The sequence below is a fragment of the Psychroflexus gondwanensis ACAM 44 genome, from assembly GCF_000355905.1.
GTDB classification, from domain to species: domain Bacteria; phylum Bacteroidota; class Bacteroidia; order Flavobacteriales; family Flavobacteriaceae; genus Psychroflexus; species Psychroflexus gondwanensis.
The window spans coordinates 173,015-288,357 of the sequence record NZ_APLF01000003.1 but is presented as its reverse complement, the minus strand read 5'-3'; the positions used below and the strand labels follow the sequence as shown (position 1 = coordinate 288,357).

At 35.4% G+C, this 115,343-nt stretch carries 99 protein-coding genes, 1 tRNA gene and 3 rRNA genes (2 of these 103 running past the window's edge); 54 read left to right on the top strand and 49 right to left on the bottom strand.

What is annotated here, in order from left to right:
* The 3 genes in view from PGOND44_RS03460 to PGOND44_RS03450 are tightly spaced (each overlapping or abutting the next) and all read right to left on the bottom strand, a layout consistent with a single transcriptional unit that may run on beyond the window.
* On the bottom strand, positions 1 to 924 hold the 5' portion of the coding sequence (locus tag PGOND44_RS03460; protein ID WP_003436715.1) for a hypothetical protein. The gene continues 381 nt to the left of window position 1, outside the view; 924 of the gene's 1,305 nt are visible here — the first part of the coding sequence; the start codon lies at positions 922 to 924; its stop codon lies beyond the left edge, outside the window.
* Complete coding sequence (locus PGOND44_RS03455; protein WP_003436712.1) at positions 896 to 1,438, bottom strand: hypothetical protein; 543 nt, start codon at positions 1,436 to 1,438, stop codon at positions 896 to 898. The genes PGOND44_RS03460 and PGOND44_RS03455 overlap by 29 nt, the downstream gene beginning before the upstream one ends.
* On the bottom strand, positions 1,422 to 1,913 hold the full coding sequence (locus PGOND44_RS03450; protein ID WP_236611960.1) for an RNA polymerase sigma factor: 492 nt from the start codon (positions 1,911 to 1,913) through the stop codon (positions 1,422 to 1,424). Before PGOND44_RS03450 ends, PGOND44_RS03455 begins: the two co-directional genes overlap by 17 nt.
* Positions 1,914 to 2,091: 178 nt before the next feature.
* Between PGOND44_RS03450 and PGOND44_RS15805 the strand changes: the two genes are divergently transcribed.
* The 9 genes from PGOND44_RS15805 (at position 2,092) to gap (ending at position 16,094) form a co-directional block, all read left to right on the top strand.
* Complete coding sequence (locus PGOND44_RS15805) at positions 2,092 to 2,445, top strand: cupin domain-containing protein (RefSeq protein ID WP_003436708.1); 354 nt, start codon at positions 2,092 to 2,094, stop codon at positions 2,443 to 2,445.
* A 311-nt stretch (positions 2,446 to 2,756) separates the two neighbouring features.
* Complete coding sequence (locus PGOND44_RS03440; RefSeq protein WP_003436704.1) at positions 2,757 to 3,398, top strand: SDR family oxidoreductase; 642 nt, start codon at positions 2,757 to 2,759, stop codon at positions 3,396 to 3,398.
* Positions 3,399 to 3,450: 52 nt separating this feature from the next.
* Positions 3,451 to 4,053, top strand: coding sequence for a class I SAM-dependent methyltransferase (locus tag PGOND44_RS03435; protein ID WP_003436701.1), 603 nt, complete (start codon positions 3,451 to 3,453; stop codon positions 4,051 to 4,053).
* Positions 4,054 to 4,137: 84 nt separating this feature from the next.
* Positions 4,138 to 4,659, top strand: a complete 522-nt coding sequence (locus PGOND44_RS03430) for a DUF4468 domain-containing protein (protein WP_003436698.1) — start codon at positions 4,138 to 4,140, stop codon at positions 4,657 to 4,659.
* Positions 4,660 to 5,030: 371 nt separating this feature from the next.
* A complete protein-coding gene (locus PGOND44_RS03425; RefSeq protein ID WP_003436695.1) occupies positions 5,031 to 12,068 on the top strand; it encodes a PKD-like domain-containing protein in 7,038 nt (2,345 codons plus the stop codon).
* Positions 12,065 to 13,000: a PorP/SprF family type IX secretion system membrane protein gene (locus tag PGOND44_RS03420; protein WP_003436694.1), complete on the top strand. Its 936-nt coding sequence runs from the start codon at positions 12,065 to 12,067 to the stop codon at positions 12,998 to 13,000. Before PGOND44_RS03425 ends, PGOND44_RS03420 begins: the two co-directional genes overlap by 4 nt.
* Before the next feature lie 128 nt (positions 13,001 to 13,128).
* Entirely contained in the window at positions 13,129 to 13,758 is a 630-nt protein-coding gene (gene trhA, locus PGOND44_RS03415) for a PAQR family membrane homeostasis protein TrhA (protein ID WP_040555733.1), read from the top strand.
* Positions 13,759 to 14,190: 432 nt separating this feature from the next.
* A complete protein-coding gene (lipA, locus tag PGOND44_RS03410) occupies positions 14,191 to 15,090 on the top strand; it encodes a lipoyl synthase (protein ID WP_003436691.1) in 900 nt (299 codons plus the stop codon).
* A gap of 2 nt (positions 15,091 to 15,092) precedes the next feature.
* Positions 15,093 to 16,094 carry a type I glyceraldehyde-3-phosphate dehydrogenase gene (gene gap, locus PGOND44_RS03405; protein WP_003436689.1) on the top strand — a complete coding sequence of 334 codons (1,002 nt, stop codon included), beginning with the start codon at positions 15,093 to 15,095 and terminating at the stop codon, positions 16,092 to 16,094.
* Here the strand turns inward: gap and cmk are convergent.
* Entirely contained in the window at positions 16,091 to 16,783 is a 693-nt protein-coding gene (gene cmk, locus PGOND44_RS03400; RefSeq protein WP_003436687.1) for a (d)CMP kinase, read from the bottom strand. The two genes, gap and cmk, sit on opposite strands and share 4 nt — an antisense overlap.
* A 1-nt stretch (position 16,784) precedes the next feature.
* Positions 16,785 to 18,827, bottom strand: coding sequence for an HD family phosphohydrolase (locus tag PGOND44_RS03395; RefSeq protein WP_003436679.1), 2,043 nt, complete (start codon positions 18,825 to 18,827; stop codon positions 16,785 to 16,787).
* A gap of 184 nt (positions 18,828 to 19,011) precedes the next feature.
* On the opposite strand from PGOND44_RS03395, the gene PGOND44_RS03390 reads away from it, so the two are divergent.
* Both PGOND44_RS03390 and PGOND44_RS03385 read left to right on the top strand, forming a co-directional pair.
* Positions 19,012 to 20,187 carry an acetyl-CoA C-acyltransferase gene (locus PGOND44_RS03390; protein WP_003436677.1) on the top strand — a complete coding sequence of 392 codons (1,176 nt, stop codon included), beginning with the start codon at positions 19,012 to 19,014 and terminating at the stop codon, positions 20,185 to 20,187.
* Between the two features lie 16 nt (positions 20,188 to 20,203).
* Positions 20,204 to 20,947, top strand: coding sequence for a C40 family peptidase (locus PGOND44_RS03385; RefSeq protein WP_003436673.1), 744 nt, complete (start codon positions 20,204 to 20,206; stop codon positions 20,945 to 20,947).
* Here PGOND44_RS03385 and PGOND44_RS03380 read toward each other — a convergent pair.
* Positions 20,944 to 24,672: a BamA/TamA family outer membrane protein gene (locus PGOND44_RS03380; RefSeq protein ID WP_003436670.1), complete on the bottom strand. Its 3,729-nt coding sequence runs from the start codon at positions 24,670 to 24,672 to the stop codon at positions 20,944 to 20,946. The two genes, PGOND44_RS03385 and PGOND44_RS03380, sit on opposite strands and share 4 nt — an antisense overlap.
* 41 nt (positions 24,673 to 24,713) lie before the next feature.
* On the opposite strand from PGOND44_RS03380, the gene PGOND44_RS03375 reads away from it, so the two are divergent.
* Positions 24,714 to 25,895 (top strand): Pycsar system effector family protein, encoded by a 1,182-nt coding sequence (locus tag PGOND44_RS03375; protein ID WP_003436654.1) that lies wholly within the window; start codon positions 24,714 to 24,716, stop codon positions 25,893 to 25,895.
* An 82-nt stretch (positions 25,896 to 25,977) separates the two neighbouring features.
* On the opposite strand, the gene PGOND44_RS03370 is transcribed toward PGOND44_RS03375, so the two are convergent.
* On the bottom strand, positions 25,978 to 28,356 hold the full coding sequence (locus PGOND44_RS03370; protein ID WP_003436653.1) for a GAF domain-containing protein: 2,379 nt from the start codon (positions 28,354 to 28,356) through the stop codon (positions 25,978 to 25,980).
* Positions 28,357 to 28,507: 151 nt separating this feature from the next.
* Here PGOND44_RS03370 and PGOND44_RS03365 point away from each other — a divergent pair, with 151 nt between their 5' ends.
* Positions 28,508 to 29,617 carry a TlpA disulfide reductase family protein gene (locus PGOND44_RS03365; protein ID WP_003436652.1) on the top strand — a complete coding sequence of 370 codons (1,110 nt, stop codon included), beginning with the start codon at positions 28,508 to 28,510 and terminating at the stop codon, positions 29,615 to 29,617.
* Between the two features lie 73 nt (positions 29,618 to 29,690).
* On the opposite strand, the gene PGOND44_RS03360 is transcribed toward PGOND44_RS03365, so the two are convergent.
* Positions 29,691 to 30,986, bottom strand: a complete 1,296-nt coding sequence (locus tag PGOND44_RS03360) for an NAD(P)/FAD-dependent oxidoreductase (RefSeq protein ID WP_003436651.1) — start codon at positions 30,984 to 30,986, stop codon at positions 29,691 to 29,693.
* Positions 30,987 to 31,071: 85 nt separating this feature from the next.
* Between PGOND44_RS03360 and PGOND44_RS03355 the strand changes: the two genes are divergently transcribed.
* Entirely contained in the window at positions 31,072 to 31,566 is a 495-nt protein-coding gene (locus tag PGOND44_RS03355; RefSeq protein ID WP_003436650.1) for an RNA polymerase sigma factor, read from the top strand.
* A gap of 2 nt (positions 31,567 to 31,568) precedes the next feature.
* Complete coding sequence (locus PGOND44_RS03350) at positions 31,569 to 32,174, top strand: hypothetical protein (protein WP_003436649.1); 606 nt, start codon at positions 31,569 to 31,571, stop codon at positions 32,172 to 32,174.
* A gap of 3 nt (positions 32,175 to 32,177) precedes the next feature.
* On the opposite strand, the gene xerD is transcribed toward PGOND44_RS03350, so the two are convergent.
* Positions 32,178 to 33,074 (bottom strand): site-specific tyrosine recombinase XerD, encoded by an 897-nt coding sequence (gene xerD, locus PGOND44_RS03345; RefSeq protein WP_003436648.1) that lies wholly within the window; start codon positions 33,072 to 33,074, stop codon positions 32,178 to 32,180.
* A 29-nt stretch (positions 33,075 to 33,103) separates the two neighbouring features.
* Positions 33,104 to 33,553 (bottom strand): thioredoxin-dependent thiol peroxidase, encoded by a 450-nt coding sequence (gene bcp / locus PGOND44_RS03340; protein WP_003436645.1) that lies wholly within the window; start codon positions 33,551 to 33,553, stop codon positions 33,104 to 33,106.
* Positions 33,554 to 33,583: 30 nt separating this feature from the next.
* Here bcp and PGOND44_RS03335 point away from each other — a divergent pair, with 30 nt between their 5' ends.
* On the top strand, positions 33,584 to 34,252 hold the full coding sequence (locus tag PGOND44_RS03335) for an endonuclease III domain-containing protein (RefSeq protein WP_003436642.1): 669 nt from the start codon (positions 33,584 to 33,586) through the stop codon (positions 34,250 to 34,252).
* A 29-nt stretch (positions 34,253 to 34,281) separates the two neighbouring features.
* Here PGOND44_RS03335 and PGOND44_RS15700 read toward each other — a convergent pair whose 3' ends face one another.
* Together PGOND44_RS15700 and PGOND44_RS03330 are read right to left on the bottom strand one after the other, a co-directional pair.
* Positions 34,282 to 34,431: a hypothetical protein gene (locus PGOND44_RS15700; protein ID WP_003436639.1), complete on the bottom strand. Its 150-nt coding sequence runs from the start codon at positions 34,429 to 34,431 to the stop codon at positions 34,282 to 34,284.
* 53 nt (positions 34,432 to 34,484) lie between these two features.
* Entirely contained in the window at positions 34,485 to 35,072 is a 588-nt protein-coding gene (locus PGOND44_RS03330; RefSeq protein WP_003436636.1) for an RNA polymerase sigma factor, read from the bottom strand.
* 216 nt (positions 35,073 to 35,288) lie between these two features.
* Here PGOND44_RS03330 and uvrA point away from each other — a divergent pair, with 216 nt between their 5' ends.
* On the top strand, positions 35,289 to 38,087 hold the full coding sequence (gene uvrA, locus PGOND44_RS03325) for an excinuclease ABC subunit UvrA (RefSeq protein WP_003436633.1): 2,799 nt from the start codon (positions 35,289 to 35,291) through the stop codon (positions 38,085 to 38,087).
* A gap of 110 nt (positions 38,088 to 38,197) precedes the next feature.
* On the opposite strand, the gene PGOND44_RS03320 is transcribed toward uvrA, so the two are convergent.
* From PGOND44_RS03320 to PGOND44_RS03305, 4 genes are read right to left on the bottom strand one after another with little or no spacing between them, the layout of a single operon-like run.
* Positions 38,198 to 39,664 (bottom strand): oligosaccharide flippase family protein, encoded by a 1,467-nt coding sequence (locus PGOND44_RS03320; RefSeq protein ID WP_003436623.1) that lies wholly within the window; start codon positions 39,662 to 39,664, stop codon positions 38,198 to 38,200.
* A gap of 6 nt (positions 39,665 to 39,670) precedes the next feature.
* Positions 39,671 to 40,942 (bottom strand): glycosyltransferase family protein, encoded by a 1,272-nt coding sequence (locus PGOND44_RS03315; protein WP_003436622.1) that lies wholly within the window; start codon positions 40,940 to 40,942, stop codon positions 39,671 to 39,673.
* Positions 40,939 to 43,365 carry a YfhO family protein gene (locus PGOND44_RS03310; protein ID WP_003436621.1) on the bottom strand — a complete coding sequence of 809 codons (2,427 nt, stop codon included), beginning with the start codon at positions 43,363 to 43,365 and terminating at the stop codon, positions 40,939 to 40,941. The genes PGOND44_RS03315 and PGOND44_RS03310 overlap by 4 nt, the downstream gene beginning before the upstream one ends.
* Positions 43,366 to 43,395: 30 nt before the next feature.
* Positions 43,396 to 43,641, bottom strand: a complete 246-nt coding sequence (locus PGOND44_RS03305; RefSeq protein WP_003436619.1) for a hypothetical protein — start codon at positions 43,639 to 43,641, stop codon at positions 43,396 to 43,398.
* A 103-nt stretch (positions 43,642 to 43,744) separates the two neighbouring features.
* Here PGOND44_RS03305 and PGOND44_RS03300 point away from each other — a divergent pair, with 103 nt between their 5' ends.
* On the top strand, positions 43,745 to 44,716 hold the full coding sequence (locus PGOND44_RS03300) for a transporter (RefSeq protein ID WP_003436617.1): 972 nt from the start codon (positions 43,745 to 43,747) through the stop codon (positions 44,714 to 44,716).
* Between the two features lie 961 nt (positions 44,717 to 45,677).
* Here the strand turns inward: PGOND44_RS03300 and PGOND44_RS03295 are convergent.
* The 8 genes from PGOND44_RS03295 to rocD all read right to left on the bottom strand — a co-directional run bounded on the left by PGOND44_RS03295 (position 45,678) and on the right by rocD (position 52,834).
* Positions 45,678 to 46,184, bottom strand: coding sequence for a DUF6705 family protein (locus tag PGOND44_RS03295; protein WP_003436616.1), 507 nt, complete (start codon positions 46,182 to 46,184; stop codon positions 45,678 to 45,680).
* Between the two features lie 150 nt (positions 46,185 to 46,334).
* Positions 46,335 to 46,790: a DUF6705 family protein gene (locus tag PGOND44_RS03290; RefSeq protein WP_003436615.1), complete on the bottom strand. Its 456-nt coding sequence runs from the start codon at positions 46,788 to 46,790 to the stop codon at positions 46,335 to 46,337.
* 90 nt (positions 46,791 to 46,880) lie between these two features.
* Positions 46,881 to 47,402, bottom strand: coding sequence for a DUF6705 family protein (locus PGOND44_RS03285; protein ID WP_003436614.1), 522 nt, complete (start codon positions 47,400 to 47,402; stop codon positions 46,881 to 46,883).
* 15 nt (positions 47,403 to 47,417) lie between these two features.
* Positions 47,418 to 48,233, bottom strand: a complete 816-nt coding sequence (locus PGOND44_RS03280) for a hypothetical protein (RefSeq protein WP_003436613.1) — start codon at positions 48,231 to 48,233, stop codon at positions 47,418 to 47,420.
* Between the two features lie 130 nt (positions 48,234 to 48,363).
* Positions 48,364 to 49,062, bottom strand: coding sequence for a DUF6705 family protein (locus PGOND44_RS03275; protein ID WP_003436612.1), 699 nt, complete (start codon positions 49,060 to 49,062; stop codon positions 48,364 to 48,366).
* Positions 49,063 to 49,152: 90 nt separating this feature from the next.
* A complete protein-coding gene (locus PGOND44_RS03270; RefSeq protein ID WP_003436611.1) occupies positions 49,153 to 49,671 on the bottom strand; it encodes a DUF6705 family protein in 519 nt (172 codons plus the stop codon).
* 14 nt (positions 49,672 to 49,685) lie between these two features.
* The gene (locus PGOND44_RS03265) at positions 49,686 to 51,044 is read right to left on the bottom strand and encodes a hypothetical protein (RefSeq protein WP_040555728.1); all 1,359 of its coding nucleotides are present in this window, start codon (positions 51,042 to 51,044) and stop codon (positions 49,686 to 49,688) included.
* 482 nt (positions 51,045 to 51,526) lie between these two features.
* Entirely contained in the window at positions 51,527 to 52,834 is a 1,308-nt protein-coding gene (rocD, locus tag PGOND44_RS03260; protein WP_003436610.1) for an ornithine--oxo-acid transaminase, read from the bottom strand.
* A 148-nt stretch (positions 52,835 to 52,982) separates the two neighbouring features.
* Here rocD and PGOND44_RS03255 point away from each other — a divergent pair, with 148 nt between their 5' ends.
* The 4 genes from PGOND44_RS03255 to PGOND44_RS03240 all read left to right on the top strand — a co-directional run bounded on the left by PGOND44_RS03255 (position 52,983) and on the right by PGOND44_RS03240 (position 57,117).
* Positions 52,983 to 54,422: an SLC13 family permease gene (locus tag PGOND44_RS03255; protein ID WP_003436609.1), complete on the top strand. Its 1,440-nt coding sequence runs from the start codon at positions 52,983 to 52,985 to the stop codon at positions 54,420 to 54,422.
* A gap of 70 nt (positions 54,423 to 54,492) precedes the next feature.
* Positions 54,493 to 55,908: a 23S rRNA (uracil(1939)-C(5))-methyltransferase RlmD gene (gene rlmD / locus PGOND44_RS03250; RefSeq protein WP_003436607.1), complete on the top strand. Its 1,416-nt coding sequence runs from the start codon at positions 54,493 to 54,495 to the stop codon at positions 55,906 to 55,908.
* The gene (locus tag PGOND44_RS03245) at positions 55,905 to 56,405 is read left to right on the top strand and encodes a DUF6452 family protein (protein ID WP_003436605.1); all 501 of its coding nucleotides are present in this window, start codon (positions 55,905 to 55,907) and stop codon (positions 56,403 to 56,405) included. Before rlmD ends, PGOND44_RS03245 begins: the two co-directional genes overlap by 4 nt.
* Positions 56,371 to 57,117: a DUF6048 family protein gene (locus PGOND44_RS03240; protein WP_003436604.1), complete on the top strand. Its 747-nt coding sequence runs from the start codon at positions 56,371 to 56,373 to the stop codon at positions 57,115 to 57,117. Before PGOND44_RS03245 ends, PGOND44_RS03240 begins: the two co-directional genes overlap by 35 nt.
* Before the next feature lie 2 nt (positions 57,118 to 57,119).
* Here the strand turns inward: PGOND44_RS03240 and PGOND44_RS03235 are convergent, their stop codons facing one another.
* On the bottom strand, positions 57,120 to 58,274 hold the full coding sequence (locus PGOND44_RS03235) for a THUMP domain-containing class I SAM-dependent RNA methyltransferase (RefSeq protein ID WP_003436602.1): 1,155 nt from the start codon (positions 58,272 to 58,274) through the stop codon (positions 57,120 to 57,122).
* Positions 58,275 to 58,380: 106 nt separating this feature from the next.
* Here PGOND44_RS03235 and PGOND44_RS03230 point away from each other — a divergent pair, with 106 nt between their 5' ends.
* From PGOND44_RS03230 to PGOND44_RS03210, 5 genes are all read left to right on the top strand, one after another.
* Complete coding sequence (locus PGOND44_RS03230) at positions 58,381 to 59,046, top strand: ZIP family metal transporter (protein WP_003436601.1); 666 nt, start codon at positions 58,381 to 58,383, stop codon at positions 59,044 to 59,046.
* Between the two features lie 80 nt (positions 59,047 to 59,126).
* The gene (gene lpdA / locus PGOND44_RS03225; protein ID WP_003436600.1) at positions 59,127 to 60,518 is read left to right on the top strand and encodes a dihydrolipoyl dehydrogenase; all 1,392 of its coding nucleotides are present in this window, start codon (positions 59,127 to 59,129) and stop codon (positions 60,516 to 60,518) included.
* Positions 60,519 to 60,589: 71 nt separating this feature from the next.
* On the top strand, positions 60,590 to 61,381 hold the full coding sequence (locus PGOND44_RS03220) for an RNA methyltransferase (protein ID WP_003436599.1): 792 nt from the start codon (positions 60,590 to 60,592) through the stop codon (positions 61,379 to 61,381).
* Between the two features lie 32 nt (positions 61,382 to 61,413).
* Complete coding sequence (locus PGOND44_RS03215) at positions 61,414 to 63,114, top strand: M23 family metallopeptidase (RefSeq protein WP_003436598.1); 1,701 nt, start codon at positions 61,414 to 61,416, stop codon at positions 63,112 to 63,114.
* A gap of 11 nt (positions 63,115 to 63,125) precedes the next feature.
* Complete coding sequence (locus PGOND44_RS03210; RefSeq protein ID WP_003436573.1) at positions 63,126 to 65,582, top strand: TonB-dependent receptor; 2,457 nt, start codon at positions 63,126 to 63,128, stop codon at positions 65,580 to 65,582.
* Here PGOND44_RS03210 and PGOND44_RS03205 read toward each other — a convergent pair.
* Positions 65,565 to 66,725, bottom strand: a complete 1,161-nt coding sequence (locus PGOND44_RS03205; RefSeq protein WP_003436570.1) for a cysteine desulfurase family protein — start codon at positions 66,723 to 66,725, stop codon at positions 65,565 to 65,567. The two genes, PGOND44_RS03210 and PGOND44_RS03205, sit on opposite strands and share 18 nt — an antisense overlap.
* An 85-nt stretch (positions 66,726 to 66,810) precedes the next feature.
* Here PGOND44_RS03205 and PGOND44_RS03200 point away from each other — a divergent pair, with 85 nt between their 5' ends.
* A complete protein-coding gene (locus PGOND44_RS03200; RefSeq protein ID WP_003436567.1) occupies positions 66,811 to 67,761 on the top strand; it encodes a hypothetical protein in 951 nt (316 codons plus the stop codon).
* Positions 67,762 to 67,764: 3 nt separating this feature from the next.
* On the opposite strand, the gene PGOND44_RS03195 is transcribed toward PGOND44_RS03200, so the two are convergent.
* Positions 67,765 to 69,192 (bottom strand): SDR family oxidoreductase, encoded by a 1,428-nt coding sequence (locus tag PGOND44_RS03195; protein WP_003436563.1) that lies wholly within the window; start codon positions 69,190 to 69,192, stop codon positions 67,765 to 67,767.
* A gap of 3 nt (positions 69,193 to 69,195) precedes the next feature.
* Positions 69,196 to 69,621 (bottom strand): hypothetical protein, encoded by a 426-nt coding sequence (locus tag PGOND44_RS03190; protein ID WP_003436559.1) that lies wholly within the window; start codon positions 69,619 to 69,621, stop codon positions 69,196 to 69,198.
* A gap of 88 nt (positions 69,622 to 69,709) precedes the next feature.
* Between PGOND44_RS03190 and argS the strand changes: the two genes are divergently transcribed.
* Entirely contained in the window at positions 69,710 to 71,488 is a 1,779-nt protein-coding gene (gene argS, locus PGOND44_RS03185) for an arginine--tRNA ligase (RefSeq protein ID WP_003436557.1), read from the top strand.
* A 211-nt stretch (positions 71,489 to 71,699) separates the two neighbouring features.
* On the opposite strand, the gene PGOND44_RS03180 is transcribed toward argS, so the two are convergent.
* The 3 genes from PGOND44_RS03180 to PGOND44_RS03170 are packed head-to-tail and all read right to left on the bottom strand — an operon-like array spanning position 71,700 to position 75,198.
* Positions 71,700 to 73,241 carry an acyl-CoA carboxylase subunit beta gene (locus PGOND44_RS03180; RefSeq protein WP_003436554.1) on the bottom strand — a complete coding sequence of 514 codons (1,542 nt, stop codon included), beginning with the start codon at positions 73,239 to 73,241 and terminating at the stop codon, positions 71,700 to 71,702.
* Complete coding sequence (accC, locus tag PGOND44_RS03175) at positions 73,234 to 74,700, bottom strand: acetyl-CoA carboxylase biotin carboxylase subunit (RefSeq protein ID WP_003436552.1); 1,467 nt, start codon at positions 74,698 to 74,700, stop codon at positions 73,234 to 73,236. The genes PGOND44_RS03180 and accC overlap by 8 nt, the downstream gene beginning before the upstream one ends.
* Before the next feature lie 12 nt (positions 74,701 to 74,712).
* Positions 74,713 to 75,198, bottom strand: coding sequence for a biotin/lipoyl-containing protein (locus PGOND44_RS03170; protein WP_003436551.1), 486 nt, complete (start codon positions 75,196 to 75,198; stop codon positions 74,713 to 74,715).
* Positions 75,199 to 75,462: 264 nt separating this feature from the next.
* Here PGOND44_RS03170 and PGOND44_RS03165 point away from each other — a divergent pair, with 264 nt between their 5' ends.
* From PGOND44_RS03165 to PGOND44_RS03125, 9 genes are read left to right on the top strand one after another with little or no spacing between them, the layout of a single operon-like run.
* Positions 75,463 to 75,978: a DUF4199 domain-containing protein gene (locus tag PGOND44_RS03165; protein WP_003436549.1), complete on the top strand. Its 516-nt coding sequence runs from the start codon at positions 75,463 to 75,465 to the stop codon at positions 75,976 to 75,978.
* Positions 75,979 to 75,984: 6 nt separating this feature from the next.
* Entirely contained in the window at positions 75,985 to 76,935 is a 951-nt protein-coding gene (locus PGOND44_RS03160) for a glycosyltransferase family 2 protein (RefSeq protein WP_003436548.1), read from the top strand.
* A gap of 10 nt (positions 76,936 to 76,945) precedes the next feature.
* Positions 76,946 to 78,661 carry a phospho-sugar mutase gene (locus PGOND44_RS03155; RefSeq protein WP_003436546.1) on the top strand — a complete coding sequence of 572 codons (1,716 nt, stop codon included), beginning with the start codon at positions 76,946 to 76,948 and terminating at the stop codon, positions 78,659 to 78,661.
* 18 nt (positions 78,662 to 78,679) lie between these two features.
* Positions 78,680 to 80,509, top strand: a complete 1,830-nt coding sequence (locus tag PGOND44_RS03150) for an ABC transporter ATP-binding protein (RefSeq protein WP_003436544.1) — start codon at positions 78,680 to 78,682, stop codon at positions 80,507 to 80,509.
* Between the two features lie 9 nt (positions 80,510 to 80,518).
* The gene (locus PGOND44_RS03145; RefSeq protein WP_003436541.1) at positions 80,519 to 81,058 is read left to right on the top strand and encodes an RNA polymerase sigma factor; all 540 of its coding nucleotides are present in this window, start codon (positions 80,519 to 80,521) and stop codon (positions 81,056 to 81,058) included.
* Positions 81,059 to 81,090: 32 nt separating this feature from the next.
* Entirely contained in the window at positions 81,091 to 81,591 is a 501-nt protein-coding gene (locus PGOND44_RS03140) for a hypothetical protein (protein WP_003436539.1), read from the top strand.
* Entirely contained in the window at positions 81,584 to 82,030 is a 447-nt protein-coding gene (locus PGOND44_RS03135) for a hypothetical protein (RefSeq protein WP_040555725.1), read from the top strand. Before PGOND44_RS03140 ends, PGOND44_RS03135 begins: the two co-directional genes overlap by 8 nt.
* A 30-nt stretch (positions 82,031 to 82,060) precedes the next feature.
* Positions 82,061 to 83,275 (top strand): RsmB/NOP family class I SAM-dependent RNA methyltransferase, encoded by a 1,215-nt coding sequence (locus tag PGOND44_RS03130; RefSeq protein WP_003436534.1) that lies wholly within the window; start codon positions 82,061 to 82,063, stop codon positions 83,273 to 83,275.
* Between the two features lies 1 nt (position 83,276).
* Positions 83,277 to 85,187, top strand: a complete 1,911-nt coding sequence (locus PGOND44_RS03125; protein ID WP_236611958.1) for an endonuclease — start codon at positions 83,277 to 83,279, stop codon at positions 85,185 to 85,187.
* A 60-nt stretch (positions 85,188 to 85,247) separates the two neighbouring features.
* Here PGOND44_RS03125 and PGOND44_RS03120 read toward each other — a convergent pair whose 3' ends face one another.
* From PGOND44_RS03120 to ruvX, 5 genes are all read right to left on the bottom strand, one after another.
* Positions 85,248 to 85,715, bottom strand: coding sequence for a DUF4168 domain-containing protein (locus PGOND44_RS03120; protein WP_003436529.1), 468 nt, complete (start codon positions 85,713 to 85,715; stop codon positions 85,248 to 85,250).
* Between the two features lie 107 nt (positions 85,716 to 85,822).
* A complete protein-coding gene (mazG, locus tag PGOND44_RS03115; protein ID WP_003436526.1) occupies positions 85,823 to 86,602 on the bottom strand; it encodes a nucleoside triphosphate pyrophosphohydrolase in 780 nt (259 codons plus the stop codon).
* An 87-nt stretch (positions 86,603 to 86,689) separates the two neighbouring features.
* The gene (locus PGOND44_RS03110; RefSeq protein WP_003436523.1) at positions 86,690 to 87,121 is read right to left on the bottom strand and encodes a DUF5606 family protein; all 432 of its coding nucleotides are present in this window, start codon (positions 87,119 to 87,121) and stop codon (positions 86,690 to 86,692) included.
* 53 nt (positions 87,122 to 87,174) lie between these two features.
* Positions 87,175 to 87,765, bottom strand: a complete 591-nt coding sequence (gene def, locus PGOND44_RS03105) for a peptide deformylase (protein ID WP_003436521.1) — start codon at positions 87,763 to 87,765, stop codon at positions 87,175 to 87,177.
* A 102-nt stretch (positions 87,766 to 87,867) separates the two neighbouring features.
* Positions 87,868 to 88,281 (bottom strand): Holliday junction resolvase RuvX, encoded by a 414-nt coding sequence (ruvX, locus tag PGOND44_RS03100; protein ID WP_003436519.1) that lies wholly within the window; start codon positions 88,279 to 88,281, stop codon positions 87,868 to 87,870.
* 85 nt (positions 88,282 to 88,366) lie between these two features.
* On the opposite strand from ruvX, the gene PGOND44_RS03095 reads away from it, so the two are divergent.
* Positions 88,367 to 89,182: a 2,3,4,5-tetrahydropyridine-2,6-dicarboxylate N-succinyltransferase gene (locus tag PGOND44_RS03095; protein ID WP_003436517.1), complete on the top strand. Its 816-nt coding sequence runs from the start codon at positions 88,367 to 88,369 to the stop codon at positions 89,180 to 89,182.
* Positions 89,183 to 89,226: 44 nt separating this feature from the next.
* Positions 89,227 to 90,354 carry a glycosyltransferase family 9 protein gene (locus PGOND44_RS03090; protein WP_003436515.1) on the top strand — a complete coding sequence of 376 codons (1,128 nt, stop codon included), beginning with the start codon at positions 89,227 to 89,229 and terminating at the stop codon, positions 90,352 to 90,354.
* Here the strand turns inward: PGOND44_RS03090 and PGOND44_RS03085 are convergent.
* Positions 90,320 to 91,135 carry a glycosyltransferase family 2 protein gene (locus tag PGOND44_RS03085; protein ID WP_003436513.1) on the bottom strand — a complete coding sequence of 272 codons (816 nt, stop codon included), beginning with the start codon at positions 91,133 to 91,135 and terminating at the stop codon, positions 90,320 to 90,322. The two genes, PGOND44_RS03090 and PGOND44_RS03085, sit on opposite strands and share 35 nt — an antisense overlap.
* A 128-nt stretch (positions 91,136 to 91,263) precedes the next feature.
* On the opposite strand from PGOND44_RS03085, the gene PGOND44_RS03080 reads away from it, so the two are divergent.
* Positions 91,264 to 92,022, top strand: a complete 759-nt coding sequence (locus tag PGOND44_RS03080; protein ID WP_040555723.1) for a glycosyltransferase family 2 protein — start codon at positions 91,264 to 91,266, stop codon at positions 92,020 to 92,022.
* On the opposite strand, the gene PGOND44_RS03075 is transcribed toward PGOND44_RS03080, so the two are convergent.
* Entirely contained in the window at positions 92,014 to 92,769 is a 756-nt protein-coding gene (locus PGOND44_RS03075) for a lipopolysaccharide kinase InaA family protein (protein WP_003436509.1), read from the bottom strand. The two genes, PGOND44_RS03080 and PGOND44_RS03075, sit on opposite strands and share 9 nt — an antisense overlap.
* A gap of 117 nt (positions 92,770 to 92,886) precedes the next feature.
* On the opposite strand from PGOND44_RS03075, the gene PGOND44_RS03070 reads away from it, so the two are divergent.
* From PGOND44_RS03070 to PGOND44_RS03035, 8 genes are all read left to right on the top strand, one after another.
* On the top strand, positions 92,887 to 93,684 hold the full coding sequence (locus PGOND44_RS03070) for a glycosyltransferase family 2 protein (protein ID WP_003436506.1): 798 nt from the start codon (positions 92,887 to 92,889) through the stop codon (positions 93,682 to 93,684).
* A 131-nt stretch (positions 93,685 to 93,815) separates the two neighbouring features.
* A complete protein-coding gene (locus PGOND44_RS03065; RefSeq protein WP_003436505.1) occupies positions 93,816 to 94,751 on the top strand; it encodes an FkbM family methyltransferase in 936 nt (311 codons plus the stop codon).
* Positions 94,752 to 94,992: 241 nt separating this feature from the next.
* Positions 94,993 to 95,553 carry an L-threonylcarbamoyladenylate synthase gene (locus PGOND44_RS03060; protein WP_003436504.1) on the top strand — a complete coding sequence of 187 codons (561 nt, stop codon included), beginning with the start codon at positions 94,993 to 94,995 and terminating at the stop codon, positions 95,551 to 95,553.
* A 1-nt stretch (position 95,554) separates the two neighbouring features.
* Positions 95,555 to 96,979, top strand: a complete 1,425-nt coding sequence (locus PGOND44_RS03055; RefSeq protein WP_003436503.1) for a CCA tRNA nucleotidyltransferase — start codon at positions 95,555 to 95,557, stop codon at positions 96,977 to 96,979.
* Positions 96,980 to 97,071: 92 nt separating this feature from the next.
* Positions 97,072 to 98,100 carry a COX15/CtaA family protein gene (locus tag PGOND44_RS03050; protein WP_003436502.1) on the top strand — a complete coding sequence of 343 codons (1,029 nt, stop codon included), beginning with the start codon at positions 97,072 to 97,074 and terminating at the stop codon, positions 98,098 to 98,100.
* Between the two features lie 5 nt (positions 98,101 to 98,105).
* A complete protein-coding gene (locus PGOND44_RS03045; protein ID WP_003436501.1) occupies positions 98,106 to 98,618 on the top strand; it encodes an IS1096 element passenger TnpR family protein in 513 nt (170 codons plus the stop codon).
* A 44-nt stretch (positions 98,619 to 98,662) separates the two neighbouring features.
* Entirely contained in the window at positions 98,663 to 99,721 is a 1,059-nt protein-coding gene (locus tag PGOND44_RS03040) for a nucleoid-associated protein (protein ID WP_003436500.1), read from the top strand.
* Positions 99,722 to 99,742: 21 nt separating this feature from the next.
* Complete coding sequence (locus PGOND44_RS03035) at positions 99,743 to 101,773, top strand: M3 family metallopeptidase (RefSeq protein ID WP_003436499.1); 2,031 nt, start codon at positions 99,743 to 99,745, stop codon at positions 101,771 to 101,773.
* Positions 101,774 to 101,907: 134 nt separating this feature from the next.
* On the opposite strand, the gene rrf is transcribed toward PGOND44_RS03035, so the two are convergent.
* The 4 genes from rrf to PGOND44_RS03015 form a co-directional block, all read right to left on the bottom strand.
* Positions 101,908 to 102,016: ribosomal RNA gene (gene rrf / locus PGOND44_RS03030) — 5S ribosomal RNA — on the bottom strand.
* A gap of 143 nt (positions 102,017 to 102,159) precedes the next feature.
* Positions 102,160 to 105,007 (bottom strand): 23S ribosomal RNA (locus tag PGOND44_RS03025).
* 350 nt (positions 105,008 to 105,357) lie between these two features.
* Positions 105,358 to 105,431, bottom strand: a tRNA-Ile gene (locus tag PGOND44_RS03020).
* A gap of 121 nt (positions 105,432 to 105,552) precedes the next feature.
* Positions 105,553 to 107,076 (bottom strand): 16S ribosomal RNA (locus PGOND44_RS03015).
* The 16S, 23S and 5S rRNA genes sit together here with 1 tRNA gene alongside, the layout of an rRNA operon.
* A 639-nt stretch (positions 107,077 to 107,715) precedes the next feature.
* Between PGOND44_RS03015 and PGOND44_RS03010 the strand changes: the two genes are divergently transcribed.
* Positions 107,716 to 108,063, top strand: a complete 348-nt coding sequence (locus PGOND44_RS03010) for a DoxX family protein (protein WP_003436498.1) — start codon at positions 107,716 to 107,718, stop codon at positions 108,061 to 108,063.
* Positions 108,064 to 108,065: 2 nt separating this feature from the next.
* The gene (locus tag PGOND44_RS03005; protein WP_003436497.1) at positions 108,066 to 108,344 is read left to right on the top strand and encodes a TIGR03643 family protein; all 279 of its coding nucleotides are present in this window, start codon (positions 108,066 to 108,068) and stop codon (positions 108,342 to 108,344) included.
* On the opposite strand, the gene PGOND44_RS03000 is transcribed toward PGOND44_RS03005, so the two are convergent.
* On the bottom strand, positions 108,341 to 109,108 hold the full coding sequence (locus PGOND44_RS03000) for a S1/P1 nuclease (protein ID WP_003436495.1): 768 nt from the start codon (positions 109,106 to 109,108) through the stop codon (positions 108,341 to 108,343). The two genes, PGOND44_RS03005 and PGOND44_RS03000, sit on opposite strands and share 4 nt — an antisense overlap.
* A gap of 160 nt (positions 109,109 to 109,268) precedes the next feature.
* On the opposite strand from PGOND44_RS03000, the gene PGOND44_RS02995 reads away from it, so the two are divergent.
* The 3 genes from PGOND44_RS02995 to PGOND44_RS02985 are packed head-to-tail and all read left to right on the top strand — an operon-like array spanning position 109,269 to position 112,155.
* Complete coding sequence (locus PGOND44_RS02995) at positions 109,269 to 110,075, top strand: Cof-type HAD-IIB family hydrolase (protein ID WP_003436493.1); 807 nt, start codon at positions 109,269 to 109,271, stop codon at positions 110,073 to 110,075.
* Between the two features lie 49 nt (positions 110,076 to 110,124).
* Positions 110,125 to 111,390, top strand: coding sequence for a DUF819 family protein (locus PGOND44_RS02990; protein WP_003436491.1), 1,266 nt, complete (start codon positions 110,125 to 110,127; stop codon positions 111,388 to 111,390).
* Positions 111,391 to 111,402: 12 nt separating this feature from the next.
* Positions 111,403 to 112,155, top strand: coding sequence for a DUF4369 domain-containing protein (locus PGOND44_RS02985; protein WP_003436489.1), 753 nt, complete (start codon positions 111,403 to 111,405; stop codon positions 112,153 to 112,155).
* 26 nt (positions 112,156 to 112,181) lie between these two features.
* Here PGOND44_RS02985 and PGOND44_RS02980 read toward each other — a convergent pair whose 3' ends face one another.
* The 6 genes from PGOND44_RS02980 to PGOND44_RS02955 form a co-directional block, all read right to left on the bottom strand.
* Positions 112,182 to 112,448, bottom strand: a complete 267-nt coding sequence (locus PGOND44_RS02980) for a hypothetical protein (protein WP_003436487.1) — start codon at positions 112,446 to 112,448, stop codon at positions 112,182 to 112,184.
* Positions 112,449 to 112,492: 44 nt separating this feature from the next.
* Positions 112,493 to 113,461, bottom strand: coding sequence for a type I phosphomannose isomerase catalytic subunit (locus tag PGOND44_RS02975; RefSeq protein WP_003436485.1), 969 nt, complete (start codon positions 113,459 to 113,461; stop codon positions 112,493 to 112,495).
* The gene (locus tag PGOND44_RS02970; RefSeq protein WP_003436483.1) at positions 113,461 to 113,916 is read right to left on the bottom strand and encodes a peroxiredoxin; all 456 of its coding nucleotides are present in this window, start codon (positions 113,914 to 113,916) and stop codon (positions 113,461 to 113,463) included. Before PGOND44_RS02970 ends, PGOND44_RS02975 begins: the two co-directional genes overlap by 1 nt.
* Before the next feature lies 1 nt (position 113,917).
* Entirely contained in the window at positions 113,918 to 114,328 is a 411-nt protein-coding gene (locus PGOND44_RS02965) for a 6-pyruvoyl trahydropterin synthase family protein (RefSeq protein WP_003436481.1), read from the bottom strand.
* Positions 114,329 to 114,332: 4 nt separating this feature from the next.
* Positions 114,333 to 114,869, bottom strand: coding sequence for an isopentenyl-diphosphate Delta-isomerase (idi, locus tag PGOND44_RS02960; protein ID WP_003436479.1), 537 nt, complete (start codon positions 114,867 to 114,869; stop codon positions 114,333 to 114,335).
* 101 nt (positions 114,870 to 114,970) lie between these two features.
* Positions 114,971 to 115,343: the 3' portion of an OmpA family protein gene (locus PGOND44_RS02955; protein WP_003436477.1), read on the bottom strand. It continues 1,937 nt past the right edge of the window; only the last 373 of its 2,310 coding nucleotides appear in the window; the start codon falls outside the window, past its right edge; its stop codon occupies positions 114,971 to 114,973.

The following is a 115,343-nucleotide window of genomic DNA, read 5'->3' as shown; positions in this document are numbered from 1 at the left end:
TATATCTAAGTTTAAGCTCTCTGCGGAGTGGATTGAAAGCGTTGAATAACTCATTACTATTTTTGAATTTTGACCAGTGGCAGTGTCCAATTGCAAACCTGAGTAGCTCAGGTTTGCATCAACATTATGTAGACTTGAAACTTCCATTTTACTATGTCTTAGATTCATCTCGAACTTAGCCGATTTAGGTACTTTAATTTCTATCACTCGCTTCACCGATTGCTTCATCATCCAACTGTTTTTCGCCTCCTGGTATCCTTCCCTGAATTCTTCAACCCAAGGTTTTATGTTTTTCCTAATAACATGTGCATATTGCCTTAAAGAATCTTGGAAGCTTCTATTATCCTTCTGGTCATCTCTAAGATCCTTCAGATCATCTCTAAAGTTTTTAAGCTCGTCTCTCCACACCAGCATGGTCTCCCGAAGATTTGTAGAATCCAATTGCTCCTTAAATTTTTCTAGATAGTCTCTCCCCTGTTCTTTAAAAGCCTCGTAATCGAAATCTATTTCTAGCAGAGGCTTTGGTGGTTTTGGTGGAAGTGGAGGATTTGGTGATTTTGGTGGTTTTGGAGGAACAGGAGTTTGGACAAACCCAACACCATTAGGTTTCGCATTCCGATTTTTTCTAGACGTAATTTCTACCCGTTTGCTGTTTCCAAGTACTATGATTTCCGAGGCATCAAAAGCTTCGTTCAAAGCTTGTTTATCCTCCTCATCGTAAGTTAAAGTCGTTTTTACCTCCACTCTATTTTTATTCCAGGTTTCAATAATGACCGTAGAATGTGATAGATCTAAGATAATTATCGGGCTTTTCTCCACATCAAAACTTTCAGTCGAGACTCTCTTTTGCTGAGAAAAAATAAGAAATGGTGCTAGTAATAAGAGGACTAATAAACTACAATTGGTATATACTTTCGCTATCATGATTTAAGGTTTTTAATTCGGTTAACTTGAGTTTTAAATTTTGAAGCAATTCTAACCTAAGTTGTAAATTTTCTATCATAGCTTCTATAAGAGTTTCATCGAAGCCTTGTTGAGCCAATTCATTTTGAAGACGTTTATACTCGCCATCAATTTTTTCCACTTCCAATACATATGAATTCACTAAATCGTCATAATCACCTGTTTCTAAGGTGGCTAATTCATAATTGATAGAGGCTTGATAAAACGATTCAATTTTTTGAAATTCTGGAGAAAAATCTCCAAGACTTATCAAGTTTGAGGTTTCATTTTGCTGAATTTGATCTGGTGGAGTCTGAAGCCATAGAATAGAACTCACGAGTGCTACAATAAGAACTGCTGCAATTTTTTGCAAAGTTTCGCTGCTTGAAACGGCTTTCGATTCTTTTTTTAATTTGGTTTCAAATAGTTGCTGATGACCTTCAGACATTTGTAAAGGCGCATTCTCATAATTAAAATCTTTACGCAAATCTTTCATAACCCTGTTTTATTAATTCGTTTTTCAACATCGTTTTCCCTCTGTGCAATTGAGTTCTAGAAGCATTTACCGAAATTTTTAAAATTTCAGAAATCTCTTGGTGATCATATCCCTCCATTAAAAACAGTTTCAAAACAAGACTGTATTTTAAGGGTAGGTTTTCTACTATAGATTTTATAAGCTCTACAGAAATGGAATCCTCTACTTTCCAGCTTTTTTCTTCCTCTTCGGGTAGTAAAATGTGATCGTGGTCTAGACTAAGATCAAAATTCTTCCTTCGTAAACAATCGATAGATTGATAAATCACAATCTGCTTGAGCCAGGCACCAAAAGTGCAACGACCATCGAAAGTGTCTAAGTTTGAAAAGGCTTTAATAAAGGCTTCTTGAGTGATGTCTTCAGCGAGATCTCTTTGCCTAACGTATCGGAAGGCTATAGTCAACATAGCATCACAATAGGAGTTATATAGCTTCAATTGTGCCTTTTTATTTCCTTTTAAACATTTTGATATCAAATCAGTTGCTAACAAATTCAGAAGGGATAAATTAAAATTGCTTCACCTTAAATACGTTTGAAGTTATGTAACGTTACAAACTTTATCGTTTATTTAAAAAAGTTCTTTTCTTTTCTGCTATAATTTAACCTAAAAAAGAATGAAAACAGTCATACACAAATCAAGAAGCCGGGGTCATGCCAATCATGGCTGTTTAGATTCGCACCACAGTTTTAGTTTTGCGATATATTTTAATGCAGAACGAATGGACTTTGGAGTATTACAAGTCTTGAATAATAATGACGTCGCCACTAGAATGGACTTTGGCTCTCATGCTCATCAAATTATGGAGTTTTTTTATAAATTCAAATTCTTCCCAATCAACAGAACGTGGCTCCTAGATATGATCAAATTTCGATGGATTTCTCCAAAAATAGTTTTCATCGAATCTTATCCCCAAATAAAGAGGATCTGGAGTTTGGATTTAACAAAGGGCTTGATTTCATATAGGTGAATTTAATAAAGTTTGAGAGGAAGTTTATTACCTAAAACAAGCAGGAAATGGAATTTACATCTTTGTACTCGAGGGTGAAGTTGGAATTGATGACTTTCTATTAAGCAAAAATAGAAGCTATGAGTATCACCGACATTTCTACAATCCATTTAGGAATAATGGAGACTTCTAAAGTCTTTTTGATAGAAATACCTCTCTAATAATTATCACTTTAATAGTATTTAACTTAAAAAGCAGATTATTTATGGGTATTTTAAAGACATTACAAATGTTAATCTATACATTTGTAGAAACCAGAAATACTCAAAAAAATGCAAAATATTTTAGTTATAGGTGCCAATGGAACAACAGGAAGGTTAGTATCTAAAATTCTTAGAGATTCCTCCGATTTTAAACCATTTGCCATGATAAGAAAAGAAACCCAAAAGCCTTTTTTTGAAAATCAAGGGATAGAAACTCGTCACGGCGATCTTGAAGAAGATTTTTCTAGTGCCTTTAAAGGTATGGATAAAGTTATTTTCGCTGCTGGATCAGGTGGAACAGGTGGTGATGAAAAAACAATAGCGGTAGATCAAAAAGGAGCTATAAAAGCTGTAGAATTGGCAAAAGCTCATAAACTTCAAAAGTTTGTGATGTTGAGTTCTATGGGAACGGATAACCCCAGCCAAGTTGAAGGTTTAGAACAGTATTTAATATCTAAAAAAGCTGCAGACGATTTCTTAAGAGAGTCTAAACTTGTTTACACTATAGTTCAACCTGGAGGTTTAACCGACAAAAAGGGAACAGAAAAAGTAGAGCTCGCGCATAAACTTAAAAAAATGAGTGAAATCCCTAGAGAAGATGTGGCACATACTCTTGTGTATGCTCTAGAACTTGAGCGTGCTAAGAATACGTCCTTCGAAGTCGTCTCTGGAAATGATGATCTTAAACAAAGCATTAAGAATTATAAGTAAAATTTAAGTAAGCTATACCCGAAGTAATCTTCGGGTATTTTTTTTGAACCCTATGAAAGAGTTTTGGAATAAGCGATTTGAGGAGAAAGAATTTGTTTACGGCATTAAGCCAAATGTATTCTTCAAGTCTGAACTAGATAAAATAAAAAATAAAGGTAATGCTCTGTTTCCTTTAGAAGGAGAAGGAAGAAACGCTTGCTATGCAGCCCAACTGGGATGGAAAGTCGACGCCTTTGATTTTTCAGAAACCGGAAAGCAAAAAGCCCTGAAATTATGTGATGCCAATGGTATTTCTATAAACTATGAAGTTTCTAAAGTTGAAGAATATGTGATTGAGAAAGACACTTACGATCTAGTTGTACTCGTATTTGCTCATTTAGATCTAGAAAACAGAACTTTATTTCATAAGAAAGCCATAAACTCCTTAAAACCAGGAGGAAAAATTATTATTGAAGCTTTTCACCCTAAACAACTTGAGAATAATTATCCCTCTGGAGGTCCAAAAAACAAAGATTTGCTTTATACTTTAACACAACTAAAAGATGATTTCAAGGCTTTATCAAAAAGTGATGGGAGCGAACTAGAAATAGATTTAGCAGAAGGAGATTACCATTATGGAAAAGCTTATGTAACGCGATTTGTAGGGACTAAATAATTGCTTTGTTAACTCAATAATAGCATTAATTTAGATTTTAATTCTTACTTTTATCCTTTAATTCTTTTTCATAAATTTGACTACATGACCCTAAAATATGTGCTAGCCTTTTGTTTTATAAGCCTATTAAGTAATTTAACGCTTAGCCAGACCACAGAACTCCCCTCTTTCAATTTTGAAAATTATGAATTCCCTAAAGTCGTCGTAGTTGATGTAAAAGACAAGGAAGCAAAAGTCATAAGAGATAAAACTCAAGGTTGGATCAACAGATACTTTACAAAAGAACAACTTATCGGAAGTGAAAATTCTGAAGGAACACTTGTTATCAATGCTGTTACCAAAAATCTTATTAGTATCAAAAATTTATCTAACGATTTAAGATATACGCTCAAAATCTCATTTAGAGATCAAAAATATAGATTAGAGATTAGCCAAATAAGTTATGAATACTACACAGAATTTCGAAGAATAACGTCTTTAAGCCTTAGAACTGACAATGCTATAAAAAAAGATTTAGTAAAAAGTCAACCTATTTTAACTTCTTATTTCAATGACTTAAATTTAAATCTTTACAATTCAGTATTGAACGATAATGATGAGTGGTAAGCCAAGAATAGTTCTGATTTTCTGAAATATCTTTTATAGAATCCAAGTCTATAATCAAGGTTTAAGTCTTTTAAAATTTCTCTCTTTAATTTAAAAAAATGTCTTTATTTGCTTTCACTGTAGATATTTGGCATTATTATCATAAATTTTGTTAAATATAAATGAGGTTTAAATATATGATTGACAGTTATTTAACCCCTCAAGATTGGATTAATCATAAGATCGTCCTTTTTATTTTTTTAATTATTGCTTTGATATCATAGTAATTGTTGTTAGTATTGTAGTATAAGTTCTACAGATATATTATTGAATTATATTTTAAACTCTGTTTAATTCTAATTCGTAAATATTTTTAGTAAAAACTACAGCTAATGAAGATAAAACTACTCAACTCATTTTTTATTGGATGTTCTTTAATTGTAGGATTAGCTGTTTTTAGTCTAAACCCCAAAGAAGACTCTAGCACCCAGGAATCGGAACTTATAGCCGAAGCGCAAGTCAACAATTCAGATCATTTTAAATCAGATAAGTCTGCTATTGCTACTTTTTTTGAAAGTTTCACTAATCAAGCCTTAAATCCACCTCCTACTCCAGAATTAGATATCAATAATATTTTAGGCTCTGGAGGTTATGATGTTGAAATACAAGGTGGGATAAAAACATTTCTAAGATGCACCAGTGATTTAAGCAATAATGGAAACTTCGAGTTTTTCGATCCTAATATTGCTACTTACCCTGCTGGTACTACCTATTTTATAGATTGGGGCGATGGTACTACAAGTACACAAGTTGAAGATCACACATACATAGCTGGATTATATACACTAACTTATACAATCACCTTTCCTGATGGCACTTCAGATACTAGTGAATTTAGAGTTTTTGTAGGTACTCAACCAGCAGTGATTACTGTACAATTAACAGGAAACGAAAACTGTTTACCTAACCAATACGAGTTTACGCTTACTACAGGAAATAATACCCCAGGAACTACTTATTCCATTATTATAAATGATGGGTCTACTCCTATTACTCTAGAATCTTCAGATTATCCGATTGGAGTTCCTATAGTAGAAACGTTTTTTCACACCTTTCTAGACACCTCTTGCGGAATAACCTCTACTATAAATGGTGTCCCAAATAATAATTCATATTCAATAACTGTTAGATCAACAAATCCCTGTTCTACCGAGGGTAATTTTACATCTACTGGTCCGATAAGAGTGTCAGAGCCAACTGAAGCCGACTTCATTCTTCCTGCTGATATTGCCTGTGTTAATTCTTTAGTGAATTTTGAAGACATTTCTGAGGTAGGAACCAACACTGGGCAAAATGGCTGCAATGGTGAGTATGGTAGATATTGGGAGATTACTCCAATAGCAGGAACTAATATAGCTGGAGGAAGTCAGTTAGGAAGTGATAATGGTAATCCTACAGACTGGTTTTCATGGACAGATGGAACACAAACCTTAGGAGTTATATTTGATACACCTGGATACTATAATATCACTTTAGTCACTAGAAATAACTGTGGTGAAAGTAGAGTTACCAAGGAAATCTGCATTATTCCAGAGGTTATTTCAGAATTCACCTTAAGTCAAGATGAAGCTTGTTTTGAGGATAACCAAATTGTTTCTACCAATAATACTTCTCAAGCAGTTGGTTGCGACATTACCCCCATCTACGAATGGGAGGTTACACAGTCAAATCCAGATTGCCCTCCTACACTATCTCCAGGATGGGCATTTGCAAACGGGACAGGTCCAAACGATAAAGAACCAGAATTTGAATTTACAAGTCCAGGTATATATACGATAAGGCTTAGGGTTTTTATAGAAGACGTTTTACCTGGTGCAGATTGTCAAGATGATGTTTTCGAAAGAATAATTACAATTAAGGATAAGCCTAAAGCAGAGCTTGAAGACCTAATCGTTTGCCAAGACGAACCTTTCTTTATTAATCCAGTAGTCTACGATTGTTATACCAGCGTAGGAACAACTTATGCTTGGGATTTTGGCACAACGCCTCCAGCCTCTATTTCAAGTTCTACCGATCCGAATCCCCAAATATCTTATGATACCCCTGGTAATTACACTTATGAGTTAACTCTTACCAACGAATGTGGCTCTAACACCTACACTGGAAATATTGAAGTATTGCCACCTGTATTTGTCCAAGCTGATGGGCCATTAGAGGTTTGTTCCGATACAACTTTCCCTTTAAATGGAACTATTACGGGCGGTACAGGAAATGGCTCATGGACGGCCAGTATTCCTGGAGGAGTTTTTACTCCAGATGCCAACGCTCTAGATCCAACCTATACACCTCCAGCTGGTTACATCGGAAATATCACGTTTACACTAACTACAGACAACTCAGGAACTTTATGCTCAAATGCAAGTAGTACTCATATTGTTAATATTGTAACAGGAGCAAGTGCTGACGCTGGTAATTATGATCCTATTTGTATGGACAGCAGCATCCTACTAAATGGAAATTTTGGAGGCACTGCTACAAGTATTACATGGACCTCTTCGGTTGGAGGTACATTTGTAGATGCTACCGATCCCAACACGGAGTTCACTCCACCTGCAGGCTTTACAGGAACCTTAACACTAACTATAACCACTGATGATCCTGCCGGAACCTGTAGTGCTACTTCTGATACTGTGGATATTCAAGTCCTTCCGGAAGGAGAAATTGATCCCTTACCAGATTTAGAATTTTGTAGTACTGACCTCACTTCTGAAATTAGTTTTAGTTCACCTAACATAAGCTTTACGACTAATTTTGATTGGGTCATTGACACTAATATTGGCCTCACTCCGCTTTCTGGAACAGGTAATATTCCAAGTTTTGTAACAGAAAACTTGACTATTAACCCTATCGTGGCTACAGTCACCGTCACACCCATTATAGGTTCTGGCAAAATCATGTGTTCTGGTCCACCTGAAACTTTTACGATTACTGTGAATCCCACTCCAATAATTTCAGATATGACTCTAGAATTATGTAATGGAGATAATTTTGATGTCATCCCAGCAAATACGGGAGGTAATTTTATTCCAACAGGAACAAATTACACTTGGGAAAACCCTATAAGTAACCCAACTGGAGCTATAATCGGGGGAACTGCAGAAAACATCCCCCAACCTTCTATTTCTCAACCTGTAGAAAATACAACAACCGATGCTGCCAGTATAACCTACTTGGTTACTCCAGTTTTAGGAGGTTGTGAAGGCATCCCTTTTAATGTTACTGTTAACTTTGCACCAGAGCCGGTTATTCAAGATATAAATCTTGAAGTGTGTAGTGGGGAAGCGTTTTCAGTCGTTCCCGATGAGAATTTTTCTGGCAATTCAATTCCAACAGGAACCACCTACTCATGGGGAGTCCCTACTATTGTTCCAGCAGGTTCAATCTTAGGAAGTGCCGCCCAAAATACCCCAGTTTCCTCAATTGATCAACAATTAGAAAATATAACAAATGCTTTAGCAACCGTCACTTACACCATCATTCCAGATTTAAAAGGATGTGAAGGTGAACCGTTTACGATAACTGTAGAAGTTAAACCAAGTCCTTCTATACAAGATGTTGGTCTTACCATTTGTAGCGAAGAGACCTTTACTATCATTCCTGATAATAGTACTCCAGACATCGTTCCAAGTGGGACGACATATACCTGGGGACTGCCAACAGTTTCTGTGCCTGGAAGCATTACTGGTATGTCTGATGCAACTTCAGCTGAAACTGAGATAACTCAAACCTTAACAAATACTACCAATGAAAATGTTTCAGTAACCTATACCGTCACTCCAGAAGCAGACGGATGTCTAGGTGACCCTTTCCTTATTGAAGTGATTGTTGAACCAAAACCTTTTATAGAGCCCATTACAGAAAGCATCTGTACAGGAGGAACGTTTTCTATCACTCCAGCGAACACTGGTGCTAGTATAGTCCCAGTTAATACTACTTACACATGGGCTGAGCCAATCAGTAATCCAGCTGGAGCAATCACAGGAGGTAGCGCTGAAACCACACCTCAAACTGAGATCAGTCAGAATGTAGTTAATACCTCAGAGAATCTTGCTACATTAACGTATACTGTCACACCTCAGACCGGAAGTTGTATTGGCGAGCCCTTTAGTATAGAAATTACTGTTGAAAGTTCTGGATTAATCGAAGACCAACCTGCGGCCTTTCAAACTATCTGTGAAGGCGGTCAAATTTCCCCTTTAGGAGTTGGATTGGCTAGTGGTGAATCCTCCACTACAACCTACCAATGGTTCACCAATACCACTGCAACCAATGCGGGAGGAACTGCGATTCCTGGAGCTACAGACGCAACTTATCTTCCACCTGCATTCAATCTTCCAGGTACTTATTACTTTTATGTCATAGTAAGCCCTCAGGGCAATGAATGTGGCGATGTAGTAAGTCAGGTTTCAGAAGTAGAGGTCTTTGAAGATCCCACTTTTGATGTTCAGAATCTGGATGATCAAGATCTTTGCTTGGATGCTCAAGCAAGTGAATGGAGTGTCGAAGTATCTGGAGGCCTAGGTGCTATAAATTATCAATGGTATGTCAACACCACTGGAGATACTACGACAGGAACAGCAATAGCTGGGGAAAATTCACCTGAGTTTACTCCACCTACCTCAGACGTAGGTATACTTTATTATTATGTCGTCATATCTCAATCCGCTTCAGGATGTGAAAATACAAGTGATTTGGCACGTGTAAGAATCGAGCCTCAGCCATTTATCAATCAGCACCCACAGTCACAAGAGCTTTGTATTGAATCCACTCCGAATCTATTATCCGTGAACATCAATTTTAGTCTTGGTTCACCTTTTTACCAATGGTTTGAAAATGATGAGGAAAGTAATGTAGGCGGAACTCCTATTGCTGGTGCCAATCAGCCAACTTTTTTACCTCCTACTGATGTTGCAGGAGAACAATTTTACTATGTGGTTGTAAGTTTTGATAATTCAAGCTGTGGTCCAGTTGTTTCTGACCCTGCTACCCTAAACGTAGTTCCATTTGCAGAGCTTAACCCTATAAATGACTTTGAAGTGTGTAATGGAGATGATATTGCAGGAATTAATTTTTCGACAACCAATCCAATCATGATAAACACGTTCGAGTGGACCAACGATAATCCTGCGATTGGTTTAGCAGCTAGTGGTTTGGGGAACATTCCAACCTTTACAGCTACAAATACCACTGGCATAACTCAAACTGCAGTCATCACTGTGACTTCTGAAAGCGTGTTTATTGGAGATCCTTGTGGTCTAAGTACCACTCAATTTACAATAACTGTCCCAGCAGAAGTAGAAGATAATGCTATCATCTCCGACTTCAATGGCAATCAAACCAGTTGTTCTGATGCCAATGATGGAAGTATACAAATAACTCCATCTGGTGGAATTCCAATTTCAGGAAACCAATCCTATTTGTTCAATTGGACTGGGCCTGATGGATTTAGTTCAAACCAAGAAGACATTTTCAATTTAAGGCAAGGAGATTATGATCTTGAAATAACTGATGGATTTGGGTGCGTCTATGAATTCTCTTATGAGATTGACGCCCCCGATGAACTTCTTGTTCTTGAAGATGCTGTTCTCAATATTCAATGCCACGGAGAATTCACTGGTAGAATATTAATATCTGCAACTGGTGGCACTGGAAGTTATTCCTACAACTGGTTAAAAGATGGAATGTTTGTAGCTACAACTCAAGATTTAGAAAATATCGGTGCTGGGTATTACACCGTCATTGTGACCGATGAAAATAGTTGTATTGCTACTGAGGATTTTGAAGTGACTGAACCTACGCCAATTGAAATTGAGATTGTTGAAAAAACAGCGATAGTTTGCAATGATGAATTTGAAATTCCTGATGCTTTCAGTCCTCAAAATTTAGCAGATGAGTTCAATGGCTTTATAAATATTGAGGTTCAAGGAGGAACTCCTCTTCAGACAGGTCCTACTGAATTTACGTATCAATACGAGTGGTTAAACGAAATTGAAGATATAATTTCTACTGAAAAAAACCTCACTGGAGTTGGACCAGGCCTTTACACTATAAATGTTTATGATAACCTGAGTTGTGTTGCTTCTAAAGAAGTCGAACTCATCATGCCAGAACCTATAGATATTGCTGCAGAATCTGAAGATGAAACTTGTGCTTTTAATGAAGATGGCAGTATAGAACTAGATATAACTGGTGGTACAGAACCCTACAATATCGTTTGGAACACTGGAGAGACAGGTGCAATATTGAATAACCTAGCACCCGGAACTTATACAGCTACCATTACAGATAAGTACAATTGTAATGAAGAAGTTAGCGTTGAAATTGAAGGTGTAAATGCTTTAGAAATTGATCATAATGCTGAAAGTATAAGCTGTTTTAATGCAGCAGATGGCTTTATAGATGTAAATGCAAATGGCGGTAGACAATTTACTGGTGGTTCTTACGAATACCAATGGAGTGGTCCCGAGGGCTTTACAAGTACCGAGGCCAGTATCAGCAACTTATCTATTGGGGGAACCTATTCGCTTGTCGTTACAGATGCAAGTAATTGTTCTGAAGTACTTGATGTTTTTATCAATGAACCAGCACCATTAGAAGTGAGTTTCCAGACAACTCAAGCAAATTGCTTTGGTATAGACGATGGAACAATCACTCTTTTTGTGGATGGAGGCACACCACCCTACACTTCTAATTTTGGCCCCGGAGATTCTACGTTTCTCTTTGAAAATCTTGAACCAGGTATTTATGACATAGAGGTCATGGATGACAATGGGTGTATTGAATTACTTGAAATCGAAATAGAACCCGATTTCATCAATGAAATTGATCCTCCTCAAGGAGAGCCTTTTCAGGAGTTTTGTATTGAAGATCAACCAATGCTTAGTGATCTTAATGTTCAAGGATTAGGCGTTAAATGGTATTTATCCCCAACAAGCGATGATGCGCTACCAGATGATTATTTAATTACAGAAACCACGATTTTATACGCCAGGAATTTTGATGAATCTTTAAACTGTTTGAGTAGCCAAACTCTAAGAGTGGAAGTGAGCATTATTGAGGGTATTCTAGAAGTCAACAATTTCATAACAGTTAATGGAAATAACTTAAACGAACGACTTAACGTAGTTAATATAGAATTGTTCCCAGAAAATGAAATGAAAATCTACAACCGCTACGGAAAATTAGTCTGGGAAACTACAGGCTATAACAATACGGATAATGCTTTTAAAGGGGAGTCTAATGTTGGAGGAACCCTCAATCAAGCTAATTTTTTACCAACGGGAACCTACTTCTATATATTAAATTATAAGTCACCGTGTAGGAACGATACCAAGAAAGGATTTGTACAAGTGGATAATAATAACAGATGATGAGGAACTTTCTAAAAAACATAGGATGCATAGTAATAATAGTCACTGGGATTGGGAATCAACTTCAGGCTCAAACCGATGTTAAATTGTCAAATTTTGTATATACGCCTCTGGTATTGAATCCAGCTTACGCAGGTAGCTCTGATGGGTATAGCGCAACTGCACTTTACACTTCACAATGGGTTGGATTTGATGGAGCACCAGAAACTCTAATCGTTACTGGACATGACAGGATAGGATTAACAAATCTTGGAGCTGGCTTTGATGTGATGAGCGATAAAATTGGGGCTAGCAAAGAGAATAGAGTCGTTGGTAATATAGCTTATCACCTAAGGCTGAGTCAAAACTGGTTACTCTCAACAGGTGTAAAATTAGGAGTGAATAACTATGCCATAGATTACTCATTGCTTTCTATAGAAAACCAAGGAGAGTTTGGTAATCCCTTTGGAGATCTTTCAAGAACAAGTCTCATCTTTGGGACTGGGTTTTTTCTTCATAGAGAGAATTTTTTCTTAGGTGTAGCTATTCCCAATTTTTTAACTACTGAGTATATCGATGATTTTAGAAATACACTAGCCAATACTACTCCCAATTATTTTATAAGTACAGGCTACAGATTTGAGCTAGAGCGCGAGGTGTATTTTCAACCTACGGTAATGACAAGAGTTGCTAAAGGCGCACCCTATAGTGCTTTATTCTCGTTCAACTTGGACTGGAAAGATAGAATATTTGCAAGTGCTAACTATGAGCATAATGTTACAGCTGGAGCTTTTGTAGGTCTTAGGATTACAGATCAAATCATGGCAGGATATGCCTACGATACTGCTATTACCACTTTTTCTCAATACAATGGGGGTATACATTCATTTATGATCAACTTTAGAGCTAAAGAAAGATATAGAAGAGACCGTTGTGGCTGCTTTACCTACTAAAAAAAATAAGGAAAGCTTCATCTATTTAGCTTTTATTACAAATCTCAATGGATCACGATCTATTGAGATTTGTTTTTTCATATTCAGTGTTTAGATTACTTTTGCAATATCAAAGTCCAGTTTATTTAATGGAGTATCAACAAACTCAAAAAGAAGAATTTTGGAACACCTTATCTCACGCTTTCGGATTTGTTTTAGCACTCTTTGGGGTTTGGTTACTATGGTCTAGTATCGACTTTCACAACGATAAGCTTTTACTTGGGCTTTCCCTATATTCTGCTTCACTCGTATTGCTATACGCCGCCTCTACCTTATATCATTATACAACAAGAATCCGCTTAAAGCATAAACTGAGGGTTTTAGATCATATCAGTATTTATTTTCTCATTGCGGGAACCTATAGCCCTATTGTATTAACTGTTTTAGAAGACAGCAATGGCACTTTATTATTTTATCTCGTTTGGAGTATCGCCGCCTTGGGAGTAATTCTTAAGCTTTTTTTTACTGGTAGATTTGAAAAAATCTCTCTCCTCCTCTACTTGGTAATGGGTTGGCTCATCGCTTTAGATGGCTTTGCCCTTTTTGAAAAATTTTCAAGTGTAGAACTTGCAATGCTTATCGCAGGAGGCTTATTTTATTCTGTGGGTATCTATTTTTATGTCAAGCAATCTATGCTTTACAACCATGTGATTTGGCATATTTTTGTTCTTTTGGGAAGTTTCTTTCACTACCTGATGATTTACTTCTCCATAGCTTAAGATGAGATAATAAATTGCATGTCCGTTAACATCCCCAAACATTAATTACCAGCCTAATATCGCTTTGACCTCCCGAAAATTATCGAAACTCGAGGTTGGCGATATTCTAAAACCAGTAACTGACTTAGGATTTCGCTTCTTTTAGGGGCGGAGCAAGAAAAATTCGGCAACCTTAAACGAGGATATTTAACTACAAGGATAGAAAAGAACATGCCAAAAAAATGTCTTTAAAATTTAAGCTTAACAGTTCCTGCCTTTAAACCATCTGCGTAAGATTCAGAATAAATAATAATGAATGAATTTCTCCTTGCCTTTAGATATAAATAAACCCAGGTTAAATTTGTCTTAGAGTTTCTATAATTGGAGTATTGTGAGACTTAAACAAATGCTTAACTACTCTTTATTTATTACATTTGTACAAAATTGCAAACTATGGACACTGCAGTATTAGAGAAAGAAAACTTAGCTACAGAAAATAAAACCAAAACAAGAAGTGGAAAACCTAAATGGTTACGTGTAAAATTACCAACTGGTAAGAAATACCGAAACCTTAGAAATCTTGTAGATAAATACGATTTACACACAATTTGCACCTCTGGGAGTTGCCCAAATATGGGTGAATGTTGGGGAGAAGGTACGGCGACGTTCATGATTTTGGGCAATGTCTGTACTCGCTCTTGTGGTTTTTGTGGTGTAAAAACGGGAAGACCTGAAGATATTGAGTGGGATGAGCCAGAGAAAGTAGCACGTTCTATAAAAATTATGGGGGTAAAACACGCTGTGGTTACTTCTGTAGATAGAGATGACTTAAAAGATATGGGTTCTATCATCTGGGCTGAAACTGTTAATGCCATCAGAAGAATGAATCCAACTACAACTTTGGAAACTTTAATCCCTGATTTTCAAGGAAATAAAAGAAATATAGACAGAATTATAGAGGTAGCCCCTGAGGTTGTTTCTCACAATATGGAAACGGTAAGACGTCTAACAAGAGAAGTGAGAATACAAGCTAAATATGATACTAGCCTAGAGGTTTTAAGATACTTAAAAGCACAAGGTATTAAAAGAACTAAATCTGGTATTATGCTAGGTCTCGGTGAAAAAGAAGAAGAAGTTATCCAAACTTTGAAGGATTTGAGAAGTGTAGACGTAGACGTTGTTACAATCGGTCAATATTTACAACCAAGTAAGCAACATTTACCTGTACAAGAATTTGTTACGCCAGAACAATTTGAAACGTATAAGCGAATTGGTAAAGAACTAGGATTTAGACATGTTGAAAGTTCTGCACTAGTAAGATCTTCTTATAAAGCTCACAAACATTTAGAATAAGAATGCAAAACCATATTAGAGTAGGAATTAATGGCTTTGGTCGTATCGGTCGAAGCCTTTTTCGTTTACTGTATCAACACCCTAACCTTGAAGTAACAGCAATCAACGATTTATCTGATGCTAGAACACTTTCTCATCTTCTCAAATATGATAGTGTTCATGGTCAGTTTCCTTTTGAGGTGTCTTACAATGAAGAAGGTATTCTTGTTGATGGCAAATTATTCCCTTTAACTAGTAGTTCTGAACTTGAAGACCTAAGATGGTCGGACTTTGGAGTGGACACGTTAATAGAGTGTACGGGGCAATTCAAAACGGAAGAAAAGCTAAAACAGCATCTTTACGCAGGAGCTAAAAAAGTGATCTTAAGTGTTCCTCCAAGTGATGACTCCGTAAAAATGATCGTGCTAGGCGTAAATGACCATGTTCTAGAAGAGGATGATATCATGATTTCTAATGCATCTTGCACAACCAATAATGCTGCTCCAATGCTAAAAGTAATCCATGATGCTTTTCAGGTAGAGCAAGCTTATATAACTACTGTACATTCTTACACATCGGACCAGAGCCTACACGACAAGCCCCACCGAGACTTGCGACGAGCTAGAGCTGCCACACAATCTATCATTCCTACTACCACAGGAGCTGCTAAAGCGTTGACCAAAATTTTTCCAGATTTGAGTAATGTTATTGGGGGCTGTGGAATTCGGGTTCCTGTTCCAAATGGTTCGCTAACCGATATGACTCTGAATGTAAAAACATCGACAAGCATAGAAGAGGTTAATGAATTATTTAAAAAAGCTTCCGAAAATGGACTCAAAGGAATTTTACAGTATTCAGAGATTCCTCTAGTGAGTATCGATATTGTTGGCAATCCTTATTCCTGTGTTTTTGATGCAGAAATGACCTCAGTGATTGGTGGAAACCTCATTAAACTGATTGGTTGGTATGATAATGAACGAGGATATAGTAGTCGCCTAGTAGATCTTATTTTGAAGATGAATTAATTTTGATTTATTTTTTGCTTGGCCAAGGAAAGTATTTTATCAAACTGCTCCTGCTGTGATAAATTGCTATTATCAATTTTGATAGCATCTTCTGATTGTATTAAAGGTGAGTTTTTACGGTTTGAGTCAATCTGATCTCTATGTTCCACGTTTTCTAGAACATCCTCAAACGAGATGTCTTCCCCTTTATCTTTAAGTTCTGAATAGCGGCGTTTAGCTCTTATTTCTGCACTTGCCGTCATAAATATTTTTAGTTCCGCTTCAGGAAATACAACACTCCCAATATCACGGCCGTCCATCACGATACCCTTTTGGTCTCCGAGTTTTTTTTGAATTTGAACTAACTTATTTCTGACCTCATCAATTTTCGCTATACTGCTCACGTGTTCAGAAACTTTCATCGCTCTTATTTCTTGCTCTACATTTTCTCCATTTAAAATCACATCATTGGTTCCTTCTTCTGGATTATATTCAAAATTGATGTCAATAGAAGGCAAACTATTTATAATATGAGCCATATCCACATTCCCCTCTTCAATCCAGTTATGCCTCATACTATAAAGCGTAACCGCTCTGTACATAGCACCTGTATCCACATATTTATATTCTAAAGCTTTAGCTAATTGTTTGGCAACTGTACTTTTTCCTGTTGAAGAATGCCCGTCTATGGCAATAACGATGGGTTTCATATTAATCTGGATATTCAATTCTTAAATGGTAGATGTTATTCAATTTTGCCTTTAGAATCTTCTTAATAGATTGGATTTCTTTAAAGGTAATATTGGCGTTGATGAACTGATCTTCTTCAATCTGTTTATTGATAATTTTTTCAACAAAATCATCAATCAATTGTGTGTTGGGTTCTTTTAAGGATTTACTCGCAGCTTCTACTGCATCGCACATCATTAAAATAGCAGTTTCCTTACTAAATGGAATTGGACCGGGATATCTAAAGTCGTCTATAGCAACCTCTCCATCTTCTTCCTCCTTTTGTTTAGCATAGAAATAATAAACAGTGGACGTCCCGTGATGAGTTCTTATAAAATCAATAATTCGATCTGGGAGATTTCTACGCTTGGCGATTTCTATACCTTCCAATCTATGACCAATAATAACTTCTGCACTTTCGGTAGGCGATAATTCGTCATGAGGCGAAACAGAAGTGGTTTGGTTTTCTACAAAATAAATTGGATTTTTCATTTTACCTATATCATGATATAAGGCTCCAACTCTTATTAAAAGTGAATTGGCACCAATTTCATTGGCTGCTGCTTCAGCCAGATTGGCTACGTTTAAGGAGTGGTGGAAAGTCCCCGGAGCAACATTGGATAATTCCTTCAATAATTTTGAATTCGTATCCGATAGTTCTAAAAGAGATAGGTCTGATACCAAACCAAATATTTTTTCATAAGCGTAAATAAGGGGTTGAACGAATAATAAGCCAACGCCGCTCAATAAGAAATAAATAAAGTTATTGTAATCAATCTCTGCAATACTTGCTTCTTTGATCATATTGAAAGCGAAATATGCAAAAATATATACTAAAGTGATCTGAACTACAGATATAAATAGGTTTGCCCGTTTGTACAATTCTGAAACCGTCAAAATGGTTACAATCCCAGCAATGATTTGAAGAAACATATATTCAAAGCTATTAGGAACGACAAGCCCTAGAATAAGAACTGTAATCACATGTGTAAAAAGCCCTAGCCTTGCATCAAAAAAAGCTTTTAAAGTAAGAGGTAAAATACAGAGAGGAACCACGTAGATGTAATCTGTATCTAAACTCATTATCAATAAAGTGAGGAATACTAAAAACAGAATATTGAAAAATATAAAAGTAATCTTGTTGTTATTATCGTAAATATCAGGTCTATACTGTCGTATAAAAAGCAACAACATCAATAAAGACAAGAGTACCAAAAAAGTATATCCAGTGACAACGACGACAAAAGCTGAAGATTCCAAACTTTGAGACTCGTACTCATTTTTTAAGGACCTCAACATTCTTAATTTCTCACCTTCAATTGTTTCTCCTTTTGCAATAATTTTACTGCCTTTACTCACCCTACCTCTAGTGTAAGAAATCTGGTCGAATTTGGATTGGATTTGATTTTGATTGAGTGCTTCGTCATACTCCACATTGACTTTGAAAACTTCAAAGAAAACTTCCAGTAAATCATTTCTACTCAATAAGAGATCCGACCCGTCGATTTTTGAATTCAAAAAGGGTTTTAAATCTTCTTGTGTGAGTATATCTTTATATAAAACTTCATTGACGACTTTGTCTTTAATTAAAAAAACGAAAGTATAGTTGTTTACACTTTCATCTTTAATACGTATCCCGTTTTCATAAACCTCATCTATAGTTCCAGATATAAATTCTGAAATAGCAGGATTATTTTGAAGTAAAGAATCTTGAGAGGTGTTTAATTGGTCTTGCCAGTTGCTTTTTACCTCCTTTGCTGTATTAACATTATATTTAAAATAAGGGATATGTGTTTTTCTGATTTTAGATTTTTCTGCGGAAATTTCTTCGTTAGACTTTAAAATCGCAAAATCGAATGGTGCATATAAGTTTTCATACTGCCATGGTTTACTTTTTATGATTTCATATTTGAATTGACCACCAGTTGGAAAAAAGTAAACAATAAGGAATACACTAAGTGCTAGAAGAAAAAACTTATAGATTATAGATTGATTTTTATAAAGATTGTCTAAAAGGTTCTTCATAACTTAAAGTTGCTCAAATTTAAAAAATAATATGGTGTAAGGCTCTATCTAACTTTAATTGTTTTTTGAAGTGCCCATTTTGAAAGAAGAGAAATAAGACTTGATAATTAAAACTTAAGGTCTCCTTTAACCTAATTGAATTAGCATAAAATTCTTAAATTCGCTGAAATTAAATAAAACTCTTATGTCCAAAGATATCGTTATAGTAAGTGCAGTAAGAACTCCTATTGGAAGCTTTTTAGGAAGCTTAGCCGATATTCCTGCAACTAAATTGGGAGAAATTGCCATAAAGGGAGCTCTTTCCAAAATCAACTTAAAACCAGAATTGGTAGATGAAGTCCTCATGGGGAATGTCGTACAGGCCAATAATGGCCAAGCACCAGCAAGACAAGCAGCCATGGGTGCAGGTATTCCAGATACTGTCCCGTGTACAACCATCAATAAAGTTTGTGCTAGTGGTATGAAAGCTGTAATGCAAGCCGCACAAGCTATTGCCTTAGGTGATGCTGAAATTATTGTTGCTGGTGGGATGGAAAATATGAGCATGATTCCTCATTACTTGCATTTGAGAAAAGGTCAAAAATTTGGACCAGCTCAAATGGTTGATGGCTTACAACGCGACGGTCTAGTGGATGCTTATGACAATAATGCAATGGGAACTTGTGCAGATTTGTGTGCGACAGAACATCATATTTCTAGAGAAGAACAAGATGAATTTGCTAAAGAGTCTTACAAAAGAAGTGCTGAAGCGTGGAAAGCTGGAAAATTTGATGATGAAGTTGTTCCTGTAGAAATTCCACAGAGACGCGGCGAACCTATCATCATGAAAGAAGATGAAGAGTTTAAAAATATTAAACTTGACAAAATTTCTAGCTTGAGACCTGCATTCAGTAAAGATGGTACTGCAACAGCTGCAAATTCCTCAACTATAAATGACGGTGCCGGTGCTGTGATTTTGATGACTAAAGAAAAAGCTGAAGAATTGGGGCTTGAAATTTTAGCGACTATTAAAGGTTATGCTGATGCGGCTCAAGAGCCTAAGCGTTTCACTACTGCGCCTGCAAAAGCCTTGCCTCTCGCACTTAAGAAAGCAAAAGTGTCCAAAGAAGATATTGACTTTTTTGAATTTAACGAAGCCTTTTCTGTCGTTGGTATTGCCAATACTAAATTACTAGGTTTAGATAAAAATAAGGTTAACGTACATGGTGGTGCGGTTTCTTTAGGACATCCATTAGGTTGCTCTGGGGTGAGAATCCTGATTACGCTTATAAATATCATGAAACAAAACAATGCTAAGCTTGGAGCTGCTGCTATTTGTAATGGTGGCGGAGGTGCTTCTGCTATGATTTTAGAACGATAAATCTTAATACTTCAAAATGCTATACGGAATTTGTCCTCTAAGTGTTGTGCCAGTGAGAGCAGACGCTAACGACACTTCAGAAATGGTTACTCAGTTACTTTATGGGGATCATTTCGAAATTACCGAAACAAGACCCAAGTGGATTAAAATACGTATAGCTTTTGATAGTTATAATGGCTGGATAGATGAGAAACAAGCTTTCAAAATCGATGAATTGACATTTCAAAACCTTCAAAAGAAATCGACTTATTCTACAGATTTGATAGGTCTTATGACCACCTCCTCCAATCAATTGATGCCTGTTTGTATTGGTTCTGCAGTTCATTCTTCAGAACTCCTTAGTCATCACTTCGATGGATCTACCAATGCGAAGTATAACAAAACACAACTAGTGGATACGGCTATGCTTTATCTCAACTCTCCCTATTTATGGGGAGGTAAATCTCCCTTTGGTATAGATTGTAGTGGATTTACTCAAATGGTTTATAAAATAAGTCTCATACATCTTCATAGAGATGCTTATCAACAAGCTAAACAAGGTCAAGCTCTTTCTTTTATCGAGGAAAGTGAACCTGGCGATTTAGCCTTCTTTGATAATGAGGAGGGACACATTATTCACGTTGGGATTATGATGAAAGATAATTATATTATTCATGCCCACGGACAAGTGAGAATAGATAGGATAGACCACTACGGCATCTTCAACGTAGATACCAATCGCTATTCGCACAATCTAAGAGTGATTAAAAAAATAGTCTAAAACCTAGCTCCAAAACCAAAAGAGAACCAAAATCCATCTTCACTATGGAAAAAATTAAAGGTTCCCGAGAATAAATCAGCACCATTCACCCAAAATCCAAGTCCATAATTATTTCTCCACTGATTAGATTCTGGAACATCGGACCAAACTCTACCTACATCTAAGCCACCAAACACGCCAAACTGAAGAGGCATGACATTGGTTCTTATAGTATTGAAACTATACCTCAAATCGACATTACCTACTAAGCTTTGCTGACCTATAAATCGATCTCTTCGAAAACCTCTTAGCCCATTGTTTGCTCCCAATATAGCGGCTTGATAAAATTCATAATTATCATCGAAAAGAAGCTGAGAAGCTGCTTTGGTTCTTAACACCCATTTCTGATCTCGAGAAATGGGATTATAAAATTCTAGATGTGGATTCAAAAAGAAAAAATGCTGATCTGTATTTTCTACATTCATAGTCGCTCCAGCTTCAATTTTGAAATCCATCCCACGCTTAGGATTTAAGTTATCATCCAAGCTTTTATATTGATAGGAAGACCGGTAAGACACGAAATTTTGAGTTTCAAAAAAATCAGGATTATTCAATAGTAATTCTGCGCTAGCCTCATCAATAAACCGCCCTTCAGTTCTTTGGACTCTATAGTTTTGGTAACTTAATTTATGCTCAAAAATACTTCCATAGTCAGATGCTTTTCGGAGGCCAATTTCAGCTTCAATGCGTCTTATTTTAACCCTGTTATAGTCTTTACCCAACTCATCATCACGGTTTTCTGAATCATTTCCAATTCCAAAAAAGTTCCTTGCAAAATTTGGACTTGTATACTCTACACTAGTAATGAAATTATAATTCCCTATCACGTTGGCGAACTCTCCTTCATAACCAAGATCAAAACCTCCCGTAGAGGTATATAATCCTGCTCTTAATTTGTGACGATAAGTAAAAGGATTGAGCTGAAAGCCTTTAAATGCATGGGTGGTTTGTAGGCCAAAAAGCAATCCATCATCTGGATTAAAACCTAGCCTTGGCAGAAACGTATTGGAAGTAGATATTTTTCTGTTTTTGTTAAAGAGATTCTGTTGATAATCATCAGACTCAACAACTCTAGCCTTCGACTTCTTTTTTACTGTATTCTCAAAAGATTTATAATCGTAAATTACAGTACGTTGACCTGAATTTATGGTGTACTCATCCTCGTCGTGCCCTCCTATTAATCTTACTTTTATTTTGCTTTTGAAATCGCCATTAACGTAAAACTCATCTGTTTCATCTAAACCATAAATCCAGATTTCTTTGGTCTGCTCGGAGTCAAAAGTTTTATCAATCATCAAACTTTCACGATCTCCACCTTTGTTTCTATAAACCTGAACTCGAGTCTTTCCGTTTTCAAACCTGTCCACGTCAATAATATCATCTTTATCTGTAGCACTCAAAATAGCATATTCATTCAGGATATTGCTATAGCGTTTTGCTATAGACTCTAGATTTCCGAGTCTTTCTTTAAAGGTTTTGATTAAATCTTGAGTGTTTTCTTTATTAATTTCTTTTGGAAAGTGACTAAAAGCTTTTTGGATTACCTCATCAGACAAGTGGTTTTGAATATAATTAGCTTCTTTTATCCAATCTTCTTTAGTTGCATTCCTTATAATAATTCTATCGAGTCCCAAACCAGAATTATTAAACCACCTTAAATATTTAATATCACTAGTATAAGGATGATAAATTTTAGGAAAGCTACTGATGGTACGAATCGCATTAAAAAAACCACCATCGAAATTAGCAAAAACTTGATCTCTATCTCTTGGAATAGGTTTGAAAGTATGATTTCCATCTTCATCTTCAAACTCAGACCAACGCCATTGATCTGAGTGCCTGTCCCAATCCCCTAATAGCATATCAAACAACCGAGCTCTCAAATAACTAGATTCATCAACGCTGTATTTTTCATCACGACGTAGGCGCACTATCAAATCTGCAGTACTAACTATATCGTGATTGGGGTTTCCAAAAACACCTTCTGTTCCCATCCAGTTATCTTCCGGACGTTCTTCAATCATGTATATAGCATCTCCATGTTTGGCATTAAACTTCCCTAGAGCTTTTTGTTTGGGGATATAAACTAATTTTGGATTGGTGTGGTATATATCTATAGCTTTTGCTAAATCTGGGACTGCCATAAATGAAAATGGATGTGCCGAGGTAAGAAAATCTAGTAATAATTCTTCCACTACAGTGTCATCAAATTCACCAGTTAAGTTCTTATCGGGATAGACGAACTGCTGCAATAAACGAATAGGATTTTTCTTGATTTGCCTGATGTTGTATTGACGGCCTAAACTATCTTCTAACCTTAAAGAATTGGTTTGCATGCCGCCGCCTAATCGCATTGGACGAAGACCTCCGTATGCAGAATCCAAATCAAGGACTGGCATCTCAATTGGTTTTCCATACATATCTCTGTAACGCTCTCCCCATATACTTTCAAAAAAGTCTGTTCTTTCTAGTTTAAACTCTTCGTAAATTGAAGCCTTTACTGTTTTAGGAAACGTCTCTGGAAGCTGATTAAGGTCAAAAGCTTCATCTGGACCATAAACTTCCTTCTGGAATATCAATTCTGGTTCATCTTCGTTAGCTGAGTAAAATTGCACCCAAGAGGAACCGTCTTCGAAAACATCAAAAATAGCGAAACCATAACCAGGATAAACGAACTCACCATCACTTCCTAGTTTGGCGTAAGACACTTTAGACCCCGAACCTGAGACAATCTGCTTTATCAAATCATGCTCTATATATTGTAAGCTATGCTCATGGCCAGAAGCAAAAATGACTTTATTCCAACGGCTTGCAATAGCAGAAATTCGATCTACCATCTTTCGGTATTGATTATTTTGAGTGTCTTGCACAGAAATTCCACCTGTAGCTCGTATCATATTAGCTAGAGATCCCAGAACGGGTAAAGGGACTTTGCGTTGGGAAGGAAACAAATGTTTTACAAATTCGAAAGTCCCCCCGTGAATTCCATTGGTATACAAGGGATGGTGAAGTGCTACTAGTGTGGTTTTATTCTGATTTTTTTTCAGCTCAGTTTCAAATTCATCGTAAAATTGATCCCGCGTTTTAATTTCTTCACAGCCTCTATTGATTTGTGGTGTGTTGTCCCAATTTTGTAAAACCCATTGAGAGTCTAAAATAATGAGATGAACATCATCTGAAATATCTACAAAAGACATCCCACAGCCTGGCTTAGGCAGCCAAGGTAAATCTTGGTTTGGCAATGCTTCTTCAATTCGCTCCTTTTGGTTTTCTAAGGACTGAATCCCTTCTGAATACCAATCGTGGTTCCCAGGAATAAAATGAACATCCCCTTCAAAAAATTGAAGACTTGACGTTTGCCGGTCGATAATTTGTTCTGCTTGCCTCCTATCGTCTTCACCTTCGCTTGGTAAACCGGCAGGATAAATGTTATCCCCCAAAATAATGAGCTTATCCTTTTGGGTATCTATTCCCTTGGCAAATTTTCGAAAAGCTTGAAGACCTGGTGGAACAGTATCTAACTTTTCATACCCTGTATCTCCAATAAGATAAAAACGCTGTAACTTGGTTTTATCCTCAGGATAAAAAGTAGATTCGAATTTTTCTAAATTTTTATAGTTAACTTCGTAAGTTGCACAGGAAACAAATACCAGACAAAGCACAATCAATTGTATTTTTTTTCTCATTCTTAAATAAAACTTGAATTATAGTCTCTTAAATATAGAAAATGACAGATTTACTTTCTAAAGTTGAAACTTTTGTTTTGCATTTATTCAAAGATAAGTTATCTACTATATATGTATACCATAATTTCAATCATACTAAAAGAGTTGTTGAAAATGCTGAGTTTCTAGCAGAGAAAAAAAATCTAAGTCCACAAGATAAAAACATGCTCCTTCTTGCCGCATGGTTCCACGATACAGGGTATACACATTCTAATGAACATCATGAAAAAGAAAGCAAACTGATAGCGAGGAGTTTCCTAAAAGACCATAATTTGTCTGAAGATGATCTCTCGATTATTGAAAAAGCTATTGGTATCACAAAACTAGGTGCGCAACCCACAACTGATATTGAGAAAATCCTAAAAGATGCCGACTGTTCTCATTTTGCTAGAGAAGACTTTAAGGAAATAAGTGAATTATTGAGACAAGAATTTTATTTACAAGGAGATTCTTACAGTCCAAAAGAATGGCTTGATCTTAATATCGATATGCTTTCTACCAAACATCAATTCTATACAGATTATGCCGTAAAGAATTGGAGCGCTATAAAACAAAAGAACCTAATCAATCTTATTGAAAATAAGGATAAGAAGAAGAGAAAAGAGGAAAAAGAAAAATTAAAAGCAAAATATAAAGCTCAATACAAAAACAACAATCCAGAAAGGAGTATACAAACCTTATTTAGGGTTACTTTAAGAAATCACATTAAACTAAGTGATATTGCCGATACAAAAGCAAATATTCTCTTATCGGTAAATGCGATTATCATCTCTTTAGCTTTGGCGAATATCATCCCAAAATTAGACAACCCAAGTAACCAACATTTAATGATTCCTACCCTCATCTTGATCTGTTTTAGTGTAGCGTCAATTATTTTATCCATTTTATCTACAAGACCCAACGTGAGTTCGGGAGAATTCACCAAAAAACAAGTAGAAGATAGGGATGTGAATATTTTATTTTTTGGAAATTTTCATAAAATGAGTTTCAAAGACTATCTATGGGGAGTCAAAGAAATCATTAAAGACAAAGACTATGTCTATGAAGCTTTGGTAAAAGACCTTTATTTACTAGGAAAAGTATTAGAAAGAAAATATCGCCTCCTAAGGTTGACTTACACAACATTTATGGTAGGTATTATTATCTCTGTGATTAGTTTTTTTGTCGCTTTTAATGTTTTTTGAACTCGAGCAAAGAAACGAATTAACTTCAGGTAATCTTTGAACTGTTAAATTGAAGAATTTATCTTCTCAATTAATTTCAATTTTAACTCCTCAAAGATTCTATCAGATCTTCGTAAGTTAAACCAGAAGCTTCGCTTTTATCGGTATGGTATAAAATCCCCACCCTTAAGGCTTTTAAGCCTGAAACACCTTGCAAATCTTCAACATCAAGCACCTCGACATCCTCATCTAGATACTTCTTCCTCTGCAAGTAATGAATATATTTCAGGTATTCCTTTTCAGATTCTTTTTGAGAGTAGATGATAGCTAGTTTCCCTTTGGAGGTAATACGCTCTTCGGTATGCTTTATAAAGGCTTTATCTATTCTTTTTTTGATGATTTCATAGCTAGCATTATAGGACCCATCAACATCAAAGTGCTTTTCATCCATTCTATAATGAATACTTAAGGTGTTATTGAATGCTAAAATCAACGATCTAGAACTTAACTTTAAAGCATTGGAATCTTGTAATTTGTAAAATTTATTTTCCATCTCGCACATCACAGTGAGTTGCCATAATCTCAAATTTTGAAGCATCACTTCACTAAATTTTTGTTCACGAGTAATGGATTGGCCTATGTACATATTATGTTCTACGCCATCGGTTTTATAACGATCAAAATAATGTGGGTATATTTTCTGTGCTTCTACTTGCTTCAAATCAATATAGTTGGCCATGCAAGAGTTAATGCTAGAAACGGTCTCATCAAACTCGTCTCTTTGTTCATGAAAAGCTTTGGCACCTACCTCTATTTTTTTTAAGTAAATATTGACCATGAGTTTGCAGTCTGGAACATTATTTTCGATGTGCTCCAAAATGGGAAGAATATCATATTTTAAAAGGTTATCGGTTTTTTGCTCGGTTGAAGCGGTGATTCCCTCCATTAAACTCGAAAGACTATCTGTAATTCTATATCCCATTTGCTCGTATACAGGAATAGGTTGAGCTTCGAAGGCTGAATTGATGATATTTAGAACTTGATTGAGTTGGTTAATTAAATCATTTTGAATCGCTGAATTTCTTTGGGTTGACGATCCTGCAATATCTATTTGACCAAAAAGTGGATATACCTTTTTGAAAGTAATTTCATCTAAGTTTGCCTCTTCCTTATTTGCAAAACCTTCTAAAAACTTCTCTGCTTCTTCTTGGAATTTCCATTCTACACTTGGGTGTATAGAGGTGTATTCACTTTGAATAATTGCCTTTATGCGGTTTTGCTTTTCTTGTCTGTAATTTTCTACGGTTTCAGCAATATAAGGAACAATATCATCGAGTTTTGTAGCATTGATACTATTTAAATCATTTTTGGAATAGCTTACCAATTCTAGAATGGCTAGAAGCTTTTCGTTTTTAATCACCGGTGCTAGTATAGCTGATTTTATAGATTGTTGATGAAGATGCTTCGCGAATTTATTTTTAGGATTTTTCTCAGCATAACTTTCCACATCTGGAATACTAAAATAACTATGTCGAGTTACAATAGATTTATAAGCCCCTTCACAAAGAGCTTCTCTACATCCATTTTCTGAAATTGAATCCAAAATAAAACTTTCAATGTATTGCGAATTTACATGTTGAAACTTCTCTTCGACATCATCAAAAAGGGCGAAGCCAAATTCTAATTTGGGTAGACTAAAGATAGTGCTTAAAACATCTCTCATTTTCGTAGAAATAATCTTTGAGTCAGAAAGTATATTGTTGTTTAATAAAAGAGTTTTAATTTCTGAAATGCTATTGTCTGCCGTAACATCGGTAAGATTCAAAATGGCGAATCCTTTAAAAATCCATGAATTTGGTGGGAATTTGTCCTTCCAAAAATCAATATCATCGTGATGATTTAAAAGCTCATCTACATCTTCGTCTGTGATATCTAGAGCATCTTTTGTGGGAATGAGTTCAATGAAATCCGCATTTACAAAAAGCCGATAATTCCTTATTTTACCATTTGCATCTGGAACATCATAATATTCTGGACGGAAAAAATCGATATTATAGTTGTAGTAAGTATTTAAAATTATGATACATGCTAAAATATAATCCTTTTCGACGTTAAAATTTCTAGGTAGAAATTCAAAGTTTTTGTCTTCTACTGAATTCAGTATAGATTCAAAACGCTTTGTTTTTCTAAACATTTTAGAGCGAAAAGGAACCGTAGCGACTTTTATTTCATTGTAGGTCAACACATCTGGAAACAGATCATCAAGAAGAATTTTTATTTGATCTTGGTAGACTTCTAAGTTTTCAAAATCTTCGATACCTTCAAATAACTCTGGGTAAGATTCAGAATACTCTAGAATACCTTTAATATATGTTTTGGAAATAGGATTGATTTCAGTTTTCAAACGTTGACTAAAATTATCCAATATTTTTTGGAAACTCAATTTTATTCTAAAGGGATAAATATCTTTATAGCGATCCATAGTTAAATATACAGAATACAATACTATTTATAAAGGGTAGATTTTATCGTTCACTTAAGATACTTTTATAAGTTTTGGCTATTTTATTCTTAAGTAATTCTTCTACTCTTTTGGAGTTGTCTATTTTTGTATAAAATCAAAATCAAACTAGATGAAAATTTTATATGCCGTTTCGATCTTAGCGCTTCTTGTAGGATGTAACTCACCCTCTCCTAAACTCGAAGCATCTATTGATGAAGTTCCTAATGGAACCAATGTTTACTTAGCTCAGCTAGGCCCACAAAATGTTCCTGTTCCACTAGACACAACTCAGGTGAATAACAATTCTTTTGAATTTGATTTAATTAATTCCAAAAATCAAGACATCAATCTTATTCAAATCGAAGGCGTGAATGGAAATATCATTTTTATTAATGATGCTGAAACAATAAAGATTGATGCTTCAAATGAAAATTTGAGAAATTCTAAAATAGAGGCCGGTGAACATAACAAGTTATTAAAGGACTATATCGGTGTCATTACCAAATTTGCAGAAGAGAAAAATTTCATTAAAAATCAGCATTCAGAAGCGATGCAGAATGAAGATGAGACTGCCATGCTAGATGCAAGATTAGATATGGATGCCTTGGCAGAAGAATCCAAAAAAGCTACTTTGGATTTCATTCAATCCCACACCAACTCTATAGTGGGCATGATGGCTTTGTCTGATGTGATGAATTCTAAATCTGTTCCCTTAAATAAAATGAAATCCCTTTACGACGGATTTAGTGATAATGTAAAGGATACACCCCTAGGTAGAATGCTAGGCCAAAATATTGCAAAGATAGGCGCAACTGATATTGGAGCAGAAGCTCCAAAATTTTCAGGACCAACACCAAACGGAGAAGAGCTATCTCTTAATGAAGTAATGGGTAAAGTAACCCTTATTGATTTTTGGGCTTCTTGGTGTAGACCTTGTCGTGTCGAAAACCCTAACATTGTAAGTATCTACAACGATTATAAAGATAAAGGGTTTTCTGTAATAGGTGTTTCTTTAGACAAACCCAATAGTAAAAATTCTTGGTTAAAAGCTATTAAGGATGATCAATTGGAATGGAATCATGTTTCAAACTTGAAATATTGGCAAGAACCCATAGCCCTAAAATATGGAGTAAAAGCTATCCCTGCAGCCTTTTTAATTGATGAAAATGGGATTATTGTTGGCAAAGATCTTAGAGGTGAGGCTTTACGAGATAAAGTAAAAGAAGTTTTAGAAAACTAAGTCTTATTAAACTTCAAAATAAAAAGGGACTTTTCAATGTGTTGAAAAGTCCCTTTTTATTTAATCATATCAACTAGTCGGGAGATTTTAGTTTTTCTGCTTTAAAAGGCCTTACGATTAAGCGAGCCGCTCTATCGTAATTGATATAGCTGTAAGTCCAGTTAAAAAAAGTCACTATTCTATTCCTGAATCCAACTAGAAACCACAGATGAACAAACATCCACACAAACCAAGCAAAGGCACCACCAAATTGGATTTTGCCTAAGTCAACCACAGCTTTATTTCTTCCTATTGTTGCCATGGTACCTTTATCGAAATATTCAAAAGGCTCTAGAGATTGATTATTTATAGTTCTTAATAAATTTTTTGCCAAATGCGCACCTTGTTGAATAGCAGGTTGGGCAACCATAGGGTGACCTTTTGGATACTCTTCGCTTATCATTAAAGCAATGTCACCTATTGCAAAAACAGTTTCGTAACCTTCTACTTGGTTGAAAGTATTTACATTATATCGATTTTCCTTCTCCATAAGTGCTCCACTCTTAAGTCCTTCTATAGCTGCTCCAGTGACACCAGCACTCCAGATAAAGGTCTCTGTAGGAAAAGAGAGAGCTTCGTTACTTGTCTTTACGATGTGGTCATCGTAAGACTCAACGAAGGTATTGAGGTGAATTTCGACACCAAGTTCTTCTAGGTATTTCTGCGCATTTTTAGAGGATTTTGCACTCATTGGAGGTAGAACTTTATCCATCCCTTCTATTAAATGAATATGAATATCCTTAGGGTCTATATCTTGATAATCTTTAGGGATTACATTTTTACGAAGTTCTGCAATAGCTCCACTCAGTTCAACACCTGTAGGCCCTGCACCTGCAATAACAAAATTCAACAACGCTTTTCTTCGTTCAGGATCTTCAGTTATGGTAGCTTCTTCAAAATTCTCCAAAATCAAACTCCTCAAATTCAAAGCTTGTGGTATTGTTTTCATCCAAATAGCATTGTCCTCTACACTTTTATTTCCGAAGAAATTAGTTTTTGATCCTGTTGCAATCACCAAATAATCATAAGTAACTTCACCTATGTTGGTATGGATTAATTGCTTTACTGAGTCGATGTGCTCGACATCTGCCATTCTGAAATAGGCATCCTTATTCTTTTTAAGAAGCTTTCGTATAGGATACGCAATAGAGTCTGGCTCTAGACCAGAGGTTGATACTTGATATAATAAAGGCTGAAAAGTATGATAATTCCTCTTATCCAGCATAACCACCTGAAATGGTTTTTTCTCGAGGTCATTAACTAAGCTTACTCCACCAAAACCAGCTCCTATGATAACCACTCTTGGAAAATCTGTAATTGGAATGTTCATAACTTTTTTCTCTAAATTACTATCTTTTCCTGTTTAGCATGTAACTTTTGGTAAATTTAACGACATATAAACGTATTATATAGTTTTGAGGACACCATTAGAAAAAAAATTTATTGACCTACTAGAAAAGCATCAGAATATTGCTCATAAAATCTGTAGGATGTATACCTATGATGCAGATTCTCATAAAGATTTATTTCAGGAGATCACCGTTCAACTTTGGAAAGCTTATCCCAAGTTCAGAGAAGAATCTAAGTTTAGCACCTGGATGTATCGTGTAGCTTTTAATACAGCGATAACTCTTTACAGAAAGAAAAAAAGAAGGGTACAAACTTCGCCTTGGGAGGACTATGATTTTAAAATTTCTTCTGAGGGCTATGATTCGACTTTAGATGACAACTTAAAGTTGATGTATGCGGCCATCAAAGAACTAAATGATATTGACAAAGCTTTGGTCCTGCTTTATCTGGAAGACAAACCTTATACTGAAATATCTGAAGCTTTAGGTATTTCTGAAGTGAATGCTAGAGTGAAAATGAATAGAGTGAAAACGAAATTAAAAAACATATTGAATCCTTAATTATGGATGAATTAGATCTTATAAAAAAGGACTGGCAGAATAGAACAAAAAACCTGCCTAGCTATTCAAAAGAGGAGCTATTCCCTATGATTCACAAGAAGTCTTCTTCTAGTGTGAAGTGGATTTTGATTATCAGTATTTTAGAATTTTCATTTTGGATTATTGTAGAATTACTAAGCCTTTCCCAAGATTATAGCTCTGTTATTGAGAGCATTGGATTTACTTGGTTTTTAAGAATAGCTTCGATCGTTAATTATGCAGTCCTCGTAGGATTTATTATTGTTTTTTTCAGAAATTACAAACGTATTCAAGTCAATGATTCCGCTAGACAACTTATGAAGCAGATCATCAAAACACGCTCAACTGTAAAATATTATGTGCGTTATAACATCATATTTCTAGCAATTATTTTTATAATAACGTCCGCAAAAATCATTTTGAGTCAAACTGAATTAGATCCTACCGAATTATGGATTATGACAGGGATCATGCTTTTTATCTTGTTGATTATCCTAGCCTTCTTCTTGCTTTTCTATAAATTACTCTACGGGATATTGACCAAGCGTCTTTACAAAAATTATAAAATATTAAGTAAAATAGAGGTTTAGCAATTAAGCTCTTGGATGGTAATTTTCTAAAACTGACTTAAGGTGAGTTTTATCCAAATGCATGTAAATTTCTGTTGTTGTAATGCTTTCATGACCTAGCATTTGTTGAATAACTCTTAAGTTGGCTCCATTTTCTAACAGGTGAGTCGCAAAAGAATGTCTAAAGGTATGAGGACTAATATTTTTTTGAAGATTCGTTTTTTTAGCCAACTGTTTTACAATTGTAAAAATCATAGCACGAGTCAACTGAGCCCCTCGCCTATTCAGAAATAAAATATCCTTAGACTCTGACTTCTGATTGATATGAACTCTATATTGCTCTTTATAAATACTGATGAATTTCTGTGTATACTTGTTGATGGGGACTAGTCTTTCTTTATTTCCCTTTCCAATTACTTTTATAAAACCTTCTTCAAAAAAAAGATCTGAAATTTTGAGCTCTACGAGTTCGCTTACACGCAGCCCACAACCATACAATGTCTCTATAATAGCTTTATTGCGATGACCTTGCGGATGTGAAAGGTCTATAGCATCAACAAGTTGATCGATTTCCTCTGTAGAGAGTGTATCTGGTAATTTCCTTCCTAATCGAGGGGATTCAATAAGCTCTAAGGGATTGGTTTTTCTGTAATTTTCGAAAATGAGATAATCAAAAAAACTTTTTAAACCTGAAATTAAACGGGCCTGAGAGCGTTCGTTAATAACTTTTGAAATAGAGTAAATGAAACTTTGGAGAGTTTCTTCATCGACAAGCTCTGGGGTAAGAGTCGCATTATATTCTGAAAGATAATTAACAAGCTTTAAGATATCTAGCCGATAATTTTGAATAGTATTATCGGCTAAACCTCTTTCTATTTTAAGGTAATATGTAAAATCCTGAATTGCTTCTTGCCATTTCATGCAGGCTAGTTAAGATGATTATTTTAAAATTACAGAATTTGTTCAGCGTGAGCTTTGGTTTTCACTTTTGTGATCACGTCTTCTAAAACTCCATTTTCATCTATAATAAAAGTCGTTCTATGGATACCGTCATATTCTTTACCCATAAACTTTTTGGGTCCCCAAACTCCAAAGGCTTCAATAACCGATTTATCTTCATCGGCTAGAAGTGGAAATGGGAGCTCATATTTATTTTTAAAATTTTGCTGGCGCTTTTGAGAATCTGCACTTGCCCCTAATATATGATAACCTTGAGCTTGTAAGGCTTTCCAGTTGTCTCTCAAGTTACAAGCTTCTGCAGTACAACCTGGAGTACTCGCCTTGGGATAGAAAAAAACAACAAGTTTCTTTCCTTCATAATCTTTTAAGCTATGTCTATTTCCATCTTGATCTTTAGCTTCAAAACTTGGAGCTTTATCTCCTGCTTTTAATGTTGTCATAATTCCTATTTTTGTTTAAAAGTAAAGTAAATGAAAAAATCTGAAAAAGTAGATTTCGTTATAAATACGTTAAAGGAACTTTATCCAGAAATTCCAATACCTCTAGACCATAAAGATCCCTATACCTTATTAATTGCTGTGCTGCTTTCTGCACAGAGCACAGACGTAAAAGTGAATCAAATTACTCCACTTCTTTTTGAAAGGGCTGATAACCCTTGGGACATGGTAAAAATGAATGCTGACCAAATACGAGAAATTATAAAACCCGTCGGTTTATCACCAATGAAATCTAAAGGTATTTATGGCCTTTCTCGAATTATAATTGAAAAATACAATGGAAAAGTTCCAGAGAGCTTTGAAGGTTTAGAAGAATTACCAGCTGTTGGTCATAAAACTGCTAGTGTAGTTCTCGCACAAGCGTTTGGCGTTCCTACTTTTCCGGTAGATACACACATCCACAGGTTGATGTATCGCTGGGGACTTACCACTGGTAAAAATGTTCAAAAAACAGAAAAAGATGCTAAGCGATTGTTTCCCCAAGAGGTATGGAACGATATCCATCTTCAGATCATTTGGTATGGACGAGAATATTCTCCTGCCAGAGCATGGGACCTCGAAAAGGACATCATCACAAAAACTATTGGACGAAAATCTGTTATCGATCAATACAACAAGAAAAAGGCATCTAAATCTAAATAAAGAAGCCTTTCGATTTAAGAATTAGACCATTAATTTTGAAAGCTCTCGAACTGGAGATCTCTGTAGGTCACTACAGTGAAAGCTTTAGAAAAATCCAAAATAGATTTAACTGTTTTTGCTGAAGGTTTCATCGTCTTTGAAGGAGTTTGAGGTGCTTCGTTTAAGTAAATTTTTGCCATATCTATAGATTTGAGATATTACAAAAACGTAAATTTTTACGAATTATTGTATACTAATTGGTCAAGACGACTTGATGCTTTTCTATAATTTTTCTCAAATTGATAAGAGCATAACGCATACGACCTAGGGCTGTATTGATACTCACATCCGTTTTGAAAGCAATTTCCTTAAAGCTCATCTCTTTAAAAATTCGCATTTCCAAAACTTCTAGCTGGTCTTGTGGAAGTTCTTTGATCAATTCATGCAAATCGGTTTCAATTTGAGATTTTATGATTTGCCGCTCAGCATTAAGATCGTCATCGGTCATAAAATCTAAGATTTCAAAATCTCCTTTCCCTTCGAACTTTGGCATCCTGTTGCTTTTCCTGAAGTGATCTATAACCAAATTATGAGCAATTCTCATTACCCATGGAAGGAATTTACCTTCTTCATTATACTTGCCACGCTTTAAAGTTCTAATGACTTTTATGAAAGTATCTTGAAAAATATCCTCAGCTAAATCTTTATCGTAAACTTTAGAAAAAATAAAACTAAATATTTTTTGTTGATGCCTATTGATTAAAGTAGAAAGAGATTTTTCATCACCATCTATGTATTGCTTTACTAATACAGCTTCGGAAGAGATTGAAGTTCTATTCATGTCTTATACTTAAATAAACACCTATCCTGAAGTGGTGGCGTTAATTATTAAAAATAGTTTTAAGTAAAAGTGCTATATAGGCTCATAATTATCTGGCTAATATATAAATATAAGTTTACCCACTACACCCCGTTAATAAATTTAACATATTATACGCTTGTATTCAACTCCAATTTGGAGTGACATATCTTTATATTTGCAAGATTCCGTTAGTCTATGAAACAAACAAATTTAGATAAGTTCGATCCCAAAGAGTACATTATTATTAAAGGAGCGAAACTTCACAATCTTAAAAATATTGATGTAGTTATACCCAGAAATAAGTTAGTCGTTATTACAGGACTATCTGGCTCTGGAAAATCTAGTCTCGCCTTTGACACTCTATATGCAGAAGGTCAAAGACGCTATGTAGAAAGCCTTTCTGCCTATGCCAGGCAATTTCTTGGCAGATTGGATAAGCCTAAAGTAGATTATATTAAAGGTATTGCACCCGCAATTGCTATTGAACAGAAGGTAAATTCAACAAATCCCAGATCCACAGTAGGCACCTCTACTGAAATCTATGACTATTTAAAGCTGCTCTATGCCAGAGTAGGAAAAACGCTCTCTCCCTTTTCTGGTAATGAAGTCAAAAAACATAGAGTTACCGATGTGATTGACTTTGTAAAGTCAATCGAAGAAAAACAAAAATTACTTCTTCTTGCTCCTATACGTCTAGAAAAGAACAGAACTATAGAGGAGAAAATAAAAATTCTCCAGCAACAAGGCTTTAGCCGAATTAAGGTCGATGATACCGTTTTCAAAATAAATGATGCCTTAGAGCAGAAAATATCGAAAAAGAGCGAGCTTTCTATAGTTGTAGATCGGATTGTTGTTAAGCATGACGAAGATTTTTATAACCGATTAGCAGATTCAATTCAAAATGCGTTTTACGAAGGAAAAGGAGAATTGAATATTGAGGACGTTGCTTCTGGTCAACTCACCAATTTCAATAATAAATTTGAGCTCGATGGCATGCAATTCACAGAACCTAGTGTGCATCTCTTTAGTTTCAACAATCCTGTTGGAGCTTGTCCCAAGTGCGAAGGCTATGGCGATATTGTAGATATTGATGAAGGTTTAGTCATTCCAAATACTGGCCTTAGTGTTTACGAAGGCGCTATTGCTCCATGGAAAGGAGAGACTTTAGGCTGGTATAAAAAGGAGTTGATAACAAATGCTCACAAATTCGATTTTCCAGTTCACACGCCTTATTTTGAATTGACCGATGAAGAAAAAAATATCATCTGGAACGGAAACCAATACATAACAGGTGTCAACGATTTTTTTGAAGTGGTAAAATCTAAAGCCTATAAAATTCAGAATAGGGTTTTATTATCCAGATACCGAGGACGAACCAAATGTCCAGAATGTAAAGGAAGACGGCTTAAAAAGGAAACCACTTACGTCAAAATTAACGACGTTAATATCACAGACCTGGTCGATTTACCTATTGATAAAGTCAGTGAGTTTTTTAAAAATATAAAGCTTAATGAACACGATACAAATGTTGCCAAGCGCTTGTTGAGAGAAATCGACAATAGGCTTAAATTTTTAATGGATGTAGGTTTAACCTACTTATCGCTTAACCGAAAGTCCAACTCCCTTTCTGGTGGGGAATCTCAACGTATTAACTTGGCTACCTCTTTAGGAAGTAGTCTGGTGGGTTCTATGTATATTCTAGACGAACCTTCCATTGGTCTACATTCTAAAGACAATGAACGCTTAATTGAAGTTTTAAAAAACTTAAGAGATCTGGGCAATACAGTTATTGTAGTAGAGCATGATGAAGATATCATGAAAGCTGCAGATTATATTATAGACATTGGCCCAGAAGCAGGAACTCATGGAGGAGATCTCGTCGGTAAGGGAAGTTATAAAGAGATTCTAAAAGGATCCTCCCTAACGTCTTCTTACCTCAATGGAAAAAAAGAAATTGAAATTCCTAAAACTAGGCGTAAGACAAAAGCTTTTGTAGAACTAAAAGGGGCAAGAGAAAACAATTTAAAAAATATCAATGTTAAGGTTCCTTTAGATAGTTTTGTAGCTATTACAGGAGTTTCTGGAAGTGGTAAAAGTACACTTGTTAAAAGTATCCTATACCCAGCCATGATTAAGCATAATGGAGGCTACGGAACCAAAGCTGGACAGTTTGATGGTATTGAAGGAAACTTTAAGCACATCAAACATATCGAATATGTAGATCAAAATCCGATAGGGAGATCCTCTAGGTCCAACCCTGTGACCTACATCAAAGCTTATGATGATATTCGGAATTTATTTGCTAAGCAAAAACTGTCTAAAATCAGGAATTTCAAACCAAAACATTTCAGTTTTAATGTAGAGGGAGGTCGTTGTGACACTTGCGAAGGTGAAGGTGAAGTGACTATCGAAATGCAATTTATGGCAGATGTTCACTTAGAATGTGAAGCTTGTTACGGAAAACGCTTTAAACAGCAAGTTTTGGATGTAGAATTTGAAGGTAAGAATATAGATGACGTCTTATCCATGACGATTGATGATGCTATGGAGTTTTTCTCGTCTCACAATGAAACCAAAATTTCCAATAAGCTAGAAGCTCTGCAGGATGTAGGTTTGGGCTATGTCGCTTTAGGACAAAGTTCGTCTACTTTATCTGGTGGTGAAGCTCAGCGTATTAAATTAGCTTCATTTCTTACTAAAGGTAAAAATGCAGATAAGACCCTATTCATTTTTGATGAACCCACTACAGGGCTTCATTTTCATGATATCAATAAATTACTAAAATCTTTTGAAGCACTTATAGAAAATGGCCATAGTGTTGTGGTTATTGAACATAACATCGACTTAATAAAATGTGCAGACCATGTGATCGATCTTGGCCCTGAAGGAGGCATAAACGGAGGTAAATTGATGGCGGAAGGAACTCCAGAACAAGTTGCCCAAGTGAAGGCCTCGTTTACTGGTCAATATTTAAAGCTGAAAATGAAAGTGTAAAGGTTTACAAATTATAACGACTCACTAAAAGATTGAATTTGTTTTGAGGCTTTCTGTCTCAAAATAGGTTTTGGTTGATTAGTTTGGAAAACTCCTTAGCATTAAATAGGCTAAGGAGTTTTCTTTTTAAAGATTTGTTGGTAAAATTTGGACAAATCTGTAGATAGCTTTCCCTTTAAACTTATAATAAGGTATAAGCTGGTAATCGCAATAGATTTAAGGATAATATTGATTAAGGCGTGACCTGTTGTAAAATCCCAGAAGTAGAAGCTAAGGCTCAAAAGCCCTATGATTATTGAAATATAAAGACTCTTCCTGTTGAATGGGTGAATTCCAAAAGTGATTTTCACAAAAATCAATTTGAAAATGTTGTACAACAGAAAGGAAGTGAAGGTTGCATAAGCTGCTCCGTAAATTCCAAATTCGGGGATAAGCCAGATGTTTAAGAGAAAAGCGATTCCAACAATGACAAGGCCGACTACCAAAATAGTTTTATAATATTTTGAATTAAAAATAATGCTATTGTTATTCCCTAAAACATTATCTGATAGCTTTACAAGACTAATCAAAAAAACAATGCTCACTCCTATCCTGTAGGGCTCAGGAATGATCTGATAAAGCTGATGCACATTGGTAACGATAAGAGTAAAAACTAATCCACTAATTAAGAAAAGAGTATTGGAACTTCTTATATAAAGATCTTTCAAGAGAAGAAAATCTTGAGAATTTAGATATTTAGCAGTAATTGGATTGGTAATTTGATGCATTGCTTTAGAGGGCACTGCAATTACAGTAGCGATGTATATAGCAATTCCATAAATAGAAACATTTTCTATAGGCATAAAGTATTCTATCATAACTTTATCCAGATCGAAAAGCGTAACGGCTACTGTTCCTGCAATAAAAATAAGCAGGGAATAGCTTATGATATCCTTCAGTTCTCTAGGGAGTTGAAAGCTAAACCGCGGAGTATATAATCTAAGCGCATAGACCATCATGACCAGTGTTCTCAAGAAAAAAACAAGTATGAGTAGATAAATAAATAATGAAACGTCAATAAATTCAAAATAAAGACATACCAGTAGTATAGTGATAGCTATTCTATGAAACAATTCTCGCATCAAAGTTCCAAAAACACTTTTGTAATAGACTTTTGCCCACGCAAAAAAAACTTCAAAATAAGCGGTAGTCGTAGCAATTACAAAAATACCCCACACATAAGGTTGGACTAAATCATTTTCACCTTCAAAATAATTCAATAAGCTATCATAAGCTAAGAATCCTACCAAAGCCAATAAAATTCCTAAACCCAAAGGCAGTAAAAGAGCAAAGTTAAAAAGTTTATCAACGTCTGCCTTTAAGCTATATCTGCTAAAGTATTTAACGATTGTATTGTGAACCCCAAGAGCCATAAACGGCCAGAATAAATTACCTGCTGATAGTAAAAAAGCAACTAAACCGTAATACTCAGCGGTTAAAAACTTCGGGTAGAGAATCAAAACATTAAGCGCTCCAATCCCAAAGCCCAAATAGGTTGAAATAAGGTTTCTGAAGGATTGTTTGGCGACTATTCCCATAGGAGATCATTTGATAAGTTTCACCAGCTTTTGAGTTAAATTCTTACGGTGATATTGATCGATATTCTTAGTATTGGATTTCAATTTACCATTTAAAAAAGCCTTAAAAGCCTCTTTTACGTAGCTTTTTAAACTTGCTTTTTCATCGTAGTTAAAACATTTGCCTGAATGGGTTTCAGAAATAATTTGGTTAACATCCCAACCTTCAGGACCAATGGCTAAAATAGGGCGCCTAGAGGCTAAATACTCGAAAATCTTGCCTGGGATAATACTCTTATTTTCTGGTTTATTAATTTCAATAAGCAAGAGCATTTGAGAACTCCTTTGGCTCTCAATTGCGTCTTTATGGTCCAAATAACCAATGATACTCACAAACTTTTTTAAACCAGATTGAAAGGCAGATTCTAAAACGCTATCGCTGACTTTACCAATTAATTTTAGCTCAAAAAACTCTTTAAAGACCGGATCCTCTTCTATCAATTCTGCGAAAACCTCCCACAAAACCTTTGGATTTCTATCATTAAGCAGAGAGCCTACATGAGACACTGAAAAATTTTCACTGAGATCAACTTCCACAGAAATATCTTCAAACCCGTTAGTAATCACTTCTACAGGAGTTTTAGTTTTAGTTTCAAACTCGTGTTGAGTTTGAAAACTAGTCACCACAAGTTGATCTGCGGAGTCTAAGACTTCCTTTTCTAGGGCTTTATGTTTAGCTTGAGAAGAGGACGTAAGTTTTAAAGCAGAATGGTAACCTATGGTTGTCCAAGGATCTCTAAAGTCTGCAATCCATTGCAAATGAGGATTGGCCTGCTTTAAAGCTTTCCCAATAAGGTGTAGGCTATGTGGAGGACCCGTTGTGATGATGGTGTCTATCTGATGTTTTGAAAGATACTCTTTCAAATAGGCAACAGAGGGCTTCACCCAAAACTTTCTGGCATCGGGGATAAAAAAATTACCTCTGATGTAAAGCATTAATTGTTCTGACCAGGATTGTCTAGTTTTTGATTTAATAATCCCGCTACTAATCGTTTTAGTTTCATCTTTCGATAAAAGATTAGCCATTGCATAGGGTTCAAAAATAGATTTTTCAAGAACCTCAACTTCTGGACTCACTTCCAAAGAAGAATCAAGGATAGGATAACTCGGATTTTTGGGCTTATAAATAATAGGCTGAATACCAAATTCAGGCAAATACTTGGAGAATTTAAGCCAACGCTGTACTCCTGGACCTCCTGCTGGCGGCCAATAATAGGTAACAATCAATACTTTTTTCATTGCTGAATTTGCTTGTACTTAAGTCTATAAATGATTCCTCCTACCATTACTAACACTAAAATTATAAAGCTGGCTAAAGATACCCTACCGCCAAACTTGACTACATCTGGTTGAAAGCTAAAGGTTATTTGATGCTTTCCAGCAGGCAATTCTAAAGCCCTCAAGACATAATTGGCTCTAAAGTGTGTCACTTCTTCTCCATCGATAGACACCTTCCATCCTTGTGGATAATAAATTTCTGAAAACAAAGCTAAACGCTCTCCCTCAATAGTATAAGAATAAGTTAATTCATTTTCTGAATAGGATTCCAGTTGAATTTTATCCGACGATTGTACATCGTAAGTTTTGGCCGACTTAGAAAATTGATTGGACTCTACTATTGCTGTAGTACGTGGGTTGATTGTATCTAAAGCCAAGATCGCTTGGTTGGCATTTTCAACAGGAATTAATTGGTCAACAAACCAAGCATTCCCTAAATGGTCTGGGTTGGGTTGAGCCTTTGGCTGACCTTCATCATCAAAAATAAAGTACTTCACATTCAACATATTCAAGATACTTTGCTTGCCTTGATAAATATAAAAGTCAAACAACTCCTGCGTTCGTCCAGGCTTAGCCGCGTGGTAACCGCCAATAGACTTATGAAAATAAGAAGCTCTTGCAGAGTTTAAAGGATTCGAAGTTAGATCGTAAACTCTATAATGAGAGTCGTCGGTAAGAATATCCCGATCTGCTTGAGTAGGCTGGAAAGGCCTTTCCATCACAGAAGCTGGTACAAAATCATCTTCGTTGACATATCTAGAATTCACTCCGATTAAATCCACTAGAATAAAAATCCCAACAAGTCCCAGAAGCATTGGTTGCTTCAGGTTTTTCTTTAAGTATAAATAGAGTGCTGAAGCTAATAGCAAAACAAACACCAGAGATCTTATAGTGTCTGCTGTAAACATTGCTTTTCTATCTTCCTTAAGAGCTCTAACAAATTTAGCTCCATATTGTTCCAAAAACATAGAATCACTGGTACCACTGAAATCAAATAGCATTGACTTGAGTAATAAAAACAGTAAACTCAATCCACCAAGGGTAAGTGTGGTTTTCTTTAGTGCATTCCACTTCAACTCATAAGACACTTTAGAACTTAAGAATTTGGAAAGTCCTAAAATTCCTAATACTGGTACGCAAAACTCTATGATAACTTGTATAGAAGATACCGCTCTAAATTTGTCATAAAAAGGAACAACATCTACAAAGAATTTTGTCAATAAAGAAAAGTTATCTCCCCAAGATAAAAGCAAAGCAAGAATAGACCCTGCCACAATCCACCATTTAGTTTTGCCCTTTATAAGAAAGAGCGCTAAAACAAAGAGGAATAGTATAGATGCTCCAATATAGGCTGGTGCCCCAATAAACGTTTGATCTCCCCAATAAGTTGGTAAGTTCTGACTAAACTCTAAAGCCTGCACTGGAGACGCTCCTAGTTGTATGATTTCCTTATAAACTTCAGAATCCTTTCCTAAAGACTCGCTACTAGACCCTCCCATAAATCTGGGAATAAACAAATTGAAGGTTTCCATAACACCATAACTATATTCGGTGATGTAGTCGTAATCTAAACCAGATTTCACTTTTTCAGTTCCGTTGGGTTCAATTGTAAGACCTGTATCACCACGAGTGCTAAAGTCAGCGTACTCTTGGGTCGCCAATAAATTGGTCATATTGAGCAAAACAGCTAATATAATAGCTGGGATAAAACTTATGGCAGCCTTGAAATAAGATTTCAATTGTTTATTTTTATATGCGTTTACAGCATACACAATCACCATGACAAAACACAGCAACATAAGATAATAGGTCATCTGGAAGTGATTGGTCATCAATTCAAAAGCCAAGCCTACGCAGAAAAGAAGGTTTCCCCAAAATAACTTTTGCCTAAAAACGAGAACCATCCCACTGATAACAATGGGGAAATAAGCAATAGCATGGGCTTTAGCATTATGGCCAACTCCTAGAATAATGATAAGGTATGTGGAAAACCCAAAGGCAAGCGCTCCTAAAAAGGCCAATTTATAATTCACCTTGAAACACAACAACAAAATATACATACCTATAAAATATAGGAATAAATAATCTGCAGGTCTTGGTAAAAACCTAAGTTGACGATCGATCTCTTTTATAAAATTATAGGGATAGTTTGCCCCTAATTGGTAGGTAGGCATTCCGCCAAAAGCTGAATTAGTCCAGTATGGTTCTTCTCCTTGGCTTGCTCTAAAGTCGTTTTGAGACTTTGCCATCCCAGTATATTGCACAATATCACTTTGGTATATCGTTTTTCCCTTGAGAACAGGATAGAAAAAAGCTAAAGCAGCTACTATAAATAAGATAATCACCAGAAGGTGCTTCCAAGAGTTCTTAAACAAAGACTTCATAAATAGTTTTAATTTGAAAAAACCTGAAAGTTAGTCAATTTCTTCATAATCTACGTACTCACCTACTTTGCTTTCTTTGGGTTTAGATTTAAAAGTTTTGGAAGATTTGGGCTCTTTATCCTGAGTTTGAGACTGTGCAGAATTGAATTTTTCTTGCATGTTTTTTTGGACTTTTTTGAAAACGTATTTCAGCAAAATCGGGCCCAGATACCTCGCCATCAATTTAAGGCCAAAAAAGACCAAAAGGATAATAAGTAAAGTCTTTAAAAATACCATAGTAAACGATTAATTTACAAAAATACCAATATCTAGGTGTAATCAGGGAAGTAAAGTTCAAAAAATCAGATTTTAACTTATATTTGGATTACAAACTTTATTTATGAAACTGAAGCTAATTTGCCTTTTAACTTTTATCACCTTAACTCTAAACGCTCAATATACCGATGTGATTAATTCCAACAGACCTGGAGAATCCTTTGGAGCTTATTCTGTAGGCACCAATGTTTTACAATTCGAAACGGGATTGGCCTTTGGCAAAGACAATCACGTCTCCCCTTTAATTCCTGACCGCACTTTATTTGAATATCAATATCAAATTAGATATGGATTACTAATGGAGCGACTAGAAGTCTTATTGGATGGAACTTTTGCTAATGCTGAAGATCAATTACTGAGAGGTGGAACTCAAACGACCTCAAACTTCAGTAATTTCGAAAGCAATACATTAGGAGCCAAATATTTACTGTACGATCCTAACATTCAAAAGGAAATAGACGGACCTAACCTATACAGCTGGAAAAAAAATAATCTTCCCCAGTGGAGTGATTTGATTCCTGCAGTATCTATTTATGCAGGAGTGAATTTAAATTTTGGCGAGAATCCCTTCAAATTTCAAGGAGAACCCAATGCTTCTCCGAAAGCAGCTATTATAACACAACACAATATCGGAAGGAAATGGGTCTTGGTATCCAATTTTATTGCCGATAAACCCACTACCGATTTTCCTACTTATGCAGGAATCTTTACGCTCACCCATTCTATTTATGCGCGAACAGGAATTTTTGCTGAATTCCAAACCTACATCAGCGATATTTACAGCGATGAAATCTTAAGAGGAGGTGTTGCCTTTTTAGCTGGTAAAAACCTTCAGGTTGATGTGTCTGGACTCGTTAACTTCAAAGATTCTCCTGAACGTTGGAGAGCTGGTATAGGGGTATCCTATAGAATTGATATGCACGATTCTGACGAATATATTTTCAAAGATGACAAAGAGCGAGAGCTTTACCTTGAAGAGCGAGAAAAACGTAGAAAAGAAAAAGAACGCATGCGACGACAAAATCAAATTAACTAGTAAACTTTTAATAACAAAAAAACTACCCCTAATTTACAAAAGTTGGGGATTTTTAGTATAGTATTTAATGAATATCCGTAATATCACCTAAACTTTATATTGAATCCGAATATCGCTTTTCCCCAACCCTAAAGGGTGTCGATATTCTAAAATCTTCAACTAAGTTAGTATTTTTCACCCTTTGGGCTGGGGCGATATAAATTCGGGCTCAATAAGTGTAAGATTTCTTCATTAGGATAAAAAACGGACATACAAACTATTTATCTGGATTTAAAAAAAATAATGCAATCCTATTTCTTATTTCTAAATTGATTTATGAAATAGAAAATTATCTGAAGCAGTCCGAAAATTATAAAAAACAACCTCCATTCAAAATTTGAGAAAAAGAAAACACCAAATACTATAAAAAATATTCCGTAGAATAAATTTTCCCAGTTGTTTTTAATATCTAATAGGTTCATTAGCAAAAAGTATTAGGTCCTGCACCAATGCAAGAATAAATTGCAAAAAAATACGATTATAAATAGTTGTAAAAAATTAATTTTTTAAGTTTTCATATATTTTAATTTAAGGTTACTATTTACCACAGTTTAAATAAGAAAAAACTAAGTAAACCAATAAATAAACCCAAAACGAACATAGAATTTCTCATTTTGTTCCGTGTGTGTGTGTGTGTGTGTAAAATCACGCTATAGTTTTTATTAACACTACAATAATATAACTTTAAGACTTAAAACTATTACGGTTTAACCGTACACTTGTTAGGGTTTAACCGTAAATTTTTTGTAAAAATCAAAATCTGAGCTGTTATTGAGCTTATATTAAAAGCTATTGCTAGTGTAAAAATTATTGTTTTCATTTCTCAATTCTTTTGAAGTCGATTTTAAAAATAATACCAGAAAAAGCTTGCGTTAGCCTTCTCTGGTATATGATACTTGATTTTCCTTCTATTTTTTCCTGGTTACAGCATCTCGTTTGGAACTGAAAAGCCTTTTCTAAAGCTCTCATCTTTATAGCCACCCCGTTCTAATAACTTCCAACTTGCTTTATTCTCTTGAAGTAATTTAAATTCTAGGACTCCAAATTTTTTATACTCGTTATCATAGAACCTGAACCTTAGAGTACCTTTTTCTAAAGTTTCAATATTATCTTTTTCAGCACTACTTAAAATGAAGGTATTGACCTTCTCAATATCACACTCTTTACCAATGCAGTATTGTGCCTTCAACCTATCAATATAGATCTCTTGAACAGATGTTTTTTTTCTGAAAATTTTGAATTTAAAAACTATATTATTACCTGAATATGTCCATACTCCCTGATATTTATCTAAAAAAGCAGAATCTGTCTTATAATAGGTGCCCTTTATTATTTCAACATTTTTCATTCCTTTTTTTAAAGTCACTTCTTGAGCTGTTAAATAACTTGTACTTAAGGCTACTGCTAGTATAAAAATTAATGTTTTCATTTCTCAATTCTTTTGAAGTCGATTTTAAAAAAAATACCAGAAAAAGCTTGTGTTAACCTTCTCTGGTATATGATACTTGATTTTCCTTCTATTTTTTCTTGGTTAATATCATTTCAGTTGGGATAGAAAAGCCTTTTGGTTTTCCTTTATTCAAAATCTACTAAATAAAACCCATTTAGCGCTTCCATTATCTAAAATTTCAAAGTTGACGTTTGCTAGCTTTTCTAATTTAATGTCCTTGACTCTAAATTCTACTTTTCCCTTTTCAAGCATTTCAATAGAAGACTCAGATCTTCTTAAAGATGCATCAAGATTGTCAAAATTACATTTTACAGTGCTGTAACAGTATAAACCTTTGAGTACATCAATATAAACACCATGACTTTTTAAAAGTGTTTTTTCTTTATAAATTTTTAAACTAAATGTTTTGCCATCTATTTCATTTTGCCAAACACCAATAAATTTGTTTAAAAGATTATCTTGAGTTTTATAATAGGTTCCTTTTTCTACTTTCCCTGATTCCATACCTTTTTCTAAAAGTTTTTCTTGAGCAGAAGTATAGCCAAAATTTAAAATAAGCGCTAGTATAAAAATTAGTGTTTTCATGGAAGAGTAATTTAAAATCATTTCTAGAAAATAAAATAACAGAGAAAGACTGTATCTAGCTTTCTCTGTTATTTGATGTTTAATTTCTTCCTATTTCTTTCTGATCAAAACCATCTCAGTTGGTACTGAAAAGCCTTTTCTAAAGCTCTCATCTCTATAGCCTCCGCGTTCGAGTAAATGCCAACTTGCTTTATTTTCTTCGATCAATTCAAATTCTAATACTCCTAGTTTATCATTGTCATAGTCAAAGAATCTAAATCTCAATTTACCTTTTTCTAAAACATCAAGGCCATATTCCATTGCACTGCATTCATATGTTGCATCACTTAAATAAACATCAGACTTTTCATCATAATAATATCTCCCTACGATCCTGTCAATAAAAATACCATCGACTTCTGTTTTACTTTTTAAGATTTCAAATTTAAATACTTTTTTGTTTACAGTTGTTGACCAAATACCAAGGTATTTGTTTAATAAAGCTTTATCTGTTTTATAATAGGTTCCCTTTTTAACGTCCTCAATTTTAGTTCCTTTCTTAATCGTTACTTCCTGTGCGGTAACACAACTTAAGTTAAGAAGCAATGCTAGTGTAAAAATTATTGTTTTCATGATTTTTTATTTTGATTAGTTACAATCCACATCTACTGTTTGTCTTCCTTGTGCTTTTATTTTTTGCCAATCGCTATAATCAGAATTTCCTTTTAATATGCTCAATCCAGAATTTTCTAAAGCGTTCAATAGGGCAACCTCTCGGGCACTGATACTGCTCAATCCAAATAGGTTATTCAGTTGATTGTAATCAGCTTCATAGCCAATTGAAAAAGAATTGAAATTATCACCGATAAGGTTATTTTGACTAAAAGTATTAAAAGCATTTATATCATCAATTATAATACTGTAAGAAGTGCCATGACCTGTCACTACAGAAATAACAAATGTACCTGTGTTGTTAATATGACCATTATTATATAATAAATAAAGAGCTTCAATATCATCTGGAGAAAATATAGAATTACCGTTCGGTAATACATGACTATGAAGGTAACCATCTATTGTTCCACTCACATTAAAATTAATCTCATCTGTGTTAGGACTACCAGCGATTGGATCATAAGGTACATCATTATGATTAATTAGAAATACTGTTTCATAATCAAGACTAGTGTTTTCCTCAAGATCGAGTAATCTTCTTTTAAAAGCACGATCAGACTCGAGTTCGTTAATTTTATCACATGGATTTTCTTCTGGGTCTGGATTGTCTGGATTATGAGTTCCATTGTGTCCACCACCACCTCCGAAGTCCCATTCATTAGGTAGACCTCCACCTCCTCCAGTGGGGTACATATGTGCAATTGATACGTATGGCGATGGAGGTGAAGGAGATCCACCTGATGTTATGATCACTTCATCCAATTCTCCACACCAATTACAATTTGACATACCACACCAACAGTTTTTGGCAGTTTCATTTACTGAGTTTTTACCACTTCCATGATCATGATAGCCTGCACTTTTACCCTTACCTACATATTCTTGGAGGATAGCATTCTCTTCTGCTAGTAAGGGTCTTTTATTGTTTTGTTAATGTAATCCAATCTGTGGGCAAGATTTGATCAGCTGGTCCTGTAGAACATTCAGGATATATTTCACCTTCAATAGAAAGAAATAGTCTAGCCTTATTATTTGTGTCAAAATAGGGATTCATAAAAACCCAACCATTTTGACCGCAGGCTCCATTTCTTCCTATATAAGAAAAAACGTAGCTACCTGTCTCTGCTACATAGCCATTTTTCAAAATATTAGGGCTATCGTTTGGTAATGAGAGAGTGCTTTCTATCAAAGTGCCATTTGCATCTGTGATTTTATAGCGCATTAAAAGTTCGTCCTTTTGGATACCCAAAAAGCTTTTGGTATGCATTGTGACTTTGAACTCATAGCTTTTTGAATTATAATTACCTTTCCAAGTTCCAATAAATTTAGGTAAGATGTTATTTACATCTTTTAAATAAGCACAATCAGGTATTTCAATTTCGTTTTTTTTATATTCTCTATGCTCTTCTACTGGTATAATTTGAGCTTTGCAGCTAAATATTGAAATAGAAAATATGCTAAATATGATTATTAATTTGTTTAAAAGATTATCTTGAGTTTTATAATAGGTTCCTTTTTCTACTTTCCCTGATTCCATACCTTTTTCTAAAAGTTTTTCTTGAGCAGAAGTATAGCCAAAATTTAAAATAAGCGCTAGTATAAAAATTAGTGTTTTCATGGAAGAGTAATTTAAAATCATTTCTAGAAAATAAAATAACAGAGAAAGACTGTATCTAGCTTTCTCTGTTATTTGATGTTTAATTTCTTCCTATTTCTTTCTGATCAAAACCATCTCAATTGGTACTGAAAAGCCTTTTCTAAAGCTCTCATCTCTATAGCCTCCGCGTTCGAGTAAATGCCAACTTGCTTTATTTTCTTCGATCAATTCAAATTCTAATACTCCTAGTTTATCATTGTCATAGTCAAAGAATCTAAATCTTAAAGTACCTTTTTCTAAAACTTCTATCGTATTACTCTTGGCGTGACATTTAATCGAAGATGGTTCGTTATAATATGATTTATTGTTAAAATAATATTTACCAGCTAATCTATCAATAAAAACACCATCGACTTCTGTTTTCTTTTTTAAAATTTCAAATTTAAATTCTTTGTCATTTATTTTGGTTGACCAAATACCAAGGTACTTGTTTAATAAAGCTCTATCTGTTTTATAATAGGTTCCTTTTTTAACCTCCTCAATTTTAGTTCCTTTCTTAATCGTTACTTCTTGTGCGGTAACACAACTCAAGTTAAGAAGTAATGCTAGTATAAAAATTATTGTTTTCATGATTTTTTATTTTATTAGTTACAACCTACATCTACTGTTTGTCTTCCCTGTGCTTTTATTTTTTGCCAGTCGCTATAATCTGAATTGCCTTTCAATAAGCTCAACCCAGAATTTTCAAGTGCCTGTAACATAGCTATTTCATTTGCTGAAACAAAATCAATTCCATATAAATTTTCTAATAAATCAGACTGTGCACTATATCCAATTGAGAAAGAACTAAAATTATCACCAATAAGGTTATTTTGACTAAAAGTATTGAAAGCATTTACATCATCGATAATAATACTATAAGAAGTCCCATGACCTGTCACTACAGAAATAACAAATGTACCTGTGTTGTTAATATGACCATTATTATATAATAAATAAAGAGCTTCAATATCATCTGGAGAAAATATAGAATTACCGTTCGGTAATACATGACTATGAAGGTAACCATCTATTGTTCCACTCACATTAAAATTAATCTCATCTGTGTTAGGACTACCAGCGATTGGATCATAAGGTACATCATTATGATTAATTAGAAATCCTGTTTCATAATCAAGACTTAAGTTTTCTTCAAGGTCTAGTAGTCTTCTTTTAAAAGCACGATCAGACTCGAGTTCGTTAATTTTATCACATGGATTTTCTTCTGGTTCTGGATTGTCTGGATTATGAGTTCCATTGTGTCCACCACCACCTCCGAAGTCCCATTCATTAGGTAGACCTCCACCTCCTCCAGTGGGGTACATATGTGCAATTGATACGTATGGCGATGGAGGTGAAGGAGATCCACCTGATGTTATGATCACTTCATCCAATTCTCCACACCAATTACAATTTGACATACCACACCAACAGTTTTTGGCAGTTTCATTTACTGAGTTTTTATTCTTATTGGGTTCATGATTTTTATGTACTGTATTATTATTTATATATTCAGCTACAAAAACGTTATCCTCTATCTCAAATGCCTTTATAATATTACCATTAATACTTGTTATCAACATTTCACCAGAAAAGCTAGTCTCGGTAGAATGTTCAAAAGGATTTAAGCCTACAACCACACTTTGTAATTCATTATTGATGTTGAGTAAAACTACTTTACTTTGTAAATTTTTATATTTAGTTTTAACATCAATAACGGCTAGTTCCTCATCGGTATTTGTTAGGTCTTCATAATTAATTTCGTCTGAAATTGAGGTGATGAAGTTTCCTTCTGGAGTTGAGTTTTTCTCATCTTGGCTTTGTCTTAAAAAGCTTTTAGCATCAGCTAAAGCTACTGTTTTAAGATAACCTTCTTTTATAATCAAATTATCATCTTTTTCACAACTGTAAATTAGGACTAAAAGTGAAAAAAGCAATATTAATTTTATTGGTATTGTTTTCATTCATATATATGTTAGTTATTATTTTTTAAAATTGACTTATAAGAATAATAACTAAGGAAAACCATATATAACCACTATGCATCTAGAGAACAGGTAGCCCTGCAATGTGTGTGTGTGTGTGTGTGTGTGTGTAAAATCACGTTATAGTTTTTATTAACACTACAATAATATAACTTTAAGACTTAAAACTATTACGGTTTGACCGTACTTTTGTTACGGGAAAACCGTAAATTTTAAAAATCCGAGCTTCAGCCGTATTCCACTTTTTAAAAAAAGACCTCTATTAATTAATTATTCACATTCAACAGACAGAATTTGAAACAAACCTAAAACTACTAAACTTGATGTCTTAGAACATTAAACTAGCAGTATCAAATTCAGAATAAAAAAAGTTAATTGTTAAGATGGGTAATAAATTTTTCGGCACAAAAAAAAACCCTGATCGATGGAGCAGGGCTTAAATTTATGAACTTTCTAAAGATTTATTTTTCAAACTTCTCTAGCGTCTTAGTAATGATGTCTACACAATCCATCAACTGCTCTTCATTGATCACTAATGGTGGTGCAAAACGAATGATGTTACCATGTGTAGGTTTTGCTAATAAACCATTTTCTTTTAAAGCAACACAGATGTCCCAAGCAGTAGAGCTGTCTTCAGAATCGTTAATGACGATCGCATTGAGTAAGCCTCTCCCTCTTACGAGATTCACGATGTTGTGATTTTCTATGAATTTATTCAATTCAGATCTAAAAAGATCACCAAGACGTCTTGCATTTTGAGCAAGCTTTTCATCTTTGATAACTTCTAAAGCTTCCATTGCCACAGCGGCAGCTACTGGATTTCCTCCAAAAGTAGAACCGTGTTGCCCTGGTTGAATCACGCTCATAATCTCATCATCCGCTAGGACTGCAGATACTGGATAAGCTCCTCCAGATAAGGCTTTACCTAAAATCAAAACATCAGGTCTAGAATAAGTGGCTTCTTGACGTTCACAATGTCCTTGACAGTCACATTTACCGCAAACAGCAAGTAAAGCTCCTGTTCTTGCAATTCCTGTTTGTATTTCATCTGCCATAAATAAAACATTGTGTTCATTACACAAGGATTTTACTTTTGGAATAAAATCATCTGATGGAGTAAAAACGCCTGCTTCACCTTGAATAGGCTCTATTAGAGCACCAGCGATATTTTTGTTTTCTTTAAGTACTTTCTCTAAGGCTTCCGCATCGTTATAAGGCACCTTGATAAAACCAGGTGTATAAGGACCAAAGTTTTTTCTCGCGCCTTCATCATTACTAAAAGAAATAATAGTTGTGGTTCTACCGTGAAAATTATTTTCAAAAACTACAATCTTAGCTTCAGTTTCTGCAATGCCTTTGCGTTCATAAGCCCATTTTCTACAAATTTTGATAGCAGTTTCCACAGCCTCAGCTCCACTATTCATTGGTAAAAGCTTATCAAACTTAAAATACTCTGTTGCATATTTTTCATATACCCCCAATACATCATTGTGAAATGCTCTTGAGGTTAAAGATATAGTTTGAGATTGCTTGTGCATGGCCTCTACAATCCTAGGATGGCAGTGACCTTGGTTAACAGCCGAATAGGCAGAAAGAAAATCGTAATATCTTTTATCTTCAACATCCCAAACAAATACACCTTCTCCTTTTTTTAGAACTGCAGGTAATGGATGATAATTATGAGCTCCGTACTTATCTTCAAGATCTATTGCTTGTTGTGAAGACTTAATGTCTTCAACCCTTAATTTATCTATTGTATTAGTTGTCATAACTTAAATTTTTATCGATTGTTACAAAAATAAGGATTTCACGGACCATTAAAAATTATTAACTGTTCGTTAGGTCAATTTAGTTTCAGTTTAAATAAAAAGATGAAACAAAGGCTAATTAATCTTAAATTTGAGTAAAACTTAAGGCATGTATCAAGATTCTAGACGGTACTCCAAAAAAATAGTAGGAAAGATTAACGAAACAATTTCAAAACAACTGAATTGGCAAAGTCGTTCACTTCAGTTTGTACTAAGTTTTTTGGTTGCCTTAGGACTGAGTTATTTAATCAAAGATTCAAGCTTTACCGAAGGACAAACTTCTGTTTTATTCATTTTATTATTTGCCATTGCTTTATGGGTTACCGAGGCCATTCCCCCTTTTGCAGTAGGGATTTTGATTATTGGCTACTTGGTGTTTACGATGAGTAATCTTGAGTCTGAAAATGTGAAGCAGTATGTTCAAACCTGGTCAGATTCGGTTATTTGGTTGTTTCTTGGTGGTTTTTTTATTGCAGAATCTATGAAAAAAACCGCTTTGGACCAATCCTTACTCAAAATTATTGTTCCTAAACTTGGGGAACAATCTAAAAATATTTTGCTTGGGTTAATGTTAATCACAGCGTTCTTATCCATGTTGATGAGTAACACTGCAACAACCGCCATGATGATAGCTAGTATTGCACCCATTACTTTAGGTCTTGGCAAAGATGCACCACTTAGCAAAGCTCTCCTAATTGGCATACCAACGGCAGCAGCAATTGGCGGAATGGGAACAATTATTGGTTCGGCACCCAATGCAATTGCAGTGGGTGCGTTAGACGGTATTGGTATTCGGATTAGCTTCTTCGAATGGATGCTTATTGGGGTTCCTGTTGCTCTAGTTTTAGTGTTTATTTTTTGGGTTGCTTTGCTCAAAAAATACCAGATTAAACGCAAATCCTTAGATTTAAGTTTTTTGCAAAACACCAAGTCGAAAACCAGTGCCGATATATCCAAGACGCAAATCCGCATAACGGTCATTATTATACTCACAAGTTTAGTTTTTTGGCTGACGTCACAATGGACAGGTATACCAGTAGCAGCAGTATCTGGTATACCCATAGTTGGGCTCACCATGTTTGGAATTCTTGACGCCGATGATATGCGCAAACTGCCATGGGATACATTGATGTTGGTTGCTGGTGGACTGGCTTTAGGTCTTGCCGTCCAGCAACAGGGTTTAACCGATTATTTTATTAGTTTTATCGATGTACAAAGCTTAAACTTTTATGTGTTGTCTTTTATTTTTGCACTATTAAGCGTTATTTTTTCAAACATCATGAGTAATACTGCAACAACAACTATAATGATTCCTCTGGCTATATCATTTGCTTTATTACTACCTGAACAATCCCCCAAAACTATCCCTTTAATCATCGCTCTAAGTGCATCTTGCGCCCTACTCTTACCTATTTCAACGCCTCCAAACGCTATCGCTTATAGCACAGGACAACTGGAACAATCTGATTTTAGATTTGGTGGGATTTTAATAGGAATTTTAGGACCCATTTTAGTCTGTGTCTGGGTAATTTTACTGGAATCATTCTAAGAATTACTTCATTTCAAAAGAAATGTAATCGAATAAAGCCGTAATTCAAACAATACTTTATTTTTGCGCTATGGCAAGACGAAAAAATTCTAAAAAAACCTTCGAAAACGTAGAAGTCCTGGATGCTGGAAGCAAAGGGAAAGGCATTGGTAGAGCAGATGATGGTAGAGTCTTAATCATAGACCAAGTCGTCCCTGGAGATATTGTAGATGTTACCACTTACAAAAAGAGAAAATCATATTACCAGGCTAAACCTCATCAATTTGTAAAATTATCATCCAAAAGAACTGAGCCTGTCTGTCAACATTTTGGAGTTTGTGGTGGATGCAAGTGGCAAAATATGGCTTACGAACACCAGCTTTTCTATAAAGAAAAAGAAGTTTTAGAAAATATAAAACGAATTGGTAAAGTTGAAATAGCTAAAACTCACCCCATTTTAGGAAGTGAAAAAATTTATTTCTACAGAAATAAAATGGAATTCTCCTTTAGTAATAGCCGATGGCTAACTGAAAAAGAAATTTCAAGTGAAGTCGACATTACAGATAAAAATGCACTTGGATTTCATATTCCAGGGATGTGGGATAAGATCTTGAATCTTGAAAAATGTCACCTTCAAGGAGACCCTAGTAACGCCATTAGAAACAAAGTAAGAGATTTTGCTACTGAACATGATTTAGAGTTTTTCAACCCGAGAGACAAAACCGGATTGCTTAGAACCCTCATGATAAGAACGAGTTCTACGGGTGAGTTCATGATTTTGATCCAATTTTTCAAAGAACAAAAGGAAAAGCGAAAACTTCTCCTAGACTATATTATTAAAGAATTTCCTGAAGTTAACTCCCTTCTTTACGTTATCAACGGAAAAGGAAACGACACTATTTATGATCAAGAGATTTTTACCTATTACGGAGAAGATCATATTTTTGAAGAAATGGAGGGTTTGAAATTTAAAATTAATGCCAAATCCTTTTACCAAACCAATTCTGAGCAAGCTTATGAGCTTTACAAAATCGCCAGAAGTTTTGCGAGCTTAACCGGTGAAGAACTGGTTTACGATTTGTATACAGGAACGGGAACCATAGCTCAATTTGTGGCCAAAAAAGCCAAACATGTTGTAGGTATAGAGGCTATACCTGAAGCTATTGAAGATGCAAAATCAAATGCAAAACTCAACGGTATTGAAAATACATCGTTTTTTGCTGGAGATATGAAAAAGTTATTCACTTCAGAATTTATTGCAGAGCATGGGCAACCCGATGTCATTATCACCGATCCACCACGTGAAGGAATGCATAAAGATGTGGTTCAGCAAATACTAAATGTAAAACCTAAACGTATTGTCTATGTAAGTTGCAATTCTGCCACTCAAGCTAGAGATTTAGAACTCATGGATGAATTTTATAAAGTGGATGAGAGCCAAGCAGTAGATATGTTTCCTCAAACCCATCATGTTGAAAATGTGGTTTGCTTAAGTTTAAGGGCATGAAAAAAGGTTTAGTATATGGTATAATTTCAGCGTTTGTGGCCCTGAGCATATATTCGTGTGAACGAGATGATATTTGCCCAGAAGCTACTGTAACTACTCCAAAATTGGTCATTGAATTTTTTGACGCCAATAATCCTGGAAATTCCAGAAATGTGAATGACTTGCTAGTGAGAGAAATTGAAAAAGATACTGCTATACTATTTAACTCTACTTCAACCATAGCCATTCCTTTAAAAACAGATGCCATTGAAACTAAATATATTTTCAATATCAACTCTCAATCAGAATCTGGAGGCTTAATTGATACTTTAAATTTTTCTTATGCAACTGTTGAAACCTATTTGAACCGAGCTTGCGGCTTTAAGGCAGACTTTATTGATTTTAGGGCACGGAAAGAAAGTATAGAACTTGATGAAATGAATTGGATAAGAGATATCCAAGTAAGAGAAACTACAATAGATAATGAATCTGAAACTCACCTATACTTATTTTATTAGCAGTATTCTACTGTGCTTTAGTGTGCAATCTTTTGCACAAGAAAACTCAAACGAGGAATACGAACAAGTTAGCGATTCTATATTTTATAAAGAAAAATATGGACTCAACATTGGTTTGGATTTGAGTAGGATTGGTCAAAGTTTTTGGGACACAGACTATCAAGGCCTAGAAATTTCTGCAGATTATAGGTATAATGAAAACCTTTACATAGCAGGAGAATTAGGCAACGAGACCTCTACCTTTAACGAAGAAAACATTATAAGCGAAACCGATGGTAGTTATATTAAGTTAGGGGTTAATTATAATGTGTATGATAACTGGATTGGGATGCAAAACCTCATATACGTTGGGATTCGCTATGGCTTTGCTAGTTATTCTCAAAATCTACAGAGCTATAGAATTTACACAACAGATGATTATTTCCCTTCAGATATAAGGGATGTAGATGTGTCTTTCAGCAATCTCACGGCTAGCTGGATCGAACTTCAAGCGGGCTTAAGAGTTAATGTTTTTGATAATTTTTACTTAGGTGCTCACATTCAACTGAAGAATATGGTATCGGTTTCAGAGATCAATAATTTTGATAATTTATATGTGCCTGGATTCCGGAGGACCTTCGATAATTCTAGTATTGGTGCTGGTTGGGGATATTCCATCAGCTATCTTATCCCCATATATTCTAAGACCAAAACTCAGGCTGTCGATAATTAATTCTATTGCTTAGCTGCTTTTTTAGAACCTTCATAGATTTGATAATTCAGAAGTCTAGATTCCAATTTGGCGTTGTAAAGTTTGATCTTGCGAGAAGGTCTCAAGCCAACATGTTTAATTGCTTCTAGATCTGCCACAATAAACCAAGCAGAAGTTCCCGGATAACTCCGTTTTAAGGTATCCCCTACTTTAGCATAGAAATCTGGTATATCCACATCCAATCTTACTCCGTAAGGTGGATTGAAAACCATATGTAAATGACGGTCCGAGGTTTTTACAGATTCAAAGAAGTCTTGACGTTTTACTGTAATAAATTCAGATAAATTTGCATTATCAACATTTTGAGTTGCTTTTTCTACCGCAGAAGGCGCTTTGTCGTAGCCTTTGATTTCAAAATTAAATGACCTTACTTTCTTCAACGAGGAATCTTTTATGATTTCGAAAAGCGATTCGTCAAAGTCTTCCCATTTCTGAAAAGCAAAATGCTCCCGGTTGATGTTAGGGGGAATATCACAGGCTATCATTGCCGCTTCTATGAGAATAGTTCCACTACCACACATGGGATCCAAAAAATCGCATTGTCCAGTCCAGCCAGATTTCAAAAGTAAACCTGCGGCCAACACCTCGTTTATTGGTGCTATATTAGTAGCGGTTTTGTATCCTCTTTTAAAAAGGGGGTCACCAGAAGAATTCAAGCTAATTTCACAGTTTTCTCTATCGATATGAACACTTACTTGGCAGTCTGGTCTGTCAGTATCAATATTAGGTCTGGACTGAAACTTATCTCGAAATCTGTCTACAATCGCATCCTTGGTCCTAAAGACGACGTATCTAGAATGGGTGAAGATTTCTGAATTTACTGTAGATTCTACCGCAAAGGTTCCATCTTTATCAATTATATTTTCCCAAGGATAGGCATTGAGTTTGTTATAAAAATCTTCTTCATTTGAAATTTTGAAACTAAAAATAGGCTTCAAAATACTTATGGCAGTTCTTAGAGACAAATTGGCCTTGTACATAAAGCCAATATCTCCTACAAAAGAGACGTGCCTCACTCCTTTCTTAATATCCATTGCACCAAGTTCCCGTAACTCTTTTGCAAGTTCATCTTCAAACTCATAGAGACACTTGGCAATCATTTTGAAATTAATTTCCATAAAGAAGGTATTTTTAAGTGCAAAAATACATTAATTTTGTCGCCTTGTTTTAAAATCCAATAGCAAGCTTATAATTAATTGAGCATCTCATATTTTAGTAGTTTTTATGAATTTACTGTTACCCATTCTTGCTGTACTTATTGGCTTTGGAATTTCGTACTTCCTTTACGAGAAATTCGTCATCATAAATTTACTATTAGCCTTTAGTGGTTCCTTTTTGCTATCGGTTACAGTCTTAGAATTTCTACCTGGAATTTATAATTCTGACGTGGATTCTATTGGGGTCTTCATTTTAGGAGGGATTTTACTTCAAATTATGTTGGAATACATGTCGGGAGGTGCAGAACACGGCCACCTTCATATTTCTAAAGAAAACACAAGTTTCCCTTGGGTGCTATTCATAAGTCTATGCATTCATGCATTTTTAGAAGGGGTTCCAATCCATGGAAATGACCACTTACTCTATGCAGTGATTATCCACAAAGTCCCTATCGCCATTATTATCTCGTCTTTCTTATTTAATACAAGTTTGTCTAAGGCCAAAGTGATTTTCTTTCTATTGATTTTTGGAATCATGACACCTTTCGGCAGCTTCGTTCAAGCAAACACAACTCTTTTCGATGATATTGGTGTTTACTTGAATGCCATTGTTATCGGTATTTTCCTTCATGTCTCCACAACTATTTTATTTGAGTCTTCCAGAGATCACAAATTCAATATTTATAAATTTGGAATCATAGTATTAGGAATTGTTTTAGCCTTGGTCCTTTAAATAAGACTACCAATTTGAGTGCGAAATTTGTTGATTATTCTTAATTTAGCACTTTTAAAAATCTTAGCAAACAAAATGTTATGAGTAAATACGATATTATAGTTTTAGGGAGTGGACCAGGTGGCTATGTAGCCGCTATTCGTGCCTCGCAACTCGGTTTGAAAACAGCTGTCATAGAAAAAGAAAGTTTAGGAGGTGTTTGTTTAAACTGGGGATGTATTCCTACCAAAGCTTTATTAAAAAGTGCACAGGTTTTTCAATATTTAAATCATGCTGAAGACTACGGTCTAAGAGCCGATAATCCAGATAAAGATTTTACAGCTGTTGTAAAGCGCAGTAGAAACATTGCTGAAGGAATGAGTAAAGGCGTTGAGTTCTTGATGAAGAAGAACAAAATTGACGTCATCATGGGACATGGAACCTTAAAAAAGGGGAAGAAAATTTCTGTAAAGGACGATAAAGGTAAAACAACTGATTACGAAGCAGATCACATTATAATTGCAACCGGCGCTCACTCTAGAGAACTTCCTAGTTTACCACAAGACGGTAAAAAAGTAATTGGTTATAGAAAAGCAATGACTCTAGAAAAGCAACCAGAATCTATGATTGTTGTGGGGTCTGGTGCTATTGGATCTGAATTTGCAAGTTTTTACAGTGATATGGGTACTAAAGTTACTTTAGTAGAATTCCAATCCAATATTGTGCCTCTTGAAGATGAAGAAGTGTCTAAACAATTTGAACGTATTTACAAGAAGAAAGGCATTAAAGTAATGACCAATTCTTCTGTAGAAAGCGTTGATACTTCGGGTAAAAAAGTAAAAGCCACCGTTAAAACCAAAAAAGGAGAAGAAATTATTGAGGCAGACGTTGTCCTTTCTGCTGTAGGGATCAAAACCCATATCGAAAATATCGGTTTGGAGGCTGTGGGAATTAAAACTGATAAGGATAAAATTACTGTGAACGATTTTTACCAAACTAATGTTCCTGGATATTATGCTATTGGAGATGTTACGCCTGGACCAGCTTTAGCTCACGTTGCTTCTGCTGAAGGTATTCTTTGTGTAGAAAAAATTGCGGGAGAAAAAGTAGAAGCTCTAGATTATGGTAATATTCCTGGGTGTACCTATTCAAATCCAGAAATTGCTAGTGTTGGTATGACCGAAAAGCAAGCCAAAGAAGCTGGATACGAGATTAAAGTCGGAAAATTCCCATTTTCTGCTTCTGGTAAAGCAAGTGCTTCTGGAGCGAAAGATGGTTTTGTAAAAGTTATTTTTGATGCTAAATATGGTGAATGGCTAGGTTGCCACATGATAGGTGCTGGCGTTACCGATATGATTGCTGAAGCTGTTTTAGGAAGAAAACTTGAAACCACAGGCCATGAGGTTTTAAAAACTGTACATCCACACCCTACTATGAGTGAGGCTGTAATGGAAGCTACTGCAGATGCGTATGGTGAAGTTATCCACCTCTAGTGATAAAGATTTAATTACATTTAAGGCTTCTGAAACTAAAGTTTCAGAAGCCTTTCTTTTTATAAAAACCCATGAGGAAAAAAATCTCCAGTCTTAGTAATCCGTTTATTAAAAATCTGCTACTTCTTCAGAAGAAATCAAAGCTGAGAAAAAGTCAAGAGGAATTTGTGATAGAGGGCCTTCAAGAAATAAGTTATGCGCAAAAAGCGGCTTATGAGTTTTCTAGAGTTTTAGTGTGTCTAGACTTATTTGACAATGCTTTAGACCTAGGAAAATTTGACTGTGAAATTACCGAAATCTCTCTGGAGGTTTTTGAAAAACTAGCCTATAGATCTTCGACGGGTGGACTAATAGCCATTGCAAAACCAAAGGAATTAAGGATAGAAAATTTAAGGCTATCTAACAAAACACCCCTTATATTAATTGCAGAAGCTCCAGAAAAGCCAGGAAATATTGGCGCTTTACTTAGAACTGCTGATGCAGCAAAACTAGACGCTGTTATCATTGCCAACCCCAAAACAGATCTTTACAATCCTAATATCATCCGCTCTAGTGTAGGGACAGTCTTTACCAACACAATTGGAACGGGAACAACTTCAGAAATTATTGATTTTTTAAAAAACAATAACATTAAGATTTATGCGGCGGCCTTACAAGATTCTTCATCTTATCTTGCAGAAGATTTTAAGGAAGCCTCGGCGATAGTTGTAGGAACAGAACATCAAGGTTTATCTGAAGAGTGGAGAATAAACGCCCACAAAATTATAAGTATTCCTATGGAAGGCCAAGTGGATTCTTTAAACGTATCGGTCTCTGCTGCTATCTTGATTTTTGAAGCCAAAAGACAACGCCAACTTTCTTAATTTTTTAAATGAGCTCAAAACTTTCCACCACTATGAATTTAAAAATGTTTTTATATCTATTCGCAATAAGTCTTAGCTTGCCTTCTTTTGGTCAAGATGTACCTCAAGACTATTTTAAGTCGCCTTTAGATATTCCTTTATTGCTTTCAGGGACGTTCGGAGAGTTGCGGTCTAATCATTTCCACGCGGGAATGGATATTAAAACGAAAGGAACGACTGGACTTTCTGTTCATGCTTCGGCGGAGGGCTATGTCGGAAGAATAAAGATTCAACATGGTGGTTATGGAAAAGCCTTATATATATATCACCCCAACGGCTATCAAAGCGTATATGCCCACTTGGACAACTTTTCACCAGAAATTGAAAAACTGGTCAAAGAACAACAGTATCAAAAAGAGTCTTATGAAATTGAACTTTTTCCAGAGGAATCTGACCTAAAGGTTTCTCAGGGTCAAACTATTGCTTTTAGTGGTAATTCTGGATCTAGCGGAGGCCCGCATTTACACTTTGAGATTAGAGATTATCAATCTAAACCGATGAACCCGTTCTTATTTGGTTTCGAAGAGATCGAGGATTCTCAGAAACCAAATGTTTTTGCCTTACATAGCTATGCAATAGGAAAAGACTCTCATGTCAATGGAAGTTCTGGCAGGAAACAACTCAAATTGATACAAAAAAACAATGGTGATTTCATGACCGAAACAATCAAGGTCCATGGAGATATTGGTTTTGGTATTGAAGTTACAGACAGACTTGACTTAAGTTATAATAAAAATGGAGTGTATTCTATTAAAACCAAACTGAATGGAAGACCTATTTTTGAAAATACATTTGATAAATTTTCATTTTATGAGACCCGATACATTAATCGACTAATAGATTTTGAATTTTATAAAACCGAAAAACGTAAAATTCACAAACTTTTTGTGGAACCCAATAACCCATTAAGTGTATATACCGATGCTTATAACCAAGGACTAGTAAGTGTTTTTAAAGATAGCCTTAACCAGCAATTTGAAATTGAAGTTTCAGATTTTAAAGGTAATACCCAATCCATTACTATTCCTATAGAAAGTGACTTTAGAGTAGGTATTGAGCCCAACACACAAAAAGAAACTGAATATTTAGCCAAAGCTGATGCTGCTAGTATTTTTGAAGAAGGTAAAATTGATATCTATATTCCTAAAAATGCTCTTTATGAAGACACCTATTTAGAAATTAAAATAGAAGGCTTAAGTGTAGATTTACATACCTATACAACTCCACTTCACAAGTCAGCCACTATTGGATTTGATGTAAGTCAATTTTCTCAAGAAGATCAAGGCAAGCTATATATCGCTCAAGTTAATCCTTGGGGTGGTCAATATTATGTGAGTACTTACAAAAAGAAAGATAGGCTTACCACTAGGACCAATCAATTTGGAAGCTATGCTTTGTTTGAAGACTCTACGCCTCCTAGCATAAAGCCTAAGAATTTTAAGGATAAGCAGTGGGTATCAAATTTTAGATATTTAGAACTGGAAATAAATGATGAAGAAACTGGAATAGATAGCTATAGAGCGACCGTAAATGGTAAATTTATTTTGATGGAATACGATTATAAGACCAATACTTTAATTTATGATTTTAACGATGATAAAATTTCTGATACTAAAAATGAATTAAAAGTCGTTGTTACTGATAAAGTTGGGAATACTTCTATATTTGAAGCAGAATTCTCCAGAAAAAACTAATACTCTATATCTTGAACTATTTTTACGCATTCCTTTTTGTTATAATAACTTCTTCTGTCTTTTCCCAAACAGCCACCGTGCAAGGAATTATTTTCGATGAAAGTAGAAACCCTATTGCTTTTGCGAATGTGAGTACTTCTCAAAGCGGGACAGTAAGTAATTCCAATGGATTTTATCAACTAAAAATCGCTGCTGAACAAACTTTAGAATTGAAAATATCCTACGTAGGGTTTAAGCCGATTACCGTAAAACTCAATTTGAAAAATAATCAGGTCGAAGAACTTAACTTTATCCTTAAAACCAGTATTGAACAAATTGGAGAGGTTATTCTTCAAAATGATGGAAGAACAAGAATCGAAGGGATTACCACATTGGATCCAGAAACCATCAGAAAAATTCCAGGGGCCAATGCCGGTGTCGAAAATTTGCTGAAAACCTTACCTGGGGTCAATTCCAACAACGAATTAAGCACTCAGTATTCTGTAAGAGGAGGGAATTTTGATGAAAATTTAGTGTATGTCAATGATATTGAAATCTATAGACCTTTTTTAATAAGAAGCGGTCAACAAGAAGGATTGAGTTTTGTGAATACCGATTTGGTTCGAAATGTTGAGTTTTCAGCTGGCGGATTTAAAGCTAGGTACGGAGATAAGATGTCTTCGGTTTTGGATATCGAGTACAGAAGGCCTGTCAATTTTGGAGGTAGTTTTGAAGCGAGTTTTCTTGGAGGAAGCGCCTCTGTAGAAGGTGTTTCTAAAAACAAGAAACTTTCTGCCATAGTTGGGATGCGCTATCGAGACAATTCTTTATTCGTAAATGCAAATGAAACTGAAGCCAATTTTAAGCCCAGATTTGCAGACGTCCAAACCTTCTTAACTTATCAATTCAATCCCAAATTTGAAGTCAGTTTTTTAGGAAATATAGCTGTAAACTCTTACAGTTATGAGCCATTTACCAGACAGACTAATTTTGGAACTATAGACGATCCTCAAGCTTTATTGATTTTTTATGAAGGTGAAGAAGAAAGCCTTTACGAAACCTATCTTGGAGCGTTTAAAGCGACCTATAAACCCAACGATAGCTATACAGGAAAGTTCATTGCTTCAGCTTACCATACTAAAGAACAAGAGTATTTTGATATTTTAGCAAATTACAGATTAGGAAGTGTGAGTACAGATTTTGGGGATGGTAATTTAGGTGAAGTTGAGTTTACTGAAGGAGCAGGTTCTCAATTCACTCACGCAAGAAATAATCTAGATGCTTTAATCTTTAATCTTCAACATTTAGCTAGTCATCAAATTGATGACCACCTGATCGAATATGGGGCTAGATATTCCCATGAAGACATTAGAGACCGTTTACAAGAGTATGAAGTCATTGACTCTGCTGGATTTAGTGTTCGTCCTCCACTACCTGATTTTGCAAACGATCAGCCCTACAATCCCTTTGAGGCTCCTCTTGAAGCATTCCAAAGCATAAGAGCAATTAACTTTACAAAAATCGACAGAATTACAGCCTTTTTACAATGGAGTTATAGAACTCGCCTAGGGAATTCTAAAGTATGGATGAATGCTGGAATAAGAAGCCAAGCTTGGAGAGTTTCAGGAGAAGGGATTCAATCCAACACCCAGCAAGTGGTGAGCCCGAGAGGTCAAATTTCCATAAAACCAGATTGGGATAAAGACATGGTTTTCCGTCTTTCTGGAGGTTTTTATCATCAACCACCATTCTATAGGGAATTACGAGATTCTACCGGAACAGTCATTCCCGATGTAAAAGCTCAAGAATCTATACATATTGTTGCTGGAAACGATTATAGTTTTAAACTTTGGGATAGACCTTTCAAACTGGTGACTGAAGGCTATTATAAAAAACTCAATAATGTAAATCCTTATACAATCGAAAACGTAAGATTACGTTACCGAGCACGAAATGATGCCGAAGCTTATGCTTACGGATTAGATATGCGCCTCAATGGAGAATTTGTTCCTGGAACAGAAAGCTGGTTTAGTTTTGGTTATTTAAAAACTGAAGAACGCCAAGGCGATCGGGAATATATCGCTCGACCTACAGACCAACGTCTCAAATTTGCAGCCTTGTTCCAAGATTATGTGCCTAATATTCCAAAATTGAAATTATACCTCAACTTGGTCTATAATACTGGACTTCCAGGAGGATCGCCTCAGTTTGAAGACCCTTACGATTACCAGAGTAGATTACCCGATTATCAACGACTAGATGTTGGATTCTTTTATGCCTTAAAGGAGGCTAACGACACTTTTAAAGAAAACCACTGGCTGAATATATTTGAAAGCTTGGATGTTGGTTTTGAAATTTTTAATATGTTCGACAGGTTGAATTCTATCACCAATACTTTTGTAAGAGATTCCTCCTCTAGAAATCAATTTGCAATTCCAAACTTTTTGAGTCCTCGGGTCTTTAACTTAAAACTATCCGCTAGCTTTTGAAGTTGATAAGCTTTTCAAAGTTGAGACCACGTAGTCCAATTCTTCTTTGGTCGTGTATTTAGAGAAAGAGAATCTTAATCCCGGATACTCTAAATTCTCACCGTACACCTCATTTAAAACAAAAGAGCCAAGTTGAGCTCCACTTTGGCATGCACTTCCTTTGGAACAGGCAATACCTTTAAGGTCTAATTGGAAAAGCATCATATCAGATTCCGCCTGTGAGAGCGGAATACTCACATTTACTAAGGTGTAGGTACTTTTATCCAAATCGCCAGAATATCCATTAAATCTTACATCAGGAATAGCTTCGCTTAGAGTTGATATAAAATAACTTTTTAAAGATTTAATATAAGTTGCTTCCTTCTCAAGGTTGGCATATGCAAGTTCCATAGCTTTCTGTAAACCAACGATGTTATGGATACTTTCGGTGCCTGCTCTTAACTCACGTTCTTGAGAACCTCCGTGTATTAGTGGTTTAAGTTGAGCTCTGTTTTTTACATACATAAATCCAGCTCCTTTAGGGCCGTGAAATTTATGAGCACTTACCGCAATAAAATCCACAGGAAGTTGCGATAAATTCATTTCATAATGACCAACAGATTGTACGGTATCGCTATGGAAATACGCCGCATAGGTTTGGCATAATTCGCCAACTGCCTTGAGATCTAATATATTTCCAATCTCATTATTGATATGCATTAAGGACACTAGGGTTTTTGAGTCTGCATCTGATTTTAATAAAGTTTCCAAGTGAGAAAGGTCTACAGAACCATGCTCATCAAGATTTACAAAATCCAATTTTATTCTGTTCTCAAGGTCTAAAAATTCCACACAATTTAAGACCGCATGGTGTTCAATTTTGGAAGAAATAATACGAGTGACTCCTAGATCTCTAACTGCACAATTTATAGCTGTATTATCGGCTTCGGTTCCTCCAGATGTAAACACAATACTAGAGGAAGGGACATGAAGTAAAGCAGAAATTGACTTTCTAGCGTTTTCTAAAGCTGCTTTTGCCTTTCTTCCAAAGGCATGCGTCGATGAAGGATTTCCGAAGTTGGTTTGCATGCTTTCATGCATAACAGAAATCACATCTTTATCTAGTTGAGTAGTTGCAGCATTGTCCAAATAAACTGTATCCATTCTATTCCCTTTATTATATCACAAAAGTAAATCAAATATATATGGAATCGCTCAAGTGTTTTATATTTGAATTCATTTTAAGACTATGCAAAGACTATTTTTATTATCAATTCTAAGTTTATTAATTTTCTCTTGCGATGATGGAGATATCATCGTCAGCGATTTCAATTTTGATCAAAACTCAGCACTCAATTTATGTGAATTTGAAGGTGATAGAAAAGTCTTGCATATCATTACTGAATCCAATGAAGCTATTTCCCTAACTTTTGATAAAAACATTTTAGAAAATGTTGAAAATGTTATAAACCCTGGAACTTTCTCAGTCACCATAAATAATTCTAATCGCATCAATTATAGACGATTAAATGGCCGTGTTGAAAGTAGCAATTACTTTTGCCAAGAGATTCCTCCCAGTGAACCTTCAGTTATTGAAGAATTTACCAGTACCACAGGTGGAAACGTGGAGTTTACCATTACAAGAGCATCAGATTCAGGAGTAGATACCGATGGTGACGGGATAGACGATATAGATGAACAAGGTCCAGATAATAATATCTTCAATTACGATACGGACGGGGATGGTATACCCAATTTCTTGGATATAGATGACGATAATGATAATGTACTCACTAACGTGGAAATTGAAATTGATATAGATTTTGGAATTGAGTTAGATACCGATGGCGATGGTATTCCAGATTACCTCGACCCTGATGATGACGGCGATGGAGTAATTACTAGGTATGAAGACTTAAATGCTTTTGAAGAAGGCACTCCAGAGGAACCTGTTTTAAACCCAGTAAACGATGACACCAATGATAACGGTATTCCCAATTATTTAGACGAAACAGTTTCTGAAAGTTTGATTATTGAAGCTTTTAGGGAAAATAGAGTTTCAAGACAATTTAATATTACGGTCGTTTTTAATGATATTACTTTAGAAAACACAACTACCGAAAGGACTATTCGTTTAAGTTCCCAAGGCTTTGGAGTTTTTACTTTTAGAACGGATGATGAAATCTTAGAATTCAGATAAGCCTTAGGTCTTGCAAATTTGAGTCAGCATACCGTTAAAAATGAAAAAATGAAATGGTAGCATAGAATACCAATATAACCTTCCAATAAGTCCTTTAGGTCTAAACGTAGCATTTTGATGAACTACATTCTCCTCATCTATATAGAACTCTAACCAAGCTTCCCCAGGAACTCTCATTTCTGCAAAAAGCAAAAGTCGTCGCTCTTCTTTATCGGCCATCAAAACTCTCCAAAAATCCAAAGAATCTCCAGGATTTATTTTATCTGGATTAGTTCTTCCTCTACGTAGCCCTACACCACCTGCTAGTTTGTCAAAATAACCGCGAATTTTCCAAAGTGTGTTCGCGTAATACCAACCGTTTTTACCACCAATGGCCCAAATTTTTTCTAGAGCTTTTTCAGGATCATCTGCTTTCATCTGTTGATGATCGTGTAAACATCCAAACTTAGGAACTTTGATATATTTGTTCAAATCCTTTTGAGAATATCTACTACTTACTTTTGAATCTCTCCAGCTAGAAATAACTTGATTCTGTTCTATTTTTACAAAAGCCATTTCTATGGCTTCTTCGTAAGTGTGAGGTTTTATACCTAAAATATCTTGCAATCTGTGATCTTTTGCAATCACATTTACTCGCATGCTATCGACAAGATTAGAAGCTAATTTATAGGAAGTTGACGTTACAAAGTATAACCAATAGGATGATAGTTTTGGGGTCATAACGGGAACATTAACGATGGTAAGACTTAATTCTCTCACCTTTGCATAATTTTTCATCATATCCTTATAAGACAAGACGTCTGGACCACCAATATCGAAAGAATCATCATAAGTCTCTTCCTTTCCTATCACACCAATCAGAAATTGCAAAACATCCCTTATCCCAATGGGTTGGCATTTTGTATTTACCCATTTAGGAGTAATCATTAAAGGTAATTTCTCACATAAATCTCTTATAATTTCAAACGAAGCACTCCCCGATCCCACTATTATTCCTGCTCTTATTACCGTAAGGTGATAATCGCCTTTATAAAGAATACTTTCTACATTTTTGCGGGATTCCAAATGTTTTGAAAGGTTATCTTCATTCACAATTCCACTTAGAAAGATCACCTGCTTGACTTGGGTTTCTTTCATGTAGGTGTTAAAATGATTGGCCGTGATTTGTTCTTTTTCAGAAAAATCTGATGTTGAACTGGACATAGAATGGACTAGATAATAGGCCACATCAATATCTTTTGGAATAAGATTAGGCTTCACTTCATCTAGCAAATCCATCTCTATGATGTCAATCCTTTCTTTGGTTTCTTTATCGACGGAGAGTCGGTCGGCACTTCTTACAGCACAAACCACCTGGTGACCTTGGTCAAGCAATAAAGGCAAAACTCTCATCCCTATGTAACCGTTAGCCCCTGTGAGAAGTATTTTCATGTATTAATAGTTTTCAAAATCACTCGAAAAGTTGTCAGCCTTATATTTCAAGATTTTCTTTAAAAAATCATGATTACGCTTTTCCTTAGCTTCTACCTTAATAAAATAGTTGTCTTTATAAATGGAATACACTTTGGATTGTCCTTTATACAGCTTCAACTTATAATAAGGAATCACTAGAGCATAGGTTTCGAGTAAGGATCTGAAGGTAACAATAATCCCTTTAGGTCTCATTTCTACTCCACAGATATTCATATTATTGTCTAAGACAAGCAAGTTATGGATCTGTATACTAGTGGAGTGAATGTGGAGTTTACCAGACCCAATGCCATTCATTTTTAATCTATCCAAAAAGGTAAAAGGTTGGCCTACTTCAGTGTTGATTTGTTGTTTAATTTTAGGCCTATTGTAGGAAACATTTAAAAGCATTTTTATTTTAAATATACTGAATTCGATGCTTACATCTTGAAATGACCTCTAATTTTTAGATTATATTTGCAACTGAAACACCTTATTCATGACTCTAGAAGCGCAACTTTCTAAATATATTACCAAATACATCCAAGACAACCACGACATCGATGTCCAATCATTTGAATTTCAACTCACTAGAAAGGAATTTAAAGGTGATTTGACCTTGGTCGTTTTCCCTTTATTAAAACATATTAAAACCAATCCTGTTCAACTCGGTGAACAAATTGGAGACTACCTATCAAAAAACTCGAGTTTGGTGTCTGAATTTAATGTTGTTAAGGGGTTTTTGAATTTATCCTTAACTGAATTTTACTTTGCAGATCTTGTGAATACAATGAGTCAGGATGAAAATTTTGGATTCAGAAAAGTCACGCCTACTAGTCAAAAAGTAATGGTCGAGTATTCTTCGCCGAACACCAACAAGCCTTTACATCTCGGACACATCCGAAATAACTTACTAGGCTTTTCAGTCGCTGAAATTCAAAAAGCTGCTGGTAAACACGTCTATAAAACACAAATTATCAACGATCGTGGTATCCACATCTGTAAAAGTATGCTGGCTTGGCAAAAATACGGTGATGGTGAAACCCCAGAATCTTCTGGCGTCAAAGGCGATCACTTGGTCGGAAGATATTATGTTGAATTTGATAAGGCCTATAAATCTGAAATCAAAAATTTACTAAAAGAGGGAAAAACAGAAGAAGAAGCTAAAAAACAAGCTCCTATTTTACTCGAAGCCCAAAATATGCTTAAACTTTGGGAAGCAGGAGATCCTGAAGTTGTAAAACTTTGGAAAACCATGAACCAATGGGTGTATGATGGGTTCGAAACTACTTATGCAAACCTAGGAGTCGATTTTGATAAAAATTATTACGAAAGCGATACTTATCTTTTAGGTAAGGATCATATAAAAAGTGGCTTAGAAACTGGTGTTTTCTTTACCAAAGACGATGGCAGTGTTTGGATTGATCTATCGGATGATGGCTTAGATGAAAAGATAGTTCTTAGATCTGATGGTACCGCCGTTTATATGACTCAGGATATTGGTACAGCGATACAACGTGTGACCGATTACGATATTGACGAAATGATATACACGGTAGGAAATGAGCAGGATTACCATTTCAAAGTACTCTTTCTGATTTTAAAAAAGCTTGGTTTCGAGTGGGCAGAACACCTTTATCATTTGAGTTATGGGATGGTCGATTTACCAAGCGGAAAAATGAAAAGCCGTGAAGGTAAGGTGGTAGATGCAGATGACTTGATTGAAGAAATGACCTCAACTGCCAAATCTATTTCTCAGGAGTTAGGAAAACTTGAAGGCTACGATGACGATGAAAAAAACAAGTTGTATAAGATGATTGGTTTAGGTGCTTTAAAATATTATATTCTTAAAGTAGATCCAAAAAAGAGAATCTTATTTGACCCTAAAGAGTCGGTAGACTTTCAAGGAAATACAGGACCGTTTATTCAGTACACTTACGCCAGAATTCAATCGATCTTAAGAAAGGGAAAAAAAGACTCGAAAGACTTGAATCTTTCTACTTACGAATTCAATAGCAAAGAGAAAGCTTTAATCAAAATTTTAAACCAGTTTCCTGAACTTGTACAGCAAGCTGCAGATCAATATAGTCCTGCGCTTATCGCCAATTACGTGTACGATCTCGTTAAAGAATTCAATTCTTTTTATCAGAATGTATCCATTCTTGGAGCAGACGAGGAATACCAAATTGAATTTAGAGTAGAGCTGGCTCGATTGGTGGGAGAAGTCATCCAGAAAAGTTTTAAGGTTCTTGGAATCGAGGTACCAAACCAGATGTAAAGTAAGTTTGTTTTATAAGCTGATATATTAAGCTACCTCCTAGCAGCTTAAGTTGTCGTTCTGAGCTGAATTGAATGAGCAGACAAGTGTATTTCAGAATATAAAACATCGATGTCCATCCAATTAAAAATCAAGAAACCCCCAATCCAAAATTTCTGGAGACAGAGGTTTCTTAGTGTTAGAAAAACACCTTAAGACAGTTTCTTTTTCTTTACAAAGGAATATTCCCATGTTTTCGTTTAGGTCTTGGCACGTCTTTATGTTCTAACATGGCAAAAGCTTTTAATAACTTCCTACGGGTATCTCTTGGCATAATCACCTCATCTATAAACCCACGCTGAGCAGCCTTAAACGGATTTGCAAAGGTTTCTGCATATTCAGCTTCCTTTTCAGATAATTTCAATTCTGAATCTTCAGCATCCTGTATTTCTTTTCTGAAAATAATTTCACTGGCCCCTTTCGCCCCCATCACAGCAATTTCTGCTGTTGGCCAAGCAAAATTGAGATCGGCTCCAATATGCTTAGAGTTCATCACATCATAAGCACCGCCATAAGCTTTCCTAGTAATAACAGTGACTCTTGGAACTGTGGCTTCGCTTAAGGCATAAAGCAACTTGGCACCATGAAGTATAATACCATTCCATTCCTGGTCGGTTCCTGGCAAAAAACCTGGTACATCTACAAGAACTAATAGAGGGATGTTGAAAGCATCACAAAACCTAACGAACCTCGCTGCTTTTTTAGAAGCATCAACATCTAAAACCCCTGCTAAACTCATTGGCTGATTAGCCACAATACCTACACTTCTTCCGCCCAGTCTTGAAAATCCAACTAAAATATTTTCTGCGTAATTTTTATGCACTTCAAAAAATGAGTCCGTATCGATAATTCCTTTAATGACATCATGCATATCATAAGGTTTATTTGGACTATCGGGAATTAAACTATCTAATTCCTCACGAATCTCATCTTCAAGTGTAACTTTTACCTTTTCGGCAGTTTCCGTATTATTTTGCGGAATGTAACTCAATAACTTTTTGATGTGTTCCAAACATTCTACATCATTAATAGATGTAAAATGAGTCACCCCAGATTTAGTAGAATGCGTGCTAGCCCCACCAAGTTCTTCGGAAGTAACTTCTTCATTGGTCACTGTTTTTACAACATTGGGGCCTGTTACAAACATATAGCTTGTATTTTCTACCATAAGCGTAAAATCGGTCATAGCTGGAGAGTAGACGGCGCCTCCTGCACATGGTCCCATTATAGCAGAAATCTGAGGGATGACTCCCGAAGCCTGAACATTTCTATAGAAAATATCGGCATATCCACCAAGTGAACGGACTCCTTCTTGAATTCTAGCACCTCCAGAGTCATTTAAGCCAATGATGGGCGCTCCAACTTTTAGCGCATGGTCCATCAATTTACAGATTTTCTCAGCGTGAGTTTCTGATAATGCTCCGCCAAAGACAGTAAAATCTTGTGCATAAACATACACGAGCTTGTCATTAACAGTTCCATAACCCGTCACTACTCCATCTCCATAATAAATTTGCTTTTGCATATCAAAATCAGTCGTCCTGTGAGTCACTAGAGCTCCGATTTCTTCAAAAGAACCTTCGTCCAAAAGATAATCGACCCGCTCTCGAGCAGTCAATTTCTTTTTGGCATGTTGTTTTTCTATACGCTTTAAACCTCCACCGAGCTTGGCTTTCTCGAGTTTATCCTGAAGTATTTTTATGTTTTTATTCATTGGTTTTAGTTTCTGATGTGACTTCCGGTAATCTTAGTTTTTTTTGATCGGCTTGATACTGTTTCATAGCCATTAAAGCAGCTAAATAGGCTTCTTCTTTCACCTCTTCTTCAAGGACTTCTGGAGTATAATAATTCTTAACGAAATGAGTATCAAAATCCCCAGAACGGAAAGCTTCATGATTAAAAACAAATTTTCCGAAGGGTAAAGTCGTAGCAACTCCTCTTACTTCATAGAGATTTATAGCCTCAAGCATCAGCTGTAAAGCTTCTTCCCTATCTTTCCCGTAGGTGACTAATTTTGACAACATAGGGTCGTAATAAATAGGTATTTCCATTCCTTCTTCAAAACCATCATCCACTCGTATGCCTGGTCCTGATGGTTTTCTATAACGTTCTAGTGTGCCTACACTTGGTAAGAAATCATCTGTTGGATCCTCAGCATAAACACGGAGTTCTAAAGCATGGCCCCTAATTTTTAAGTCTTTTTGAGAAAAGCCTAAAACTTCACCTCTAGCAATTCTTATTTGTTGCTCCACGAGATCAATTCCAGAAATCAATTCTGTAACGGGATGTTCCACTTGCAAACGCGTATTCATTTCTAAAAAGTAGAAGTTTTTCTTTTCATCCATAAGAAACTCAACCGTTCCAGCACCCACATAATCACAAGACTTCGCTACGTCAATAGCCGCTTGTCCCATTTTTTCTCTCAATTGAGGAGTCAGAATAGTGGAAGGCGCTTCTTCTACCACTTTTTGATGCCTTCGTTGAACAGAACATTCTCTTTCAAATAAATGCAGAACATTACCATGGGTATCTGCCAGAATTTGAATTTCGATATGTCTAGGAGAACCTACATATTTTTCAATAAAAACAGCGCCATTTCCAAAAGCAGACTCTGCTTCACTGATAGCTCTTTTCATCTGTTCTTCAAGTTTAGCTTCTTCCTCAACCACACGCATTCCTTTTCCACCACCACCTGCAGAAGCTTTTATGAGAATAGGATAACCTATTTCCTTAGCGATTTCTTTAGCTTTAGCGGTATTCGTAATGGCTTCATCTATTCCTGGAACCATAGGAATATCATAAGTTTTAACCGTTTCTTTGGCTGAAAGCTTATCTCCCATAATTCTAATAGCATGGGATCTTGGTCCTATAAAAGTGATTCCGTTTTGTTCTACTTTTTCTGCAAAATCTGCATTTTCACTTAAGAACCCGTAACCAGGATGTATCCCATCCACAGAAAGTGACTTGGCAATTTCTATAATTTTATCTCCTAATAAATAGGATTGATTGGAAGGAGCTGGCCCCACACAAATCGCCTCATCTGCGAATCTCACATGAGGTGCATTTCTATCGGCTTCAGAAAAGATAGCAACGGTTTTGATTCCCATTTGTCTTATGGTTTTCATTACACGTAAAGCGATCTCTCCTCTATTAGCAACTAATATTTTTTTCATTACTGCGTATTTTTATTCCATTTCAATTAAAACTTCATTTTTAGTGACGGTCTTCCCTTTAGCGATACTTATGGATTTTATCACTGCATCACGTGGAGCTAAAATGGTATTTTCCATTTTCATAGCTTCCAAAACTAAAAGATTATCGCCTTCTTTAACTTCTTGCCCTTCTGATACCATGATATCTAGAATCATTCCTGGCATTGGGGCTTTTACATCGTTTATGACTTTTGAGGCAGCTAAAGAAAGTCCCATATCCTTTATAAGGACATCCAATTCATTGGAGATTTCAACTTTATAAAGATTGGAGTTAATTTTTACCGTGTACGTTCTATTTAGAAAATCAGATTTTATGATTTTAGAAGTTACCGATTTATGATTCACTAATAAATGATATGCCCCTTCCGAAGTTTTTTGAACATCTAGATCTTGAATCTGATCTTGCGTAAATTCAAATTCGTGAGTATCATTTACTCTAGCGTTAAGCAAATGTTTCATAGTTTTAAAGAATTTGAGGTAAATATAATAGATTTTGAATAGGATTTCCGTTTCAAAGTAGTTTAGACAACTTATAAAAATTAAATTCTAAACTATTTCACAGCTTAATTTATCTTAGAAAACTTCTGTAGCAAAAGTTTTAATAATCATAGAACAGGACGTTTTTCCAAAAAAGAATTCGGCCTGTAGAAATTCTCTTAGATTTTGCTGTGAAAACCATCGAATTCATTCTAATGCTTATATTTGCCCGACATATTTACATTCATGCAACATAAAGATCTTCCAGTAAAACCTTATGCCACTAATTTTGGAGTTATCTTCGGTGGTTACTCCATATTAATTATGGTTTTGCTCTATGCGTTCAATCTGGAAACGAACACAGCCATCTCTATTTTTAATTTTATAATTACGGTAGCTATCGTCTGGTATGCCATTCATCTCTACAAAATTGATAATGAAGGGCAAATTGATTTAACGACTTCCATAAAGTTAGGTCTTGCTATTGGAGTTATTGGAGGTTTAATTTACGGCGGGTATAATTACATTCATTATGAATGGATAGAACCTGAGCTCATTACAGAAATGAAAATGAATACCGAAGCAGAAATGGAAGCCCTAATTGAACAGCAGCAAATGAGTGAAGAAGAAGCCCAAATGACTAGAGATATGTCGGGAGTTTTTGCTTCTCCTTTTACACTAGCTACCATAAGCCTACTCTCTATTATTTTCAAGACTTTTCTAGTGGGTCTTATCGTAGGTATGGTTAAACGAAATAATTGATAGACCATGGATATATCAATTGTTATTCCTCTACTAAATGAGTCTGAGTCGCTCTTTGAGTTACAGTCTTGGATTAATTCTGTGATGGAAAAACATGGGTTTACTTACGAAATCATTTTCATTAATGACGGGAGCACCGATGATTCCTGGGAAATCATAAAACAACTTCACTCTGAATTTGATAGCGTTAAAGGTATTAATTTCAATAAAAACTACGGAAAATCTCAAGCCTTACATGCAGGATTTATTGAAGCTAAAGGGAAGGTCGTGATTACTATGGATGCCGACTTACAAGATAATCCTGAAGAAATCCCAGAGCTATACAAACTTATTACTGAAGAGAATTACGATCTCATCTCTGGTTGGAAAAAGAAAAGATACGATTCCATTGTTTTTAAAAATTTACCTTCAAAACTCTTTAATAAAGCTGCAAGATGGACTTCTGGGTTGAAACTTCACGATTTCAATTGTGGACTTAAAGCCTATAAACTTCAAGTTGTAAAGCATATTAATGTAAACGGAGAAATGCATCGCTATATCCCAGTTTTGGCTAAGCAGGCAGGGTTTTCAAAAATTAGTGAAAAAGTAGTCCAACATCAAGCTAGAAAATATGGAAAAACCAAATTTGGTGCAGAACGATTTATCAACGGCTTTTTAGATCTGGTAACACTTTGGTTTTTTGCAAAATTTGGTAAGCGACCTATGCATTTTTTCGGAGCCATAGGAGTTTTGATGTTTTTAGTAGGCCTCCTTTCTGCTATTTGGATAGGATCTTCTAAATTATACAAGCTTTGGAATGGGCTACCAAATATCTTGGTTGTGGATAATCCTTGGTTTTACATAGCTTTGTCAGCTATGATTATAGGTGTCCAAATGTTTTTGGCTGGTTTTTTAGGAGAGTTAGTGTTAAGAACAAAAAGTAATCAAAAACGATATTTAATTTCAGAAAAAATTTAAAAAAAATATAATGAGCAATTTTTTAGATAAAGCAAAAGAGTGGCTTACCGGGACCTTCGATAAAACTACCAATAAAAATGTTCAAGACTTAATCGATTCTAAATCAGAGCTACTAGAGGAAAGTTTTTTCCAAGATCTAGGTTTTGGCACTGGTGGAATGCGCGGTATAATGGGAGTTGGAACCAACAGAATAAACAAATACACCTTAGGTAAAAACACTCAAGGGATTTCAAATTATATGAAATCTGTCTTTCCAGATGAGAAACTAAAAGTTGTCATAGCTTTCGATTGCAGGTATAATAGTAAGGAATTTGCTTATCAAGTAGCAGATGTCTTTTCTGCCAATGGGATACAGGCCTATATTTTTCCTGAATTGAGACCTACTCCTATTCTCTCCTATTCGGTAAGACACCTTGGATGCCAATGTGGGATCATGCTTACGGCAAGTCACAATCCACCAGAGTATAATGGATATAAGGTCTATTGGAAGGATGGAGGACAGCTCGTTCCACCTCAAGATTTGGAAATTATCTCTGAAATAAATGCATTGAATTTCTCTGACATTAATTTTGATAGCCAATCAGATTTAATTGAAGTCTTAAACGATTCTGTAGAAAAAGCATACCTGAAAAAAGCAGTGGAAAATGTAAATTTCAATCTTCCTGCTGAGTCCAAAAAAAATCTCAACATCACTTTTACCTCTTTGCATGGGACCTCTATTACAACAGTTCCTCAATTACTTGAAAAAGCAGGTTACTCCAACTTAAACTTGGTCTCTTCTCAATCTGAACCGGATCCTGAATTTCCAACGGTTAAATCTCCAAATCCTGAAGAGCCTGAAGCTTTGGAACTCGCTATAAAATTAGCTAACGAAAAACAGAGCGATCTAGCTATAGGAACCGACCCTGACGGGGACCGATTAGGTATTGCCGTAAGAAATAGAAAAGGGGAACTCGCCTTGCTCAATGGCAACCAAACTATGGTGCTCATGACCTGGTACCTACTCGAGAAAATGAAAGAAAGCCATAGTTTAAAAGAGTCTCACTTTATTGCCTCCACAATAGTATCTACGCCATTAATGAGAGTATTGACTGAAGCTTATGGAGTAAAATATATGGAAAGCCTAACAGGCTTTAAGTGGATTGCAAAATTAATACAAGACAATCCTACATTAGATTATATTGGTGGTGGTGAAGAAAGTTTTGGTTATATGGTAGGTGATTTTGTTAGAGACAAGGACGCCAATACGGCCATATTACTGGTTTGTGAAATGGCTGCAGAATTAAAGTCAAAAGGATCTTCTGTTTACGAACAGCTCATCGATATTTACATAGAGCATGGTTTTTTTAAAGAACATTTAGTGTCTCTCGTCAAACGTGGAATGGAAGGAGCTCAAGAAATAAAAGCTAAAATGATAGAGTTACGTAATAACCCACCTAAAGAGATTGACGGAGAAGAAGTGGCGCTTATTGAAGACTATCAAACTTCAATAGCTAAAAACATCCAATCCCATGAGACGCATAACATCAACCTGCCAAAATCTAATGTTTTAATTTACTATACAGAAAACGGGACTAAAGTCGCTGCTAGACCCAGTGGAACAGAGCCGAAAATTAAATTCTATATCAGTGTAAATTCAACTCTAAAAACAAAAAGTGATTTTGAAGAGATCGATTCAGAATTGTCTTCAAAAATTGAACGTATAAAAGCCGACTTAGGTATTTAAAAATCAGAATAACACTAAATGAATTATTTTAAAAAAATACTTCGCTTTGCGAAACCTTATAAGAAATATGCAGTGCTTAACATCATTGCCAATGTCTTTTATGCTCTATTCAGCGCTTTATCATTTATAGCTCTTATTCCTATGTTGGATGTGCTTTTTAATGGAAAAGATGCAACAAAAATTACTGAGCCACCAGTTTACAATGGCATCGGTAAAGCCCAAGATTACTTTAAAGACTATTTGTCATTTCAAGTCAATGAGTACGCCCAAGATGATGTTTCCATTGCTTTGATTTTGGTCATTAGTTTGGTGATCGTCTTATTTTTTCTTAAAAATATTTCAAACTACATCGCCATGTATTTTATAACCTTTCTTAGGAATGGCACATTGAAAGACTTGCGAAATGCCCTTTACAAGAAAACCATAGAATTGCCTCTTTCTCATTATTCTGAAAAGCGAAAAGGAGATACCATTGCTAGAATTACCAGCGATGTTTTAGAAATACAACACTCGTTTTTATCTATTTTAGAATTGATTGTAAGAGAACCCCTCACTATTTTATTCACCATTGGAGCGATGTTATTCATTAGCCCAGAGTTAACTGTTTTTGTTTTTATTTTTATTCCCATCTCTGGATTTATCATTTCATTAATAGGGAAATCTTTAAAGAAAAAGTCGGATAAAGTACAGCAAGAACAGGGTTTGTTTTTATCGATTTTGGAAGAAACCTTAGGGGGGCTCAAAATCATCAAGGGCTTTAATGCAGAATCCATTTTCTACACCAAGTTTAAATCTTCCACCCAAAATTTTAACGATTTTTCCAATAAATTACTAAACCGACAAAATTTAGCTTCGCCTGCTAGCGAATTTTTAGGAATAAGTGTTATTGCTGTTTTATTATGGTATGGAGGGACAATGGTTTTAGTCGGCGAGACTCTAGACGGACCTATGTTTATAGCCTATATGGGCCTTGCCTATAATGTTTTAACGCCTGCAAAGGGCATTTCAAAAGCCTTCTATAATGTAAAGAAAGGAAATGCAGCGGCAGAGCGTGTTTTAGAAATTTTAGAAACAGAAAACAGCATTACAGATGCAGATAAGGCTATTGATAAAACTGAATTTAACTCTGAATTGACTTTAGAAAATATTTCATTCAAATATGAAAATGAATACGTCCTGAAGAATTTTCAAGCCACGGTCAAAAAAGGAAAAACAGTAGCTCTGGTTGGACAATCTGGAAGTGGGAAATCTACTATTGCTAATTTGGTTACCCGATTTTATGACATCGCTGAAGGTGAAATAAAAATTGACGGTATCAATATTAAAGACATGTCACAAAGTTCTTTGAGAGGACTTATGGGCTTAGTCACTCAAGATTCAATTTTGTTCAACGATACCATTAAAGAAAATTTAAAAATTGGAAAACCCAATGCTACCGATGAAGAATTAATAGCCTCTCTGAAAATCGCAAATGCATATGAGTTTGTAAAAGAACTCCCTAAAGGCATGGATACCAATATTGGAGATAGTGGAGGGAAATTAAGTGGTGGACAAAAGCAACGTCTATCCATCGCTAGAGCGGTTCTCAAAAACCCACCTATCATGATTTTGGATGAAGCGACTTCCGCTCTAGACACTGAAAGCGAACAACTTGTCCAAAAAGCTTTAGAAAACATGATGAAAAATAGAACGTCTATAGTAATAGCCCATCGCTTATCTACGATTAAAAATGCTGACACCATTATTGTCATGCATCAAGGAGAAATTGTGGAGCAAGGAAGACATGATGAATTGATTGCCAATAAAGGAGTCTATAAAAAATTGGTTAATATGCAGTCTTTTGAATAAGCAATACTATTGAAAGAGAACGAAATCATAGACCATTTACAAAAAGGCACCAAGACTAATGAGGCCTTTCAAGCCCTTATCTCTGAGCATAAGGTGAGATTGTATTGGCACATAAGGACTATTGTAAAGTTACATGAAGATGCCGATGATGTATTACAAAATACGTTTATAAAAGTTTTTAAAAATATAAAATCGTTTAAAGGCGACAGCAAGCTTTTTAGTTGGATGTATAGAATCGCTACCAACGAGTCCATTACGTTTTTGAACAAAAAAGCCAAAAAGCTGAAACTTTCAGACCAAGAACTCAATGATTTTTTAATTGATTCTTTAGAAAGTGATGTTTATTTTGAAGGAAGTGAGATACAACTTCAACTTCAAAAAGCTATTGATACCCTGCCTCAACAGCAAAAAACTGTTTTTAATATGCGTTACTTTGAAGATATCCCTTACGAGGAAATGTCGGAAATCCTAGGTTCAAGTGTTGGAGCATTAAAGTCTAACTATCACCATGCCAGAAAGAAAGTAGAAAAATTTTTGAAGCAAGATTAAACTTTCAAATCAAATTATGGTCTAAAGTATAGATGAAACATAAATCACATATAAACATAAGCAAATCAGGGTTTAAAGTTCCGGAAGGCTACTTCGATTCCGTTGATCAAACTATGGCTTCTAAAGTAAAATCAAAATCAGAAAATAGCAACTTCGGGTATAAAGTACCTGAGAGTTACTTTAATGATTTTAGCCTTGCAGTACCTTCAAAAGAAAGCTCTACCAAAGTTATAAAGCTTAAAGAGTTAAGCAAGTGGTTAGCAGCAGCGTCTATACTAGCATTTGCAGTACTTAGCGCTCTATATATTGATGATATAAGTCCGGATGAAAATCTTCAATTTTCTGATTTGGATAGAGATATGATTGAAGATTATCTAGACTACACTATGGAGAATCCTGAAGACTTTATTGAATATGAAAATACATCATCGATTAATACCATCGTAAATGATAATATCGTTAACTTAAAAGATAATGATATCTTAGAGTATTTAAATGATGAAATCGAAGATCAAGATTTTGAAAATGACTAGAAAAAAAATAATTATTACACTGTGTCTATTAACTTTAAGCTTTTTTGTAAAAGCCCAAGACAAAGACACTGAGCAAATAGAACAGTTGAAAATTGCATTTTTTACTGAAAAATTAAACCTATCTGCTAAAGAAGCAGTAAGGTTTTGGCCCGTCTATAATAAGCATAACAAGCGTTATGAAGAATTGAGAAAAAACAAATGGTCTAACATAAAATCCAAATTAGAAAAAATCGAAACATTAAGCCAAAAAGAGGCTGAAGTTTTACTAGACGATTATCTAGCTTACAAGCAGGCTAGAGTTGGCCTGCGAGAGGATTTTGTAAATAACCTAAAAGCGGTCATCACTTCCAAGCAAATCATGATGCTTAAAAAAGCTGAATATGATTTCAATAAAAAACTTTTGAAACAATACCAATCTGATAAGTCATCTAACGAGTAAATATCTATTTTTGCAGATTAAACCATAATCATGCGCTTACATAGAAATTTAGTCTTTGCCGTTATAGATACACTTCACCTTATCTTCAATGAAGATAAATATGCGGATAAGGAAATCTCCAATACATTAAAGCGAGATAAACGCTGGGGAGCAAGAGATCGAGGCTTCATAGCAGAAACCACTTACGATATCGTAAGATGGAAAAGACTATATTCTGAAATTGCAGACGTAAACCCTCCCTACTCTAGACCTAACCTATTTAGACTCTTTACGGTCTGGGCGACCTTAAAAGGTATAGAAATCCCAGATTGGAAACAGTTTGAGGATACTCCTACACGAAGGATTAAAGGCCGTTTTGACGAGCTTTCAAAAATCACAAAATATGCTGAATCCATTCCAGATTGGTTAGATGAACTTGGCCGAAAAGAATTAGGAAAACTGTGGGAAAGTGAAATCCATGCCTTAAACGAACAAGCGAAAGTAATTTTAAGAACCAACACACTTAAGATCACTCCCAAAAAACTTCAACTGATACTAGATGAGGAATTTATACCTACTAAATTAATAAAAGGATATCCTGAGGCCTTAGAGCTTTATGAAAGAGCAGATGTTTTTAAAACTGAAGCTTTCAAAAAAGGATTCTTTGAAGTGCAAGATGCATCGTCACAGAAGGTAGCACACGCCTTAAAACTTGAGCCTGGCTTAAGAGTTATTGATGCTTGCGCAGGTGCTGGAGGCAAAACTCTACACATCGCTGCTTTAATGGAAAACAAAGGCCAAGTTATCGCTATGGATATCTATGGCAATAAACTTAAAGAGTTAAAACGCAGAGCGAAACGTGCTGGAGCTCATAACTTGGAAACTAGAGAAATAGACTCCACAAAGGTCATAAAGAAATTACATGATTCTGCAGACCGCGTACTTATTGACGCTCCCTGTACAGGCTTAGGTGTTCTCCGACGAAATCCTGATGCTAAGTGGAAGCTAACTCCAGAATTTCTAAAGGAAATTAGAGAAAAACAACAAAACTTGCTCTTGGACTATAGTAAAATGGTAAAGCCAGGGGGTCTATTGGTATATGCTACATGCTCTATTTTACCTACAGAGAATCAAGTTCAAGTACAGGATTTCTTAAACTCACCCGAAGGTGAATTCTTTCAACTTGATAAAGATGAAAAAATCCTAGCCCACAAATCAGGATACGATGGGTTTTATTATGCAGTCCTCAAAAATACTAAATCGTAAAGTGAAACTTTTTACTTCTTCCTTACTTTTGATGCTAATAACATTTACCTATGCACAGGCACCTTCTGGTTATTATGAAAGCACCGATGGCTTACTGAGTTACGAACTTAAAACTGTCCTTAAAATTATTATAGACGATATTGGTGATGGAAATGGCTTCCCTTCTCATCAGGACCAAGGCTATGGAGCTTTATACGATGCCTATGCCGCTGAAAATAGTGGAGATAGTGACGATTATTTTGAAAATGATGGGACTGTGTTGGATATGTATTCTGAACGTAGTCTTGGGATTGATAATTATAACTATGAGCATTTTGAAAATAACTGTGGCAACTATTCTGATGAAGGAGATTGCTATAACAGGGAACATTTAGTACCTCAATCTACATTTAATAGTGCCTCCCCGATGAAGAATGACTATTTCCACGTGGTCCCTTCAGATGGAGCCGTTAACGGAGCAAGAGGAAGCTTTCCTTTTGGAGAAGTCACAAATCCAAATTACACCTCTACAAATGGGTCTAAACGAGGTTCAAATACTTTCCCAGGGTACACAGGAATTGTATTTGAACCTATTGACGAATTCAAAGGAGATATTGCTAGGGCTGTCCTTTACTTTGCTATTCGATACGAAGATGAATTCAGTTCTAGTTGGAGGACAAACGAAGTCTTAGCAGATAATCCTCAAGATTTTTTTGTGGATTGGTACCTAGCCCTTTTACTGTCATGGCACCTCAATGATCCTGTTAGCGAAAGAGAAATCGATAGGAATAACAATGGATATCAATTTCAAAGTAACCGAAATCCGTTAATAGATCGTCCTGAATTTGCAGTGATGATCTGGGGAGATTTCACGGACAATGAGCCACCTTCTGCTCCATCAGATTTACAAGCCAACAACACCACCAATTCTAGTCTACAATTAAGTTGGACTTCTTCGGAAGATAATGTTGCTGTTGCTCAATATATTATTGAACAAGATAATGTCGATATTGGTAGTGTAGGATCCAACCAATCAACCTATCTCGTTACAGGATTAAACGCTGAGACCCTTTACAATTTTAGGCTCTATGCAGTAGACCAAGGCGGGAATATTTCTGAACCTAGTGACAATCTTGATGTTTTAACTCTGTCTGAACCTAGCTATCTCATTTCTGAAGATTTTGAGAACTGCTCTACTGCTTTAGATAACTTTACCGCCATAAGTGAAATAAGCGCATTAGATTGGAGATGTATTTCTGATGATGGTGAAAACAATTCTCAGGGATACCAAATGAACGCTTTTCAAAATGGACAAATCCCGAGTTTGGACTGGTTAATTACAAGTAACAAAATTAATTTTGACGAATTTGAACTTGAAAAAATAAGCTTTTTCGCTTCTGCAAATTTCGGAAACACCAAACTGGAACTTCTGTTTTCGTCTTCGTATACTGGAAATGGAAATCCCTCTAATTTTAACTGGCAAGAGGTGCCCAATGTAGAGGTTCCACTTCATCCAAATGGAAGCGGTTCTTTGTTCACGTATAATGCTGAATCTATTGATATTTCTGAATTACCTGAGAACGCTTACATCGCTTTTCGATATAATACGACTAATGGTCAACTGGCAACGCGTTGGACTATTGATAATTTTAGAATTACAGGAGAACAGGTTCTATCCTCCTCCAGTTTCTCCAATACATTGGAGGTTAAGTTATATCCAAATCCGTTGAAAAATTCGCATATTCATCTCAATTTTAATTCTAGTGATCGAAAAAGGATAGAGCTTTATGATCTAAATGGTAAGATATTATTAACCAAGCATAGTAAGCAAAATTATTTTAAGGAAGATTTGGGTTGGCTAACGCCAGGAATTTATTTTTTTAAAATCTATCAACACGGCAATTCAGTGATTAAAAAATTAGTGAAAAAATAAAAAAAGGTCAGGAAAACTTACCTGACCTTTTTTTATGAATTGACATAAACTAAATTTATTTTAGTTTTTCATCGGATTTTCACCGGTTTGGTTTTTCATCAATATACCTTGCAATTTCTTTTGTAACTCTGGGTTATTCTGCAGTTGAGCTCCAATTTTCTCATACTGCTCTAAGGTTAAACCTTTCTCTTTAATCTTATTTTGCATATCTTCTTGAACTCCAGCCTGCATTCCCTCAATCTTTTTAAGTGCTGCTTTTTGCTTTGTCATTTCATCTTCCGTAGCGTCTACTTCAACTTCAGGATTCATTTGTGCCTGATAAATTTCATTGAACCGCGTTGCTGTTATTCCCTCAGCTTCGATAGCCGTAACCATTTCCTGCTGAATTTGTTGATTTACCTGTTGAACAGTCTGGTATGCCTCTGCAAATTTTTGAAGTTGAGCATCACTTACTTTTTCTTCAGTTTGAGCAAATGTAGATAGTAACCCAAACATAAATATACCGATGGTTAAAATTACTTTTTTCATGAGTTTCGTTTTTAATATTTTGTAATCACAATAATATGAATTAAGAATTAGCCAAAAAAAATAGTGGCCTAATAAGTATATCTTTAACTTTTAAAAATCAAATTTTATCAAAGTTTTAGATGTTTTGCCTCCTCCCAAAACTTATCCATCTCCTCTAATGACATAGTTGATAAATCTAAATTGTGCTCTTTAGCTCTTTTCTCTAAATGTTGAAATCTAAAAATGAACTTTTTATTAGTTCGCTCTAAAGCTGTTTCAGGATCGATTTTCAAGAATCTCGCGTAATTGATCATCGAAAACAAAACATCTCCAAATTCATCTTCTATTTTATTCAAATCATTTGCTTTCACCTCTTCTTGTAGCTCTCTTAATTCTTCTTGGACTTTTTCAAAGACTTGCGAGGGTTCTTCCCAATCGAAGCCAACACCAGCGACTTTGTCTTGAATCCTACTAGCTTTTATTAAGGCTGGCAAAGATTTGGGGACACCTTGTAAAACACTCGTATTCCCCTCTTTTAGCTTTAGTTTTTCCCAATTTTCTTTAACCTGTTTTTCGTTTTCAACTTTTGTATCTCCATAGATATGAGGATGCCTATCTACAAGCTTTTTACAAAGGCTATCTATCACATCAGCAATATCGAAATCTCTAGTTTCACTTGCTATTTTTGAATAAAATACAATATGAAGCAAGACATCTCCAAGCTCTTTTTTGATCTCCACCTTATCATTCTCCAATATAGCATCTCCCAGTTCATAAACCTCTTCTACTGTCAAATTCCGAAGAGATTCCATCGTTTGCTTTTTATCCCACGGACATTTCTCTCTGAGTTCGTCCATGGTGTCAAGCAAATTCTCAAAGGCTTTTATTTGCTTTTGTCTTGTGTACATATTTTTTATTTTAAATGTAAATATTCTAAACAAAAAACCCTCTAAATATGAAAAATTTAGAGGGTTGGAAGGATATAAATGTAGAAATTAATTTTCTTTTGGGTCTTCAAGCGTTTCTTCTTCATCTTTTGGATCTGAAAAATCTGTGATTTCTTTAGATATCAAAAGATTATACCACTGTATAACTTTTTTAATATCTGAAGGATAAACACGGTCTTCATCGTATTCTGGAAGGATTTCACTAAAATAATCAGTCAATTCTTTTTTAGAAGATTTATGATCTATAGATTGTTTTCCTTCTTCCTTATCGAAAATCTTTTGAAAAACGTTCCTTAGAGGTATTTCTTCTGTGTAAGTATAAATGGCAATTTCACTTAAGATACTGACATTATTTTTCATGCTCACAGGAATTTTTTTTCCATCGATAAATGATTCTGCTAAAAAACCACCTCTGGTTTGAGCTTTTAATTCAAAAAGTCCTGGTTTACCGGATATAGATAATACTTTGTCTAATTTCATACGTTATATTTTTGGCTGGCAAATATGCAAATTGTTTGGCTTTATAAGCCGGTCTATCTAATTTTTTTAGCTAGTGGGTATTTCATCTTGTATCCAACCTCTATTTTACCCTTGGAAATATTGGTCAATTTACTTTTTATAAGTCTTTTCTTCAGGTTAGAAATCCTATCTGTAAATAAAACTCCCTCAATATGATCGTATTCATGTTGAACCACACGAGCAGCTAGGCCCGACAGCTTTTCCTTTTGAGGAGTGAAATTTTCGTCTAGATATTCAATCGTAATTCCAGGCTTCCTAAAGATATCTTCATGAACATCTGGAATACTTAAACAGCCTTCGTTAAAATCCCAATCTATACCGTTTTCTTCGATAATTTGTGGATTGATAAACACACGCTTAAAGGACTCTAACTCATTTTTTTCAAGATCACTAAGAGACTCATCCTCAGAAAAAGGCTTAGCATCTACAATAAACAAACGAATAGACAGACCTATTTGTGGGGCTGCTAGTCCTACTCCACTTGCATTGTACATGGTTTCAAACATATTTTCTAAGAGCTCATCGAATTTTGGATAATCCTTCGAAATGTCTTCTGCTTTTTTCTTTAGCACAGGAGAACCATAAGCTATAATCGGTAATATCATAATCTCAATTTTACGTGAGTGGGCATCGACCCTTTAGTTTTAGAATTGCAAAAATACAGGTTTTATTTCTTTTGATTTGGATAATCTTTTATTTTCAACACATTAGATATATTGAAGGTAATTTTGAAGTATAATCGTAGCGCTAATCTCGTCGACCAAGCCCTTATTTTGGCGTTGTTTCTTCTTCAAACCAGAATCAATCATAGTTTGGAAAGCCATTTTTGAAGTAAACCGTTCGTCTATTCTTTTAATAATAAGAGATGGGAATAATGCCTGCACATCTTCTATAAAAAAGAGAATATTTTTTTCCAACTGCATGGGTTTGCCATCAATATGTTTAGGTTGACCTACAACTAGGGTATCTACAGACTCTTCTTCGATTATTTTTTTCAGCTCTTGCATCAAGTTCCTAGTCTCTACAGTTCTAAGACCAGAGGCTATCATCTTCATCTCATCAGAAATAGCAATTCCTGTTCTTTTTATACCAAAATCTAAGGCAATAACTTTAGTTTTCATATTCTCTATTATGCAACAAAGATAAGGCATCCACTAAGAATCCGGATTTAATCATAAACCTTATCTTCGCAAAAAAAAATCGATAATGGAAGACTTAAAACAAAAGATACTAGAAGCTTGGGACAATCGAGACTTACTTCAAGAAAAGGAAACTATTGAGGCCATCCGTACTGTTATTTCTAAACTGGATAGTGGTGAGTTGCGTTGTGCAGAACCCACTACAGAAGGCTGGCAAGTCAACGAATGGGTAAAAAAAGGAGTCGTCTTGTATTTTCCAATTCAAAAAATGGAAACTATGGAGGCTGGAATCTTTGAATATCACGATAAAATACCACTAAAAACCGGGTATAAGGAGAAAGGAATACGCGTAGTCCCTAATGCTATTGCAAGGCATGGGGCTTACATTTCTAAAGGTGTAATTATGATGCCGAGTTATGTGAATATAGGCGCTTATGTAGATGAAGGGACTATGGTAGATACGTGGGCAACTGTAGGAAGTTGTGCTCAAATAGGCAAAAATGTGCATTTATCTGGAGGGGTTGGAATTGGAGGAGTTTTGGAACCCCTTCAAGCCGCACCGGTAATTATAGAAGACGGTGCTTTTATAGGGAGCCGCTGTATTGTTGTTGAAGGCGTAAGGGTAGAAAAAGAAGCCGTTTTAGGTGCCAATGTGGTATTAACCATGAGCACAAAAATTATAGATGTAACTGGAAACAAACCTGTTGAAACAAAGGGAGTTATACCAGCGCGCTCTGTTGTGATTCCTGGCAGTTATACCAAAAAATTTCCAGCAGGGGAATTTAATGTGCCCTGTGCGTTAATCATCGGTAAACGGAAAGAAAGTACAAACAAAAAGACGTCCCTTAACGATGCTTTGAGAACGTATGATGTAGCGGTGTAAATCCCCTCCTAACCTCCCCCAAAGGGGAGGGATTTATAAATAGTATGAAAAGAACAAGAATAGATTCAGAAAGCAAAAGTTCACCATTGGGATGGGTTGGAGAGGCTCCAAGAATACTGGTAATTCAACAAAAAATGATTGGGGACGTTCTCGTCTCCAGTCTTATTTGTGAGAATCTGAAAAGGAATTATCCTAATTCAGAAGTACATTATCTTATCAATCGATTTACAATACCAGTCGTTGAAAACAATCCTTATATAGATGAAATCATAGTCTTTGAAGATCTTTATAGAAGCAACAAAATAGAGTTTTTTAATTTTTTGAAAAAAATTAAAAAGAGCAATTATGATATTGTAATTGATGCATACGGCAAACTAGAAAGTAATCTCATCACCTCAAGTTCTGGCGCTAAAACGAAAATAAGTTGGGAAAAAAGCTATACTAAGTTTATATATTCCACCACTGTTAAACCTTCAAATATCTCCAATGACGGCTATGGTTCTGCCATAGAGAATAGAATAAATCTTATAAAAGGTTTTAGAGATTTGAAAATCTTATCTTATCAGCCTAAAATTTATCTTACAGAAAATGAGTTAATAATTGCAGAAAAGAAAATCAATGAACTAGACATAGATAAGAGGTTGCCTTTAGTAATGATTAGCGCTTTGGGTAGTCATGTAAACAAAACCTATCCAATTTCTTATATGGCTGAAGTATTGGATTTTATTGTTTTAAAAACTTCAGCAATTCTGTTTTTGAATTACATCCCAAGCCAGAAAAAAGAAATAGAAAAGCTTTATAACCTTTGTCAAGAAAAAACGAAAAAACACATTCAACTTAATTTTTACTCAGAAAATCTACGAGAATTTTTGGCTATTTTAAAATCTTGTAAGGCTATCATTGGCAATGAAGGTGGAAGTATTAATATGGGTAAAGCTCTGAACATTCCTACGTTCTCCATATTCTCTCCTCAAATTAAAAAAGAAGGGTGGAATAGTTTTGAGGACGAAAACCTAGAACATAGTTCGACACATATCGATGACTATAGACCAGAAAAAGCAAAAAATGATCCTTTAAATGAGCTCTATAAAGAATTCAAACCCAGGTTATTTTTACAACAACTTAAGTTATTTCTTTTTAAGAATGTAAATTTAAACCGGAAGGAGTTTTAATTCTTTTTTCATTTCGAGTGCTTTTCCTTATTTCATCATTTATCTTCCAAGCTTTTTCATTGACATAACCTCTATCATGTTCTAGGTGAATACAAATGGCAAAGTAGCGGACTCTTACGGGTTTTAGTCCAAGATTGATCAAGCGTTCTCCAAATTCACGATCTTCTCCCCCATATTGCATCCGTTCATCAAACCCATTAATAGCAAATATATCTTGTTTCCAAGCAGAAGCGTTACCTCCATTCCAAGTTGGTTTTGTAGTCGTCACCAGATTCATCAACTCTGCAACGGATTTACTTTTTGTTAGTTTTATATTTTTAAATTTAGTTTCTAGACCATGATCCTTTAGCCATTTCAAGTCAAAACAACTCTGGTTTAAAATATTTTTTTTTGAAATAATTTTGGATAACATCTTGGATAATGGAAAATGACCTCCAGATAAGAAACTATTTTTCCGCCTAAATTTAAGATGTGCCTCGACAAAATCATTCCTTGGAATACAATCGCCGTCTGTAAAAATACAATAATCAGATTTTGAAACTAAAACAGCTTTGTTTAAAATTTTAGTTTTTTGGAAACCATCGTCTTTATGCCAAACATGGGTTATTAAAAGACTAGTTTCACTACTGATTTTTTTTAGCATCAATTTTGTCTCTTCAGTAGAACCATCATCTGCAATAATAATTTCAAAATCATTTATGGTTTGTATGCTATAACCCCAAAGCACCTTTTCTAGCCATAAAGGAGAATTATAAGTACTTATAATAATAGATGCCTGCATTTAAAAAAGTTATAATACAAAAATAAATTTTTTTATAGTTTATTAAATCAATTGCCTGTTTATTATGAAAGAACACTTACAATATTTTACATTTGCATTTTAACACCTATCTAACCTCTTTTTTATCTATGCCCAAGATTTCGGCACTTATCATTACTCTTAATGAAGCAAAAAACATTGCTGACGTGATAGATAATCTAGATTTTGCAGATGAAATTATAGTTGTAGACTCCTATTCTCAGGACTCTACCGTAGAGATTGCAGAAGCTTATCAAAATGTTATAGTACACAAACAAGAATTTGAGAATTTCACAAAACAAAGAAATTTTGCACTTAGCAAAGCAAATCATGAATGGATATTATTTTTGGACGCCGACGAAAGAATTCCAGAAGTTTTAAAACATGAAATCTTGGAAACTGTACAATCTGAGAAAACTGCAGATGCCTATTATTTTTATAGAAAATTCATGTTCAAAAGTCGCCCCTTACATTTCAGTGGTTGGCAAACTGACAAAAATATAAGGTTATTTAAAAAAAGTAAATCTATATATACTGAGGAACGCTTGGTCCATGAAGTTCTAGAGGTTCATGGTAAAGTGGATGATCTGAAACATTATCTTATTCATTATTCATATGAAAACTACGCTTCTTACAAGAAAAAAATGCTAAGCTATGCAAGTTTAAAAGCTAAAGAGCTTTTTCTTAAGGGAGTTGAACCCAACCCCTATCATTTTATTATTAAACCAGCATACAAATTTTTATATAGCTATATTATTCGTCTTGGTGTTTTGGATGGAAGAAAAGGTATGATCATCTGTTATTTGAATGCCTTGAGTGTTTACAAACGTTATCCTTACTTAAAAGAACTTATAAAATCTTCAGAATAGGAATTTAATTTTTTTCTTTCGTTTTTGTTTCAAGTGGAATTTTCTTTGAAACTCAGATGTGAAATTCCACATCATTTCAAATACTTCTGTATTAGGTTTCTTAATGAGCTTTGCATATTCATCGCTCATTATTTCAACCATTTCTCTTTTGGGAGTCAACCGTCTTAAGTTATACATGCGTTCTTTAAAACTTAAAGTTTTAAACTGCATTCTGTTAAGATCTACTAGAGAAAAATCATATCCAGAATCTGTAATAAAAATCAGCGTATTCCCTGGTGAATGGTCCTGAAATTCAATTCCTTTTTCGTGTAAATCAAAAGAGAACCTTGTAAATGCTCTAAGAATTTCTTCATGATTTTGAAAATCAGGTTCATGAACAAGTTCGCGATAGGTAAGATCTGGAGATTGATGCAAACTGATGTAATATGACTTTCCAAAACCAAAGCCCTTTTTAAATTCAAAAAAAGCAATAGGCTCTGGAGTGCCAATTCCTTTTTCTTTCAAAATCGTTGCATACTCAAAAGAACGTCTAGCTTTAGATTTTCTAAAGTATTGGTATGCAATCTGATTGATAAAATTGGGCTCTTTAAAAGATTTAATATTCAATGTTTCACCCTCAAAATTTACAGTTTTAATAATATTTCTATCTCCGTCGCCAAAAACAGTACCGATACTTTCGAAAGAAGTGACCAAAGCAGTTAAGGCTGTTTTGTGTTGATTATAATTAGAGTTAAAATCTGAATTCATGAATACTATTTAATTTTCAAATTTAAAACTATAGAGGTTCTTATGCAGATTTCTAAAGCAATTTATTTTAACAGATACAAAACTTAACTACATTTGTAGGATACGATTTTAATATTCATGAAGCCATTTCCTAAATGCAGTCTTATAACGCCCACTTATAATTGGCCAGAGGCTCTAGAATTATTATTGAAAAGTCTTTTGTATCAAACTTGGTTACCAGATGAAGTGATAATAGCTGATGATGGTTCCAATGCTGAGACATCATTGCTAATCAAGAATTATCAAAAAAAACTCTCTGTTCCTCTTATTCACATTAGACACGAGGACAAAGGAAATAGGAAGCCAAGAATTATGAATAAAGCCATCGCAAAGGCAAAGTACCCCTACATTATTGAAATTGATGGTGATATTATAATGCACAAACACTTTGTAAAAGATCACTTAAAGTTTGCAGAAAAAGGCTTCTATTTATATGGTTCGCGTGCTAACATTCAAGAAAATTACTTAACTGAAATTTTCACAAATAAGAAAACGCAATTTAACTATTTTTCAAAAGGTATTAAAAAACGTGGCCGAACGATTCACTTACCATTTTTAGCTCAATTTTTTAAGCCAATTACAGAACGCTCTCGAAAACTGAGGGGCTGTAACATGTCGTTTTGGCGAGACGATTTTATAAAGGTAAATGGTTTTAATGAAAATTTGGTTGGATGGGGAATTGACGACTCCGAGATGATTCAACGCTTACACAATATTGGAATTAAGGGGAAGAGACTCAAGTTTGCAGGAATCGCCTTTCACATTTACCACAAAGAACAATCAAAATCACATATAGAGATCAACTTAGCTATTGAAGAAGAAACCACTAAAGCTCAAATTAAACGCTGTGAAGTTGGCATAAATCAATTTTTATAGGAATTGAGGGACTGCAAATCACAGGGTTTCTGTTACTTGCATATTATTTAATATTCAGTTGTTTTTGATACACACAACTTTAAATTAAAATATCTATAACTCATTCATTTTGAAATGAATAAAAATAAAATATGAATAATTCTAAGTTTCTAGATAAAATCTCAAATCTTACAAGAAAATTACCGGAACATCGCAAATTAAATCAATTGTATAAGCATCTGAATAAGATAGTTTTAACTTTAGGACAAGATGCAAATGTAATTTCGGAAATGAAAGATGGAACTAAAATGCATGTTGACCTAAGAACAAGAACCGAGAGGGTATCGTTTTATACAGGTGAATATGATTCGTTTTTTATATCTACAATAAAATCACTTTTCAAAGTCGGTTCTTGTTTTTTAGACATTGGTGCAAACATTGGCTTTTATAGCATCGCGATTGCAAATTATATAAAAGAAGAAGGTTCTAATGGAAAAGTAATTTCTTTTGAGCCTTTTGAAGGAAATTATAAAACATTAAGTAAAAATTTAAAACTCAACTCACTAGAAAATTACTGTTTATTGAACTCCTATGGGTTATCCGACAAATCGACGGAAACAGAAATAACTTTAAGAGAAGATTTTAAACATGGCTCTCATACAGGAAACGCAGCTATAAAGACAAGTGAAAAAATGGATAAAGGATTTAAACTTTCTCCTATAAAACTTGAAATACTAGATGAGGTCTGGAATAAATATTTTGATGATTTAGGCAAGATTGATATTATAAAAATGGATATTGAAGGTCACGAAGACTTTTGTTTAAAAGGTGGCAAAACAACTATTGAAAAACATCGGCCAGCCATTTTGATGGAGGTTAATAAGCATTACTATCAAGCTAGAGATGTTGAACTGGACTCGACATTTTTAAAATTGATTCCTAAAGATTATATTATTTTTAGGCCAATTGACTTAAAATGGGAGCCAATCACCTCATTAAATGAATGTTCCAAAATCGACAATGTATTTTTGGTGCCAATAGAAAAGTTAGATACCGATGGCTATGAAATATTTAAAAATAATGATTGAACAATTTCTGAATTTTTAAAGTATTAAGTACAATCGGTCGAGTTGATTTCAGGAACTTAGCAATCTGAAAAATAGGTGTAAATTTCTGAAAAAATTTAAAGGTTGTTTTAGTTTAAATAGGAAATCAAAAACATCAAAATAACTTAAATTTGCAATTAATCAACCATTTTTTAAGCTTCGAATATCAAGTTTTGAAAATTTAAGTCCATGCGACTTCTAGTTATAAATTATTTTTGAATATATGAAAGAAGAAATACAAGAGACTATACAAGTCCTAAAACGCGGAGGACTTATTCTCTATCCTACAGATACCGTTTGGGGAATAGGCTGTGACGCTTCAAATGCAGAGGCCATCGATAAAATTTATGCTCTAAAAAATCGACCTAACGATAAATCCTTAATTTGTTTAGTGTCAGACTTTAAAATGCTAAACCAATACGTTGAGGATATTCCAGAAGTCGCTTATGACATTTTAAAATATGCAGATAAGCCCACAACTATTATTTATCAAAACCCTATACGTATAGCCACAAATCTTATTGCAGAAGACGATACTTTAGGCATAAGAGTAGTGGATGATATTTTTGCTAAAGAATTGATTCGCAAATACAAACGGCCTATTGTTTCAACATCAGCCAACGTGAGTGGGCAACCGACTCCTGGGAACTTTTTTGAAATTTCGCCAGAAATTTTAAAAGGCGTGGACTATGTCGTAAATTTGTACCAGTCAACTAAAAATAAAAAACCTTCAACTGTCATCAAATTAGACCTTGATGGTAAAGTGGAAGTGATTCGTAAATAATATGCCCGATTCTTATTACCAAGAAGCCCTAAAACATAAAATATTTAATGTTCTTTCAGAAGCGGCAGACGACATCAATGTCGAAGCCTATGTGATAGGTGGCTTTGTGAGAGACTTCTTTTTAAAAAGAGGCAAAGCTGAAGATATAGATGTTGTCGCTGTAGGCAGCGGCATAGAATTAGCTAAAAAGGTATCGGAAAAATTACCTGGAAAACCTCCCGTTAAAGTCTTTAAAACCTACGGTACTGCCATGCTTAAGATCTTTGACCTTGAAGTAGAATTTGTGGGTGCTAGAAAAGAATCTTATACTGAAAATAGCAGAAATCCTGAAGTTGAACAAGGTACTTTGGCAGATGACCAAAATCGAAGAGATTTCACGATCAATGCGCTAGCTCTTCAACTCAATAAGAAAGATTTTGGGAAACTTCTAGACCCTTTTAAAGGCTTGGAAGATTTGAAGACTCAACTTATCAAAACCCCTTTAGATCCAGAAGTTACTTTTTCTGACGATCCGCTACGGATGATAAGAGCAATTCGCTTCGCTAGTCAACTTCATTTTAAAATTGATCAAAAATCCATTCAGGCTATTAAAGATCATGCAGAAAGGATTGATATTGTAAGTAAAGAGCGCATTGTCACAGAACTTAACAAAATACTGGAGTCAGAAAAACCTTCAGTAGGTTTTAAACTACTTCACGATACAGAATTACTTCAACGCATTCTTCCTGAACTGACTCACTTAGAGGGTATTGATGAAATCGATGGTCAAAAACATAAAGATAACTTCTGGCATACCCTAGAGGTTGTTGATAATATTTCACTCGAAACCAAGGATGTATGGTTAAGATGGGCTGCACTTCTACATGATATTGGAAAAGCACCAACTAAGCGATTTCATAAGAAAATAGGCTGGACATTTCACGGGCATGAATTCAAAGGATCGAAAATGGTTTATCAGCTCTTTAAAAGACTTAAACTTCCTCTTAACGATAAAATGAAATTAGTCCAGAAACTAGTTTTACTAAGTTCGAGGCCAATTGCTATAGTAGATGATGATGTGACAGACTCTGCTGTAAGACGGCTTATCTTTGACGCAGGAGATCATCTAGACGATTTGATGATGCTATGTGAAGCGGATATCACTACCAAAAATCCAAATCGCTATAAAAAATATCACAATAACTTTAAGGTCGTTAGAAATAGGATACAAGAAGTTGAAGAACGTGATAAAGTACGTAATTTTCAACCCCCTGTTTCAGGAAAAGAAATCATGGAAACTTTTCAGATAGAACCTTGTCGGGAAGTTGGAGAAATTAAAGCTAAAATAAAAGAAGCCATTTTGGATGGCGATATTCCAAACGACTATGAAGCTGCTTTTCAATACATGTTGAAAGAGGGCGAAGCGCGTGGCTTTAAACAGGCCTAAGATTTTCTGAAAAACATGCCAAAATATAAGCTAAAACCCATAATTCATAGTGCATCTTGTGGATAAGATTTATCTTTGTGAAAATTTAAATTGTGTTTAGAAAATCAATAAAAGCCTCTATTATTATTGTCTATCTCGTTATTGTTGCGGGTGCGGTTGTAAGAATGACGGGGAGCGGTATGGGATGCCCAGACTGGCCTAAATGTTTTGGGTATTATATTCCACCTACCGAAGAAAGTCAATTAGAGTGGGCACCAAATCATGATTACTTTAAAGGGCAAGTCATCATAGTTGATAAGTCTTTAAAAATTTCTAAAGAAGCCTTTACATCTTCTAAAGCCTTTGAAAATTTACATTGGGAAACTTATGAAAAACATGGTTATGCAGAGTTTAATGCTGCCCATACGTGGATAGAATACATCAATAGATTACTTGGTGCTGTCGCAGGTTTAGCCATATTAATAATGACGATAAGTTCATTTTGGCTTTGGAAAAGAAATAAAAAATTGACACTGCTTTCTATAGCCTGCTTAATATTGTTATTGTTTCAGGCTTGGCTTGGAGCCACTGTGGTCTATTCAGTGCTGTCACCGGTGAGAATTACCATTCATATGCTTGTAGCTCTCTTAATTGTAGCCTTACTTATTTATATATTAAAACTTTCTTCGAAAGAAAATAGCTCAAAATTAAGCACCTTCACATTCAGGAATTTGTTGATTTTTGCCACCATACTTAGCTTAATTCAAATAGCAATGGGAACTCAAGTCAGGCAATTTGTGGATGATCAAATCGATCTGTTGGGCTATGATGCTAAAACAAAATGGCTAGAGAATCCAGACTTAGTCTTTTATGCGCATCGTTCGTTTTCAGTTCTACTATTTCTTGTGAATGCAGGTATTTGGTGGTTAAATAAAACAAAGAAATTAGGTTTCAAACTTACCAACTGGATGATGGTTTTTATAGGTTTAGAAATAATAACAGGAATTGCGATGTATTATCTAGATTTTCCCTTTTTATCACAACCTTTGCATTTGGTTATTGCTTGTTTGTTGTTTGGTGTTCAGTTTTATATTTTAATGCAAAGTTTCGAGGCCAAATTAATATCAAATTCTAAAAATTAGATCCTATGATTTATAAATACAGAGTCGTATTAGATACCTTAGACGACGTAATTAGGGACATTGAAATAAGAGATGATTCGACCCTTGAAGATTTACATAATTCTATCTCACAAGCTTTTGGATTTGACGGTACAGAAATGTCTTCGTTTTACAAAAGCGATGAAGACTGGAATCAAGGAGAAGAATATTTGCTTTTTGACATGAGTGATGGTCAAAACGACATCAAAATGATGAATGAGACCAGCCTAGATTCTGTCTTTTCTAGAGAAAATACAAAGATGATTTACGTCTACGACTTTTTTAGCTTGTGGACCTTTTATGTAGAACTAGCAGATATAGAAGAGCCTATGGACGGTCAGGATTATCCCAATTTAATGTTTGCTCAAGGACAACTCCCAGATTCTCCCCCAGACAAACAGTTTGAAGCTGAGAAATTGGATGAATACGAGGAGGAAAAAAACGACGATATCGAATTTGAAAATCTTGATGATTTTGATTTTGATGAAAATTGGAATTAAAGACTATTTTTAACTAGAATACCAAAAGAAAATCAACATAATTTATGATCAATTTATTTAGTGCCCAAATTGAAAGTATGTCTATACATCGAGTGGGCAATAAGAGTAGAAATGAATCCCTATTTATTTCTGAAGAAGCTCACGAACTTTCTGACGAATTGAAACCTCTCATTAAAGAATACTTTTTAAAATCCTTTAGGGATAAAGAAGAAAATTACTATCACTTTATTCATGATACAGACTTAGAATTTCATCAACTTAATGGGTTAGTCACCGATATTTTTAATAATCCTTCGGAAAGTCATGACATCTCTAAGAAAATAACCCGTTTATTATTTGAAGAATCAAAGCATCAACACATCAAAGGCGGCGAAGTCTATGTTGTTTACTTCGAAAACATGCTCATCGACAATGAGAAAGTCTCGGCCGTTGGGATTTTTAAATCTGAATTAAAACATGATTTTCTTCAATTTGAAGAGAAACAAAATAATTTAGATGCTATTCTTCAACAAGGAGTTTATTTAAACAAACTCGATAAAGGCGCTATCATTTTTAATACTGAAAAAGACAATGGTTATAAAATACTATCTGTCGATTCCAACAAATACGATACAAAATACTGGTTAGAACAATTCTTGCAGGTCGACTTTTTCGAAGATGAAAATTTCTACACTAAAAAATACTTGAAGTTCTGTGAAAATTTTGCAAAGGATGTGGTTCTTCCGGCTGAAGATAAGCAACAAGAGGTTCTATTTATGAATAAGGCAATGAATCATTTTGCTTCCAATGATAATTTCAATGAACAAAATTTTCTTAGTGACGTTCTTGAAAACCCAGCTTTAGAACCTGAATTTCAAAATTATAAAACTGAGAAAGCACCAAAATATAAAGTTGAAGATTTATCTGACTTTCCTATATCCAATACAGCAGTAACCGCAGCTCGTAAGAAGATTAAAAGTGTCATCAATTTGGATACGAATATTCAGATAAAAATGGACTTTGTTAATGGTGACAGCGCACAAAAATTCATAGAAAAAGGTTGGGATGAGGATAGACAGATGTTCTACTATCTAGTGTATTTCAACAAAGAAGAAAAGAGTTAACTAGAAAAATATTAAGTATTTATGGATCAAAATCCTTTATTACAAACATTCGACTACCCCCCATTTTCTAAAATAGAAAACTCACATTTCAAACCTGCTTTCGAAGAGAGTTTAAAAGAAGCTAGAACTGAAATAAATACTATAGTTGACAATACGGAAACACCAACTTTTTCAAATACGATTGAAGCCTTGGAGTTTTCAGGTCAAAAGCTAGGTAGGATTTCCAGTATTTTTTTTAATTTAAATTCTGCTGAAACAAATACGGAGCTACAAAAACTTGCTCAAGAGATTTCTCCTCTTCTAAGTGAATTCAGTAATGATCTATTATTGAATGCGGACCTGTTCAAAAAAATAAAATCAGTCTTTAAAGATAAGTCTAGCCAAAATTATACTCAAGAACAAAGTATGCTTCTTGAAAAGATCTATAAAAATTTCACCAGAAATGGAGCAAATCTGAATACAGATGATCAGAAACGCCTAAGAGAAATTGATATGGAGTTATCTAGGACTTCATTAAGCTTTGGTGAAAATGTTTTAGCTGAAACTAATAATTTTGAATTACTGGTTAAAGACAAAAGTGAGCTCAATGGAATTCCCGATGATATAAAAGAATCTGCAAAAGCCTTAGCCGAAGAAAAACAAAAGGAAGGCTATATTTTTACATTAGATTTTCCAACATTTATTCCTGTCATGAAATTTGCAGAAAACAGGGAACTTAGAAAAAAATTACTTCTTGGATTTGGATCTAAAGGTTTTAAGGATAATGAATATAATAACGAAGAAAACGTTCTCAAAATAGTTAAACTAAGACTAGAAAGAGCAAACCTTCTCGGTTATAAATCTCATGCTGATTTTGTACTTCAAGAACGTATGGCTAAAACGGTGGATACCGTCCAAACCTTTTTAGATAATATTCTAGATAAAGCAATGCCCTCCGCTGAAAAAGAATTGGAGGAGCTTAAAGCTTTTGCATTAGAAATTGATGGTATTAAGGATCTTAGAAAATGGGATAAAGCCTATTATACCGAGAAACTCAAACAAAAGAAGTTTGATTTAGATGAAGAAATTCTTAAACCTTATTTTAAATTAGATAGAGTTATAGAAGGGATGTTTAAAGTGGCATCGAAATTATACCATCTCACTTTTAAACAAGTAAATGACTTAGATACTTATCACGAAGATGTTATTACTTATAAAGTGTACAATGAAGAAAATAAATATTTAGCAACCTTATATGCCGATTTTCACCCTAGAGCAGGAAAGAGAGACGGTGCTTGGATGACAACTTATAAAGATCAGTACAAGTTTAATAAAAAGGAAGAAAGACCTCAGGTTTCTATTGTCTGTAATTTCACAAAACCCACTAAAACTAAACCCTCTTTACTAACGTTTAATGAAGTGACAACCCTTTTTCATGAGTTTGGACATGCATTGCATGCTATGAACGCGAATACTACTTACCCTTCATTATCTGGAGCTTCTGTCTATTGGGATTTTGTAGAGCTGCCTAGTCAATTGATGGAAAATTGGTGTTACGAGAGTGAAGCTCTAAAACTGTTTGCGAGACATTACCAGACTAATGAAATTCTTCCCAAAAAATATATTGAAAAAATAAAGGAATCCTCTAATTTCATGGAAGGATTACAGACGACAAGACAAGTGAGTTTTGGCAAATTAGATTTGTCATGGCATGCTTTGGACAGTATTAATTCCATTGAAAGTGTAAAAAACACTGAAAATTCGGCTTTTAAAAATATTGAGTTATTACCAGATATAGAAAGTACGTGTATGAGTACGGCCTTTGGGCATATTTTTCAAGGAGGTTATAGCTCTGGCTATTATTCCTACAAATGGGCTGAAGTATTGGATGCGGATGCTTTCGAGTATTTTAAAGAAGAAGGAATATTTAATGATGAAGTTGCAAAAAAATTCAAGGAAAATATTCTTCAGCTCGGAGGAACCATTGAACCAATGGCATTGTATAAACAATTCAGAGGTAAAAAACCAAATCCTGATGCCTTATTAAAAAGAGCAGGGCTCATTAAAAGTTAGAGACGATAAATTATTATAGAGAGTAATAAATAACCCCCAAGCAATTAAATTTGCTTAGGGGTTATTTTTTTGTTTCAAACATATACAAACAAAAAAAACCCTTCATTACGTTAAGTAAAGAAGGGTTTAGTATAAGAAGGCGGCGACCTACTCTTCCACAGTATGTAGTACCATCGGCGCTAACGGGCTTAACTGCTCTGTTCGGAATGGGAAGAGGTGAGCCCCGTTGCTATAACCACCTTAAGCTATTAAAGGTAATTGAGTAGTTCTCAATTATCTTTATAAGTAAAGTTCCAGCTGTTGCGGGAATTCTAATATCGTGACATAGTTAAAGATATATAACAAGACGTAAAGTCAAGGGTAATAATAAAGTAATAATCGTCTCATAGATAAGCTCTTCGGATAATTAGTATCACTTGGCTATGACATTACTGCCTTTACACCTGTGACCTATCAACCCCATCGTCTTTGGGGATCCTTTAAAGAAATCTCATCTTGTGGTGGGTTTCGCGCTTATATGCTTTCAGCGCTTATCCCTTCCAAACGTAGCTACCCAGCAATGCTCCTGGCGGAACAACTGGTACACCAGAGGTTTGTCCAACTCGGTCCTCTCGTACTAGAGTCAGATCCACGCAAATTTCTAACGCCCACTGTAGATAGAGACCGAACTGTCTCACGACGTTCTGAACCCAGCTCGCGTGCCACTTTAATGGGCGAACAGCCCAACCCTTGGGACCTTCTCCAGCCCCAGGATGTGACGAGCCGACATCGAGGTGCCAAACCCCCCCGTCGATGTGAGCTCTTGGGGGAGATCAGCCTGTTATCCCCGGAGTACCTTTTATCCTTTGAGCGATAGCCCTTCCATGCGGAACTACCGGATCACTATGCTCTACTTTCGTACCTGATCGACTTGTAGGTCTCTCAGTCAAGCTCCCTTATGCCATTGCACTCTACGCACGGTTACCAAGCGTGCTGAGGGAACCTTTAGAAGCCTCCGTTACTCTTTTGGAGGCGACCACCCCAGTCAAACTACCCACCAAGTAATGTCCCCCAACAAAAGTTGGGGTTAGGCTTCAAACAAGTAAAGGGTGGTATTTCAACAATGACTCCACTGCCCCTAGCGAGGCCGCTTCAATGTCTCCCACCTATCCTACACATCACTTATCCAAAGTCAATACTAAGCTATAGTAAAGGTTCACGGGGTCTTTTCGTCCCACAGCGGGTAATCGGCATCTTCACCGATACTACAATTTCACCGAGGTCATGGCTGAGACAGTGTCCAGATCGTTGCACCATTCGTGCAGGTCGGAACTTACCCGACAAGGAATTTCGCTACCTTAGGACCGTTATAGTTACGGCCGCCGTTTACTGGGGCTTCAATTCAATGCTTCTCCGAAGATAACATCTCCTCTTAACCTTCCAGCACCGGGCAGGTGTCAGGCCCTATACTGCATCTCTCGATTTAGCAGAGCCCTGTGTTTTTGATAAACAGTCGCCTGGACCTCTTCACTGCGGCCCCCACTCAAAAGTGGGGGCGACCCTTCTCCCGAAGTTACGGGCCCATTTTGCCTAGTTCCTTAGCCATGAATCTCTCGAGCACCTTAGATTTCTCATCCCAACTACCTGTGTCGGTTTACGGTACGGGCTGCTTTAATTGATTTTCTTGGAAGAACGGCCTCTAGATTATCACCGCCACCGTAGCTTTGGTGTACTATCTCTACCTTACAGTAGATTCAACGTGCAATTCCGTCTGCACGCACTAGATTTCCTTCTCCGTCTCGTTTAATTTAAAGCAGGTAGCAGAATATTAACTGCTTGTCCATCGACTACCCCTTTCGGGTTCGCCTTAGGCCCCGACTAACCCTCAGCTGATTAGCATAGCTGAGGAATCCTTGGTCTTTCGGTGTGCGGGTTTCTCGCCCGCATTATCGTTACTTATGCCTACATTTTCTTTTCTAAACGCTCCAGCATACCTTACAGTACACCTTCTGCGCTGTTTAGAATGCTCCCCTACCTCTTACAAAATTAATTGTAAAAGCATAGCTTCGGTAATATACTTATGCCCGATTATTATCCATGCCTGACCGCTCGACTAGTGAGCTGTTACGCACTCTTTAAATGAATGGCTGCTTCCAAGCCAACATCCTAGCTGTCTAAGCAGTCTGACCGCGTTTGTTCAACTTAGTATATATTTTGGGACCTTAGCTGATGCTCTGGGTTCTTTCCCTCTCGGACATGGACCTTAGCACCCATGCCCTCACTGATTAAAAACATTTTATAGCATTCGGAGTTTGTCAGGAATTGGTAGGCGGTGAAGCCCCCGCATCCAATCAGTAGCTCTACCTCTATAAAACTATTTAATCGCTGCACCTAAATGCATTTCGGGGAGTACGAGCTATTTCCGAGTTTGATTGGCCTTTCACCCCTACCCTCAGGTCATCCCAAGACTTTTCAACGTCAACGGGTTCGGTCCTCCACTATGTGTTACCACAGCTTCAACCTGCCCAAGGGTAGATCACACGGTTTCGCGTCTACCACAGCTAACTTAATCGCCCTATTCAGACTCGCTTTCGCTACGGATCCATAACTGAATTATTTATCCTTGCTAACGGTGGTAACTCGTAGGCTCATTATGCAAAAGGCACGCCGTCACCCCGATAGTTATCGGGGCTCCGACCGCTTGTAAGCGTATGGTTTCAGGGTCTATTTCACTCCTTTATTCAAGGTTCTTTTCACCTTTCCCTCACGGTACTGGTTCACTATCGGTCTCTCAGTAGTATTTAGCCTTACCGGATGGTCCCGGCTGATTCATGCAAGGTTTCTCGTGCCCCGCACTACTCAGGATACTACTACATCATTAATATCTTACCCCTACAGGCCTGTCACCTTCTATGGGAACTCTTTCCAAAGTATTCGGGTTCATTATTAATCACGATATTGTAGTCCTACAACCCCAGTACTGCCGTAACAGTACTGGTTTGGGCTGTTTCACGTTCGCTCGCCGCTACTAGCAAAATCACTATTGTTTTCTCTTCCTCCGGCTAATTAGATGTTTCAGTTCACCGGGTTCGCTTTCCTTGCGGAATACTATACCTTCAGTATAGTGGGTTGCCCCATTCGGATATCTGCGGATCAATTCATATGTGCTAATCCCCGCAGCTTTTCGCAGCTTGTCACGTCCTTCGTCGCCTCTGAGAGCCTAGGCATCCCCCATACGCCCTTAATAAGCTTATCTATTCGATAATTATTTATTTATTTTACTCTAAAGTACTCCTACTCCTTAATTAAAAGAAGTAAAAATTCTCTTACTCTCGTATTCTTATATATCTTCAATATGTCAATGAACGTTTACCTCTAAAACACTTACCCTTAAAGTAAGTCCTTAGAAATCGTTATAATATCTAAAACCAATTAGATATTACTTGTTTTATATTATAAGGTAATGTCTGTTGTCTTCATAGCTAATTCCTGTTTTTGCAATTTACCAATACGACTAAAAAGTAGTCTCAGGCAGGCTTCCTTCGATACGTTTTTTCTTTAAAAAAACTACTCAGGATAAACTTCTCGTCTTCCTTCGACTTAAGTAGTCTCAGGCAGACTCGAACTGCCGACCTCTACATTATCAGTGTAGCGCTCTAACCAGCTGAGCTATGAGACTGTAGACCTTATAATATTATTAAATTGACAACTAGAAACATCAAAACCTACTTTACTACTAAAGTCTTTTGATTCCCTTTAAAAAAACGTCTATTACATCTTATCAGATGCAATACTCTAAAAAAGGAGGTATTCCAGCCGCACCTTCCGGTACGGCTACCTTGTTACGACTTAGCCCCAGTTACTAGTTTTACCCTAGGCGGCTCCTTGCGGCGACCGACTTCAGGTACCCCCAGCTTCCATGGCTTGACGGGCGGTGTGTACAAGGCCCGGGAACGTATTCACCGCATCATGGCTGATATGCGATTACTAGCGATTCCAGCTTCACGCAGTCGAGTTGCAGACTGCGATCCGAACTGTGATAGGGTTTGTAGATTCGCTCCTGGTCACCCAGTGGCTGCTCTCTGTCCCTACCATTGTAGCACGTGTGTAGCCCAGGACGTAAGGGCCGTGATGATTTGACGTCATCCCCACCTTCCTCACAGTTTACACTGGCAGTATGTCTAGAGTCCCCATCACTACATGCTGGTAACTAAACAAAGGGGTTGCGCTCGTTATAGGACTTAACCTGACACCTCACGGCACGAGCTGACGACAACCATGCAGCACCTTGCAATTTGTCCGAAGAAAAAGATGTTTCCACCCCTGTCAAACTGCATTTAAGCCCTGGTAAGGTTCCTCGCGTATCATCGAATTAAACCACATGCTCCACCGCTTGTGCGGGCCCCCGTCAATTCCTTTGAGTTTCATTCTTGCGAACGTACTCCCCAGGTGGGTTACTTATCACTTTCGCTTAGCCACTCAGACCGCAATTAGTCCGAACAGCTAGTAACCATCGTTTACGGCGTAGACTACCAGGGTATCTAATCCTGTTCGCTACCTACGCTTTCGTCCATCAGCGTCAGTGAATTGTTAGTGATCTGCCTTCGCAATCGGTATTCTGAGTAATATCTATGCATTTCACCGCTACACTACTCATTCTAACCACTTCACAAGCACTCAAGAACAACAGTATCAATGGCAATTTTACGGTTGAGCCGCAAACTTTCACCACTGACTGATTGTCCCGCCTACGGACCCTTTAAACCCAATGATTCCGGATAACGCTTGGACCCTCCGTATTACCGCGGCTGCTGGCACGGAGTTAGCCGGTCCTTATTCTTACGGTACCGTCAACAGTTCACACGTGAACCTTTTTCTTCCCGTATAAAAGCAGTTTACAACCCATAGGGCAGTCTTCCTGCACGCGGCATGGCTGGATCAGGATTGCTCCCATTGTCCAATATTCCTCACTGCTGCCTCCCGTAGGAGTCTGGTCCGTGTCTCAGTACCAGTGTGGGGGATCTCCCTCTCAGGACCCCTACCTATCGTTGCCATGGTAAGCCGTTACCTTACCATCAAGCTAATAGGACGCATACTCATCTATTACCGTAACCTTTAATTATCAATTGATGCCAATCGATAATACCATAAAATATTAATCCAAATTTCTCTGGGCTATCTCTTAGTAATAGGTAGATTGTATACGCGTTACGCACCCGTGCGCCGGTCGTCATCTGATGCAAGCACCAATGTTACCCCTCGACTTGCATGTGTTAGGCCTGCCGCTAGCGTTCATCCTGAGCCAGGATCAAACTCTTCATCGTTAAATCTTATATATCTTAACGCTTTTCTCAAATTCGACTCTTACATCTTATTCTCAGGAATCAACTCTAATCTTAAAGTATAATCTTAATGTTTCTAATTCTACAAATAATCTCTTATTTGTGCTGTCAATTCAATATGTCAATGAACTTAGCCCATCTGTCCTGAAGGACATCTTCCCAAAGGAAAGAAATGGAATTTATCTTGTCGTTTAAACCGTATCAAAGGCCTTAAACTCGTGTGCTTCTCTAAGCGAATGCAAAACTAATACTTATTTTTAATCTAACAAGTGGTTTTACGAAAAAAATTAAATCTTATTTTAATGAACGTCCATAACCAAAATAAAGGGGAACAAAACTAAAACTTATATCCCAATCTCACAAGTACTACAACTCAATTTAATAACTCTCCATCCCTCCCTGTGTGACCCTCTCAATACCTCAATTAGCGGGGTGCAAAACTACAACCTTTTTTCCCTTCTAACCAAATAAATAAAGCAGTTTCTTTAAAGAAAAAATTATAAAAAGAGTAAGGGGCTGAGAATTGAACTGTTAGCGAAAAATAAAATTTCAAAATGTGAAAAAACACCTAAATAAATCAAAGACTCTTGTAAAACTCAATAATAATTATACTTTGCTGACATGAATTGGGATTTAATTTTAATGGGAGTTATGTATAGTTTTGCAGGAACTATGCATTTTATAAAGCCAAAAGTTTATTTAAAAGTCATGCCTAAGTTTTTTAAAGCAAGAACCTTTCTTGTCTATCTTTCAGGGGCCTTTGAAATCTTATTGGGCATTGGATTATTTTTTGAATATACAAGAAGTTTGGCGGCTATAGGTATCATTTTAATACTGGTAGTCTTTTTAAGCGTTCATTTTAATATGCTTAGAGGTGAAAAATATGCCATGAAAGTCCCAAAATGGATATTAATAGTTAGAATTCCACTTCAATTTATATTAATTTGGTGGGCATACTTATACATATAATCATGGATAAAGAATTTACAGAAAGAGAACTAGATAGAATTATTGAAATGGCTTGGGAGGACAGAACTCCATTTGAGGCTATCGAGTTTCAGTTTGGAGTAACTGAGGCTGACGTCATTAAGATTATGCAAAAGGAAATGAAGCCTTCAAGCTTTAGAATGTGGAGAAAAAGAGTTCAAGGAAGATCTACAAAACATAGAAAGCTTAGTAAAGATTCTATGAAAAAGTTTAAATCTTCAAGACAAAAGCAAATTACTCACAACAAAATCTCGAAGCGTTAAGCATAGATATCATTCAGTATCACTGCTAATCTTATTCCCGCTTTATTAATCTGCATCTTGAGTACATCAAACCATTGGTACATATATCTATAGCTTAGATTTTCGTTTGCTGATGCAGAATTGTAAACTTCTCGTGTCAATTCCCTATTTTCTTCAACCCAATCTAACAAAGTTCCAGATTTAATAGTTTTTACTACTGCCCTATCCAGTTTAGGTAAATTAGCCGCTAATTCGCTGTAGCTCATATTATAACTTTCAATCATTTGAGTATCCCAAACCCTATGCATATTACTAGGTTGGTTAAACCATTTTACTTTAAAATCATTTGCTCCCCGATCTTCTTTAAGGCCAAAATGCAATGGTTGGTGCATATCGCCGACTAAATGAATAAGCATCTTCAAATAAAATTGCTCCTCTTTTGGACTTAGAGTGTCTCCCTTAAGTTTCTCTATACACTCTTGAATTCCAAAAACGATATCTCCTTCTGGATTCTTTTCAGCTTCGGCATACGTTTTATCGAAAGGAATATTAGCGTAGTGCCAAGGTTTATACTTATCGTAGTCATCGTCGCTTTTAATTTCATCGGCGTAGGTCGAAGCATCTGCAAGGGACTGTCCGTTTAAAATTCGATCAATTTTATCTTTAACTTTAGATTTAAGGTACTGTTCTGCGGTTTCTCCAACAGATCGGTGACCATTTTGTCCCCAATCATTAGAAGCTAATACCGATTGTGATAAAATTAATAAAACAAGTATAATTTTCATTTTCCTTTTTTTTTCAAATATATATGTAATAGTTTTAAGTGAGTATTAAATTTTCAGATAAATCTTTTACTAAAGCTGATACATAATTAATAGGTAAATATTAGAGATTTACATTCTAAACTCTTTAATTTGGGCAGTAATAAATTCAACCTAAAAGACGATGATAAAACTTATATGTAGCGACATAGATGGGACCTTGTTGAATACTGAACGAGAGGTTTCCAACAAAACAAAGGTTGAATTTCATAACATAAAGCATAAGCTACCTATCATTCTTATTTCCTCTAGAATGCCCGCCGCGATGAGGCATTTACAAAAAGACCTGGGCATTGAGAACTTGCCTTTAGTCGCCTATAATGGTGGATTAATATTGGTTGATAATGAAGTAAGACAAAGCTCAACTCTATCTTTTGAGCTGGTTGAAAAAATCATCGAACTAAATAAAGACAACTTACATTTAAGTTTATACCAAGAAGATAAATGGTATGCGCCTAGGCAAGACCAATGGACAAATAGGGAAATCAATAATACTAAAGTCAATCCTGAAATCAAGAACAATAAAGAAGTTCTCGATCTCTGGGAACCCAAACAGGCTGGTGCTCATAAAATCATGTGTATGGGAGACCCTTCGTTGGTGAATGATTTCTACACTTTGTTATCCGGTAAATTTTCTAACGACTTACACCTCTACCGATCCAAGGACACCTATATAGAAATAGCTCCTAAACAAATCTCAAAACGCTCTGCTATTGAATATTTGATTTCCTCTGAATACAAATTTGAATTCTCTCAAGTCATGAGTTTCGGCGATAATTACAATGATATTGAGATGCTAAAGGCTTCTGGGCTCGGCCTTGCTGTTGGAAATGCTAAGGAAGAAGTTAAAGCAGTCGCCAATAAGATCATTGGGGATGCTAAAAAGGATGGAGTTGCAGAATTTTTATCTCATTATTTTAAAACGCAATAAAGTCGTACAGTTGTTAATAATTTTTACTTTTACCCCTTAAAATTTTAAGATGGATAAAACACCACTATTTACTAACGACGCTGTTGTTCTTGGAGTACTCATGCTCTGCATCGGTTTTATATTCTACAGTTCAAATTTAAAAAGTGGATTTTGGAGTAAGTTTTATAAAGTGGTTCCAGCATTGTTGATGTGCTATCTTCTTCCAGCCATTTTTAATTCTTTAGGAATTATAAGTGATTCGTCATCTAATTTATATTTCGTAGCCAGCCGTTATTTTCTTCCAGCTTCCTTGGTATTAATGACCTTGAGCATTGACTTAAAAGCCATCAAAAATCTAGGATATAAAGCATTGATTATGTTTCTTACCGGTACGGTAGGGATTGTTATAGGAGGGCCAATTGCCATTTTATTGATTTCCCTGTTTTCTCCAGAAACCGTTGGAGGGGCTGGTCCAGACGCAGTTTGGAGAGGTTTGTCTACTCTTGCAGGAAGCTGGATTGGAGGTGGAGCTAACCAAGCAGCAATGCTCGAAATTTTTAAATATAATCCTGCAAAGTACGGAGGTATGGTTTTGGTTGATATTGTTGTCGCAAATCTGTGGCTTGCTATCATACTCTTAGGAATAGGAAAGTCTGATAAAATCGATAAATGGCTCAATGCTGATAATAGCGCCATTGAGGACTTAAAAAAGAAAGTGTCTTCTTACACAAAAAGCGTCTCTAGAAAACCTGAGCTTAAGGATTATATGATAATGCTGGGCATTGCATTTACCGCTGTAGGTTTCTCACATTGGGCTTCTGAATATATCTCTGAGTTTCTAATATCTAATTTTGAAATATTTAATGACAAAACATCTGCCCTAGCTTCTTTTACCTCAACATTTTTTTGGATGATTACCATTGCCACCGCTTTTGGAGTTGGCTTATCATTTACAAAAGCTAAATCTTACGAAGGTGCTGGCGCTAGTAAACTCGGTAGTGTCTTTATCTATTTCTTAGTCGCAACTATTGGTATGAAAATGGACTTAACTACCGTTTTTGAAAATCCAGGGCTTATTTTGATAGGTATTGTGTGGATGTCTATTCATGCAGGCTTACTCATCTTAGTGGCCAAACTCATTAAAGCGCCCTACTTTTTCTTAGCCGTTGGGAGTCAAGCTAATGTTGGGGGTGCAGCATCTGCTCCCATAGTCGCCTCTGCATTTCATCCTTCGTTAACCAGTGTTGGGGTTCTTCTCGCTGTATTTGGGTATGTTGTAGGAACTTACGCAGCTATAGGCTGTACGATCTTAATGGAAATTTCATCTAATCTTTAAATATAAATACCAATGAAACATTTTTTACCAATTTTACTCTTCGTCTTTTTAATAAGCTCTTGTGAGAATAAAAAAAGCAATTTGATAATTACTGGCCAAATAGCTGGTCTAAAAAAAGGAACCCTCTACTTGCAGAAATTTGGAGATACTAGTCTAGTCAATGTAGATTCTGTGCAAGTTGAAGGCTCGTCAGATTTTAGTTTCAATACTTATATCGATGAACCACAAATTATGTTTATTGAGCTGGACAGAAATGATGGAGATGACTACGCTGATCTCATCAATTTTTTTGCTGAGCCAGGAGAATTGAAATTAACGACTTCTTTGAAAAATTATGGGATTGATTTAAAAATCACATCTAATTTTGAGAATCAGAAAAAGCTGGAAGAATATAATGAAGTGATTAAACAGTTCAACAACCAAAGGCTAGACCTTATAGAAGCTAACTTTGAGGCCAGCAAGTCTCAAAATGAAGAAAAACTAGACAGTTTGAACAAAAGATTCAATTCTATACTGAAGAGAAAATATTTATACACCGTCAATTTTGCGCTAAATAATAAAAACTTGGAAGTTTCTCCTTATGTTTTACTATCAGAGGCTTTTGATGCTAACATAAAATATTTGGATACCGTCTACAATGCTTTAGAGAAACCTATAAGAAAGTCACTTTATGGTAAAAGACTCAACGAGTTAATTAAGGAAAGGAAGAAAAATGATGAAGAAAGTGTAGAAACTGAAGTTATTGAAGAAGTCTCTAAAGAGTAATTCAATAACCTCAGTAATAAAAACAATTAAAGGTTGTTGAGTCTTTCTATAAACTCATCAGCCTTTTTATTTATATTTTCTTTGACAGATTTCAAATGCTTAGCTCTATCGTCAGAATCTCTTTTGTTGATTTGTTCAATAATAGTATCAAATTCTGAAATAATATCGTCAACAAGCTCTTCCGTTTTGATACTAGAATCTTTAGAGTCTGCTTCTTGATTGATAAGTGCTCCGTCGATGATTTCACCAAAGCGATTGTTTAAGTCTTTTTTAAGTTGCTTTTTACTAGCCATTTTTATAAAAATTTAATTTCGGCAAAAGTAAACTAATTTTAATATTAAATACTGATTTCTAAAAGTTTGGTTCCTGAAGATTTAAGTTCGATGGTTTTAATGCAGGCGGGAAGTAGAATCGTCTCCATTGGAGATAACATAAATGAGTTCTCATTGTGAATAAGCTCAGCGGTTTGAGTCCCTACATTTAAATAGATAACAAAAGAATCTACTGAAGAATAATCTAAAAATATTCGTCGATTAATTTCTAAAAAATTGGTTTTGAAATAAGGTGAATCCACAAGAGAAACCTTAGAATTGAATATAGAATCGTACTCAATTTTATAATCTGAATTAACTTGAAAATCAATAGCCTCTAGAGCTAGCTCTGTATGTAATTCTCTGGAATGGCCTTCTTTATCCACTCTGAGCCAATCATAGAGCCTGTAGGTAACATCTGAGGTTTGTTGAATCTCAGCCAATGTAACTCCTGCTCCTATAGCATGAACTAAACCAGGTTTTATAAAAAAAACCTCTCCTTCCTCAACTTTTATCTTATTCAAAACATCTTCTAATTCCCCTTTAGACAGGCTTTCTTTGTACCTATCAAATGTAATAGGTTCTTTAAAACCGACAATGAGCTCAGCATTTGGCTCAGCTTCTGTGATATACCACATTTCTGTTTTCCCGAAACTATTATGTCGCTTTTTAGCTAATGTATCACTTGGATGAAGTTGAACCGATAAGTTGTCTTGAGCTTCTATGAATTTTATAAGAATAGGGAACTCGCTATTGAATTTTTCAAAAACAGCTTTGCCTACCAATTCAGTTTTGAATTCAGAAATTAATTGACTTAAAGTCTGACCCGCTAATACTCCGTTTTGAACAATTGATATAGCACCGTTAATACCGCTTATTTCCCAACTTTCACCAATCCTTTTTTGAGAAAAATCAACTTTAGATTTGGACTTTAATTTATCACCTCCCCAAATTTTCTCTTTTAGAATTGGTTTAAATTTAAGTGGGTAAAGCATCAATTCATTTTTTTAATGGCCTTAAGCGCTTTTTTCATGTGCTGGGAAGCATCGAGACTATTGAATTTAAAAATCAATTTTCCTTGAGCGTCAATTACAAAGGTTTCCCGCCCTGGCACCAAGCCTAATAAGCTTTTTTTGATTCCAAACTTCTTTCTTACTCTTCCGTTGGCGTCTGATAACAAAATAAAAGGGAGGTTATATTTCGCTGAAAATTTGGCGTGAGATTTTTCAGAATCATTACTAATCCCTATCACCTCTGCTCCTATTTCTTTAAAATCTTCGTAACTATCTCTAAAACTACACGCCTCCTTAGTGCATCCAGGAGTAAAATCCTTTGGGTAAAAATAAATAACTACCGGTTTCTTTCCAATGATATCATCGGAGTTGAAAATATTACTGTTCTGGTCATTCAGCTCAAAACTAGGTATAGAATCTCCTTTTTCAATAGACATATTATTCTCCTTTATAGGTTACAAAATTTCTTGGGGTTTCGTATAAGGTCACTTCAAGGTCATGGTTTTTATCCAATTTAGCCTTTAGTTTGTTCCAAATTACTACTGAAATATTTTCGGCTGTCGGGTTCAAGTCTTTAAACTCTGGGACTTGTTCATTCAAGTTCTTATGATCGAAGGCATCTTCTACTTCAGCTTTTATCATATCCTTAAGCACTTTGATGTCAATAACATATCCTGTTTCAGGATCAATATCACCTGTTACCGAGGCTATCAATTCGTAATTATGACCGTGATATTGAGGATTGTTACATTTCCCAAAAACTTCGTTGTTTTTTTCAAAATCCCAATCTTTTCTATAGAGTCTATGCGCTGCATTAAAATGCGCTTTGCGGTGAACTGTTACTTTCATAAGTTTAAATTGATGATTTTACCATTTCACTTTTGTGCTTTTCAAAAATAATTTTGAACCACTCTGTGTATAGGTTTGGATTCTTATTTATATCATTTTCAATGTCGCCTAGACTCATCCATTTCCAATCGTGAACTTCATCTGGATTGGGTTGGGGGTCATTTTCATATTCTCCAACTAAGATGTAATCGAATTCGTGTTCGGTTAAACCGTTTTCGAAAGGAGCTTTGTAAATAAATGAAATGGTTTCTTTGAGCTCTGTAGAAAACCCCATTTCCTCTTGTAAACGCCTTTTTCCAGCTTCGATATTAGATTCCTCTAGCTTTTGATGACTACAACACGTATTGGTCCATAGACCAGGAGTATGGTACTTGGTTAAAGCTCTTTGCTGGAGCATCAATTCGTTTTTGGAATTGTATATAAAAACTGAAAAAGCTCTATGAAGTCTCGCTTTTTCATGAGCTTCAATTTTCTCCATAGTTCCTAGTGGATTGTCTTTTTCATCGACTAGGATGACATAGTTTTCATTGCTGTTTTCCATATCTCAAAAATACAAAATAAGTTGAATTTGAATTCAATAAAGAAAATTCACCTGACCTTAAAGGGATCTATTTATGAATTATTTAGTATTTGATGGGATTCCTAAAATCGAGTTTCTCCTTTTAAGCCAACCACAAAGGCACCATCAATACCTGAATTTCTGAGCTTAATTTTGTAAGCTTCGGCTTTTTTCCTGGTTTGAAAAACAGAAGAAAAATAGCGCTTATAACCATCGCTATAGACGTGACTAAAGACATTCTGAACGTTATCAAATTTAATATTTGAATTTTTGCCAAAAGCTCCTATTTGCACTGTGAATAGCTCTTCAGTTGAATTTTCAAAATCATAAAAATAAGCTGTAGGTGTCTCCTCAACCTTAGGCTGTTGTAATTTCTTGCCTTCAGAAGCTATCAGTTCTTTTTTGATATCTTCTGGGGTATTGTTTTTATTTAAAATAATAAATTCCGATCTGCGG

Bases quoted from the DNA above. Each gene is read 5' to 3' on its own strand.
- PGOND44_RS03455 (WP_003436712.1), bottom strand. From the start codon at position 1,438: ATGAAAGATTTGCGTAAAGATTTTAATTATGAGAATGCGCCTTTACAA.
- PGOND44_RS15805 (WP_003436708.1), top strand. From the start codon at position 2,092: ATGAAAACAGTCATACACAAATCAAGAAGCCGGGGTCATGCCAATCAT.
- PGOND44_RS03440 (WP_003436704.1), top strand. From the start codon at position 2,757: ATGCAAAATATTTTAGTTATAGGTGCCAATGGAACAACAGGAAGGTTA.
- PGOND44_RS03435 (WP_003436701.1), top strand. From the start codon at position 3,451: ATGAAAGAGTTTTGGAATAAGCGATTTGAGGAGAAAGAATTTGTTTAC.
- PGOND44_RS03430 (WP_003436698.1), top strand. From the start codon at position 4,138: ATGACCCTAAAATATGTGCTAGCCTTTTGTTTTATAAGCCTATTAAGT.
- PGOND44_RS03425 (WP_003436695.1), top strand. From the start codon at position 5,031: ATGAAGATAAAACTACTCAACTCATTTTTTATTGGATGTTCTTTAATT.
- PGOND44_RS03420 (WP_003436694.1), top strand. From the start codon at position 12,065: ATGATGAGGAACTTTCTAAAAAACATAGGATGCATAGTAATAATAGTC.
- trhA (WP_040555733.1), top strand. From the start codon at position 13,129: ATGGAGTATCAACAAACTCAAAAAGAAGAATTTTGGAACACCTTATCT.
- lipA (WP_003436691.1), top strand. From the start codon at position 14,191: ATGGACACTGCAGTATTAGAGAAAGAAAACTTAGCTACAGAAAATAAA.
- gap (WP_003436689.1), top strand. From the start codon at position 15,093: ATGCAAAACCATATTAGAGTAGGAATTAATGGCTTTGGTCGTATCGGT.
- cmk (WP_003436687.1), bottom strand. From the start codon at position 16,783: ATGAAACCCATCGTTATTGCCATAGACGGGCATTCTTCAACAGGAAAA.
- PGOND44_RS03395 (WP_003436679.1), bottom strand. From the start codon at position 18,827: ATGAAGAACCTTTTAGACAATCTTTATAAAAATCAATCTATAATCTAT.
- PGOND44_RS03390 (WP_003436677.1), top strand. From the start codon at position 19,012: ATGTCCAAAGATATCGTTATAGTAAGTGCAGTAAGAACTCCTATTGGA.
- PGOND44_RS03385 (WP_003436673.1), top strand. From the start codon at position 20,204: ATGCTATACGGAATTTGTCCTCTAAGTGTTGTGCCAGTGAGAGCAGAC.
- PGOND44_RS03380 (WP_003436670.1), bottom strand. From the start codon at position 24,672: ATGAGAAAAAAAATACAATTGATTGTGCTTTGTCTGGTATTTGTTTCC.
- PGOND44_RS03375 (WP_003436654.1), top strand. From the start codon at position 24,714: ATGACAGATTTACTTTCTAAAGTTGAAACTTTTGTTTTGCATTTATTC.
- PGOND44_RS03370 (WP_003436653.1), bottom strand. From the start codon at position 28,356: ATGGATCGCTATAAAGATATTTATCCCTTTAGAATAAAATTGAGTTTC.
- PGOND44_RS03365 (WP_003436652.1), top strand. From the start codon at position 28,508: ATGAAAATTTTATATGCCGTTTCGATCTTAGCGCTTCTTGTAGGATGT.
- PGOND44_RS03360 (WP_003436651.1), bottom strand. From the start codon at position 30,986: ATGAACATTCCAATTACAGATTTTCCAAGAGTGGTTATCATAGGAGCT.
- PGOND44_RS03350 (WP_003436649.1), top strand. From the start codon at position 31,569: ATGGATGAATTAGATCTTATAAAAAAGGACTGGCAGAATAGAACAAAA.
- xerD (WP_003436648.1), bottom strand. From the start codon at position 33,074: ATGAAATGGCAAGAAGCAATTCAGGATTTTACATATTACCTTAAAATA.
- bcp (WP_003436645.1), bottom strand. From the start codon at position 33,553: ATGACAACATTAAAAGCAGGAGATAAAGCTCCAAGTTTTGAAGCTAAA.
- PGOND44_RS03335 (WP_003436642.1), top strand. From the start codon at position 33,584: ATGAAAAAATCTGAAAAAGTAGATTTCGTTATAAATACGTTAAAGGAA.
- PGOND44_RS15700 (WP_003436639.1), bottom strand. From the start codon at position 34,431: ATGGCAAAAATTTACTTAAACGAAGCACCTCAAACTCCTTCAAAGACG.
- PGOND44_RS03330 (WP_003436636.1), bottom strand. From the start codon at position 35,072: ATGAATAGAACTTCAATCTCTTCCGAAGCTGTATTAGTAAAGCAATAC.
- uvrA (WP_003436633.1), top strand. From the start codon at position 35,289: ATGAAACAAACAAATTTAGATAAGTTCGATCCCAAAGAGTACATTATT.
- PGOND44_RS03320 (WP_003436623.1), bottom strand. From the start codon at position 39,664: ATGGGAATAGTCGCCAAACAATCCTTCAGAAACCTTATTTCAACCTAT.
- PGOND44_RS03315 (WP_003436622.1), bottom strand. From the start codon at position 40,942: ATGAAAAAAGTATTGATTGTTACCTATTATTGGCCGCCAGCAGGAGGT.
- PGOND44_RS03310 (WP_003436621.1), bottom strand. From the start codon at position 43,365: ATGAAGTCTTTGTTTAAGAACTCTTGGAAGCACCTTCTGGTGATTATC.
- PGOND44_RS03305 (WP_003436619.1), bottom strand. From the start codon at position 43,641: ATGGTATTTTTAAAGACTTTACTTATTATCCTTTTGGTCTTTTTTGGC.
- PGOND44_RS03300 (WP_003436617.1), top strand. From the start codon at position 43,745: ATGAAACTGAAGCTAATTTGCCTTTTAACTTTTATCACCTTAACTCTA.
- PGOND44_RS03295 (WP_003436616.1), bottom strand. From the start codon at position 46,184: ATGAAAACATTAATTTTTATACTAGCAGTAGCCTTAAGTACAAGTTAT.
- PGOND44_RS03290 (WP_003436615.1), bottom strand. From the start codon at position 46,790: ATGAAAACACTAATTTTTATACTAGCGCTTATTTTAAATTTTGGCTAT.
- PGOND44_RS03285 (WP_003436614.1), bottom strand. From the start codon at position 47,402: ATGAAAACAATAATTTTTACACTAGCATTGCTTCTTAACTTAAGTTGT.
- PGOND44_RS03280 (WP_003436613.1), bottom strand. From the start codon at position 48,233: ATGTCAAATTGTAATTGGTGTGGAGAATTGGATGAAGTGATCATAACA.
- PGOND44_RS03275 (WP_003436612.1), bottom strand. From the start codon at position 49,062: ATGAAAACACTAATTTTTATACTAGCGCTTATTTTAAATTTTGGCTAT.
- PGOND44_RS03270 (WP_003436611.1), bottom strand. From the start codon at position 49,671: ATGAAAACAATAATTTTTATACTAGCATTACTTCTTAACTTGAGTTGT.
- PGOND44_RS03265 (WP_040555728.1), bottom strand. From the start codon at position 51,044: ATGAAAACAATACCAATAAAATTAATATTGCTTTTTTCACTTTTAGTC.
- rocD (WP_003436610.1), bottom strand. From the start codon at position 52,834: ATGACAACTAATACAATAGATAAATTAAGGGTTGAAGACATTAAGTCT.
- PGOND44_RS03255 (WP_003436609.1), top strand. From the start codon at position 52,983: ATGTATCAAGATTCTAGACGGTACTCCAAAAAAATAGTAGGAAAGATT.
- rlmD (WP_003436607.1), top strand. From the start codon at position 54,493: ATGGCAAGACGAAAAAATTCTAAAAAAACCTTCGAAAACGTAGAAGTC.
- PGOND44_RS03245 (WP_003436605.1), top strand. From the start codon at position 55,905: ATGAAAAAAGGTTTAGTATATGGTATAATTTCAGCGTTTGTGGCCCTG.
- PGOND44_RS03240 (WP_003436604.1), top strand. From the start codon at position 56,371: ATGAATCTGAAACTCACCTATACTTATTTTATTAGCAGTATTCTACTG.
- PGOND44_RS03235 (WP_003436602.1), bottom strand. From the start codon at position 58,274: ATGGAAATTAATTTCAAAATGATTGCCAAGTGTCTCTATGAGTTTGAA.
- PGOND44_RS03230 (WP_003436601.1), top strand. From the start codon at position 58,381: ATGAATTTACTGTTACCCATTCTTGCTGTACTTATTGGCTTTGGAATT.
- lpdA (WP_003436600.1), top strand. From the start codon at position 59,127: ATGAGTAAATACGATATTATAGTTTTAGGGAGTGGACCAGGTGGCTAT.
- PGOND44_RS03220 (WP_003436599.1), top strand. From the start codon at position 60,590: ATGAGGAAAAAAATCTCCAGTCTTAGTAATCCGTTTATTAAAAATCTG.
- PGOND44_RS03215 (WP_003436598.1), top strand. From the start codon at position 61,414: ATGAATTTAAAAATGTTTTTATATCTATTCGCAATAAGTCTTAGCTTG.
- PGOND44_RS03205 (WP_003436570.1), bottom strand. From the start codon at position 66,725: ATGGATACAGTTTATTTGGACAATGCTGCAACTACTCAACTAGATAAA.
- PGOND44_RS03200 (WP_003436567.1), top strand. From the start codon at position 66,811: ATGCAAAGACTATTTTTATTATCAATTCTAAGTTTATTAATTTTCTCT.
- PGOND44_RS03195 (WP_003436563.1), bottom strand. From the start codon at position 69,192: ATGAAAATACTTCTCACAGGGGCTAACGGTTACATAGGGATGAGAGTT.
- PGOND44_RS03190 (WP_003436559.1), bottom strand. From the start codon at position 69,621: ATGCTTTTAAATGTTTCCTACAATAGGCCTAAAATTAAACAACAAATC.
- argS (WP_003436557.1), top strand. From the start codon at position 69,710: ATGACTCTAGAAGCGCAACTTTCTAAATATATTACCAAATACATCCAA.
- PGOND44_RS03180 (WP_003436554.1), bottom strand. From the start codon at position 73,241: ATGAATAAAAACATAAAAATACTTCAGGATAAACTCGAGAAAGCCAAG.
- accC (WP_003436552.1), bottom strand. From the start codon at position 74,700: ATGAAAAAAATATTAGTTGCTAATAGAGGAGAGATCGCTTTACGTGTA.
- PGOND44_RS03170 (WP_003436551.1), bottom strand. From the start codon at position 75,198: ATGAAACATTTGCTTAACGCTAGAGTAAATGATACTCACGAATTTGAA.
- PGOND44_RS03165 (WP_003436549.1), top strand. From the start codon at position 75,463: ATGCAACATAAAGATCTTCCAGTAAAACCTTATGCCACTAATTTTGGA.
- PGOND44_RS03160 (WP_003436548.1), top strand. From the start codon at position 75,985: ATGGATATATCAATTGTTATTCCTCTACTAAATGAGTCTGAGTCGCTC.
- PGOND44_RS03155 (WP_003436546.1), top strand. From the start codon at position 76,946: ATGAGCAATTTTTTAGATAAAGCAAAAGAGTGGCTTACCGGGACCTTC.
- PGOND44_RS03150 (WP_003436544.1), top strand. From the start codon at position 78,680: ATGAATTATTTTAAAAAAATACTTCGCTTTGCGAAACCTTATAAGAAA.
- PGOND44_RS03140 (WP_003436539.1), top strand. From the start codon at position 81,091: ATGAAACATAAATCACATATAAACATAAGCAAATCAGGGTTTAAAGTT.
- PGOND44_RS03135 (WP_040555725.1), top strand. From the start codon at position 81,584: ATGACTAGAAAAAAAATAATTATTACACTGTGTCTATTAACTTTAAGC.
- PGOND44_RS03130 (WP_003436534.1), top strand. From the start codon at position 82,061: ATGCGCTTACATAGAAATTTAGTCTTTGCCGTTATAGATACACTTCAC.
- PGOND44_RS03120 (WP_003436529.1), bottom strand. From the start codon at position 85,715: ATGAAAAAAGTAATTTTAACCATCGGTATATTTATGTTTGGGTTACTA.
- mazG (WP_003436526.1), bottom strand. From the start codon at position 86,602: ATGTACACAAGACAAAAGCAAATAAAAGCCTTTGAGAATTTGCTTGAC.
- PGOND44_RS03110 (WP_003436523.1), bottom strand. From the start codon at position 87,121: ATGAAATTAGACAAAGTATTATCTATATCCGGTAAACCAGGACTTTTT.
- def (WP_003436521.1), bottom strand. From the start codon at position 87,765: ATGATATTACCGATTATAGCTTATGGTTCTCCTGTGCTAAAGAAAAAA.
- ruvX (WP_003436519.1), bottom strand. From the start codon at position 88,281: ATGAAAACTAAAGTTATTGCCTTAGATTTTGGTATAAAAAGAACAGGA.
- PGOND44_RS03095 (WP_003436517.1), top strand. From the start codon at position 88,367: ATGGAAGACTTAAAACAAAAGATACTAGAAGCTTGGGACAATCGAGAC.
- PGOND44_RS03090 (WP_003436515.1), top strand. From the start codon at position 89,227: ATGAAAAGAACAAGAATAGATTCAGAAAGCAAAAGTTCACCATTGGGA.
- PGOND44_RS03085 (WP_003436513.1), bottom strand. From the start codon at position 91,135: ATGCAGGCATCTATTATTATAAGTACTTATAATTCTCCTTTATGGCTA.
- PGOND44_RS03080 (WP_040555723.1), top strand. From the start codon at position 91,264: ATGCCCAAGATTTCGGCACTTATCATTACTCTTAATGAAGCAAAAAAC.
- PGOND44_RS03075 (WP_003436509.1), bottom strand. From the start codon at position 92,769: ATGAATTCAGATTTTAACTCTAATTATAATCAACACAAAACAGCCTTA.
- PGOND44_RS03070 (WP_003436506.1), top strand. From the start codon at position 92,887: ATGAAGCCATTTCCTAAATGCAGTCTTATAACGCCCACTTATAATTGG.
- PGOND44_RS03065 (WP_003436505.1), top strand. From the start codon at position 93,816: ATGAATAATTCTAAGTTTCTAGATAAAATCTCAAATCTTACAAGAAAA.
- PGOND44_RS03060 (WP_003436504.1), top strand. From the start codon at position 94,993: ATGAAAGAAGAAATACAAGAGACTATACAAGTCCTAAAACGCGGAGGA.
- PGOND44_RS03055 (WP_003436503.1), top strand. From the start codon at position 95,555: ATGCCCGATTCTTATTACCAAGAAGCCCTAAAACATAAAATATTTAAT.
- PGOND44_RS03045 (WP_003436501.1), top strand. From the start codon at position 98,106: ATGATTTATAAATACAGAGTCGTATTAGATACCTTAGACGACGTAATT.
- PGOND44_RS03040 (WP_003436500.1), top strand. From the start codon at position 98,663: ATGATCAATTTATTTAGTGCCCAAATTGAAAGTATGTCTATACATCGA.
- PGOND44_RS03035 (WP_003436499.1), top strand. From the start codon at position 99,743: ATGGATCAAAATCCTTTATTACAAACATTCGACTACCCCCCATTTTCT.
- PGOND44_RS03010 (WP_003436498.1), top strand. From the start codon at position 107,716: ATGAATTGGGATTTAATTTTAATGGGAGTTATGTATAGTTTTGCAGGA.
- PGOND44_RS03005 (WP_003436497.1), top strand. From the start codon at position 108,066: ATGGATAAAGAATTTACAGAAAGAGAACTAGATAGAATTATTGAAATG.
- PGOND44_RS03000 (WP_003436495.1), bottom strand. From the start codon at position 109,108: ATGAAAATTATACTTGTTTTATTAATTTTATCACAATCGGTATTAGCT.
- PGOND44_RS02995 (WP_003436493.1), top strand. From the start codon at position 109,269: ATGATAAAACTTATATGTAGCGACATAGATGGGACCTTGTTGAATACT.
- PGOND44_RS02990 (WP_003436491.1), top strand. From the start codon at position 110,125: ATGGATAAAACACCACTATTTACTAACGACGCTGTTGTTCTTGGAGTA.
- PGOND44_RS02985 (WP_003436489.1), top strand. From the start codon at position 111,403: ATGAAACATTTTTTACCAATTTTACTCTTCGTCTTTTTAATAAGCTCT.
- PGOND44_RS02980 (WP_003436487.1), bottom strand. From the start codon at position 112,448: ATGGCTAGTAAAAAGCAACTTAAAAAAGACTTAAACAATCGCTTTGGT.
- PGOND44_RS02975 (WP_003436485.1), bottom strand. From the start codon at position 113,461: ATGCTTTACCCACTTAAATTTAAACCAATTCTAAAAGAGAAAATTTGG.
- PGOND44_RS02970 (WP_003436483.1), bottom strand. From the start codon at position 113,916: ATGTCTATTGAAAAAGGAGATTCTATACCTAGTTTTGAGCTGAATGAC.
- PGOND44_RS02965 (WP_003436481.1), bottom strand. From the start codon at position 114,328: ATGAAAGTAACAGTTCACCGCAAAGCGCATTTTAATGCAGCGCATAGA.
- idi (WP_003436479.1), bottom strand. From the start codon at position 114,869: ATGGAAAACAGCAATGAAAACTATGTCATCCTAGTCGATGAAAAAGAC.